Annotated in this window: 107 protein-coding genes and 2 pseudogenes (2 of these 109 running past the window's edge); 36 read left to right on the plus strand and 73 right to left on the minus strand. The window is 61.0% G+C overall.

Features of this window, described 5'->3' with window-relative positions:
* On the minus strand, nucleotides 1–184 hold the 5' portion of the coding sequence (locus ACSQ36_RS29770) for an ArsR family transcriptional regulator (RefSeq protein ID WP_436184726.1). The gene continues 77 nt to the left of window position 1, outside the view; the window shows 184 of its 261 coding nt (coding positions 1–184); it begins with the start codon at nucleotides 182–184; its stop codon lies beyond the left edge, outside the window.
* Between the two features lie 10 nt (nucleotides 185–194).
* On the opposite strand from ACSQ36_RS29770, the gene ACSQ36_RS29775 reads away from it, so the two are divergent.
* Entirely contained in the window at nucleotides 195–434 is a 240-nt protein-coding gene (locus ACSQ36_RS29775; protein WP_436184727.1) for a hypothetical protein, read from the plus strand.
* On the opposite strand, the gene ACSQ36_RS29780 is transcribed toward ACSQ36_RS29775, so the two are convergent.
* Nucleotides 431–640: a hypothetical protein gene (locus ACSQ36_RS29780; RefSeq protein ID WP_436184728.1), complete on the minus strand. Its 210-nt coding sequence runs from the start codon at nucleotides 638–640 to the stop codon at nucleotides 431–433. The two genes, ACSQ36_RS29775 and ACSQ36_RS29780, sit on opposite strands and share 4 nt — an antisense overlap.
* Here ACSQ36_RS29780 and ACSQ36_RS29785 point away from each other — a divergent pair.
* Nucleotides 639–1220: a DNA-3-methyladenine glycosylase gene (locus ACSQ36_RS29785; protein ID WP_436184729.1), complete on the plus strand. Its 582-nt coding sequence runs from the start codon at nucleotides 639–641 to the stop codon at nucleotides 1218–1220. The genes ACSQ36_RS29780 and ACSQ36_RS29785 overlap by 2 nt on opposite strands.
* Before the next feature lie 33 nt (nucleotides 1221–1253).
* On the opposite strand, the gene ACSQ36_RS29790 is transcribed toward ACSQ36_RS29785, so the two are convergent.
* Together ACSQ36_RS29790 and ACSQ36_RS29795 are read right to left on the minus strand one after the other, a co-directional pair.
* A complete protein-coding gene (locus ACSQ36_RS29790) occupies nucleotides 1254–2051 on the minus strand; it encodes an alpha/beta hydrolase (protein ID WP_436184730.1) in 798 nt (265 codons plus the stop codon).
* A gap of 119 nt (nucleotides 2052–2170) precedes the next feature.
* Nucleotides 2171–3013, minus strand: a complete 843-nt coding sequence (locus ACSQ36_RS29795; protein WP_436184731.1) for an EamA family transporter — start codon at nucleotides 3011–3013, stop codon at nucleotides 2171–2173.
* 379 nt (nucleotides 3014–3392) lie between these two features.
* On the opposite strand from ACSQ36_RS29795, the gene ACSQ36_RS29800 reads away from it, so the two are divergent.
* The 3 genes from ACSQ36_RS29800 (at nucleotide 3393) to folE (ending at nucleotide 5109) form a co-directional block, all read left to right on the plus strand.
* Entirely contained in the window at nucleotides 3393–3848 is a 456-nt protein-coding gene (locus ACSQ36_RS29800) for a lipoprotein (RefSeq protein WP_213766081.1), read from the plus strand.
* Between the two features lie 270 nt (nucleotides 3849–4118).
* The gene (locus tag ACSQ36_RS29805) at nucleotides 4119–4340 is read left to right on the plus strand and encodes a hypothetical protein (protein ID WP_213766079.1); all 222 of its coding nucleotides are present in this window, start codon (nucleotides 4119–4121) and stop codon (nucleotides 4338–4340) included.
* Between the two features lie 112 nt (nucleotides 4341–4452).
* Nucleotides 4453–5109, plus strand: coding sequence for a GTP cyclohydrolase I FolE (folE, locus tag ACSQ36_RS29810; RefSeq protein WP_213766078.1), 657 nt, complete (start codon nucleotides 4453–4455; stop codon nucleotides 5107–5109).
* 26 nt (nucleotides 5110–5135) lie between these two features.
* On the opposite strand, the gene epsC is transcribed toward folE, so the two are convergent.
* Both epsC and ACSQ36_RS29820 read right to left on the minus strand, forming a co-directional pair.
* The gene (gene epsC, locus ACSQ36_RS29815) at nucleotides 5136–6095 is read right to left on the minus strand and encodes a serine O-acetyltransferase EpsC (RefSeq protein WP_213766077.1); all 960 of its coding nucleotides are present in this window, start codon (nucleotides 6093–6095) and stop codon (nucleotides 5136–5138) included.
* Between the two features lie 116 nt (nucleotides 6096–6211).
* The gene (locus ACSQ36_RS29820; RefSeq protein WP_213766076.1) at nucleotides 6212–6457 is read right to left on the minus strand and encodes a hypothetical protein; all 246 of its coding nucleotides are present in this window, start codon (nucleotides 6455–6457) and stop codon (nucleotides 6212–6214) included.
* A gap of 296 nt (nucleotides 6458–6753) precedes the next feature.
* Between ACSQ36_RS29820 and ACSQ36_RS29825 the strand changes: the two genes are divergently transcribed.
* Complete coding sequence (locus tag ACSQ36_RS29825) at nucleotides 6754–7368, plus strand: DUF3005 domain-containing protein (protein ID WP_213766075.1); 615 nt, start codon at nucleotides 6754–6756, stop codon at nucleotides 7366–7368.
* An 84-nt stretch (nucleotides 7369–7452) separates the two neighbouring features.
* On the opposite strand, the gene ACSQ36_RS29830 is transcribed toward ACSQ36_RS29825, so the two are convergent.
* Entirely contained in the window at nucleotides 7453–7617 is a 165-nt protein-coding gene (locus ACSQ36_RS29830) for a hypothetical protein (RefSeq protein WP_213766074.1), read from the minus strand.
* 293 nt (nucleotides 7618–7910) lie between these two features.
* On the opposite strand from ACSQ36_RS29830, the gene ACSQ36_RS29835 reads away from it, so the two are divergent.
* From ACSQ36_RS29835 to ACSQ36_RS29845, 3 genes are all read left to right on the plus strand, one after another.
* A complete protein-coding gene (locus ACSQ36_RS29835; protein WP_436184732.1) occupies nucleotides 7911–8327 on the plus strand; it encodes a hypothetical protein in 417 nt (138 codons plus the stop codon).
* Between the two features lie 95 nt (nucleotides 8328–8422).
* On the plus strand, nucleotides 8423–9022 hold the full coding sequence (locus ACSQ36_RS29840) for a short chain dehydrogenase (protein WP_436184733.1): 600 nt from the start codon (nucleotides 8423–8425) through the stop codon (nucleotides 9020–9022).
* A complete protein-coding gene (locus ACSQ36_RS29845; RefSeq protein WP_436184734.1) occupies nucleotides 9023–9454 on the plus strand; it encodes a GNAT family N-acetyltransferase in 432 nt (143 codons plus the stop codon).
* Between the two features lie 15 nt (nucleotides 9455–9469).
* On the opposite strand, the gene ACSQ36_RS29850 is transcribed toward ACSQ36_RS29845, so the two are convergent.
* The 8 genes from ACSQ36_RS29850 to ACSQ36_RS29885 form a co-directional block, all read right to left on the minus strand.
* Nucleotides 9470–10399, minus strand: coding sequence for an SMP-30/gluconolactonase/LRE family protein (locus ACSQ36_RS29850; RefSeq protein WP_436184735.1), 930 nt, complete (start codon nucleotides 10397–10399; stop codon nucleotides 9470–9472).
* A 49-nt stretch (nucleotides 10400–10448) separates the two neighbouring features.
* On the minus strand, nucleotides 10449–12026 hold the full coding sequence (locus ACSQ36_RS29855; protein ID WP_436184736.1) for an aldehyde dehydrogenase (NADP(+)): 1578 nt from the start codon (nucleotides 12024–12026) through the stop codon (nucleotides 10449–10451).
* Between the two features lie 216 nt (nucleotides 12027–12242).
* Nucleotides 12243–13061, minus strand: coding sequence for a 2-oxo-tetronate isomerase (gene otnI, locus ACSQ36_RS29860; protein WP_436184737.1), 819 nt, complete (start codon nucleotides 13059–13061; stop codon nucleotides 12243–12245).
* Nucleotides 13062–13242: 181 nt separating this feature from the next.
* Nucleotides 13243–13581 (minus strand): thioredoxin family protein, encoded by a 339-nt coding sequence (locus tag ACSQ36_RS29865; protein WP_436184738.1) that lies wholly within the window; start codon nucleotides 13579–13581, stop codon nucleotides 13243–13245.
* Nucleotides 13582–13846: 265 nt separating this feature from the next.
* On the minus strand, nucleotides 13847–14377 hold the full coding sequence (locus ACSQ36_RS29870; RefSeq protein ID WP_213766066.1) for a chromate transporter: 531 nt from the start codon (nucleotides 14375–14377) through the stop codon (nucleotides 13847–13849).
* The gene (locus ACSQ36_RS29875) at nucleotides 14374–14982 is read right to left on the minus strand and encodes a chromate transporter (RefSeq protein ID WP_436184739.1); all 609 of its coding nucleotides are present in this window, start codon (nucleotides 14980–14982) and stop codon (nucleotides 14374–14376) included. The genes ACSQ36_RS29870 and ACSQ36_RS29875 overlap by 4 nt, the downstream gene beginning before the upstream one ends.
* Nucleotides 14983–15144: 162 nt before the next feature.
* Nucleotides 15145–16101: a 2-dehydropantoate 2-reductase gene (gene panE / locus ACSQ36_RS29880; RefSeq protein ID WP_436184740.1), complete on the minus strand. Its 957-nt coding sequence runs from the start codon at nucleotides 16099–16101 to the stop codon at nucleotides 15145–15147.
* A gap of 65 nt (nucleotides 16102–16166) precedes the next feature.
* Nucleotides 16167–16538, minus strand: coding sequence for a hypothetical protein (locus ACSQ36_RS29885; protein ID WP_436184741.1), 372 nt, complete (start codon nucleotides 16536–16538; stop codon nucleotides 16167–16169).
* A gap of 398 nt (nucleotides 16539–16936) precedes the next feature.
* Between ACSQ36_RS29885 and gndA the strand changes: the two genes are divergently transcribed.
* The 3 genes from gndA (at nucleotide 16937) to ACSQ36_RS29900 (ending at nucleotide 20229) form a co-directional block, all read left to right on the plus strand.
* Entirely contained in the window at nucleotides 16937–18343 is a 1407-nt protein-coding gene (gene gndA / locus ACSQ36_RS29890) for an NADP-dependent phosphogluconate dehydrogenase (RefSeq protein ID WP_213766062.1), read from the plus strand.
* A gap of 184 nt (nucleotides 18344–18527) precedes the next feature.
* The gene (locus ACSQ36_RS29895; protein ID WP_213766061.1) at nucleotides 18528–19097 is read left to right on the plus strand and encodes a DUF4365 domain-containing protein; all 570 of its coding nucleotides are present in this window, start codon (nucleotides 18528–18530) and stop codon (nucleotides 19095–19097) included.
* On the plus strand, nucleotides 19087–20229 hold the full coding sequence (locus ACSQ36_RS29900; RefSeq protein ID WP_436184742.1) for a hypothetical protein: 1143 nt from the start codon (nucleotides 19087–19089) through the stop codon (nucleotides 20227–20229). Before ACSQ36_RS29895 ends, ACSQ36_RS29900 begins: the two co-directional genes overlap by 11 nt.
* Before the next feature lie 93 nt (nucleotides 20230–20322).
* Here the strand turns inward: ACSQ36_RS29900 and ACSQ36_RS29905 are convergent, their stop codons facing one another.
* The 5 genes from ACSQ36_RS29905 to ACSQ36_RS29925 form a co-directional block, all read right to left on the minus strand.
* On the minus strand, nucleotides 20323–21378 hold the full coding sequence (locus tag ACSQ36_RS29905; RefSeq protein ID WP_436184743.1) for a sugar phosphate isomerase/epimerase family protein: 1056 nt from the start codon (nucleotides 21376–21378) through the stop codon (nucleotides 20323–20325).
* Between the two features lie 44 nt (nucleotides 21379–21422).
* Nucleotides 21423–22385 carry a substrate-binding domain-containing protein gene (locus ACSQ36_RS29910; RefSeq protein WP_436184744.1) on the minus strand — a complete coding sequence of 321 codons (963 nt, stop codon included), beginning with the start codon at nucleotides 22383–22385 and terminating at the stop codon, nucleotides 21423–21425.
* Nucleotides 22386–22447: 62 nt separating this feature from the next.
* Nucleotides 22448–23464: an ABC transporter permease gene (locus ACSQ36_RS29915; RefSeq protein WP_436184745.1), complete on the minus strand. Its 1017-nt coding sequence runs from the start codon at nucleotides 23462–23464 to the stop codon at nucleotides 22448–22450.
* Nucleotides 23445–24932, minus strand: a complete 1488-nt coding sequence (locus ACSQ36_RS29920) for a sugar ABC transporter ATP-binding protein (RefSeq protein ID WP_436184746.1) — start codon at nucleotides 24930–24932, stop codon at nucleotides 23445–23447. Before ACSQ36_RS29920 ends, ACSQ36_RS29915 begins: the two co-directional genes overlap by 20 nt.
* 2 nt (nucleotides 24933–24934) lie before the next feature.
* Nucleotides 24935–25954: a LacI family DNA-binding transcriptional regulator gene (locus tag ACSQ36_RS29925; RefSeq protein ID WP_436184747.1), complete on the minus strand. Its 1020-nt coding sequence runs from the start codon at nucleotides 25952–25954 to the stop codon at nucleotides 24935–24937.
* Between the two features lie 204 nt (nucleotides 25955–26158).
* Here ACSQ36_RS29925 and ACSQ36_RS29930 point away from each other — a divergent pair, with 204 nt between their 5' ends.
* A complete protein-coding gene (locus tag ACSQ36_RS29930; protein WP_213766054.1) occupies nucleotides 26159–26863 on the plus strand; it encodes a class I SAM-dependent methyltransferase in 705 nt (234 codons plus the stop codon).
* Between the two features lie 31 nt (nucleotides 26864–26894).
* Here ACSQ36_RS29930 and ACSQ36_RS29935 read toward each other — a convergent pair whose 3' ends face one another.
* The 4 genes from ACSQ36_RS29935 to ACSQ36_RS29950 form a co-directional block, all read right to left on the minus strand.
* Nucleotides 26895–28715: a cytochrome c biogenesis protein DipZ gene (locus ACSQ36_RS29935; RefSeq protein ID WP_436184748.1), complete on the minus strand. Its 1821-nt coding sequence runs from the start codon at nucleotides 28713–28715 to the stop codon at nucleotides 26895–26897.
* A gap of 141 nt (nucleotides 28716–28856) precedes the next feature.
* The gene (gene msrB, locus ACSQ36_RS29940) at nucleotides 28857–29372 is read right to left on the minus strand and encodes a peptide-methionine (R)-S-oxide reductase MsrB (RefSeq protein ID WP_436184749.1); all 516 of its coding nucleotides are present in this window, start codon (nucleotides 29370–29372) and stop codon (nucleotides 28857–28859) included.
* Between the two features lie 1421 nt (nucleotides 29373–30793).
* The gene (locus ACSQ36_RS29945; RefSeq protein ID WP_436184750.1) at nucleotides 30794–31273 is read right to left on the minus strand and encodes a hypothetical protein; all 480 of its coding nucleotides are present in this window, start codon (nucleotides 31271–31273) and stop codon (nucleotides 30794–30796) included.
* Nucleotides 31274–31759: 486 nt separating this feature from the next.
* Entirely contained in the window at nucleotides 31760–32707 is a 948-nt protein-coding gene (locus tag ACSQ36_RS29950; protein ID WP_436184751.1) for a GlxA family transcriptional regulator, read from the minus strand.
* A 345-nt stretch (nucleotides 32708–33052) separates the two neighbouring features.
* Here ACSQ36_RS29950 and ACSQ36_RS29955 point away from each other — a divergent pair, with 345 nt between their 5' ends.
* The 3 genes from ACSQ36_RS29955 to ACSQ36_RS29965 all read left to right on the plus strand — a co-directional run bounded on the left by ACSQ36_RS29955 (nucleotide 33053) and on the right by ACSQ36_RS29965 (nucleotide 36522).
* Nucleotides 33053–34141, plus strand: coding sequence for an alpha/beta fold hydrolase (locus tag ACSQ36_RS29955; RefSeq protein ID WP_436184752.1), 1089 nt, complete (start codon nucleotides 33053–33055; stop codon nucleotides 34139–34141).
* Between the two features lie 251 nt (nucleotides 34142–34392).
* Nucleotides 34393–35478, plus strand: coding sequence for an alpha/beta hydrolase (locus tag ACSQ36_RS29960; protein ID WP_436184753.1), 1086 nt, complete (start codon nucleotides 34393–34395; stop codon nucleotides 35476–35478).
* A gap of 162 nt (nucleotides 35479–35640) precedes the next feature.
* Complete coding sequence (locus ACSQ36_RS29965) at nucleotides 35641–36522, plus strand: NmrA family NAD(P)-binding protein (protein ID WP_436184754.1); 882 nt, start codon at nucleotides 35641–35643, stop codon at nucleotides 36520–36522.
* A 161-nt stretch (nucleotides 36523–36683) separates the two neighbouring features.
* Here the strand turns inward: ACSQ36_RS29965 and ACSQ36_RS29970 are convergent, their stop codons facing one another.
* From ACSQ36_RS29970 to ACSQ36_RS30010, 9 genes are all read right to left on the minus strand, one after another.
* Entirely contained in the window at nucleotides 36684–37871 is a 1188-nt protein-coding gene (locus tag ACSQ36_RS29970; RefSeq protein WP_436184755.1) for a thiolase family protein, read from the minus strand.
* 30 nt (nucleotides 37872–37901) lie between these two features.
* Entirely contained in the window at nucleotides 37902–38606 is a 705-nt protein-coding gene (locus ACSQ36_RS29975; RefSeq protein WP_213766046.1) for an SDR family oxidoreductase, read from the minus strand.
* A 69-nt stretch (nucleotides 38607–38675) separates the two neighbouring features.
* Entirely contained in the window at nucleotides 38676–39107 is a 432-nt protein-coding gene (locus ACSQ36_RS29980; protein ID WP_436184756.1) for a MarR family winged helix-turn-helix transcriptional regulator, read from the minus strand.
* Between the two features lie 73 nt (nucleotides 39108–39180).
* The gene (locus ACSQ36_RS29985; protein WP_213766044.1) at nucleotides 39181–40236 is read right to left on the minus strand and encodes an ABC transporter ATP-binding protein; all 1056 of its coding nucleotides are present in this window, start codon (nucleotides 40234–40236) and stop codon (nucleotides 39181–39183) included.
* Between the two features lie 6 nt (nucleotides 40237–40242).
* Nucleotides 40243–41886 carry an ABC transporter permease gene (locus ACSQ36_RS29990; RefSeq protein WP_436184757.1) on the minus strand — a complete coding sequence of 548 codons (1644 nt, stop codon included), beginning with the start codon at nucleotides 41884–41886 and terminating at the stop codon, nucleotides 40243–40245.
* A 12-nt stretch (nucleotides 41887–41898) separates the two neighbouring features.
* Nucleotides 41899–42924, minus strand: a complete 1026-nt coding sequence (locus tag ACSQ36_RS29995) for an iron ABC transporter substrate-binding protein (protein WP_436184758.1) — start codon at nucleotides 42922–42924, stop codon at nucleotides 41899–41901.
* Nucleotides 42925–42997: 73 nt separating this feature from the next.
* Entirely contained in the window at nucleotides 42998–44269 is a 1272-nt protein-coding gene (gene efeB, locus ACSQ36_RS30000; protein ID WP_213766041.1) for an iron uptake transporter deferrochelatase/peroxidase subunit, read from the minus strand.
* A 55-nt stretch (nucleotides 44270–44324) separates the two neighbouring features.
* Nucleotides 44325–45488 carry a hypothetical protein gene (locus tag ACSQ36_RS30005; protein ID WP_436184759.1) on the minus strand — a complete coding sequence of 388 codons (1164 nt, stop codon included), beginning with the start codon at nucleotides 45486–45488 and terminating at the stop codon, nucleotides 44325–44327.
* 38 nt (nucleotides 45489–45526) lie between these two features.
* A complete protein-coding gene (locus tag ACSQ36_RS30010; protein ID WP_436184760.1) occupies nucleotides 45527–47068 on the minus strand; it encodes a carbohydrate porin in 1542 nt (513 codons plus the stop codon).
* 757 nt (nucleotides 47069–47825) lie between these two features.
* On the opposite strand from ACSQ36_RS30010, the gene ACSQ36_RS30015 reads away from it, so the two are divergent.
* Nucleotides 47826–48986 (plus strand): branched-chain amino acid ABC transporter substrate-binding protein, encoded by a 1161-nt coding sequence (locus ACSQ36_RS30015; protein ID WP_213766039.1) that lies wholly within the window; start codon nucleotides 47826–47828, stop codon nucleotides 48984–48986.
* Between the two features lie 568 nt (nucleotides 48987–49554).
* On the opposite strand, the gene ACSQ36_RS30020 is transcribed toward ACSQ36_RS30015, so the two are convergent.
* Both ACSQ36_RS30020 and ACSQ36_RS30025 read right to left on the minus strand, forming a co-directional pair.
* Nucleotides 49555–50910: an IS110 family transposase gene (locus ACSQ36_RS30020; protein ID WP_436184761.1), complete on the minus strand. Its 1356-nt coding sequence runs from the start codon at nucleotides 50908–50910 to the stop codon at nucleotides 49555–49557.
* A gap of 760 nt (nucleotides 50911–51670) precedes the next feature.
* Nucleotides 51671–52585, minus strand: a complete 915-nt coding sequence (locus tag ACSQ36_RS30025; RefSeq protein ID WP_436184762.1) for a LysR substrate-binding domain-containing protein — start codon at nucleotides 52583–52585, stop codon at nucleotides 51671–51673.
* Nucleotides 52586–52710: 125 nt separating this feature from the next.
* On the opposite strand from ACSQ36_RS30025, the gene ACSQ36_RS30030 reads away from it, so the two are divergent.
* The 3 genes from ACSQ36_RS30030 (at nucleotide 52711) to ACSQ36_RS30040 (ending at nucleotide 56456) form a co-directional block, all read left to right on the plus strand.
* On the plus strand, nucleotides 52711–53865 hold the full coding sequence (locus ACSQ36_RS30030) for a methionine aminotransferase (protein WP_436184763.1): 1155 nt from the start codon (nucleotides 52711–52713) through the stop codon (nucleotides 53863–53865).
* A gap of 50 nt (nucleotides 53866–53915) precedes the next feature.
* On the plus strand, nucleotides 53916–54710 hold the full coding sequence (locus ACSQ36_RS30035; RefSeq protein ID WP_436184764.1) for an ABC transporter substrate-binding protein: 795 nt from the start codon (nucleotides 53916–53918) through the stop codon (nucleotides 54708–54710).
* 177 nt (nucleotides 54711–54887) lie between these two features.
* A complete protein-coding gene (locus ACSQ36_RS30040) occupies nucleotides 54888–56456 on the plus strand; it encodes a DHA2 family efflux MFS transporter permease subunit (protein WP_436184765.1) in 1569 nt (522 codons plus the stop codon).
* Nucleotides 56457–56598: 142 nt separating this feature from the next.
* Here the strand turns inward: ACSQ36_RS30040 and ACSQ36_RS30045 are convergent, their stop codons facing one another.
* The 3 genes from ACSQ36_RS30045 to ACSQ36_RS30055 form a co-directional block, all read right to left on the minus strand.
* Entirely contained in the window at nucleotides 56599–56961 is a 363-nt protein-coding gene (locus ACSQ36_RS30045; protein WP_213764156.1) for a type II toxin-antitoxin system PemK/MazF family toxin, read from the minus strand.
* Nucleotides 56961–57215: an AbrB/MazE/SpoVT family DNA-binding domain-containing protein gene (locus tag ACSQ36_RS30050; RefSeq protein ID WP_089165892.1), complete on the minus strand. Its 255-nt coding sequence runs from the start codon at nucleotides 57213–57215 to the stop codon at nucleotides 56961–56963. The genes ACSQ36_RS30045 and ACSQ36_RS30050 overlap by 1 nt, the downstream gene beginning before the upstream one ends.
* A gap of 187 nt (nucleotides 57216–57402) precedes the next feature.
* Complete coding sequence (locus ACSQ36_RS30055; RefSeq protein ID WP_436184766.1) at nucleotides 57403–58911, minus strand: MFS transporter; 1509 nt, start codon at nucleotides 58909–58911, stop codon at nucleotides 57403–57405.
* 324 nt (nucleotides 58912–59235) lie between these two features.
* Here ACSQ36_RS30055 and ACSQ36_RS30060 point away from each other — a divergent pair, with 324 nt between their 5' ends.
* The 3 genes from ACSQ36_RS30060 (at nucleotide 59236) to ACSQ36_RS30070 (ending at nucleotide 62034) form a co-directional block, all read left to right on the plus strand.
* Complete coding sequence (locus tag ACSQ36_RS30060) at nucleotides 59236–59709, plus strand: universal stress protein (protein ID WP_436184767.1); 474 nt, start codon at nucleotides 59236–59238, stop codon at nucleotides 59707–59709.
* Nucleotides 59710–59844: 135 nt separating this feature from the next.
* Nucleotides 59845–60585 (plus strand): helix-turn-helix domain-containing protein, encoded by a 741-nt coding sequence (locus ACSQ36_RS30065; RefSeq protein ID WP_436184768.1) that lies wholly within the window; start codon nucleotides 59845–59847, stop codon nucleotides 60583–60585.
* A gap of 105 nt (nucleotides 60586–60690) precedes the next feature.
* Entirely contained in the window at nucleotides 60691–62034 is a 1344-nt protein-coding gene (locus ACSQ36_RS30070) for an SUMF1/EgtB/PvdO family nonheme iron enzyme (protein WP_436184769.1), read from the plus strand.
* Between the two features lie 371 nt (nucleotides 62035–62405).
* Here ACSQ36_RS30070 and ACSQ36_RS30075 read toward each other — a convergent pair whose 3' ends face one another.
* The 7 genes from ACSQ36_RS30075 to ACSQ36_RS30105 all read right to left on the minus strand — a co-directional run bounded on the left by ACSQ36_RS30075 (nucleotide 62406) and on the right by ACSQ36_RS30105 (nucleotide 70076).
* On the minus strand, nucleotides 62406–62759 hold the full coding sequence (locus tag ACSQ36_RS30075; RefSeq protein WP_436184770.1) for a copper-binding protein: 354 nt from the start codon (nucleotides 62757–62759) through the stop codon (nucleotides 62406–62408).
* Complete coding sequence (locus tag ACSQ36_RS30080; RefSeq protein WP_436184771.1) at nucleotides 62756–65974, minus strand: efflux RND transporter permease subunit; 3219 nt, start codon at nucleotides 65972–65974, stop codon at nucleotides 62756–62758. Before ACSQ36_RS30080 ends, ACSQ36_RS30075 begins: the two co-directional genes overlap by 4 nt.
* Nucleotides 65971–67509, minus strand: coding sequence for an efflux RND transporter periplasmic adaptor subunit (locus ACSQ36_RS30085; protein ID WP_436184772.1), 1539 nt, complete (start codon nucleotides 67507–67509; stop codon nucleotides 65971–65973). The genes ACSQ36_RS30080 and ACSQ36_RS30085 overlap by 4 nt, the downstream gene beginning before the upstream one ends.
* Before the next feature lie 11 nt (nucleotides 67510–67520).
* A complete protein-coding gene (locus tag ACSQ36_RS30090) occupies nucleotides 67521–68822 on the minus strand; it encodes a TolC family protein (protein WP_436184773.1) in 1302 nt (433 codons plus the stop codon).
* Nucleotides 68823–68934: 112 nt separating this feature from the next.
* On the minus strand, nucleotides 68935–69300 hold the full coding sequence (locus tag ACSQ36_RS30095; RefSeq protein ID WP_436184774.1) for a hypothetical protein: 366 nt from the start codon (nucleotides 69298–69300) through the stop codon (nucleotides 68935–68937).
* Between the two features lie 145 nt (nucleotides 69301–69445).
* Nucleotides 69446–69700: a DUF2933 domain-containing protein gene (locus ACSQ36_RS30100; RefSeq protein WP_436184775.1), complete on the minus strand. Its 255-nt coding sequence runs from the start codon at nucleotides 69698–69700 to the stop codon at nucleotides 69446–69448.
* 130 nt (nucleotides 69701–69830) lie between these two features.
* The gene (locus tag ACSQ36_RS30105) at nucleotides 69831–70076 is read right to left on the minus strand and encodes a hypothetical protein (RefSeq protein WP_436184776.1); all 246 of its coding nucleotides are present in this window, start codon (nucleotides 70074–70076) and stop codon (nucleotides 69831–69833) included.
* Between the two features lie 699 nt (nucleotides 70077–70775).
* On the opposite strand from ACSQ36_RS30105, the pseudogene ACSQ36_RS30110 reads away from it, so the two are divergent.
* The 4 genes and pseudogenes from ACSQ36_RS30110 to ACSQ36_RS30125 form a co-directional block, all read left to right on the plus strand.
* A pseudogene (locus tag ACSQ36_RS30110) lies at nucleotides 70776–70934 on the plus strand (winged helix-turn-helix domain-containing protein); the annotation flags it as partial.
* 2 nt (nucleotides 70935–70936) lie between these two features.
* Nucleotides 70937–71923 (plus strand): annotated as a pseudogene (gene arsB / locus ACSQ36_RS30115) (ACR3 family arsenite efflux transporter); the annotation flags it as partial.
* Nucleotides 71920–72345, plus strand: a complete 426-nt coding sequence (gene arsC / locus ACSQ36_RS30120) for an arsenate reductase (glutaredoxin) (protein ID WP_213764170.1) — start codon at nucleotides 71920–71922, stop codon at nucleotides 72343–72345. The pseudogene arsB and the gene arsC, both read left to right, overlap by 4 nt.
* Nucleotides 72346–72947: 602 nt before the next feature.
* On the plus strand, nucleotides 72948–74261 hold the full coding sequence (locus tag ACSQ36_RS30125) for a diguanylate cyclase domain-containing protein (protein ID WP_213764171.1): 1314 nt from the start codon (nucleotides 72948–72950) through the stop codon (nucleotides 74259–74261).
* A gap of 112 nt (nucleotides 74262–74373) precedes the next feature.
* On the opposite strand, the gene ACSQ36_RS30130 is transcribed toward ACSQ36_RS30125, so the two are convergent.
* Complete coding sequence (locus ACSQ36_RS30130) at nucleotides 74374–74961, minus strand: TetR/AcrR family transcriptional regulator (protein WP_436184777.1); 588 nt, start codon at nucleotides 74959–74961, stop codon at nucleotides 74374–74376.
* 103 nt (nucleotides 74962–75064) lie between these two features.
* Between ACSQ36_RS30130 and ACSQ36_RS30135 the strand changes: the two genes are divergently transcribed.
* On the plus strand, nucleotides 75065–76435 hold the full coding sequence (locus tag ACSQ36_RS30135; protein WP_436184778.1) for a carotenoid oxygenase family protein: 1371 nt from the start codon (nucleotides 75065–75067) through the stop codon (nucleotides 76433–76435).
* A 217-nt stretch (nucleotides 76436–76652) separates the two neighbouring features.
* Here ACSQ36_RS30135 and ACSQ36_RS30140 read toward each other — a convergent pair whose 3' ends face one another.
* The 12 genes from ACSQ36_RS30140 to urtA form a co-directional block, all read right to left on the minus strand.
* A complete protein-coding gene (locus tag ACSQ36_RS30140) occupies nucleotides 76653–77594 on the minus strand; it encodes a phosphotransferase (RefSeq protein ID WP_436184779.1) in 942 nt (313 codons plus the stop codon).
* A 13-nt stretch (nucleotides 77595–77607) separates the two neighbouring features.
* Complete coding sequence (locus tag ACSQ36_RS30145; RefSeq protein ID WP_436184780.1) at nucleotides 77608–78534, minus strand: phosphotransferase; 927 nt, start codon at nucleotides 78532–78534, stop codon at nucleotides 77608–77610.
* A 4-nt stretch (nucleotides 78535–78538) separates the two neighbouring features.
* Entirely contained in the window at nucleotides 78539–79828 is a 1290-nt protein-coding gene (locus ACSQ36_RS30150) for a Zn-dependent hydrolase (RefSeq protein WP_436184781.1), read from the minus strand.
* Nucleotides 79803–80552, minus strand: a complete 750-nt coding sequence (locus ACSQ36_RS30155; protein WP_436184782.1) for a DeoR/GlpR family DNA-binding transcription regulator — start codon at nucleotides 80550–80552, stop codon at nucleotides 79803–79805. The genes ACSQ36_RS30150 and ACSQ36_RS30155 overlap by 26 nt, the downstream gene beginning before the upstream one ends.
* A 72-nt stretch (nucleotides 80553–80624) precedes the next feature.
* Nucleotides 80625–82163 (minus strand): amidase, encoded by a 1539-nt coding sequence (locus tag ACSQ36_RS30160; protein ID WP_436184783.1) that lies wholly within the window; start codon nucleotides 82161–82163, stop codon nucleotides 80625–80627.
* Nucleotides 82164–82207: 44 nt separating this feature from the next.
* The gene (locus tag ACSQ36_RS30165) at nucleotides 82208–82936 is read right to left on the minus strand and encodes an ABC transporter ATP-binding protein (protein WP_436184784.1); all 729 of its coding nucleotides are present in this window, start codon (nucleotides 82934–82936) and stop codon (nucleotides 82208–82210) included.
* Nucleotides 82933–83658 carry an ATP-binding cassette domain-containing protein gene (locus ACSQ36_RS30170; RefSeq protein ID WP_213764178.1) on the minus strand — a complete coding sequence of 242 codons (726 nt, stop codon included), beginning with the start codon at nucleotides 83656–83658 and terminating at the stop codon, nucleotides 82933–82935. The genes ACSQ36_RS30165 and ACSQ36_RS30170 overlap by 4 nt, the downstream gene beginning before the upstream one ends.
* Nucleotides 83658–84713: a branched-chain amino acid ABC transporter permease gene (locus ACSQ36_RS30175; RefSeq protein ID WP_436184785.1), complete on the minus strand. Its 1056-nt coding sequence runs from the start codon at nucleotides 84711–84713 to the stop codon at nucleotides 83658–83660. Before ACSQ36_RS30175 ends, ACSQ36_RS30170 begins: the two co-directional genes overlap by 1 nt.
* Nucleotides 84710–85576, minus strand: a complete 867-nt coding sequence (locus ACSQ36_RS30180; protein ID WP_213764180.1) for a branched-chain amino acid ABC transporter permease — start codon at nucleotides 85574–85576, stop codon at nucleotides 84710–84712. Before ACSQ36_RS30180 ends, ACSQ36_RS30175 begins: the two co-directional genes overlap by 4 nt.
* Nucleotides 85577–85589: 13 nt before the next feature.
* Complete coding sequence (locus tag ACSQ36_RS30185) at nucleotides 85590–86831, minus strand: urea ABC transporter substrate-binding protein (protein ID WP_255631331.1); 1242 nt, start codon at nucleotides 86829–86831, stop codon at nucleotides 85590–85592.
* A 225-nt stretch (nucleotides 86832–87056) separates the two neighbouring features.
* Nucleotides 87057–87959, minus strand: a complete 903-nt coding sequence (gene urtB, locus ACSQ36_RS30190) for an urea ABC transporter permease subunit UrtB (protein WP_213764181.1) — start codon at nucleotides 87957–87959, stop codon at nucleotides 87057–87059.
* 69 nt (nucleotides 87960–88028) lie between these two features.
* Nucleotides 88029–89222, minus strand: coding sequence for an urea ABC transporter substrate-binding protein (gene urtA, locus ACSQ36_RS30195; protein ID WP_213764182.1), 1194 nt, complete (start codon nucleotides 89220–89222; stop codon nucleotides 88029–88031).
* A gap of 419 nt (nucleotides 89223–89641) precedes the next feature.
* On the opposite strand from urtA, the gene ACSQ36_RS30200 reads away from it, so the two are divergent.
* The 7 genes from ACSQ36_RS30200 (at nucleotide 89642) to ACSQ36_RS30230 (ending at nucleotide 96722) form a co-directional block, all read left to right on the plus strand.
* Nucleotides 89642–90823 carry a transporter substrate-binding domain-containing protein gene (locus ACSQ36_RS30200; RefSeq protein WP_436184786.1) on the plus strand — a complete coding sequence of 394 codons (1182 nt, stop codon included), beginning with the start codon at nucleotides 89642–89644 and terminating at the stop codon, nucleotides 90821–90823.
* Nucleotides 90823–91422, plus strand: a complete 600-nt coding sequence (locus ACSQ36_RS30205; protein WP_213764183.1) for an ANTAR domain-containing response regulator — start codon at nucleotides 90823–90825, stop codon at nucleotides 91420–91422. The genes ACSQ36_RS30200 and ACSQ36_RS30205 overlap by 1 nt, the downstream gene beginning before the upstream one ends.
* 452 nt (nucleotides 91423–91874) lie before the next feature.
* The gene (locus ACSQ36_RS30210) at nucleotides 91875–92315 is read left to right on the plus strand and encodes a hypothetical protein (protein WP_436184787.1); all 441 of its coding nucleotides are present in this window, start codon (nucleotides 91875–91877) and stop codon (nucleotides 92313–92315) included.
* An 85-nt stretch (nucleotides 92316–92400) separates the two neighbouring features.
* Nucleotides 92401–94797 (plus strand): N,N-dimethylformamidase beta subunit family domain-containing protein, encoded by a 2397-nt coding sequence (locus ACSQ36_RS30215; protein ID WP_436184788.1) that lies wholly within the window; start codon nucleotides 92401–92403, stop codon nucleotides 94795–94797.
* 18 nt (nucleotides 94798–94815) lie between these two features.
* Nucleotides 94816–95724, plus strand: a complete 909-nt coding sequence (locus ACSQ36_RS30220; protein ID WP_436184789.1) for a hypothetical protein — start codon at nucleotides 94816–94818, stop codon at nucleotides 95722–95724.
* Complete coding sequence (locus ACSQ36_RS30225) at nucleotides 95721–96404, plus strand: tetratricopeptide repeat protein (protein ID WP_436184790.1); 684 nt, start codon at nucleotides 95721–95723, stop codon at nucleotides 96402–96404. Before ACSQ36_RS30220 ends, ACSQ36_RS30225 begins: the two co-directional genes overlap by 4 nt.
* Before the next feature lie 15 nt (nucleotides 96405–96419).
* Nucleotides 96420–96722, plus strand: a complete 303-nt coding sequence (locus ACSQ36_RS30230) for a hypothetical protein (RefSeq protein ID WP_436184791.1) — start codon at nucleotides 96420–96422, stop codon at nucleotides 96720–96722.
* Here the strand turns inward: ACSQ36_RS30230 and ACSQ36_RS30235 are convergent, their stop codons facing one another.
* From ACSQ36_RS30235 to ACSQ36_RS30305, 15 genes are all read right to left on the minus strand, one after another.
* Complete coding sequence (locus ACSQ36_RS30235; RefSeq protein ID WP_436184792.1) at nucleotides 96723–98450, minus strand: nitric oxide reductase activation protein NorD; 1728 nt, start codon at nucleotides 98448–98450, stop codon at nucleotides 96723–96725.
* 9 nt (nucleotides 98451–98459) lie between these two features.
* On the minus strand, nucleotides 98460–99290 hold the full coding sequence (locus tag ACSQ36_RS30240; RefSeq protein WP_436184793.1) for a CbbQ/NirQ/NorQ/GpvN family protein: 831 nt from the start codon (nucleotides 99288–99290) through the stop codon (nucleotides 98460–98462).
* Between the two features lie 36 nt (nucleotides 99291–99326).
* Nucleotides 99327–100145 (minus strand): urease accessory protein UreD, encoded by an 819-nt coding sequence (locus ACSQ36_RS30245; RefSeq protein ID WP_436184794.1) that lies wholly within the window; start codon nucleotides 100143–100145, stop codon nucleotides 99327–99329.
* On the minus strand, nucleotides 100135–100797 hold the full coding sequence (ureG, locus tag ACSQ36_RS30250) for an urease accessory protein UreG (RefSeq protein ID WP_436184795.1): 663 nt from the start codon (nucleotides 100795–100797) through the stop codon (nucleotides 100135–100137). The genes ACSQ36_RS30245 and ureG overlap by 11 nt, the downstream gene beginning before the upstream one ends.
* Nucleotides 100798–100816: 19 nt before the next feature.
* Nucleotides 100817–102520 (minus strand): urease subunit alpha, encoded by a 1704-nt coding sequence (ureC, locus tag ACSQ36_RS30255; RefSeq protein WP_436184979.1) that lies wholly within the window; start codon nucleotides 102518–102520, stop codon nucleotides 100817–100819.
* Between the two features lie 9 nt (nucleotides 102521–102529).
* Nucleotides 102530–103228 carry an urease subunit beta gene (gene ureB / locus ACSQ36_RS30260; protein ID WP_213764193.1) on the minus strand — a complete coding sequence of 233 codons (699 nt, stop codon included), beginning with the start codon at nucleotides 103226–103228 and terminating at the stop codon, nucleotides 102530–102532.
* 18 nt (nucleotides 103229–103246) lie between these two features.
* Nucleotides 103247–103966 (minus strand): urease accessory protein UreF, encoded by a 720-nt coding sequence (locus tag ACSQ36_RS30265; protein WP_436184796.1) that lies wholly within the window; start codon nucleotides 103964–103966, stop codon nucleotides 103247–103249.
* Nucleotides 103917–104414 (minus strand): urease accessory protein UreE, encoded by a 498-nt coding sequence (gene ureE / locus ACSQ36_RS30270; protein ID WP_436184797.1) that lies wholly within the window; start codon nucleotides 104412–104414, stop codon nucleotides 103917–103919. Before ureE ends, ACSQ36_RS30265 begins: the two co-directional genes overlap by 50 nt.
* 6 nt (nucleotides 104415–104420) lie before the next feature.
* Nucleotides 104421–105461: an aliphatic amidase gene (locus ACSQ36_RS30275; RefSeq protein ID WP_213764196.1), complete on the minus strand. Its 1041-nt coding sequence runs from the start codon at nucleotides 105459–105461 to the stop codon at nucleotides 104421–104423.
* 59 nt (nucleotides 105462–105520) lie between these two features.
* Nucleotides 105521–106210, minus strand: a complete 690-nt coding sequence (gene urtE, locus ACSQ36_RS30280) for an urea ABC transporter ATP-binding subunit UrtE (RefSeq protein WP_213764197.1) — start codon at nucleotides 106208–106210, stop codon at nucleotides 105521–105523.
* Between the two features lie 2 nt (nucleotides 106211–106212).
* The gene (gene urtD, locus ACSQ36_RS30285) at nucleotides 106213–106950 is read right to left on the minus strand and encodes an urea ABC transporter ATP-binding protein UrtD (RefSeq protein WP_436184798.1); all 738 of its coding nucleotides are present in this window, start codon (nucleotides 106948–106950) and stop codon (nucleotides 106213–106215) included.
* Nucleotides 106947–108110, minus strand: a complete 1164-nt coding sequence (gene urtC, locus ACSQ36_RS30290; protein WP_213764199.1) for an urea ABC transporter permease subunit UrtC — start codon at nucleotides 108108–108110, stop codon at nucleotides 106947–106949. Before urtC ends, urtD begins: the two co-directional genes overlap by 4 nt.
* Before the next feature lie 430 nt (nucleotides 108111–108540).
* Nucleotides 108541–109149 (minus strand): ANTAR domain-containing response regulator, encoded by a 609-nt coding sequence (locus ACSQ36_RS30295; RefSeq protein WP_213764200.1) that lies wholly within the window; start codon nucleotides 109147–109149, stop codon nucleotides 108541–108543.
* Nucleotides 109150–109870: 721 nt separating this feature from the next.
* Nucleotides 109871–110866, minus strand: coding sequence for a PDR/VanB family oxidoreductase (locus tag ACSQ36_RS30300; RefSeq protein ID WP_436184799.1), 996 nt, complete (start codon nucleotides 110864–110866; stop codon nucleotides 109871–109873).
* Nucleotides 110867–110945: 79 nt separating this feature from the next.
* Nucleotides 110946–112487, minus strand: coding sequence for a Rieske 2Fe-2S domain-containing protein (locus ACSQ36_RS30305; protein WP_213764202.1), 1542 nt, complete (start codon nucleotides 112485–112487; stop codon nucleotides 110946–110948).
* 253 nt (nucleotides 112488–112740) lie between these two features.
* Here ACSQ36_RS30305 and ACSQ36_RS30310 point away from each other — a divergent pair, with 253 nt between their 5' ends.
* Nucleotides 112741–113088, plus strand: partial view of a GntR family transcriptional regulator gene (locus ACSQ36_RS30310; RefSeq protein WP_436184800.1) — the 5' portion only. It continues 345 nt past the right edge of the window; only the first 348 of its 693 coding nucleotides appear in the window; the start codon lies at nucleotides 112741–112743; its stop codon lies beyond the right edge, outside the window.

Below are 113088 nucleotides of genomic sequence, written 5' to 3' on the forward strand. Positions count from 1 at the left end.
GCAAGGCCCGGGAATTTTTCAAGCGGCGTAGCCACCCCTTCGCGCAAAGCTGCGTCATGAACGCGCCGCCCAACGTCCCGGCCAAATGACGCCGCCGCTCGGTCCAGTCGAGGCATTGCCGCGCGAGCCCGCGCCGGGTGCCGGCAATCGGTTTTTTCGCCGGTCTCATTACGCCGATGGCCACGCGTTCGCTCATGGATACCGTCGATAAAAATCGCGCCGGGATTGCGGCCGGCGGGCTGAACTCGGCGCGGCAGACTGGCGCGGCGCTGGGTGTCGCGGTTTTCGGCTCGATGCTCACAACGCCGGATCAGTTTGAGCGGGGCATGCATGCGGCGATGGCGATGGCTGCGGCCGTGTCGCTGACAGCGGCGCTGGTCTGGTGGTTTGTATCGAAAGTGATGACGCGGGAGCGGTTTAGCCGGGCGGCTTAGAGCCTGGAATGAGTCCGGTTGTGTTGGCGCTTGAGAGATTCGGCCGCGCCGGTGCCCTTGCCGCGCGGATTCACGCGCGCTAGTGGACGGAGAATGATGCCCGCGGCAAAATCAAGGTGCCGGACCTCCGCTGCAAACGAGAAATCCTGGCCGCCATGGCGAAATCCGCACAGCACTCCGCCGGTGTGAACCCCTCCTTCAATCATGCCCAAATCATCCCGCACTGTGACACCCATCGACTTCAACGCGCCGTCCGAACAGGTCGCGCGCCGCCTGATCGGCGCGATCTTCACCGTCGATGGCGTCGGCGGCAGGATCGTCGAGACAGAAGCCTACGATCGCGAAGATCCGGCCTCGCATACCTTCTCCGGGCTCACCCCGCGCAACGCTGTCATGTTCGGCCCGGCTGCCCATGCATATGTGTATCGCTCGTACGGCATTCACTGGTGCCTGAACTTCGTTTGCCGCGAAGAAGGCCACGGTGCAGGGGTATTGATCCGCGCGATCGAACCACTCACCGGTCTCGATGCCATGCGTCAACGTCGCGGCCTCGAACCATCAAGGCTCTTGTGCTCGGGACCGGGACGCGTCGCGCAGGCATTGGGCATCACGCACGGCAACAACGGCATGTCGCTGCTCGAAGCGCCGTTTCATATCGAAGCGCCGGAGGAGGAATATCCGCTCGCGACCGGACCGCGCATCGGCATCACCAAGGCAATGGACGTGCCCTGGCGTTTCGGGCTCGCCGGATCGAAATTTCTCAGCAAGCCGTTCCCGAAGGTCTGATCAGAACAATTTGATCAGGGTTCCGAATTACTTTTAACTCTCCATCAATTGAGCCAGCGCTTTGAGTTGCACACCATCGGGGTCGGCGAGATCGTAGAGAATGGAAAAGTGGTCTGCTCCAGGCACCGGCACGTAAGTCACACGCTCGCCCGCCTCAGCGGATGCGTGGGCATAGTCATGCGAATGGCGAATGAGTTCGGGCAGTTCCGCGTCGCCGACGGAGACGACCATCGGTGCTCCGTGAGCGATGTGCCGCATCGGGCTGAAGCGCGTGATTTCCTCCGCCGATAACCCGAGCTTGTCGTTCAGCCGCCCCGCGCTGATGGGTTCGAGATCGAAGAGGCCGCTAACGGGCAGTGCGTATTTGACCGCCGGATGATGACGATGCATTGCCGTGAGATGACCGCCCGCGGAATGGCCGCCGAGTATGAGTGTCGTGTGGCCTTGCTCGACGAGGAAGTCGAGTAATCGTCCGATCTCGCCGGCAATTTGCGTCATCGACGCGGTGGGCGCCAGCGTGTATTCCGCTACGACCACGTTCATGCCACGGGCAAGCGGTCCCTGCGCGACGAAGGCGCAGAGCTCTTTATCGCAGCTTTGCCAGTAACCGCCGTGGACAAAAACGAAAGTCGGCGCGGAGGATTGATGGCCGTTCGACACCGGGAAGAAGTCGAAGCGCTCGCGAGGGGCGGGTCCGTACCTGACGTCGAGTTCCCCGGGATGCGATGCGTAGAAGGCTGCGCTGCGGGTCTCAAAGTCGGCGGGGGGATCGCCATTGCTGTAGGCAGCGTCGAGGGTCGCGCGGTCCATGGTGCGCCACGGGGATTGCATGTGGTTTATCTCCTGGAAAAGTGCTGGGCGTAAGGAGAGTTTACAGGTTGCGAGGGGTTCTCAGTTTCTATCGTTGCGCGCAAAGCAATGCGTCGGATGCAGCTTGAAATTTTGCCGGGTCACAGCCCCAGACAAACCGCCCCAGCCGCGACGATCACGCACGCGATCCACCGCTTTCCACTTACCGCTTCCCGCAGAAACACCCGCCCGATCAGCACCGCGAACACCACGCTGGTCTCGCGCAACGCCGATACCGCGCCCATCGCGCCCGACTGCAACGCCCAGATCACGATGCCATACGCCGCGATCGACACCAGGCCGCCGACAAGCGATGAGCCGATCGCCATTGGCGCCGCCCGTACCGGCGTCCACAGCGCCGCGAGCCCACGCTTCGCGACGAACAACACTGGCATCAGCCAATAGAACAGGAACATCCACGCGGTATAGGCGAGCGCCTGACCGCCGGATAACCGTACGCCGATGCCGTCGATCACGGTATAGAGCGCGATCGTCGCGCCGGTCGTCAGCGCGGCCACCACACCCGCGCGCGACACGTGACGTCCCTGCAGCGCGAGCGCGATGATGCCGCCCGATATCATCGCGATGCCGAGCGCGTGCAAGGGGCCGATCGCCTCATGTGCGAAGAGCGCCGCGCCGATCGTGACAAGCAGCGGCGACGAACCGCGCGCGATCGGGTACGCCTGCGCCAGATCGCCGCGTCGATACGACCGCACGAGGCTCACGTTGTAGACGATATGCACGAGCCCCGATGCGACGATATACGGCCAGGCTGCATCGGCCGGCCACGGCGTGAACAGGACCACAAGCGTTGCGACCGCCGCGATGGCGATGCTCATCCAAGTCATGGACAGGAACCGGTCGCGGTTGCCGTGCAGCATCGCGTTCCAGCTCGCGTGAAGCAGGGCGGCAAAGAGGACGAGACCGCCGGTAAAACTGAGCATGCGGTTCCGGGCCGGAAAGGGTAAGAGAGATTGGGCTTCGGGGGCACAAGCACCGTCAAGCACCGCGAAGTTTCAGCGGACTCGCAGATGCCTTTCCATGTCGGCTCGCCGGTTTATGCCTGCCAACGCCAGAATCGGCGCTGCTGTAAGCAGAATATCTATCTTATGACCGGCTAACAAACCAGATAAATTGGCTATTCGAGTTAGATAAACTATCTCTAATGAGACAGGGAGCGCCTTGGCTCATGCATTGCATGCCTTCGAGACGGCGGCCCAGCCCAGCCAGGAAATGCTTGGCGCAAGTCGTTCGAGCGCAACTGCGAACGCTTCGGGCGCGCAGCTATAATCGTGGTCGAACTTGGCTAGGGAAGTTTTATTCGTGAAAAAGATCGTTGTTTTTGCGCTCGTTGCGCTTGTGCTCACTGCTTGCTCGTCCCCCGAAAAACAGGCGGCGCAAGCCCAGCAATTCCTCCACAACGAAGCCGGCCTTACCGACGCTCAACGCAATGCGGCTGTCGATTGCGAACCGGCGAACTGCGACGCCGCTTGGGCGCTCACCAAACGCTACATCGAGCAGCATTCCGATACGCCTGTGACGCGCGCGGACGCGGTCGCAATCGACACCGATGTGCCTTCGGGTTCGGGCAAGGCCAGTTTTTCGGCAACTCGTGCTGCGAAAGGTGCGAGCACGACGCTAACCCTCTTTGCGCAGTGCCGCGGTATGTATGGCCCGGACAGCGCGAAAGGGTCGGACTATGACAAGTGCGCCGAAAAGATCCTCAAGACCCAGAATGGGTACGCGGCGTTTCTCAGGGCACACGCGTCGGGTCAGTAATTGCCTTAAGTACCTCGGGCCGCGACCACTTGGCCGAGACGCTGCGTGTAATTGGCAATCGATGTCTCGAGGCTGGCAACGGCAAGTGCAATGTGGAAACGTTTCATAACGTGAGCCAGTAGTCGAGCGCCGGGCCACTCTATATAAGCCCGCGCACGACAACCAGCCTGAGCGTTTATCCCGCTATCGCTGATACCGCGCATCGGGCAACCATCGCCGATGGAACGGCTCTTGCGCCGCTTTGCATGTCACTCACTCAAGGAGGACGACATGACGGACAAGCAGACAGACACCAACTACGCAGGCCGATCGCAAGAAGAACGCCGGGCGCAACGCAAGGGCGAAAAGCAGCGCGCGCAGGAACAACCCGGCGGTCATCTTGCGCAGGAAGGGACGGAACCGGATAAGCATCACAGTTCGGGCAAGCTGTCGGAGGAAGGGAAAAAGGTCTGGCAGACCGGCTCGGGAATCGATGGCGGCGGGAAAACTTGATTACCCGCCTGACTAACCCAGGCATACCCGACATCCCACCGGGGTCTTCCATGCGGTAAAACGTGGAACAATGAGGACTTCATGACTTTGCACCCTGCATCTGGAGCCCTCGATGAGCGCCACGCGAAACTCCCCTAACGCATCTTCGGACATCCACGATCAAACCGATCACGCCGATCGTCCGAGCCGCGAAGAAGCCGAAGCCGCCGTTCGCGTTCTGATCCGCTGGGCCGGGGACAACCCTGCCCGCGAAGGACTCGTCGATACCCCTTCGCGCGTCATCCGCTCTTACGAAGAGTTCTTCGCGGGTTATTCGCAGAATCCTCGCGAGATACTCGCCCGCACCTTTTCGGAGGTCCAGGGTTACGACGAGATGATCGTCCTCAAGGACATCCGCTTCGAAAGTTACTGCGAACATCACATGGTGCCGATCATTGGCCGGGCGCACGTGGCGTATTTGCCGCGTGAGCGAGTGGTCGGTATTTCGAAGCTGGCGCGTCTGGTCGATGCCTTCGCGAAGCGTCTGCAGATCCAGGAAAAGATGACGGCGCAGATTGCCGACACGCTCGAAGAAGTCCTGCAACCGCTAGGCGTTGGTGTAATCCTGGAAGCCACGCATCAATGCATGTCCACGCGCGGTGTGCATAAAGCGGGTGCGTCGATGGTGACATCGCGGATGCTGGGCACGTTCCGCGACGACCCTTCAACGCGCCGCGAATTCCTTTCTATCGTCGGACATCCGAGCGCGTTCAGCGTATCGAATAGCTAAAAAGCTCGCTGAGGCTCATGTAACGTTCACGCGCCGCGGCCATCGTCCGGCGCGTCGCCTGCACCGCCTTCGCGGACCTTGCCTTGCGAGACGTTACTGCCCGGCGGCACGCTATGCGTAAGCCACACGTTGCCGCCGATCACCGAACCGCGGCCAATGGTCACACGTCCGAGAATGGTCGCGCCGGCATAGATCACCACGTCATCTTCCACTACGGGATGACGCGCGTTGCCCTTCACCAGCACGCCGTCGTTGCCCGCCGGAAAACTCTTTGCGCCCAGCGTCACTGCCTGATACACCCGCACGTGCTGGCCGATCACCGCCGTCTCGCCGATCACCACGCCCGTCCCGTGATCGATGAAAAAACTTGGCCCGATCGTCGCGCCCGGATGGATGTCGATCCCCGTAGCTGAGTGCGCGATCTCGTTGATAAAGCGCGCGAGCAAGGGCACGCCGAGCTTATGCAAAGCATGCGCCAGACGATGATGCGTCATGGCCCAGATGCCGGGATAGCAGAGCAGTATCTCCGTGATGTGCTGCGCGGCGGGGTCGCCCGCGAACGCGGCCTGGATATCGCTTACCAGCAGCGCCCGGATGGCCGGCAACTGCGTGCCGAATTCACGCGCCAGTCCGAACGCGTGCGCGCCGAGTTCGGCATCGCTCAGGTCGTGGTTCTCCGGCAGGAAACGCAAGGCACGGCGGATCTGTTCGGAGAGCAGGCGCAAGGTGCTCTCGAGCGTGTGGCCGACGTAATAGTCCACGCTTTCGGCGGTCAGGTCGGCGGCGCCGTAATGGGTGGGAAACAGCGCCGAGCGCAGCCCGTTGACGATCTTCACGATCGCTTCACGCGACGGTAATTCGCGGATTCCAAGCGGATGGCGCGTGCGATGCAATTGCTCGCGCGATGCCCGCAAGTCGGCCACGATCTTGTCGAGGCCCCATTCGTGGGAGGGCAATTGATCTTCTACGGAAACAGTCTTGGGCATGTCGGGAGCTTGGGCGGATGACGCCGCGTTGAACGGCACGATCTGAACGATGCCCCGAGATTAACCGTTTTTCTGCAAGACTGCCGCCTGTTCGCGAAACCCGTTCGGGCGCGCGCTCAGGACTTGGGGTCGACCTTCACGTGGCTGGCATCGATCCATCGGACCGCCCAGTCGCGGGCATGTGCAATGGCTTCGTCGGCGTTGCCAAAGCGCAGGTCGGCGGGGAAAAAACGATTGGCCACGAGTTCACCGTCGCTCGATCGCGAGATGACCACGTAGGGTTGGAAACAACCGTCGCCCTGACGTGCCGGTGCACAATTGAGTAAGTAGCCGCGATGTGAAAATGCCGCGTCAAATTGCATGAGTCACCCTGATTTTAAGTGCCCCGCTGGATTCGCGATGGTCGTCTCCCGCTCGCTTGAAACGCGCGAATCCGGCAAGCGGCACGGGGCCGTCCGGTGGCGCACGCAGGCCTGGCGAACAACAAATCATACTCTTGAGAAAACTCTCGTTGGGTTGAAAAAAATCAATTTGGCTTAGAACATTTACTGCTGTTTTATCCCGTGGTTTATTCCAATGCGGGGTTGACCCGACTCCGTCATCCGGAATGCTTCTTGCGTGATGTCTCTTTGTTAACCTGAACCAGGTGGAGCGAACCATGAACAACGCACAGAACAACGAATCGCAGGACAAGCAAACGCAGCGCGCGGCGGACAGCCCGCTGAAGAAGCCTGAAACCGAAACCGCCAAGGCCAAACCCGGCGATGTGGCTGCAGCAGCGCAGGGACGCGAAGCCGGGCTCGGGCAAGCGGGTGGCGGCACATCTGATTTATCGCTGGAACATGCTGGGCCGGTCGGCAAGACCAACATCGAACATCAGGCAATGGATGTTCTCAACGACGGCACGCTGGACGATACCGTCGATGCCGACGGAAAAAATCGCGACGCCTCGCGCGACGAAGCCATGCTCGAGTACAACCCCAACGCATATGTCGGCGTGGATGCAACGCTAGTGAATTCGCGCTTTGAACAAGGTGACGGCCTGGGCGGTTTCGACAGCCGTCCGGCGCGCAACGGGCTGGCGCTCGCATTAGAGGAAGGCTTCAGTGTGGTGGATAAGGGCATGGTCGCGCCCGACGTGGAAGAGGTGGAGCGGCAGTATGAATTCGTCGAGCGCGATCCCCACGGTTACAACTTGCGAGGCCGCAAGCATTTCGCGATCAACCACGTCAGGCCATCGCGCCTGATCGAGATCCAGCGGCGCGAGGAATAACCTGGCGCTGGTTTGTAAAAGGGAAGGACCGGAAGCGGCTAGTCAATGCAGTTTCCGGTCCTTTCCTGTCTTGGAGATTTTCCCTTATTTCTTTTCGCGCTTGCCCTTCTCGTCGTCGGATTCAATCCGTGTCACGCCGCCCGTCGAGGGTGGATCGCTGGCGGGAAAGGTATCTTCCACGGCGCGGTCGACGTCCTCCTCCTCTCGATGCGAATGCGGGTGCTGTTCCTTCGGTTTCGTCGTGGTCATGCCGGACTCCTGGTCGGTGGACTGTGTAAAGCCTGCCATCGGATGCAGCATCGTTGCAATGTCGTGGCGTCGTGTCGCTGCTTTCCTGCGTTGTTTTGCCCTGTAGTCCCGATAAACCCGCGAAAAGAGCAGCGGCCTTTCGTCAGGCAAATCGCCGCCGCGCGGACTCCAGGTAATTGAAAGCAAGCGATGTTCCCAGCGTTCGTGCGATCTGGCACGACCCATGCATAAGACTTCCACAAATCAGACGAATGCAGCACGACGCATCGAAAAACCAGGCGGCGGGGATCGGCATGAACACAACCAATACGTATTCGAACGAAGCGTTACAGCAGACGCAAAGCGTGCGCGCACCGTGGCGTGAGCGTGCGCTTTCCACTGCACTGGTGTGCCTCGGGGTGGCGTACACCCTGTCATGGGCCGAGATGGGGCTGGCGCTGATGACCGGTCCGGGCGAGCCCGTTGCCGCGCTGATTGCATCGCGTGCGTTGATTGGCGGCTTATATATTTGCGTGGCGTTCCGCCTGCAATGGGCACGCTGGATTACCGTTGTGCTCGGCTTCGCATCGGTCGTACTGGTTGGCCCCATGCTTGGCGCTGAATGGCGCGCCTTCCCTGTTGCCGCGCTCGTGACCGGCGTCGTGCTGGTGTTCAAGCTGGCGGCATCGATCTTCCTGCTTTCGCCGGACGCGTCGCACGCGACCCGTTGACGTTGAAGTCCGCTTGAGAAAGACCGACGGGATGCTTGTTCAAGCCGCCCGTAAAACGCACAATGAGAGCCCGTTTCTTCTTCGATGAGCCTCTCATGAAAATTGCCGTCATCGGTGCAACCGGCACAGTCGGCCGCGCCGTCTTCTCCGAATTCCAGCCGCGTCACGAAGTCATCGAGATCGGCGCCACGCGAGGCGCGCACCGCGTCGACCTGACGAAGATCGACAGTATCCATGCGCTGTTCAAATCGATCGGTCAGGTCGATGCCATTGTTGCCACTGCCGGGCATGTTCACTTCGGCGAACTCTCGCAGATGACTCCCGAGCAATTCCGCATTGGTCTCGACGACAAACTCATGGGCCAGGTCAATCTCGTGCTGGTCGCGCAAAGTTATCTGAACGACGGCGGCTCGTTCACGCTGACCAGCGGAATCGTGGGCGATGAACCCATCAAATACGGCGCAAGCGCGGCGGCGGTCAATGGCGCCATTGAAGGTTTCGTGCGGGGAGCCGCGATCGAACTGCCGCGCGGCCTGCGCATCAATGTCGTGAATGCGACCATGCTCGAAGAAGCACGTGAAGCGTTCGGGCCGTATTTTCGCGGCTTCGAAGCGGCGTCCGGTGCGCGCGTTGCGCTGGCATACAGCCGCAGCGTGGAGGGTCTTGAAACCGGCCGTATCTACAAGGTGCGTTGAATGGCTGCCGAATGGTCGAGGGGCGATTATCGCGTCACTACGGACATCAGGACGTTCGATTTCGACGTTGTGCATCGCTACTTGAGCGAGGTCGCTTATTGGTCACCCGGCATCTCGCGCGAGCAGGTCGAGCGGGCTGCCGCGCATTCGCTGGCATTCGGCCTGTTCCATCGCGACACGCAGATTGGTTATGCGCGTGCTATCACGGACACCGTGAGCTTCGCGTATCTCGCCGATGTGTTTGTGCTTCCAGGCCGTCAACGCGACGGCCTGGGCACTTGGCTGGTGGAATGCCTGCTGGCGCATCCGGATTTGCAGGGCTTGCGCAAGATGATGCTGACCACTACGAGCGCTCACACGCTATACGCCCGCTTCGGTTTTGTCGTGCCTGCGCAGCCGGAAAAGCTGATGGAAAAACACGCGCCGGCGTGATGTCGGGGTGACGTTTCAACCGCCGATCACGCCCTGCGTGTTGACGTAAAGCGAGTACAGGCCGTGACTCGCCGCCATGAACAAGCGGTTGCGATAACGGCCTCCAAAACACACGTTGGCGCAGCGCTCGGGCAGCGCGATATGTCCAATCGCCTCACCTTGCGGCGTGAAGATCCTGACGCCGTCCAGCTCGTCGCTGCCCATGCCCCAGCCGCACCACAGGTTGCCGTGCACATCCGCGCGAAAACCATCGGGCGTGCCCTGCCCGGCATCGATCAACTCGCGCTCGTTTGTCAGCTTAAGGCCATCGTTAGAGACATCGAAGGCGAGGATCTTGCGCGGCGACGCACGCGAATCGACGATATAAACCACCGACTCGTCAGGCGAAAATGCGAGTCCGTTCGGGCCGATCAGCGTGTCGGTCATCAGGGTGATCTCGCCGCTCTTGCCATCGATGCGATACACCGCCGGTTTCAACTCAGCGTCCTTGCGCTCGCCTTCATAAAAGCCGTCGATACCGAAGGTCGGGTCGCTGAACCAGATCGAGCCATCGGATTTCACGATCACGTCGTTCGGTGAATTGAGCGGCTTGCCGTTGTATTGATCGGCAAGCACGGTGATCGAACCGTCGTACTCCGTGCGTGTTACGCGGCGCGTGAGATGTTCACACGTGACCAGCCGTCCTTCGCGGTCGCGAGTGTTGCCGTTGGCATTGTTCGAGGGCTTGCGGAACGGGCGGACCTCGCCCGTTTCCTCGTCCCAGCGCAGCATGCGGTTGTTGGGAATGTCGCTCCATACCAGCGTGCGGCTGTCGCCGAACCAGACCGGGCCCTCCGACCAGCGAGCCCCCTGATACAAACATTCGACCGACGCCATGCCGACACGCAGCGCGTTAAAGCGCGAGTCGAGTACTCGGACGGCGGGATCGGGATAACGGCGCTCCATCTGTATTCATCTCCTGGTTGTTTGAGTTTGATTCGTTTGATTCGCGTGTTCAGTTGGGTCCGAGTTCGCCATCGCGCAGGCGCCACAGGTTTAGCGGATTGTCATCCTGAAGTGCAAGCGGCAGCAAAGCCTGCGGCAAGTCCTGGTAACACACCGGCCGCAAGAAGCGTTCGATCGCCATCGCGCCAACCGAGGTCGCGCGGCTATCGGAAGTTGCGGGATACGGTCCGCCATGCACCATGGCATACGATACTTCAACGCCGGTCGGAAAACCGTTCGCCAGGATCCGCCCGGCCTTGCGTTCGAGGATGGGCAAAAGTCGGCGAGCGAGCGGCACGTCGTCGCTTTCCATTTGCAACGTCGCCGTCAACTGGCCTTCAATACGCCGTGCCAAGTCCAGTAGCTCGTCCTCGCTGCGGCAAATCACGATCAGCGACGTCGGTCCGAATATCTCATCCTCGAGTTGCGGTGTGGCGAGGAATTTCTCGGCGCTCACGGTATAAAGCGCGGGCAGCGCCGGACACGACGCGTCGGATTCGGCGCCGGTTGCAACGCGCTCCACGCCCGACTCATCGCGCCGCGCAATGCCTTCCTGATACGCGGCCGCAATGCCCGCCGTCAGCATCGTCTGAGCGCCCTTCTTTTCGAAAGCACTCACGGCACAATCGATAAACGCCTGCAAATGCGGTCCCTCCAGCGCCAGCACCAGACCCGGATTCGTGCAGAACTGACCGACCCCGAGCGTCACTGAATCAACGAAACCGTTCGCGAGCGATTCGGCCCGCGCCGCCAATGCACCCGGCAGCACGAAGAACGGGTTGATGCTGCTCATCTCGGCAAACACGGGAATCGGTTCGCGCCTCCTGGATGCGATCTCGATCAACGCCAGGCCACCCCGCCGCGAGCCTGTGAACCCGACCGACTTGATAGCCGGATGCGCCACCAGCGCTTCGCCTATCGCGTTGCCCGCGCCAACTACGAGCGAGAACACGCCGTCGGGCAACCCTGAATCCGCCACCGCTTTCTGGATCGCGCGCCCGACCAGCTCCGATGTTCCGAGATGCGCCGGATGTGACTTCACGATCACGGGGCATCCCGCGGCAAGCGCGGCGGCCGTGTCGCCGCCGGCTACCGAAAACGCCAACGGAAAATTGCTGGCGCCGAACACGGCAACCGGTCCAACGGGAATCTTCTGCAAACGCAAGTCGGGACGCGGCAACGGCTTGCGTTCGGGCTGCGGTGAATCAAGGGTGGCAGAAAGCCAGCGGCCTTCGCGCACGAGCGATGCGAACAGTTTCAATTGCCCGATCGTGCGGGCGCGCTCGCCTTCCAGGCGCGCTTTCGGCAACGCGGATTCGGCTTGGGCGCGTTCGATCAGCGTATCGCCGAGCCCAGCGATGTTGTCCGCAATCGCTTCCAGGAATTGCGCACGCGTTTCGAGCGGTGCGAGCCGGTAGGTATCGAATGCCTGCTCGGCAAGCTCTGCCGCGCGCGCGACTTCCAACGCTCCGCCGCCACCAAAAGCCGGCTTCAAGTCAACGCCGCGCGCCGGATCGAAGGCATGCAGCGTAGCGTCATTTCCGCGCACCGCCGTGGCACCGATCAGCATTTCTCCGGTGATCTGCATGTGAACTCTCCTGAAAGCAGCATCTATCGCGAATCGCGATGGGCGCCGCGGGTGAAAAAACAGGTGACGTGAAGCGTAAGCGAACTCGCTTTTTGCCGTGGACTATCACGCCGCACAAAAAGTTTCAGCGTCGTGCGGGTGGTTTCAACGCTTGATTCAGCGCTATCAAAGCGAACCACCGGCCCCGACATGGCGCATCGGATCTTATCGGCATGGTCATGATGCGCGGCCCGCATGACGATACGGCGTGAGCCAGCTCAGACCGTCGGACGTGCCTGCGCGCGGCCGATATTCGCAGCCGATCCACCCGCCATAGCCGAGTGAATCGATGAGATCAAATAGGTACGGATAGTTGACTTCGCCCGTATCCGGCTCGTTGCGGTAGGGCACGCCGGCAATCTGAATATGGCCGATACCCGCGTCACGCCGTTTCATGTCGCGGCGAAGCTTGACTGCCAGATCGCCTTCGACGATCTGGCAGTGATAGCAGTCGAACTGGACTTGCAGATTCGGCAGGCCAATCTCTTCGCAGATTGCTTGCGCGTCATCCTGCCGGTTCAGGAAATAGCCGGGCATGTCACGCGTATTGATCGGCTCGATCACGATGGTGACACGAGCCGTTTGCGCCATGCTGGCGGCCAGCGTGAGGTTCTTGATATAGACATCGCGATGCTGTTCGCGCGAATGCTGCATTGCGTGCGGCGTTTCCATCAGCCCCGCCATTACATGGAGCCGGTCGTTGCCGAGCGCCGCGGCATAGTCCAGCGCGATCTCCATGCTGCGGCTGAACTCCTCCTCGCGTCCCGGCAACGATGCAAGGCCGCGTTCACCGCCGGTCCAGTCGCCCGGTGGCGCGTTGAACAGCACCTGCTTCAGGCCATTGTCCACGAGCTGGGCCTTGATCTCCGCTGGCGGAAATTCATAGGGGAACAGGAATTCCACCGCCTTGAAACCATCACGCGCCGCCGCGCCAAAACGGTCGAGGAACGCGTGTTCGTTGTACATCATGGTGAGGTTGGCGGCGAAACGCGGCATGGTGAACCTCCTGCTGGTCAGGGTAACGCCGGAGCGGACGGCGTCGCGCGCACGCATTGCCGAAGCGGCGCGCAAGACAGCGTGCGCAACTCCCGCGCCCGGTTTGCCCGTGGTCCGTTTTACCCTTCGAAGCGATGATATTCCCGGACATCGCGCCCCGAACGATCGGTAAAAACCCTCGTCATGGCGAAACCGGATGGTCGATCAGCGCGAAAGCATCGCGGATTTCCGATGTACTTTTCGGCCGCACGACCCGCGCGACCTCCAGCCCGTTGTCGAGGAAGATCAGCGTTGGCCAGAGTTTGACCCGGAATGAGCGGCCGAGCGGGCGGCCGCTGCCATCCTCGATCTTCAAATGCCGGACACCGGCGTGGTCCTGGAAGGCCTCCGCAATCAGCGGCTGGGCCGCACGGCAATAGCCGCACCAGGCGGTGCCGAATTCGATCACCGTCGGCCCGGCGAGTGCGTCGATCTCATCGCGAGACGGCGCAGCAAGTGCGAATTCAGTGGTCATCGCCATCAGTTCTTTCTCCTCGAAACGAAACTCAGGCCATTCTATTCAGCAACGGCCTGACGCGCTCGATGCGGCTTTTCGCCCGATCACAGCGACGCGGCAAAGGCCCAGCTCCACTTCCCAATACCGCCGCTTGTGGGCGGCAAATTCACTTTCCGCGATGTTCATGCCATAGCTGAACTCATCGATGCCGCGTGGCCAACGCCTCCCTTGTTCCCAAGGCCCATGCCCGCAACAGGCTCGACCTTTCGCCTTTAAAGCCGACGCCGGTCTAGAACTGCCCGAAACCGGTCAGCCCGATCAGGCTGCCCAAGGCCAGCAACCACAGCGGATGCAGCTTGGTCTTGAACGACAGGAACGCGATGACCGCCGTGATGGCCGCGAGTATCCAGCGGGTGTCCGACGCTTCGGCAATCAACGACGCACTCGCCGCGACCAGGCCGGCTGTCATCGGTATGAGACCGAGTTGGACGTACCTACGCCATGGATGGTCCTTGAAGCGTTCCCAGGCGTGCATGGCCGCGACCGTCACGATTGACGACGGGCCGAACTTGGCAATCGATGTCACCAGCACGCCCGGCCAGCCGGCCACATGCCAGCCGATCAGCGTCACGATCATCATGTTCGGTCCGGGCGCCGCCTGCGCGAGCGCGAACAGTGCGGAAAAATCCGCCTTCGACATCCACTGATGTATGTCCACTACCTGCCGCTGCATCTCGGGCAGGATGGTATTGCCGCCGCCGAAAGCGAGCAGTGAAAGCTGGCTGAAAATGGCCGCAAGCGAAACGAGATCGTGATTCATTGGCCCTCCCCGCGCTTCGCTTCCCGATTCGCTTCGGGCTTCACTTCGCGATTCACCCTCGACGCGATGAAAATCGAAACCGGTGTGAGCACGAGCATGACCGGCAACAACGGCAAGCGCAGCAACGCGATCGCGATGAACGCTACGGCTGCGATCGCCGCCATGGAGAGTTTGTGCCGCAGCGGCCACGCTACCTTGATCGCCATCGACACCAGCAAGCCCGCGGCCGCCGCAGCGAGTCCCGCGAACAAATGGCGGATATGAGGGTCTTGATGCGTGCGTTGATACAGCACGCCGAGTCCGATCACGATCAGCGAAGGCCCCACGATCAACCCGAGCAGCCCGGCCAGCGCCCCCGCCACGCCGCGAAATTTCATGCCGACCGCAACCGAGAAGTTGATCACGTTGCCGCCCGGCAAAAACTGGCACAGGCCCAGCAGATCGACGAATTCGTCGGGGGTGAGCCACTTGCGCCGATCGACGATTTCGCGCCGTGCAAGCGGCAACGCGCCGCCGAACGCGATCAACCCGAGCGTGAGGAAGCCGATAAAAATTTCCGCAATGGTTGGCGGGGCGAGCGGCTCTTGCAAGGCATGATCGTGCATGTTCGGCGAGCGTTACTTTTGAGAAGCGCAAAGCGTATCGCGTTATGCCCGTTGCTTCAAAGTACGGAATGGCTGTTTAAAGCGCGATGCGGATTTTTTAAGGCAACGAGGCAATAAAGGCAACAGCACGGCATCCATTCCGTTCTCGTCACCGGATTCGGCTTACGAAGCCTTGACGTCGCCACGTTCGCGGCGGGATTCGTAAGCTTTCAAGTGCGTGTAGGCCGTTGAAAAAACCGGCGTGCTGTTCGGTCCCTGGACATCTTTAGCCCCTTTGGCACGCGCAATCAGATCGCCCACCACGTGGTCCGCTTCGATCCGCGCGCCGTTCTCCAGATCGCGCAGCATCGAGGCAGTGATCGTGGAACCGGCCTCCGTGAACATCCCCCGCGCACGCGCGACCACGGCTTCCCCGGGCGTAAAACCGTTCGCGGTTGCAATGGCGCGGGCTTCATCGAAGAGATCGAGCAGCAGTTTCTGGCCGCCCGGCGCCGCGATGATGTCGCCGACCGGTGCGCGCATCAGGCATGTGCCGGCCGCGAGCGTTGCGAGGAACACCCACTTTTCCCACATCGATTGAATGATCTCGGGGCTGGCTACCGCGTCGAATTGCGCATCTGACAATTGCGCCGAGATGGCTTCAATTCGCGGGGATAACCCCCCTGCGCGCTCGCCGAACGCCATGGAATGCAGCTTGTTCAAGTGAACGATGGTGCCGTCGGCGTCGAGCGTCACGGCCGCGATGCACTGACCGCCGAGCACGCGCTGCGCACCGAATTGCGCTTCGAGCACATCGAGGTGATGCATGCCGTTGAGCATCGGCAGGATGGCGGTGTTCGGGCCGACCGAGGTTTTTATCGACTCGATGGCGCCATCGAGATCGTAAGCCTTGCAGCTAAGCAGGATCAGGTCGAACGGCTCGCGTACGTCTTTCGCCAGCACGACGGGCGGATTGGGTATGGACAGATCGCCGTTCGGGCTGCGGACGTTGAGGCCTGTCTTCGCGAGTTGGGCGGCGCGCCGCTCGCGCACGAGGAACGTCACGTCACGGCCCGCGTCGAGCAGCCGTCCACCAAAATAGCCGCCAATCGCGCCCGCACCCACCACCAGAATCCGCATGTCCCGCTCCTTGCATTTAGTCTGATCAGAACGCCGGCCGCGGATGCGACGGCGCCGCCTGGTTTCTACGCCTGCCAGACGCCGTATCCGGCTTCCCGCAAGCCAATTGCCAATTCCACTTCCATCTCCCGCGCACCTTCGTAAGGCATCGGGTTATACAGTTCGTAGAGCCGCGGCAACAGTCGCAGCCCGAATTCCCGCGCATACCGGTTCGACTGGATGCCGGCCTTGTGTTTGTCGAAACGAACGTCAGGATCAATACCCGTCATGCCTACGTAAACGAAGGGCATGCCGAGCACGTAATCCGGATTCGCGCGCCGGAAACGCGCTTCGTTCCAGACGGTGTCGGCCAGTTCGATCACGTAGACGTGGTAATGGTGAGTCCTTGGGTGAGTCTTTTCCTGAGTCTTTTGCTGAGTCTTTTTCCGAAGCGCCATGCGGTTGCCCTGTTTCGCCTGGGTTCAAGCGAGTCGCGCCGCGCCTGGAACCGGTCGCGGATGCTCATTCTAGACCGGTGTCAGGCGTGTTGCCCGGTTGCGGCCAGCGTACTGCCGACGTGCTGTCCAACCGCTGTCCGGTCGTGCGGGCGCGTGCGATGTCTGCCAGCGCCGTGTCAAAGTGGTAATCTCGCTCCGTCTGCGCGTTCCGCGCGGCGTTCGCGCGAGAAAAGCCAGCCAGGCTGGCCGATCGCGTAGTGTCCGTGCCGCTTTCGCCACTGTTTCCCGGCGCGAGAGCCTGTCCGGAACGCCGTCGCGGGCACCGCCCCAATTGACAAATCGCATCCGTCGCGTGTGTAGCCACGAGCCGCCCGCGCTTCGGTCATTCGGAGAGAAACATGAGCAAGCAAGCAATCGGCGTTGTAGGCCTCGCCGTCATGGGACGCAATCTGGCGTTGAACATCGAGAGCCGCGGACATGCGGTATCCGTGTACAACCGCAGCCGCGAAAAAACCGACGAGCTGATAGCCGAGCATCCCGACAAGAAACTCGTGCCTTCGTACACGCTGGAAGAATTTGTCGAGTCGCTTGAAAAACCGCGCCGCATCCTGCTGATGGTCAAGGCCGGCCAGGGCACCGACGCCACCATCGACTCGCTGCGTCCTCTGCTCGACAAGGGCGACATCCTGATCGACGGCGGCAATACCCATTTCACCGATACCATCCGCCGCAACACCGACCTTGCCAAGTCGGGGCTGCACTTCATTGGCACCGGTGTGTCCGGCGGTGAGGAAGGCGCGTTGAAAGGTCCATCGATCATGCCGGGCGGCCAGAAGGAAGCGTATGACCTGGTGGCGCCGATCCTGACCGAGATCGCAGCCAAGGCGCCGGACGGCGAACCGTGCGTGGCGTACATGGGCCCGGACGGCGCGGGACATTACGTGAAGATGGTGCATAACGGGATCGAATACGGCGACATGCAGTTGATCGCCGAAAGCTACGACGTGCTCAAGCGCGTGGCAGGCTTGTCGAACGAAGAACTGGGCCGCGTGTATGTCGAGTGGAACAAGGGTGAACTGGATAGTTACCTGATCGAGATCACGTCGAAGATCTTCTCGAAGAAGGATGAAGAGACGGGCAAGGATCTGGTCGATGTCATTCTCGACCGCGCGGCGCAAAAGGGCACGGGCAAGTGGACCAGCCAGAATGCGCTTGACCTTGGCGCTCCGTTGCCGCTGATTACGGAAGCTGTGTTTGCGCGCGTGCTGTCTTCGCTGAAGGATCAGCGCGTTGAAGCAAGCAAGCAGTTGACGGGACCGTCGCCGAAGTTCGATGGCGATCGTGACGCGTTTGTGGAATCCGTGCGGCGCGCGTTGTTCCTGAGCAAGATTGTTTCGTATGCGCAGGGGTTTGCGCAGTTGCGCGCGGCGTCGGAAGAGTACAAGTGGGACCTGCAATATGGCCAGATCGCGAAGATCTTCCGGGCGGGTTGCATTATCCGTGCGGGCTTTTTGCAGAAGATCACGGACGCTTACAAGACCAACCCGGACTTGCACAACTTGCTGCTCGATCCGTATTTCACCGACATCGCGACGAAGTATCAGGGTGCGTTGCGCGACGTGGTCGTGGCCGCGGTGAAGGCAGGTGTGCCGGTGCCGGCGTTCTCGTCGGCGGTGGCTTATTACGATAGTTACCGGTCGGAAACGTTGCCGGCGAATCTGGTGCAGGCACAGCGCGATTTCTTCGGTGCGCACACGTTCGAACGCGTGGATAAGAAGGGTAGTTTCCACGCCGACTGGTCGTAAGAAGCTGAGGCCGCTGAAAAGCGGCTGGTCTTTCCGGTAGTTCTGCGCCGACGCATTCGCGTCGGCGTTTTCTTTTGCCCTGAGCAAAGCGTCAAATTTTGTCGCAGCGAATTTTTCCACAAGTCGAGAAATCGTGTTTCCCCTATGCTTTCCTGTCGATGGATAACAGAACTGCGGGAAGATCATGGCAACAGCGCTCACAGCAGTAAATCGGGAATCGGAGTTGAGTTACGCTTACCTCCACGCAATTGCATCCCACGCGGGCGTCAACTGCAAGACGAGCAACCGGCACGATGACAATGCCGGCATCGATGCCATGCTCACCGGTTGGGAGCCATTTCCGAATGGCGGAAGCCTGACCGAAGTCGACATCAAGGTCCAGCTGAAGGCAAGCATCAAGCCGCCATTCGACGACGGCGACTCGCTCTCCTATTTCCTGTCCGGCACGCAGCAATACGACGATCTGCGCCGCGAAACACACGCGTCGCCGCGGATACTTGCCGTGTTGTTCCTGCCGCCGAAAGCCGAAGACTGGCTGACACACTCCCACGAGCAACTCGTGCTGCGAAAATGCGCGTACTGGGTCAGTCTGCGCGGCGCGCCGCCCACAGACAACCACGCAGGCGTTACGGTAAAAATTCCGAAGAACCAGGTGTTCGACGGTACCGGCCTGATGAAACTCATGGCGAGCATCTCGCGCCGCGAAATTCCTGCTTATAAAGCGCCCGCTCATCGAGTTCCTCATGGCGATTAAAGATTTATCACCTTCTGGCCTGCGTGATTTCGTGAAATCGCTGGGATGGGAGTCGCTGCCCGACGGCATCGTGGACCGTCTTTACGTCATGCATCACGCCGCCGCGCCGCGTCGCCAGATCGTTATTCCGATGGATCAGGATGCGCCGGACTACGCCGAGGCATGCGAACTCGCATTGTCCAAGCTCGCAGACCTGCAGGGTATGAAGCTGGCGGATCTGGTTCAGCTCGCTGCCATCTCGCGTGACGACTCCATTTACTACCGCGTGACGAGCGGCGGCTCGATTGATGACGGCCTGCCCTTGTCGTTCGCCGCTTCGTTGCTGCTGGGCGCTGAGCAGATTTTGCTCGCGTCGGCCTGTACCGTATTGCGTCCCCAGACTCATCACCCGCGTCTGCACAGGGCGGAAGCTACACAGCTTGCCGGTCATGCACGGTTCGGACATACCGAGCGAGGCAGCTTCGTGGTCCGCGTGTCGTGTCCTGTCGACGCTATGGAAACGCCTTCCATGCCCGACCTCGCGCAGGCGAACGACTCGTTTGTGCGCATGACCATGCTTACCGCCAGAAATGGCGTGCGCCAACTCGTCAGGGCCATCGAAGAGGACGGGCTGAGCCGTTTTGTAGATTCGCAAAAGGCAGCGGCCTCGCCAGTCGTTTCGTCGAATCTTTGCGAAGCGCTGACTCGTCTTCACAATGACGACGTGCGCAACAACATCGATATGTCGTTTCGTTGGGCGACAACCGTTGCCTTACCGCAGGACGCCACGCCCGGTGAGAACATCAGGATTCGAAGCGATTACTTCGGGCGTATTGACGACGTGCGCCGGGAACTGCGTGCGGTCGAACGTGACCGCGACGACGTCTTCATCGGAACTGTCGAGCATCTGAATGGTGAATTTGATATTGAAGGAAATCGGGCCGGAGAGGTAGTCGTGGCGCTGCTCTTGCGTGAGGGCGAGATCATCAAGGCCCGCGTTGTACTCGATCAGGAACAGTATGCGAGAGCAGTCACTGCTCACCTTGATGATCGCACCCTGGTTCGAATCGCGGGACGCCTGCGTCCCGGTCGTCAACCGCGTACGATGACCGACGTGACGAGCTTTATCCTGATTGGGCCGGGTCTTGGCTAAGAAAATTCGGGGCCGGCCTGGAGACAGGGTGATGGACTGGCGTTCGGTGCTTCAAGACCCGGGTCTTGACGCCCGAGTCTTAAAGCCCGAGTTTTAAGGCCCGAACCCCAGCACCTCCCGTATTTGCTCACCGTTCGCGCCGCTTCCCGCGAAGTCATCGAACGCTCGATCCGCTACGCGAATAATACGCTTGCGGATATAGTCCGCCCCCTCCCGCGCGCCATCCTCCGGATGCTTCAACGCGCACTCCCATTCAAGCACGGCCCAGCCGGGAAAATCGTACTGCGCCATCTTCGAAAAGATCGCGCCAAAATCGATCTGCCCGTCGCCCAGCGACCGGAATCGCCCTGCCCGATCCACCCACCCCGAATAACCGCCGTACACGCCCTGCCGGCCGTTAGGGCGGAACTCGGCGTCCTTCACATGGAAAGCCTTGATGCGTTCGTGATAGATATCGATGAACTGAAGGTAGTCCAGTTGCTGCAGCAAGAAGTGACTCGGATCGAACAAAATGTTCGCGCGCGGATGATGGTCGACAGCAGCAAGAAAACGATCGAAGGTCACGCCGTCATGCAAATCCTCACCCGGATGCAACTCGTAGCAAACGTCCACGCCAGCCTGATCGAAGGCGTCGAGCAACGGCCGCCAGCGGCGCGCCAGTTCCTCGAACGCGGCTTCCACCAGACCCTGCGGACGCTGCGGCCACGGATACAAATAAGGCCATGCCAACGCCCCCGAAAACGTCACGTGCGCACTCAACCCTAGACGCTTCGATGCCGCCGCCGCGAACCCGACCTGTTCGATCGCCCAAGCCGTGCGAGCCTTGGGATCGCCGCGGACATGCGCGGCGGCAAAACCATCGAAGAGCGTGTCGTAGGCCGGGTGAACCGCGACGAGCTGCCCCTGCAAATGCGTCGATAACTCCGTGATGCTAACGCCCGCGTCGCCCACTACGCGAAGCAGATCGTCGCAATATGCATCGCTCTTTGCAGCCTGCTCAAGATCGATCAGCCGCGGATCGCACGGCACCTGGATACCTTCGTAACCCAGGCCCTTCGCCCAGCCCGCAAGATGCGCGAGGTTATCGAAGGGCAAGGTGTCGCCTAGAAACTGCGCCAGGAAAATGGCGGGGCCTTTGATGGTTTTCATGAGCATCGATCCGCTAACGTAGCTGTGTTCAAACCGCCCGGAATTCAGAACGGCGAATTCGGATAATAGAACTGTTTGGCGTTGTCTTTCGTGATCAGCACCGAAGGAATGATGGTCGTCGGCGGCAACTTTTCGCCCTTCAAACGGGCTTCAGCGGTGAGCTTGATCGCGTCATAGATGAACTTGGGCGAGTACGACACATCCGCCTGCACGAGCTTGTCGCCGTCCATGATCCGCTTGACCGCTTCCTTCGATCCCGCGCCGCCAAATACCTGCTTGATGTCCGTACGCTTCGCCTGATCGATGGCCTTCAGCACGCCGATCATCATGTCGTCATCGGCCGCCCAGACCGCGTCGATATGCTTGAAGCGCGTCAGGTAATCCTGCATGACCTTGAACGCGTCGTCGCGATTCCAGTTGGCGTATTTGGCATCGAGTATCTTCATGTCGGGATGCTGCTTGATCACCGATTCAAACGCAGCCCAGCGTTCGTTATCGAGCGTGGTCGGGATGCCGCGCAACGCCACGATATCGCCCTTGCCGTCCATCGTCTTCGCCAGATATTCAGCCGGCAGCTTGCCGAATGCGGTGTTGTCGCCGGCTACGTACGCGTCCTGCGCGCTGGTATCGGTCAGCCCGCGATCCACCACGGTGACGTACACGCCCTTCTTCTTGACCTGCGCCACCGGCTGCGTCAAGGAAGCCGATTCGAACGGGAAAATCACCAGCGCGTTGATCTTGTTCACCGTCACCAGGTCCTGCAACTGGTTCGCTTGTTCCGGCGCGCCGGCCGCGGTCTTGATGATGATCTTCAGGTCAGGATGCGCCTGTTCCAGTTCCTTTTTAGCCTCGTTGGCCCACCAGACAATACCGCCGGTGAAGCCGTGCGTCGCCGTCGGGATAGCAACGCCGAGCGTGACTTTATCGGCGGCGTTGGCCGAGACGGCGCCCGCCGCCAGCGCTAATGTAACGAGTGGGGCGCCGAGTGCGCGAAGAATGTTTTTCATGCTGTGTCTCCATTGTTTTGACAGGCGCCTGAGAGGATGTCAGGGCACGGTTCGAACACACTTCAACGACGTCCACGCTGTAAAAACGCTACGAAAATAATCACGGCGCCCTGCACTGCCGCGTTGAGATACACACTGATGATGCTGGTGAGATTCAGGATGTTCGCAATCACCGACAACAGGATCGCGCCGATCACCGTCCCGATCACGCGCCCTTCGCCCCCCCTTAACGCGGTTCCGCCAACGACCACCGCCGCAATCGCTTCAAGCTCCCAGAGCAGGCCGGTCGTAGGGGTTGCGGACCCGAGGCGCGGCACATACAGCGCGGTCGCCACGCCTACACACAGTCCAAGCAGCACATACGTGACGATCTTCACGGTATCGACGCGAATGGCCGCATAACGCGCGACCTGTTCGTTCGACCCGATAGCCTGCACATGCCGCCCGAACACGGTCCGGTTCAGCACGATCACGCCGCCCGCTGCGACGATCAGGAACACCCAGATCGGCACGGGAATGCCGAAGAGGCTGGCGTAATACACAGGGCCATAGAGATCGGACAAATTGTTGTCGAGCGTGAGCGCGCCTCCGTCCGCGAGCCACGTCAGTACCGCACGAAAAATGCCGAGCGTCCCCAGTGTCACGATGAACGGTTCTATCCGTCCCTTGGTCACGAGCAGGCCATGCGCCAAACCGAAAAGACCCCCTAAAACAAGGGCTAAAACGATCCCGACAGCGATAATGGCGAGTGGCGCAAGGGTGCGTCCGCCCACGCCGTGCGCGAGCGCGTTCATGATCCAGATCATGCTGCCCGCGATCAATGCGGCCATCGATCCGACCGACAAATCGATACCGCCCGAGATGATCACGAAGGTCATCCCCACGGCAATGATGCCGATGAACGAGGTTCGCGTGAGGACGTTCATCGCGTTGTCGAAGGTGGCGAAATCCGGGTTCAGCAGCGTGCCGCCTATGCAGAGCGCGACCAGCCCGAGCAGTGGCCCGACGCCGTGCAGCCGCCGCGCGAAGCTGCCCAGGCGGCTCGATCCTTCAACGTCTTCAGTGTGTGCCGGTCGCATGCGCGATCAACCTCTCTTCAGTCAGATGCCCGGACCCAAGCGTGGCGACAAGCTGGCCGCCGCGCATCACCGCCACGCGATGGCATAAACCAATCAGCTCGATCAGTTCGGATGAGATGACGATCACCGCACGGCCTTCAGCGGCGAGCGCGTGGATCAGGAAATAGATATCGCGTTTCGCGCCGACATCGACACCGCGAGTGGGCTCGTCGAGAACAACCACGCGTGGATCGGGATGCAGGAACTTCGCGAGCGCGAGCTTTTGCTGATTGCCGCCCGACAACATGCGTGCGCGGCTCGCCAGATTGCCCGTGCGGATACCGAAGTCGCCGACCGCCTTTTTAAGCGCATCGCGTTCCGCTTGCGCGTCGAGCAGCGGATGCGCGTAGCGCTCCAGCGTCATCATGGTGAGGTTGTCCTTCAACTCCATGTCGACGTGCAGGCCACGTCCCTTGCGGTCCTCGCTCAGATACGTGATGCCATGTTTCATCGCGGTGCGGGGATCGCGCGGATTGATGCTCTCGCCGTCGAGCATGATGCGTCCCGCTGTGCGCGCCCGCAGGCCGACCAGTCCTTCGAAGAGTTCCGTGCGTCCCGCGCCCACAAGTCCCGCGAAGCCGAACACTTCGCCTGCCCGCACCGAGAAGCTCACGTTCTCCGCCCATCCCGGCACATAGGCGTTATCGACCTTGAACACAACGCGGGCATCGGCGGCGAGGATGGGTTTATCGGGGAACATGTCGGACACTTCGCGCCCGACCATCAGGTTCGCCATCTGCTGGCGCGTGGTCTCGGCAGTCAGCCCGCGCGTGACGAAACGGCCATCGCGCATCACGATGACCTCGTCAGTGACAAGCTCCACTTCATCGAGCTTGTGCGAGATATAAACGATGGTCACGCCGTCGTCCTTCAGCCGCGCCATCAACGCGAACAGGCGTTGCGTTTCAGCGGGCGTGAGCGTGGCGGTGGGCTCATCCATGATCAAGAGGCGGGCATCGCGCAGCATGGCCTTGGCGATTTCCACGAGTTGCTTCTCCGCGACGATCAGGTCGCGCACGCGTGTATCCGGGTGCTTGTGCAGGCCGACATCGGCGAGACGCGCGCGTGCGTCTTCGCGCATGGCGGGTTCATCGAGGAAGAAGCCGCGCCGTTTCTCGTGACCGAGAAACATGTTCTGCACGATGCTCAAATGATCCGCGAGGTTCAGCTCCTGATGGATCAGCACGATGCCTGTGGCTTCGGCATCGCGCGAACTGTCGAAGGACTTGACGACGCCGTCGATGGAGAACGTGCCCGCGCTCGGACGTTCATAGCCGGCGAGTATCTTCATCAACGTCGACTTGCCCGCGCCGTTCTCACCAAGCAAGCCGTAGATGCGTCCAGGTGCGAGGTCGAAGCTCACGCCGTGCAGCACGCGAACCGGTCCGAACTGTTTTTCGATGTTGTCGAAGCTGACAGCCAGGCTCATGATCACGCGCTCCTTCGTATCATCAGCTTGTGCGGGAGCAGCACGCCGGGCACGTGTACGTTGGGTTCGCGCAGGCGTTTGAGCAGCAGGCGCGCGGCGGTTTCGCCGAGTTCGCGCATGGGTTGGGCGACCGTGGTAAGCGGCGGATCGATTTGCGCGGCGACGGCGATATCGTCGAAACCCATTACGGCCATGTCGTCCGGCACGCGCAAACCGACGCCCCGCAAGCCGTTGATCACGCCGATGGCGAGGGTATCGGAGACGGCGAACACAGCAGTCGGTCGGTTGCGCCGCAGGCGTGTCAGCGTGCGCGCGGCGCTTTCGCCGGCCGCGTAATCGAGGGTATCGAGGTCGATTTGCCAGGCGGCATCGGCGTCGATCCCCGCAGCGCTCAGCGCATCGCGGTACCCCTCTGCGCGCTGGCGGCTATATAAATAGCCTCGGCCCGAATTAATCAGCGCGATTTTCCGGTGGCCTTGGCTGAGCAAGTAGCGTACTGCATCGCCAGCGGCTTGATAGTTGTCGATGCCTACATACGGCACGCCTGCCGCGGGATCAAACTCGCAACACGCTACCCAGGGCAGCGTGGCAGTTTCCTCGACTAGCGCCTGCTGAATGGCGGCAGGATCGAGACAGATGGCGCCGTCGGCGCGGCGGCCTCGCAGCAGGTCGAAGTAACTGCGCTCGCGGCCAGGATCGGCGCCTGTATCGCAGAGCAGCATGAAATAGCCGTTTTGACGGGCGACGCTGTCGATACCGCGAACGATGGCGGCATAGAACGGGTTGCCGAAGTCGGGAACCATGGTGAGCAGCATGCGGCTTTCGGCCGTGCGCAAATTGCGGGCGAGTTCATTGATTCGATACCCGCTGGCCGCAACCGCTGCGAGCACTTTGTCGCGGGTGGGTTCACGTACGTTGGTGTGGCCGTTCAGGACGCGGGAAACAGTCGCGACCGATACGCCCGCCTTCTGGGCGACATCGGAGATCGAGATTTCATCGGCGGTGCGAAATGTTTCCGTCATTTGTTTCAACTCACAGCCCGCAGGATGTAATGGATTACATTATTGGAGTGGAGGCCGGCGGGCGCGATAGGGACAAACACGAAGGAAGGTCGTTCACACGAACACCCAAAACAGCAGGCACGCGGGACATCCCGGCCCCCGACGCCCAAACTGGCGCATACTACGTCCCCGTCTCCCCGCGCGGCTTCACTTTGCGCCTCCCTGATGCCCGGTTACCTGACCAAGCAACAAAACATCGCCGTTGCTGGCGTTGAAGACCTCATCATTCGCTCGCTGCTGGACCTTCAGCAATTCTCCGACCCCACCGGCGACGCCGAGCGAATCGGCATCTCCTCCGCCATGTGGCCGCTATTCGGCATGCTGTGGCCATCCGGCGCGCATCTCGCCGCACGCCTCGCCCTGCGGCCAGTATTGTTGGACGAACGAATTCTCGAAATCGGCTGCGGACTGGCGCTCGCCAGCCTCGTCGGACACCGTCGCGGCGCGGACGTGACCGCCAGCGATTGCCATCCACTGACCGCAGACTTCCTGGACAAAAACCTGCGCCTGAATCACCTGCCGCCCATGAAATACCGGCATGGCAACTGGTCCATCCCCGAGTTGGAAGACACGCTGGAAGATGAAGCAGGACGCCGTATTGTCGATGGCCGCTTCGACCTGATCATGGGCAGCGACCTGCTCTACGAACGCGATGCCAACGCAACGCTCGCCGCGTTCATCGGACTGCATGCGTCGGCGGCGGCGGAGGTCTGGATCGTGGACCCCGACCGGGGCAATCGAGCCGCGTTCAACCGGCAAATGGGCGACCGCGGCTTCCAGATGCGCGAGGAACGGCTGGATAAAATCGCCTTCGACGATACTGCCGCCTATAAAGGCCGCCTGCTGATTTATCGCTTCAACGACGCATAAGGCCGCGCCCTATGCGTTCGCTTCTCGCCACTCAACCGAACGTGAACGCATATGCCTCGACACCAGGATCCAGGAATTCAATGGTGAAGGTGCGATCTTTTACATCGCCCGGCTGGCGTACGAGTTGATATAAGCGCTGCTCCGTGACCGTGCCGGTGCCATCGGCCATGACATCCGACCCGTGTGCGTCGCCCGGCGCCGCGCCGTCGATGCTCACGCGAAACCTCACCGGCTTGTTGTCCTTTCCTGGTCCGAGCACGAGATGCAAGTCACGCGCGTGGAATCGATAAACGATAGTTCCCGTCGATGCCGCCAGCGTCGCTTGCTCGGCTTCTACCTTCCATGCACCCGCCAGACCCCAGTCGTTAAGCGCGAGTTGAGCAGGCGCCGCATACGTGTGAACGCGGTCATGCGACTCGCCGCCGTGGTCAGCAAAGTTCTCCGCACGCTCGTAGCCTACATAGGTTTCCGGCGACTGCATGTCGGCGTTATCGGCGGCCATTTGCACGCCCTTCGCTACGGTTTCGTCGCTGACCATCGCGCCCGCATTCGCGTGACCGGCTTCCGCCAGCAACTGCTGGATCACCTGTTCCGAATGCGCGTAGTCCCCTTCGCCAAAGTGATGAAAACGAATCTGCCCCTTGGCATCGATAAAATAATGCGCCGGCCAGTACTGGTTCCCAAATGCACGCCAGATTGCGTAGTTGTTATCGATGGCAACCGGATAGTCGACACCCAGATCGTGCGTCGCTCGCTTAACGTTGTCCACGTTGCGCTCGAATGCAAACTCGGGCGCATGCACGCCGATCACGACCAGCCCCTGATCACGATACTTCTGCGCCCACGCTTTCACGTAAGGCAACGAGCGCAAGCAGTTGATGCACGAGTAAGTCCAGAAGTCGACGAGCACAACCTTGCCGCGTAAATCCTGTGCCGTCAGCGGCGGCGAATTGAGCCATTGAACGGCGCCGGACAACGGCGGCAATTCGCCTTCCACCGGCAGCGACAGCGGCGCGTCGGCGGGAGCGGCTGCGCGCATCATCGCGGGTCCGGCGGCGGCATCGGTTGCCGCGGTAGTCTGGGCGGGTGTCGCCGTTTCGTTGTTGACAGCCTTGGCCTGCGCCGTACCGCCCGATAACAGGTCCACCAGTTTCTGTTCGATGCCACCCGTGGCAACAGTCGACACGCGCGCGAGCACGCCGGTATCGAGTCCTAACGAGATGGCGACAACACCGAGCAACATCGCAGCGCCTATACCGCGACGAATCCACTCGCCCGCCCCCAGCGAGCGTTTCATTGCAGCAAACACACGGCCGCCGATGAGCAACGCCACCGCCAGCGACGTCGCAGCCCCTGCCGCGTAAGCGACCAGCAGCAACGTCGTGCCGACACTTGCGCCGCGCAATGCCGCACCGGTCAGTACAAGGCCCAAAATCGGGCCGGCGCATGGCGCCCACAGCAAGCCGGTCGCAATGCCCAGCAGGAACGACGAACTCGCGCGCACTTGTTGTCCATCGGCCTGGGCAAATTCGGTCAGCCGGTTGCCCGCGCTGACAAACGGACGCATGAGGCGTTCGGCGAAGCTTGGCAACAGCAACGTCAAGCCGAAGATACCCAGCAATGCGACAGCAAGCCAGCGGCCGTACTGGTTCGCCTGCGTCACCCAGCCGCCGCCCACTGCCGCGAGCGTCGCGACCGCTGCAAAGGTGATGGCCATGCCGGCAAGCAAGGGCAGGCCGCTACGCACGAACGGTTGATCCGCCCGCGAGAACACGAAGGGCAACACGGGCAGGATGCAGGGGCTCAGGATAGTGAGCGCGCCGCCAAGATAAGCCAGGACAATGAGTAACATGAGCGTGAAGGTTCTTAGGTCTTTTGGTGGTCGGGATTCAGCGCAAAGCAGTTTCGATAGCTTGTGCAGCGGATCAGGCGGCGTACTCGGGTAACGCTTAGATAACGCTCAGGCAGCGCTCAGGTAACGCTTAGGTAACGCTTAGGCAGCGGCGGGTTTGAACGTCATTGCCAGGCCGTTCATGCAATAGCGCAAACCTGTGGGTTTTGGACCGTCATCGAAGACATGGCCCAGATGCCCACCGCAACGCCGGCAATGCACTTCGGTACGCGAGACGCCGAAAGACAAGTCCTCATGCGTTCCCACCGCGTGGTCGAGCGGAGCCCAAAAGCTCGGCCAGCCGGTGTGGCTGTCGAACTTCGTACGCGACGAAAAGACGTCGAGCTGGCATCCGGCGCACGCGAACGTGCCGCTGCGATGTTCGTCGTTCAAAGGGCTGCTGTAAGGACGTTCTGTGCCTTCGTGCCGAAGTACGTTGTATTGCGCAGGCGTCAGCAGGCGGCGCCATTGATCGTCAGGGTGAACGACTTCGAACGATTCATCGGTGGTGCTGGCGTCTTTTCCGGTCGCACCTAATACACGACGTTGATTGAACGCGGCAAACGCCGCTGCCGCAAAAACGCTGCCTGCGAAAATAAATCGACGCCGGGTCTGCATGATGTGCTCCTGAACAAAACCAACTTTTCAAGGAAGGCCGTTCTTGTATGAATCGGCTTTCCGGGTCGCGACAGGGAACTGCGGTTGTGGTTCTAACAGGCAAACACTTCAATCACGGCTTTAATCCCTCGGAACGGAAAAATCGTGATGAATTTTGAAGGCCTGTGGACTATTTCAACCGGTTTGTGGCGCGGTTTATCAACTCCGCTATTCTCTGCGCGTCTGTTTGTTAGTTCGTCCAGGGGTGATGGCCGGTTACACGTGACCCGTTAAATTCGTTTGACCGGTCTGTGGGTACCGCCGCGAGTATTTCGCGTTTTTTTGCTGCGCTATATTTTTGTAAATATAGCGTAATACGGGTGGTATTGAGTTGACATGACATGCTTAGGGGCTCAGGGTAGATGCTTTCAGGGGCTGTGGTCGGGGGTCAGTGCCGGGTTGGTCGGTTCCGGGGTTAGCGGTCGGGGTCAGTGCCGGGTTGCTGCTTTCAGTGTTAGCGGTCTGCCTGAATCGGATTTTCTCTTTATCACTATTAGCCACTGTGCGTGGCGGCACGTCATTTCTTTGTCCAAAGCGACAAAGAAACGAAGCAAAGAAAACGCTTTCAACCACGCTACCCTAAGTGTCCACAGCGTGCAGTTTTCATTCATAGGTGCCCCAAAAGCACGGTGCTCGCCAGAGCGGAGGATGTTTGAAACCCTCCTTCTCGCGAATCCTGACACGAACACGCTTCGCCCCGTACGCTCTCGGGCAAGCACAATTGCTAAGGAACCCGCACTGCCTTACGGGTATTTACGGCTGCGGTTTTTTGACAGCTTAGCTACGTGGTCTGTGCGACCGTATTTGTAGGCCACAGCTTGATGCGTGTTTGTGTTTACTGCTTCAGTTTTTTGTGAATTGGCTGCGCGTTCTGGACAGCTATTTTCGTCGGTTACGCCCGCCCGCATCTTTGCGGCTTCGTTTCTTGGCGGGTTGGCGACGAGGTTCGCGGCGCGTACTGATTCGGCGGGGGGTCGTCCGCGGATAGCGCGGGGTGCCCCTTGGGCAGGTTCAATCACTGGTGGCGAAGCGTGTGGGTATCGGTGTTCGGAGAAGGAGGGTTTCACACATCCGTGGCTCTGGCGAGCACCGTGCTTTTGGGGCACCCATGAATGAAAACTGCACGCTGTGGACACTTAGGGTAGAGCGGTTAAAGCGCTTTCTTTGCTTCGTTTCTTTGTCGCTTTGGACAAAGAAATGACGTGCCGCCACGCACAGTGGCTAACAGTGATAAAGAGAAAATCCGACTCTCGCAGACCACTAACACTGAAAGCACCAACCCGGCATTGACTCCGACCGCTAACCCCGGAACCGACCACCCCAGCATAAACCCCAACCACTAACCCCAAAACCCATCCCCGTCCACCGGCGCGAGCGAAAAATCACCGCACCATATACCCACGGTCAGTCATGCATTCGCCATATGATCGCCAGTACTGAACCATCGGCGGCTCGGGCGGTGGCAACGCGGGCATAGGTGCATCGGCGGAAGTCGAACTTGCGTGCGCGGCAGCGCGAGCATCCGCCGCCACGCCGGGCGTGGGCGTCGAGGATGCCTCCATCGCCGATGCAGCAACCGGCGCCGACCCAGGCGAAATCGCAATCGCCGACGATGGCAACGGCGCCGCCACCGCAACCGGATGCACCGCACCAGGCTTCACGGTCTTCGGCTTTTCAGGCGCCTGGGACACGCGCGCCATCACCACGCTGGTATGTTGATTGGCGTAGCTGTAGCACATGGCGGTATCGATACTGGTTTGCGCCGGACTCTGGCTGCGCATCGGAAAAGCGATCGGTTGTTGCGCAAGCGCGCTGGTGCTCAGGAACAGCACGGCAATGCCGGCGGACAGGGAGATTCTCATAGCTCGTGCACTCCGAAAAACAAGAATGACGACACCCGGCTCTAGCCGATTCCGAAGGGCCGCCAAACGAGCTTTCACCTTACTGTCCGCGTCCCGTCCCCATGCGAAAGACTATCGCTGTAATCCGCCAAGTTCTCGCGTTATTCGTCCGCTTAGCGCGCTGGACCGCGTTTCTCCGACAATCCTGAGCGATCCGGGAGCTGTCAGTTACCGTAAATGGTGAAAAAATACGCCTTGATTTAGTAGGATTTTTTAACGATCGCTATCACCGACCCGCGTGACGCGAAAGCGGCAAATGCCATTGCTTGTGCCGCAGAACATGAAAATCGCGGAGGCAGGATAGTGCCGCCGACGACAGATAGGCTGTGCGCGTTACGGTTAGACCGGCGTAGTTCCCCGCCCTGGATTCCGTGTACACCGAACGACAATTCGTGCTTAACCTGGCGCGACGGTACGTCGCCACCGGCGGGAAGAGGAACTTATATGTCAACCGTTCGCATGGCCACGCGCGTTGCGGCGGATAGCTTGGGGCGGTTGACCGAAGGCTCGCAAAAACGCGCGACGCATTCTGTCGGGATCAGCAAAACCGGTTTCTCGTGCAACGACGTCAATTGGCAACCTTCCCTGCTCAACCATGAGACGCGCAGCTTCTAGCCGCAAATTCTCGACAGCCTTCGCGGGTGACTGCCCCGTCTCCTCACGAAATGCGCGAGTGAACTGCCGCACACTCAAATTGGCAGCTTCAGCGAGTCTGTCGACCGTCAGTGGGGTGTGCAAATTGCTTTTCGCATAGACCAATGCGGTCTGGATTCTATCGGTCTTCGCATCGAGATCCAGCAACGTCGAGTGCTGTAACTGTCCGCCGGCACGTCGATGGAACATGACCATTCGCTTTGCAATAGTCCGCGCTATTTTTACACCAAGATCCCGTTCTACCATCGAAATCGCGAGATCAGTTCCCGCGGTCATGCCCGCAGATGTCCATACCGGACCATCCACGATAAATATACGATCTTCTTCGACGTTGATTCTCGGATACGTCGTTTGCAATTCGCGTGCATGCGCCCAGTGCGTCGTGGCGCGCCGATCGTCAAGAACGCCGGCCTGAGCCAAAAAGAAGGCTCCCGTGCACATTGAGGCAACGCGGCGAGTGTTTTTCACCGCTCCTCTTAAATAATCGACCAGTGCGGGGCTCGCCGTGTAAACGCCATCAATGATGCCGCCGATGATTACCGTGTCGAAACCGCCATCATCGAAACTGTCCGTCAAAACCGAATATCCAAGAGAACTTTGAACCGGTCCTCCACCTTCAGATATCAGACGTATGTCGTAGTGCGGTTCTTTAGTCATCCGGTTCGCCATTTCAAACACCGTCAGGCCGCCGAAGATCATGACCTGGAAGTTTGGAACGACGATGTAACCGATGCGCAACATGACAAATCCTGGAAGGTTGTACAGCCAACTTTAAGCCTTGCATGCCGGCGCAGTGCGCGAGCCGTGCCGGCTGTCGAATCATATTGATCAGCGATATCACTGATGCGAACGCGCCACACCTGCCAGCTTCCACAATAATTCCACCGGTGCGGCCGGCAACCGGCGCTCAGGCATTGCTTTCGCGACCACGCCTGACGCGCGGCGATTCTACTGTCGATACTGACGTGATGCGCACGACTGCGCAAGTATGGCCGGAATTGTCGGATATACGGCCTTCCGACTGTATTTCCAGGTTCTACCATGAGCGGGTTCCCGAGTTCACGCATCCCTATTCGAGGCAACCCTATGGTTGGCAATATCACAGCATCTGCTTCAGTTTCCAGGTCAATTATTTCTCGCCGCACGTTCCTCGCAAGTGGGACTGCCGTTGCTGCAAGCCTGCTGCTGGGTCAACAGGCTGAAGCAGAGAGCCCTGGCGGCGACGAGGGCCTCAAGGAGTACGACATTGCTACCAATGGCGTCACCTTGCACGTAACTGAACAAGGGGAAGGGCCCACCGTTCTCTTCTGCCACGGATTTCCAGATACCTCCTATACGTGGCGCCGACAGATGAAAGCGATCGCATCTGCCGGATATCGAGCAATTGCTCCTGATATGCGCGGCTACGGACGCAGCTCGGCTCCGGCGGACGCAGCCTTGTACACGCCACTGCAAACGGTCGGTGACCTGGTTGGTCTGCTCGATGCGCTGAAGATCCCGAGTGCCGTCCTCGTGGGTCACGACTGGGGTGCAACCCACGTATGGCAAGCGGCGCTGATGCGTCCCGATCGATTTAAGGCTGTGTTCTGCCTCAGCGTGCCTTTCGTTCCTCGTGGGGATGTCAGCGTCTTCGAGAAGATGCGGAAGTCCGGCCATCAAGACGATTTCTACATGTTCGAACAGATCCGACCGGACGCCGATCAGATCTGGGCCGACGCCACGGTGACCATTCCGGGAATTCTGTATTGGGCCTCGGGCTCCGCTCCGGCAGACACGCGGTGGAGTCCCATGGATTCCGCACGAAGCCTTCACCGTGCGGCCCCCGGACCGTCGCCGTCATGGGCGGAACCTGATTACGTCGCTCATAACGTCGCGGAATTCCAGCGCACCGGCTTTCACGGTGGTCTGAACTACTATCGAGCCGCCGAACCGTACTTCTATTTGTCCGCTCCGTGGAAGGGCGCCAGGATTACCCAACCTTCATTTTTCATTTGGGGGAAGGCGGATGGCTTGAAAGAGCTTTATCCGCTTACCGTGGACCAGATGCGCGCCGGCGTTCCCGGTCTCGTCGGGGGTCTCGAACTCGATGGTGTCGGCCACTGGGTACAGCACGAAGCCCCCGACGTGGTCAATGACCAACTCGTGAAGTTCCTGCGAACCGTCATCCCCACCTGACTCGCAACGGGATGGGTACCCGGAAGAGACATCTATCCGGTGTCATGGCATTAATCCCGAGTACCTTGTACCAGAGGAAGTTCAGGCAATCAGCGCGCGCGACGCCGGCGAACGCGGCGGACCAGACCCGGAGCAGGTGAGTCCGCAGGCCTTTCCTATAATCAATCGTGACTAAATGGGACCTCCCTATGTCAGCTATGTCGCGCCGCGCTCTCCTCGAAAGTGGAACCGCCTTTGGTGCAAGCCTGCTGATGAGTAAAGCAGCTTTTGCGGCTGGATCTGTCGCCGCCGGCGGCACGGTTAACCCCGCCGCTAATTCAAGTAACGTCTCCAACCTGACCGTACGTAGCTTCAGCACGCGCCGCCACACGACACGCTACCTGGAGGCCGGCCCGGCCGACGGGCCGTTGATAATCTTTCTCCACGGCTGGCCCGGGATCGGCCTCATGTGGCGCACGCAGATCGAGGCCTTCGCGTCCGAAGGCTGGCGCTGCGTTGCACCGGACATGCGTGGCTACGGCGGCTCATCGGCGCCGGCCGCCTCTGAGTCCTACGCCTTGAACGAGATCGTCGACGACATGGTCGAGCTTCACGATCATTTGGGCGCGCGCCCGGCAATCTGGGTTGGCCACGACTGGGGAAGCCCTGTGGCCGGAGCGCTAGCCGCGCACCACGGGAAGCGCAGTCGCGGCGTGGTGCTGATCTCAGTCCCTTACTTTCCGGAGGGCTTCGCGCTGCCTAATCTCGTGCCGCTGATCGACCGTCAGTTGTATCCCGCCGATCAATATCCGGACGGGCAGTGGGATTATTTCCGCTTTTACCTGACGCACTTCAGCCAGACGGTTAGCGATTTCGAGGCGGACATCCCGGCAACCCTCGCGTCGATCTATCGGCGCGGCAACCCCGCGTCCGTGGGCCAGGTCTCGCCATCCGCCTTGATCACAAAAAACGGAGGGCGTTATGGCTCGGCTCATCGCGCCCCGGCAACACCGCCTGACCCAGCGCTCTGGACGCCCGCTGACTTTAACGCCTTGGTCGCGGCGTTCCAGGCCAGTGGTTTCCGTTCGGTCAATGCCTGGTACCTGAACGACACCGCCAACATCGCCTATGCCCATGCTGCACCCGACGGCGGCCGCATCAGCCAGCCTGTGTTGTTCGTCAACAGCGATTGGGACGCCATCTCGGACATCAACCGCAGTCGCCTCGGGGAACCCATGCGCGGCGCCTGCCAGGACCTTTCCGTAACGAACCTGCCCGCCGGCCACTGGCTCCCGCTCGAGCGCAAGACCGAACTTGTCCAGGCGATCCGTTCGTGGCTTGAGGCAAAAGGGCTATAGAAGGCGATGCGGCCTGTTGTTTCCCTCGTCTTGTCGAGTCGCTCATCAAGAGGCTCAGGTAAGTTACACCGAAAGGCATAAGCTGCGACGTCACTTCTCGTTCCCTTCATTGAGGATCGACTGGATGTCGCGGACCAACTAGAATTTTTTTGGAGATGCTCCATGACTAACCGGACAATTTTTGTAGCGGGCGCGACAGGCGACACCGGCGGGGCCGCGGCGGATGCGCTTCTGCTTGCGGGTGAACTGGTTCGGACATTGGTCCGGAAGGAAGACAAACGGTCTGAACGGCTGAAGGCACGGGGCGTCGAGATCGTCGTTGGAGACCTCTCGGATATCGACGACGTCTGCGGCGCGCTCGACGGAATCTATTCTGCCTATTTTGTGTTCCCTATCGAATCAGGCGGCGTCTCGGCCAGCGCTTATTTTGCGCAGGCTGCGCGCGAGACGGGGATCAGCGCAATCGTGAACATGTCACAGATTTCCGCGCGCCGCGAGGCGAAGAGCCATGCCGCGCTCGATCACTGGATTTCCGAAAGGATCTTTGACTGGTCCGATACACCGGTTACGCACCTTCGCCCTACCTTTTTCGCGCAATGGCTGACCTATCCCGGGCAGGTGGCAAGCATCAAGAAGGATGGCGTGCTGCAGCTTCCTTTCGGCGACGGGCGACATGCGCCTATTGCAGCGGAAGACCAGGGCCGCGTCATTGCAGCCATCCTCCGGGATCCTGCGCCGCACGCAGGAAAGATATATCCATTGCATGGCCCCGTAGAGATGAACCACTACGAGATTGCAGCGGAGATGAGCAAAGCCTTGAAGCGCGAAGTGGCATATCGGCCAATAGACCTGGAACTCTTCAAGAAACGGCTAGATAACGATGACAAGTTCAGCGACACGTTTGCCCAGCATTTAATGTCAGTCGCCGTCGATTACCAGAACGGTGTATTCGCAGGCACGAATACGGTCGTCGAGGATCTTACCGGCACGCCACCAATGACCGTCGAGGCGTTTATTCGAAAGCACGCCGCTATGTTCGACTGACTGAGAGGGCTCGAACCGCCGAAATGCCCGGTACGATCGGCTGGAGTTCCGGCGTCGGCCGGTGATCGCCTTCCCGCAATCACCGGGTGGGGATCCAGGGTGCGCGCGCGGTCGAGCAAGTTGGAGCGACAGAGCGCTGAACTCGCCCTCACCCACGCGGATCAAACGCTTTCCAGCGCCAGCGCAATACCCTGGCCGCCGCCGATACACAACGTCACCATCGCTCGCTTGAGTCCCTCGCGTTTCATCGCGTGGACGAGACGCGTGACCAGCACCGCGCCGGTTGCGCCAATCGCGTGGCCGTGGGCAATCGCGCCGCCTTCGGGGTTCACGACGTCATCAGGCAAACCAAGCTTGCGCGCAACCGCGATCGGCACGGCGGCGAACGCTTCGTTAATTTCGATACGTTCAAGATCTCCCAGCTTCCAGCCTGCACGATCCAGCGCCTGCTGCACGGCAGGCACCGGTCCCAGGCCGAACATGCCCGGTTCGACCGCCGCAATGCCATACGCGACCAGCCGCACCGATGGCTCGATCCCCTTGCGCTCGGCAAACGCGCGATCCGCCACGAGCATCGCGGCTGCACCGCTGTTCAGGCCCGGCGCGTTGCCTGCGGTGATCGTTCCGTCGGGGCGAAATGCAGGCCGCAGTTTGCTCAACGTCGCGAACGTCGTGTCCGGGCGCGGCTGTTCGTCGATATTGAAGATAACGTTTTGCTTGCCCGCCTTCACCTCAACGCCGACAATCTCCGCCGCGAACCACCCCTTCGCCTGCGCTGCAGCGAAACGTTGCTGCGAGCGCTCGGCGAAGCGGTCCTGCGCTTCGCGCGTGATGTCCATCTGCAGGACGAGATCTTCCGTGTGCCAGCCGGAATGCTTGCCGGAGAACGCGTCGTCGAGACCATCGCGCAACATGCTGTCGTGGATTTCCGCGTTGCCCATCCGATACCCGAAGCGGCCGTTATCGAGCAGATACGGCGCGCGGTCCATGTTCTCCATGCCGCCCGCCACCGCGAGCTGCACGAAGCCGGCGGTGATCTCGTTAGCCGCCGATACAATCGCCTGAGCGCCCGAGCCGCACACGCGGTTCACGGTCAGCGCAGGAACTGCCACAGGCAAACCGCCGTTCACGGCCGCCTGACGCGCCGGATTCATGCGGTTGCCCGCCTGGATCACGTTGCCCAAGGTGACGGAGTCCACGTCCTGTCCCGCAACCCCGGCACGCCGCAGGGTTTCACGGACAACGGCCGCGCCAAGCTCCGTCGCGGGCGTGCCTTTCAGCGCGCCGTTGAATGCGCCGATCGCGGTCCTGACCGGCTCGCACAGCACGATTTCACGTTGTTGGCTCATGGTTCATCGCTCCTGGTTGATCTGCGTATCTCAATGCGCCGGCGTGAGATAAGCAGGTGTTGCCGACGACAACGACGCCTTCACGCTGCGGCCGACTTCATCGACGAGAATCTCTTCCTTGCCTTGCTCGATGCCTTCGAGCACCTGACGCACGACCTCTTCCGGCGATGTCTTCGGCGCGTCGATTCCCGCGGTCATATCGGTATCGATAAACGCCGGATGCACGCCGACCACCAGCGTGTTCTGCCCGCGCAGTTCGGTGCGCAAGCCGTTCGTGATCGCCCACGCGGCAGACTTCGACGCGCTGTACGAACCCGTGTTGTCGATGGTCAGCCAGCTCAGCACTGACAGAATGTTGACCACCGCGCCGCCGCCGTTGCGCTTCAGGATCGGTGCGAAGGCCTGGGTGATGGCAAGCGGACCGATCGCGTTGGTCTCGACCTGCGAGCGCACGGCGTCGATGGACGCGCTATCGAGCAACGAACCGCCAATGATTGCGCCGGCATTGTTGATGACGACCTGCACGTCGGTCAGACGATCGGCCGCAGCCGCAATGCTCTGCGCATTCGTGACGTCGAGCTGCACCGCTTCCGCGCCGGGCACTTTGACCTGGCTTTTATCGCGCGCCGATGCATATACCTTCGATGCCCCCGCCGCGAGCAACGCTTTCGCAAACTGCTCGCCAAGGCCACGATTCGCGCCTGTTACCAATACGACTTTTCCTTTGATTTCCATGCCAATCTCCGTAGTGCATATGCACTTAATGAGGTAAAAAAACGCCAGCCATCACGGCCGGCGACTGTTTCATTCCATCGATGTCAATTCAAGCAGCGACTTTCTCAGTTCCCCGGCGCGTTCCCGGCCGAACTTGTCCTCGAATTCCTGCTGTGCCTCGCGCCAGCGCAGCGATGCCTCGCCGAGCGTCTTTCTGCCGACGTCTGAGAGGGACAACGCGACGGCGCGCGTACTGGCGTCTTGCTGGGCGGCCGTGACCAGGCGGTCACGCTGCAACGGTTTCAACGCCCGGACCAGCGTGGTGCGCTCCATCACCATGGCATCCGCGAGTTCCGCCATGGTCACGCCCGGCCGCCGATGGATTGCCGCAAGCAGCGTAAACTGCGCCGCCGTCACGCCTGCCTGGCTGACGTGGCGCTCATAAAGCTGCGACACAAACCGCGCCGCCTGACGGATGGCGAAGCAGTTGCAGTCGAGGTAGGACAAATCGGGGGTAGTCATGCACGCAATAATAGTTGTGTATATGCACTTTGTCAAACCAGGAACATGGCCAGCCATTGGAACCGGCCCTCAATTACCCCTTGGGATACGCCACGACATCGCCTTCGACCGACAGCACGATGCGCTCGCCGACACGCGGATGCGAGTGCCCCGCCACGCGAATCTGCACACCGCGCTCGCCCGTGAGGGAACGCAGCATGACGCTGGCATCGTGGCCGTAGAACACGACTTTCTCGACCACTGCGTGAACACCATCGCCGTTCAAACGATGATCGGAAACAATCCGGATCTGCTCCGGCCGGATCATCACATCGACATCGCTTGCGGCCATCGCGCGTGCGATCGGCAAGGTGCCGAACTCGCATACCACCTGCTTCGAATTCGCATGATCGATCGATCCCGGCACGATCACCGCGTCGCCGACAAAACTCGCCAGCTCACGCGATACCGGCCGCCGATACACCGCCTCCGGCGAATCCGTCTGCACGAGACGGCCGCGCCACAACACCGCGACCTCGTGCCCGAGCGACAACGCCTCGGCCTGATCGTGCGTGACCAGCACCGCGGTTGCGCCCGTGGCCGCGAGCGCGTTCGTCACGGCCTCGCGCGTTTCGATCCGCAAGGCGGCATCGAGGGAAGAAAACGGTTCGTCCAGCATCACGAGCGAGGGCGACGGCGCAAGCGCGCGCGCCAGCGCAACGCGCTGCTGCTGTCCGCCGGACAATGCCTGCGGCGGCCGGTCGCCATACGCGGCGGGCAGGCCAACCAGCGCCAGCAATTCATCCACACGATACCGCGCCCGACGCTGCTGCCGCGGCAAGCCGAAGACGATGTTATCGGCCACAGAAAGATGGGGAAAAAGCGCGCCTTCCTGCGGCACATAGCCTATCCGCCGCGCTTCCGACGGTACATGAATGCCCGGCCCGGCCACCCGCACGCCATCGATTTCAACCGTGCCGGCGTCCGCCCGTTCGAAGCCGCAGAGCACCCGCAACAGCGTGGTCTTGCCGCTGCCGGACGGCCCGAGCAGGGCAAGCAAGGTGCCGCGTTCCACCGATAAATCGACGCCATGAAGCACGGGTTGACCATCGAAGGATTTGGTCAGGCTGGTAACGCGAAGTTCGCTCATATCGATTTACTTGTCAGGCGGCGAACCGGCCTGTAGACCTTCTTTTATAACAGCCGCACGCCCCGCTACCGCCGATCGCCCAAGCAACGTGAACAGCGCGATCGATGCCGCCAGCGAAATGCCCACGAGCAATGCGGCATACGGCGCGGCGGCAGCAAACGCGAGCGTGGACGTATCGATCCAGACTTGCGTGGCGAGCGTGCGTGTACCGCTGGGTGACAGCAATAACGTGGAATTGAGTTCGGTGACGACCGAGATGAAGACCATCGTCGCGCCCGCGCCCAGACCCGGACCTGCCAATGGCAAGAGCACGCGCCGCACGGTTTCGCGCCAGCTTAGCCCAAGCGACCGAGCGGTCTCTTCCAGACGCGGTTGCGCTTGCGTAAACGCCGCGCGCACGCTGACCAACGCGAGCGGCAAGAACAGAATGGCGTAGGCCACAACGAGCAGTTCAGCGCTTTGATACAGAGGCCTCAACGCGTGCACGGCCAGCGACACGATCGCCAGCGCGACCACGAGGCTTGGCAAACCCTGCGCGAGGAACACAATACGTTCGAATGTAGTCGCGATCCTGCTGGGAAAACGGACCAGGAGGAACGCCAGCGGTACGCACGCGAGCGTGGTAACGACCGCCGCGGCGCAACCATAACCAATCGATGACAACGTCGATTCGAGCAGCAGTTCCGGCGACACTTCCGCCGGCGTGATGGCCGCAGCGCCGCTTTGCGTCAGCCAGAAGCCGATCATGCCGATAGGCACGCCCAGCGTCACGATCGCCAGCGCGACAAACGCGGCGACCACCGCCCATCGCCATGCGCCGAGTTCGTAGCGCAATGCGGCACGCCTCACGCCCCGATCAACGCGTTCATAGCGCGCGCCGCCACGCACGCGCATTTCCAGCGCGAGGCAGAACAGGCACATTGCGATGAGAATGCACGCGAATACCGACGCGCCGCTGCTGTCGAAGCTCGTCCTGTATTCGGCGTAGATCTGGGTGGTGAAGGTCCGAAAGCGCAGCAGCGTGAACGCGCCGAATTCCGACAGCACGCCCAGCGCCACCAGCAGCATTCCGCCGAGCAGCGCGGGCCGCAATTGCGGCAACACCACACGCACGAACACGCCAACACGGCCGCAACCGAGCGAACGGGCGCTTTCTTCGAGCGCCGGGTCCATGCCCCGCAAGGCGGCGGCGACCGGCAGATAAACGAGGGGAAAATACGCGGTGGAAATCACAAGCAACGCGCCCGCGAAGTCCTGCAAATCGAGGCTCAGCGAGACCCACGCGTAACTCGTGATGAACGCAGGCATGGCGAGCGGCGCGACCGTGAGCGCAGCCCAAAGACGCCGCCCCGGCAAACGCGTTCGTTCGATAAACCATGCTGCCGCCGTCCCCACCACGCCCGCGACGAGCGTGGCGCTCACGGTAATGGACAGTGTGTTGATGAGCAACTCGCCGACCAACGGCCGGAAAATCAACTCGATGGCGTCATCCCAGCCGAACGTCACGGCGCGATACACCGTGAAGGCGAGCGGCATCAGCACGAGCAGCGCGCACAATCCAGCCGCCACGAGCAAACCCCGCGGCGCGCGTTTGCGGCTGCGGGGTTCAGGCAGCGCGGATACGCCAACCGCCTTCACGACATCGCTCATACTTGCATACGCTTACAGTAATCCGGCCTGGCGCATCAGCTTCGCGGCCTTGCTGTCATCGCCGAGTTGTTCAACCGTCAACGACGGCGGGCTCAACTGGTCGAAGGGCTTGAGCAGCGGATCGGGAGAAACGCCTGCATGCAGCGGATATTCGAACGCGATCTTGCCCTTGGCCATCAGGTCCTGCGCACGTTCGCTGACGAGATACGCCAGGAATTGCTGCGCCTCCTTCTGGTTCTGGCTCGACTTCAATACCGCCGCGCCCGATACGTTCACAAGCGCGCCCACGTCACCGTTGCCGAAGTGATAGATCGCGCTGCGAGTCGCGCTGTCGCCGAGTTGCACGTGCAGGCGCGCCCAGTAGTAGTTGTTCACTACGCCCGTTGCCACGCCGCCGCGATTCACTGCTGCCACCACGCCTTCGTCGTCATCGAAGATCTGCGAATTTTTCTTCAGGCCCTTGAGCCAGTCCAGCGCTTGCGCTTCGCCCTTCATCGCGATCACTGCGCTGACCACCGGCAGGAAATCGCCATCGCTCGGTGCAATGCCAACCTTGCCTTTCCATTCCGGCTTGGCCAGATCCATCAGCGATGCCGGCAGTTGCGCCGCATCGATCTTCTTCGTGTTGTAGACCAGCACGTTTTCACGCGCGAGCACGCCGACCCAGTCGCCCTGCGGCGAGTTGTAGCGCGACGGGATGGTCGAGAGCGTGGAGGCATCGGTCTTGGCGAGCAAGCCTTTCTCGTCGAGCAACATCAGTTCGGGCGAATTCTCGGTGAAGTAGACATCGGCGGGAGAAGCCGATCCTTCCGCGACCAGTTGCGCCGCCATGGCAGGGCCTTCGCCGTTACGGACCTTCACCGAAATGCCGCTTTGCTTCTCGAAGTCCTTCGCCAGCGCGGCCACGACCTGCTCGTGTTGCGCGTTGTACAGGGTCAGCGTCGCCGCTTCCGCGTTCAGCGGCAGTGCCGCTGCGGCAGCCAGCACCGCGATGCCACAAAGCGTGCGCAGCACGGGCAGGGAGCGTGTGGTGTTCATTAAAGTCATTCCTTTTGTTGTGGTGCGCCGGCTTGCCGCCGGCGTGTGCTTTATTACTTCAACTTGCCTCAATTCAGGCTTCAAACAGCCCCGCGCCGATAAACGAACCCGGCCGCACGCCCGGCGGGCACGCGAACACCGCGCTGCCCACGTGCGTGGTGAACTGATTCATCATGTCGAACTTCGCCAGCCGGTCATTGATAGGAATGAAACCGGTGCGCGGATCGGCTTGATGCGCGACGAAGATCAACCCCGCGTCGTACTCGGTTTCCTGGCGCCATGGCGGCCACCGCTCGATATAAAAATCGGTGCCGTCGTTGTAGGAATACGAACGGCGCAAGATCTGCGCACCGTTATTCGTCGCCTGGTTCGACAGACGCACGTGCGAGTTTTCCGGTATCACCTGGTTACCGTCTTTATCGGCGGCATCGAGGTCCAGCGCATCGAATTCATTCTTCTTGCCGATCGGCGCGCCGCTGTATTTCTCGCGACCCATCACCTGTTCCTGGAACCCGCGCTCCATTGTGTCCCAGTGTTCCAGCGTGATACGGATACGGCGCACGACGGTGTACGTGCCGCCGTTCATCCACGGCGCGTCGGGCGCGTTGGCCCACACGAACTGATTCATCAGCGCCGGTTGCGCGGTCGATGGATTGTTGGTGCCGTCCTTGAAGCCCATCAGGTTGCGCGGTGTCTGGCCACGCGGACCGGAGAGGAAACCCGCCTGACCCCAGCGCATGGCGACAATGCCGTAGCCCATGCGTGAGAGTTGGCGCACGGCATGGAATGCAACTTGAGCGTCGTTGGCGCAAGCCTGGATCAGGATGTCGCCACCGGTTTTCTGCGGTAGCAACTGGTCGCCGTTAAAGCGCGGCAAGTCGACCAGCGCGGCAGGCCGGCGCTTCGCCAGACCGTAGCGATCCTTGCCTTCGTGCGTGAAAAGTCCCGGGCCGAAACCGAACGTGATCGTGAGGCCCGCTGCACCGAGGCCGAGGATATCGCCGGAATCGGGTGCGGCTTTGTCATCGGTTGGCAAAGGCTTGGCCGTATCGCCGCGTGACATGCGCGCGGCCGCGTCCGTCCACGTTTTGAGAAGACCGATCACTTCCTCACGTTTGTCGGTCGTCAGATCGAGTGACGCCACATAGGTGTGGCTCTGCTGCGGCGTCACGATACCCGCCTGGTGCTCGCCGAAAAACGGCTCGACCACGAGCATCGGGTCGACGGGCTGCTTGAACTGTGCCTTGGTCGCGGCGTGCGCGACGGAACCTGCGCCTAACGCCGCGCCCGCAGCAACGCCGGCTTTCAGAAAGCGCCGGCGTGGTGAATCTTGATCGTTTGCCATGATGTCGCCCTGCTGTGCTAATTACTTCGCTTTGCTTGACTTTACTTGCTTTGCGTTACTTCGCCAGGACCAGCGTGTTTACATCGTCCTGTACGTAATAAAAACCATCGCCTTCAGGCGTCATCGCGATGCCGAACAGGTCACCATTGCCCGGCGGCGATTGCGCTTTGTCGGTATCGATCCAGCGTGCATACAGTTGCTTGCCCGTCGCCGGATCGATCTCCACCACCTGGCCGTTCAACGCATTCGTGACCAGCAAGTGACCGTTGGGCGCCGTCACCATCGCGAGCGGCCGATGCAGGAAACCGTCGGCGGTCAGTTCGCGGCCGACACCCGCGCTGGTATCGCGGGTCATGGGTTCATCGATTTCCGTCACGCGGTTGCCGATGGCGTCGGACGCATACAGCAGCTTCTGATCCTGCGATAACGCCAGGCCCGTCGGACCGACCAGGAACACGCCCTTGTCAGCCTGCGCGCCGAAACCGCTGGCGATCACTGTTTCCTGCTTGACCACCGGCGCCTTGCCTTGCGGGATATCGAGGTCAAGACGCAGGATGGTCGCCTGCTTGAACACCGGCGGGTTGCCGTCCGCTCCGCCCACGCCGAAGCCCGCATTGCTCACGAACAGCGTCGCGTGATCACCGTTATCGACGACCGCCATGTTGCCCCACGGGTCATTGATGTTCGCGCTCACAATAGTGGACGCCACCTTGCCCTGGTTGTCGAGCACGATCAGGCAGCCCGCGCCCTTGGTGCCGGTCGTTCCATCATTGCTTGGCGTACTGCCGATGATCACCCAGCCCGACTTCAGCATGGTCATCGCGGTGGACAGGCCGATACCGCCCGGACAATCCTTCAGGTCGCGCGGCACGGTGGCGAACACCGTCATCTGATTGGTGTCGGGATGATAGTTGATGATCGTGCTGCCGGTACCCTGCAGGTTCGCGGCGTTGTTGAAGTTGCCTACCAGCACGTCGCCCTGCTTGACCGTGCCCGACGATACCGGCGCGACCACGATTGCATACGGGTTCTGGTCGCCGTTGGACGGCACGGTGTTGATGAGCGTGGTGTGCTTGTGCAGCGTCTCGAGAAAGCCGATCGGCGCTGCGTGCGCCACGCTGCTGACAAGGCCGCCAGCCAAACCGCCCGCCAGCAACGCGGCTGACGTAATGGCCAAGCGCGTGGCCGAAAGCGCTCTGGATTTGATAAGTTGTTTCATACAAAAGCCTCGGGTGCGTGCGTTCAAGATCACGCCGATCAGAAAGTGATAGTGGTGCGCACGCCGACGACGAGCGTGTTGCGCAACGGCTGCGTGGGATCGTTCGGATTCTGGCCGGCGCCCGCGTTGAAGGTGTATTGCAGATCGCCCTGCATGACCCACCACGGATTGACCTGGTACTGATAGGTCGCCTCGACCGCGGTTTCCTGGGTGCGGATACCGTACGGGCCGCCGCTTGCGGCCGCAGCCGCGATATCGAGGTCATGCACGTGGTTGCCGACCTTGATGTACGCGAGGCCAAGGCCCACGCTGTCGTTGTCGCGGCCGGCGAACGGGGCTTTCATCACAATGCCCGCGTTGGCGCTGAAGCTCACCAGATTGCGGTCGCCCGGCGCGCCCATCACGCGCGCAAACACGCCGATGCTACGCGGTTCGTCGGGGTCCGGACGCCAGATCATCTGATCCGCGACGGCGTAAAAGCTGTAGTTGCCGTTATGGTTTTGCGGCGTACCCGTGCTCAGCGGATTCGCGAGCGACAGGCCGGTGTTGTCAGTGCTCTGGTCAGCGAAGCGTTCGTTGTTGTACCAGAAGCCGATCTTGTACGTCCCGGGCAAACCGTTTTGCGGCACGCCGACCATCTCGCCGTCGGACGGCTGATTGATCGAGTACTGCAATTCGCCGATATACATCGCGCCGTTATGCACGTTGAAGTTCGTGCCGCTGATATTGTTCGGGTTGTTGCCGAGCGGATCTGCGTCGAACACGCCTGCGAGCGCCGTCAACGAAGGCGAGATCTGGCCGCGTACGCGCACGCCAAGTCCGGACAGCGGATACGCCGGACCGCCCGAAGGCATGTCATACGACGGCAGGCCCGGCCAGCCGAACATGGTGTTCACGAACGTGGCGGCATAGCTGCTGACCATGAATTCCTGGTCAATACTTTGCTGGCCGACCTTCACGTCCACGCGTTTGTTCAGGAACGACTGCTGATACCAGAGCTCCCACAGCCGCGTGGTGTCCTGCGCTTCGATCCCGCTCGCGGTGTTCAGCGTACCGAGGTTGAACTCGCTCAGGTTACGGCCATGAATTTGCAGCGCGCTCGCATTGAACGTGCCGCCCGGCAGGCCGAAGGCCTTTTGCGTATCGAGACCGAGGGTAACGGTAGTCAGCCCGTCATACGTGCCGCCGGTTTTCAGGCCACCGCGCGTGTTGTCCAGATATTCCGATACTTCCGTCGCTTGCAGCGTCACGCCGTACTGGCCGAGGAATGAGCGGATGCCGCCCATGTCGCCGAGCAGGGTGGAGCGACCCCATGTGCCGGTCCACTGACCCGCCTGTTGCGCCTGGATGTTCAGGTCGGCTTCGGGGGCATCGGAAGGAGTTGCGTCCGGATTGGCCGGCGCGCCGGCGGCAAATGCCGCCGAGAATGTCGCCGATGAAGCCAGCGCGAACAACGCCAGGCTGGTACCGAGCACTGCCCGGCGAAAAGGCGCACCACGGCGCTGGTTGGCAGCGCGCAGGGTCGCGTCAGGGCGCGAATCGTGTCGCGATTCACGCGAAGCGAGCTGGACGGGTTGCATCGAAATCCTCTTCTTGTTGCGACGGCTGCTAACGCGTCGTGTTGATTGTTCTAAAGACGTTGCGACGACATGCGCGATAACCCCGCACATCAGCGCTGAAACGTCCTCCGGGCCACCATCCAGAAGGCACCGGCGAAGCGAATCGTACCCACGCAAAGTTTGAACGTCAATATAAATGAGAACGATTCTCATTATAATTACATAGAGGTGAAAAATCCCTTACAAAAGCAATTTATTACGGCTTATTAACATATTTATTTGAAATAATTTAGTAATGTATTCGATATATATGAATAACGAGGAGATCACACGTCTTTGTCGTTTAACCGCGTTCGGTTTGTGCCGCAATCTTCAGGGTCGAACCGGGTAGGTGATCGGGTGCATCAGGGTATTGCCGGAGCACGTCAACCACGGCGGCGGCAGTGCCAGCTCCGCGAGCCTCGGCAATCCGCTTAAACCCGCTATGCCGAAATCCGCATTGCCGATGCGATGAACTGCCAAGACGCCGCTAATTTGGCTTCCTAAATTGCATCTGCTGCTGGTCGTCCGCGAGTTCGTTCAACAAGCTCAACCGGTTTTTTCGTCCACACGATAATGATGGCGCACGGGCAAACCCCGTCTTGCTTGCGGGAAGCTCGCCGTGGTGCAGTCGTGTATCGGGAAATGGAGTTGAAAACGTGTAGATAAGACCAAAACGCGAAAGCGAAACTTAACCGCCCTGCTCGCCGGACCTGTTCAACCCCGAAGGAGAATAAAAATGCATCTTCGAACCAATCTCAAACCGCTTGCCTGGATTCTTGCGTGTGCCGCCGCCACCTTGGGCGGGTTGCCGCTGTCCGCCGCAGCCGACACGTTCGACGTCAAGGTCGGCTTTGCCGCCCCGCTGACGGGCGCGAACGCCGGTTACGGGAAGGACCTGCAAAACGGCGTGCAACTGGCGCTGGATGAAGCGAATGCAAAGAAGATCCAGATTGGCGGCAAGACGGCCAACTTTGTCATTCAGGCGGAAGATGACCAGGCCGACCCGCGGATCGGCGTGCAGGCAGCGCAAAAACTGGTAGATGGCGGTGTAGCCGTTGTCGTCGGCCACTTCAATTCGGGCACGACGATTCCGGCGTCGCAGGTCTATCAGACCGCCGGCATTCCTGTGATCGATCCTGCGGCAACCAATCCGACCATTACGCAGCGCGGGTTCGACAACGTCTTTACTGTCATTTCCAGCGATGCCCAGAACGCCGGTACTGCCGGGACGTACGCGGTAACGGTAACGAAGGCGAAGAAGATTTCGATCATCGACGACCGGACGGCCTTCGGCCAGGGTGAAGCCGATGAGTTCGAGAAAGCGGTGAAGGCGGCGGGCGGCACGATCGTCGCGCGTCAGTACAGTGATAACCAGACCGTCGATTTCAGCGCGCAACTGACGGCGCTGAAGGGTGTGGGCACCGACCTGATCTTTTTTGGCGGCCTCGACCGGCAAGCGGCGGCGGTGGCGAAGCGGATGAGACAGCTTGGTATTAATGCGCAGTTCGTGGGCGGCGGTGGCGTGATGGACGCGGATTTCCTGAAGCTTGCTGGCGAAGCCTCTGATGGTGCGATGGCATGGGAATACGGCAGTCCGCTTGAGAAGCTGCCGCAGGGCAAGGCGTTCGCCGAGAAATTCCAGAAGCATTTCGGTGTGGCGATTCTTTCGTATGCGCCGTTTGGTTATGACGCTGCGTGGGCCGCGATCAATGCCATGCAGAAGGCTAATTCCATCGATCCGAACGTGTATCGTCCGGTGCTGAAGGCTATTTCGTTCCCGGGCATTACGGGCACGATTGCCTTCGACAGTAATGGCGCGTTGAAGAATGCGTCGTCGACGATGTATCAGGTCAAGGGCGGCGCGTGGGTGCCGATCGTGACGAAGAGCGGGACGTAACTAGGGGGCGCGCGCAGCGCGAGGGGGGGGCGCTGCGCGAGGGGGTTTTCGTTCGCACTTTGGGTTTTGGGTGTTAGTGGTCGGGGGTCGATGCCGGGGTGGTCGGTTCTGGGCTAGTGGTCGGTTCTGGGCTAGTGGTCGTGGTCAATGCCGGGTTGCTGCTTTCAGCGTTAGTGGTCTGCCTGAGTCGGATTTTCTCTTTATCACTATTAGCCACTGTGCGTGGCGGCACGTCATTTCTTTGTCCAAAGCGACAAAGAAACGAAGCAAAGAAAACGCTTTCAACCACGCTACCCTAAGTGTCCACAGCGTGCAGTTTTCATTCATAGGTGCCCCAAAAGCACGGTGCTCGCCAGAACCACCGATGTGTGAACCCCTCCTTCTCGCGAATCCTGACACGAACACGCTTCGCCCCGTACGCTCTCGGGCAAGCACATTTGCCAAGGAACCTGCACGGCCTCACACGTCTTTATTTACTGTCATGTCTTGGTGGGTTGCCCGCGTGGTCAGCGCAGCTCGGTGGGCTATACGGCCGACCCATATTTAAAGCTTCCTAAGAAACTTACCTTCACGCTAGCGAGTCCTGAGGCTGCAGTGAATATCCAAATTGCGCCGCGCGGCGATGAAGCTGTTTGATGACACGGTCCCTGTACTGCTGTTCGTAATGATCCGCACCCGGGTCGCGGTAGTCCATGCCATAGCGCATCGCGTTATAAAACAGAACAGCGATCTTGCGCGCCGTCGCAGTCACGGCTTTGGCTTTACCAATTCGGCCGGCAAGGCGTCGGTAGAATGCGCCAAGCGCGGTATTGCTTCTTCCAACGGTCACCGCCGCAAGCCTGAGTGCGACTGTGATGCGGCTGCTGGTTTTGCGCGTGTGCGATGACAGTACCTTGCCACCGCTGATCTTGCAGCCGGGCGCAAGCGTGAGCCATGAAGTAAAGTGCTTGGCGGTTGGCCATCGGCTCAAGTCCGTTCCACATTCGCCAATCAGGCGCAGTGCGAGGAACGGGCCGATGCCGTGAATTTGCGTAAGGTCGGTCCCCGCCAACTGGTACATAGCCGCGCGTACATCGAAGTTGGGATCGCTGGGCATCTTGTTGCGATGTTTCGCCTTCGGCAGCGGTGCTTCCGGAAACGAGTGAGCGATATTGAGAATCGCGACGGCACGTTCGATCTCAACATCGCACTCGTCGATGCACTGCTGGTAAAAGTCGTAGAGCGCAAGCGCCTGTTTCAAGGCAAATACGTGCTCGGGCTGGTAGTTGCCCACTAGCGCATTCCGAATGGTTTCAAGGCTTTCCTTGCAGCGGACGTCGCGCATCGCCGCCAGCCTGTCTGGATCGCGCTCACCAGCGACGATCGCACGGATGATCCGCAGTCCCGTGACACCCGTGATAGTCGCGATCACGTGGTGCAGTTGGATATTCATGAAGGTCAGCGCCTTCTGCATGTGCTGGATATGCGCGGCGGCATAGTCGGTGTGCTTTTCGCGGCAACGCAAGTATGCCCGTAGTTCCGCGATGTCGCGCCCAGGCCGGAAACTTGCCCGTAGCAACCCGCACGCGTGCAGCCGCTGCAACCATTGCGCATCGTTGACGTCGCTCTTCCTTCCGGGGACTGCGCGCGCCTCGCGTGCGTTTGCAAGAATGACCTCAAGGCCCCGAGACTCCAGCACCTCGTAGGCGGCGACCCAGTACACGCCGGTCGATTCCATCACGACCGTCTTTGTACCGGTCGCGACGAGCCAGTCGGCCATGCGTTGCAAATCGCCAGTAAATGCCTGGAATGTCTGCACCGGCTCGTCGCACAGATCTGGACTCACGGCAACAACGTGGAACCGTGAGCCAATATCGATACCGGCTGCAAACGGATGAATGATCGGCAACCCTGAGGGCTTGGATCGTGTTCGGTCTTTTGACATCACCCACCTCCTGGATAATCAGGCGCAGGACGGGGACTCGGAATAAATCAATTTCCTAAACGGGGTCGTCCGAAGACGCCGCCACAGATGAGTCCGCAGCTTCCCCTGGGCCAGGTTTTTTGACGGGGTCGAGCCTCCAAGAAGCATACGGCCACTGTCTCTGCGCGCATCAAGTGTACGCCCCTGAAGTTTCTATTCATGAGGGCCGCGCCCAAGCGCGTGGGGCGGTTTTTTTACAGATCATTTGCGTGGCCCGCGCCTTATTTGCGCCGGTCATGGCCTCACGCACTTTGCGGCCTCGTTTCCAGGAGGGTTGGCTACGTGGTTCGAGACGCGCACAAATTCGGCGAGCGGTCGTCCGCGGATAACGCGGGGCGCCCCTTGGGCAGGTTCAATCACTGGTGGCGAAGCGTGTGGGTATCCGTGTTCGGAGAAGGAGGGTTTCACACATCCGTGGCTCTGGCGAGCACCGTGCTTTTGGGGCACCTATGAATGAAAACTGCACGCTGTGGACACTTAGGGTAGAGCGGTTAAAGCGCTTTCTTTGCTTCGTTTCTTTGTCGCTTTGGACAAAGAAATGACGTGCCGCCACGCACAGTGGCTAACAGTGATAAAGAGAAAATCCGACTCTCGCAGACCGCTAACGCTGAAAGCAGCAACCCGGCATTGACCCCGACCGCTAACCCAAAACCGACCACCCCGGCACTGACCCCGCCCACTACCCCCCAAAACCGCCCCCCACCCCAAGTGCGAACGAAAATCACCCGCTCATGTAAGCCAAAAGATTCGCCCGCGTCACCGCAGCCTCCTCCTCAAGCCATTCAGCAAACTCCCGCAATACCGGCGAAGGCGCCGGCCGCTCCGGATAGATCAGATAATACGAAGCCCCGCTAGGCACACAAAGCGAAAACGGCGTGATGATTCTCTGCGCCCGCAAGTCCTCCTCGATCAGCGATAAATCCCCAATCGTCACGCCCAAGCCCTGCATGGCAGACGAAATGGCAAGATCAAGCGTATCGAAATGCTGCGCTTTCGCCGACGGCAACCCCTGGTACCCATACGCTTGCAGCCACCTGAGCCAGTCCCGTCGATCACGCGTTGGATGCAACAAAGTCTGATTGGCAAGATCATCCGGCGTAGCTGCGCCGGCCCGCCCCGCTTTCCACAAGCCCGGCGCGCACACCGGCGTGAGCACTTCATCGAACAGATGATGCGAACTCACCCCCTTTAACGTCGGCCGCCCGAACACAATGGCGGCATCGAACTGCTCGGCATTGAACTCCACCCCATGCGACACGGCCGCCGTCACCTCGATCGCGAGCTCCGGACGCTCATTCTGCAACCGGATCACACGCGGCAAAATCCAGCGCATCGCGCACGTGGGACATTTCACCCGCAACGTGCCCGACTGCGCCCCGCTACGCTCCAGCGCCTCAGTAATCTGCGCCAGTGCCTGCTGCAACGGCGCGAGCAGCATCGCGCCATTCGGCGTCAGCGCAAGACCTCGCGGCTGGCGCACGAACAGCGCATAACCCAGATGCGCCTCCAGCCCGGAAATCTGCCGGCTGACAGCGCCTTGCGTGATGTTGAGAACATCGGCGGCACGGGTAAAGTTCAGTCGCTGTGCCACGACCGCGAAGGTTTTAAGCACATCCAAAGACGGCAGCGGTTTCATTGTCGGATCTCGTAAGCCATGAGCTGAATTCATGGCTAGTATGACAAACTTTCGATTGTCCGTACTTTATTGCTGCGGTCGAATGACAATCGATACTTGAATTCAGTCCTCCGGAGACAACCGCCGTGAAAAGTGCCTGGACCCCCGCGTCGAAGCTGCCGAATGTCGGCACGACCATTTTTACCGTGATCGGCCAGCTCGCCGAGGAACATCAAGCGCTGAATCTCTCGCAAGGCGCACCGAATTTCGCGTGCGATCCGAAACTGGTGGATGACGCCGCCCGAGCCATGCGCGCCGGGCATAACCAGTATGCGCCCATGGCCGGCGTGCTGGCGCTGCGCGAAGCCCTCGCGCTGAAAACGCAACAGCTCTACGGGGCCACCTACGACCCGGGCAGCGAAATCACCGTGGTGGCAAGCGCCAGCGAAGGGTTGTACGCCTCGATCAGCGCACTCGTCCATCCCGGCGACGAAGTGATCTACTTCGAACCGTCATTCGATAGCTACGGCCCCATCGTGCAATTGCAGGGCGCAACGCCCATCCCCATCAAGCTCTCGCCGGTGGATTTTCATATCGACTGGGATGAGGTGGCCGCGGCCATCACGCCGCGCACGCGCATGATCATCATCAACTTGCCGCACAATCCGTCCGGCAGCGCGTTCACCACGGAAGACATCAATCGCCTCACGGCACTGACGCGCGATTCGAAGATCATCGTGTTGTCGGATGAAGTGTATGAACACGTGGTGTTCGACGGCGCCCTGCATCACAGCATGGCGCGTTACCCGGCGCTGGCCGAGCGCAGCGTGATCGTGTCGTCGTTCGGCAAGTCGTATCACGTGACGGGGTGGCGCGTCGGTTTCACGCTCGCCCCGGCCGAGTTGACCAACGAAATTCGCAAGGTCCATCAGTTCATGACCTTCGCCGCCGATACCCCCATGCAGATCGCATTCGCGCAAGCACTCGGCGACGCATCGAGCTATCTCGGGCTCGCCGAGTTCTATCAGAAGAAACGCGATCTGCTCGCCGAAGCGCTGAGCGGTTCACGCTTCGAACTCTTGCCGAGCGCCGGCAGCTTCTTCATGCTGGCGCGCTTCGGCGCGTTCTCCGATGAATCGGACAGCGACTTCGTGCTGCGCCTGATTCGCGAAAACCGCGTCGCGACCATTCCCTTGTCGGCGTTCTACACCGACGGCACGGACAACCGCATCATCCGACTCAGCTTCGCCAAGGACGACGACACGCTGCGCGAAGGGGCGCGCCGCTTATGCGCGGTTTGACATTGCCCGCCTTATGCCAATTCAACTTCTACCAATAAAGAGACGCTCCAATGAAAAACACCGCTCGCGTTCTGTCGGCCGCCCTGTTGCTGGCCTCGTCGTTGTGTAGCGCCGCCGCGTACGCCGCCGAGTCCAACACCCTGCGCTACGGCGTGGAAGCGCAATATCCGCCGTTCGAATCGAAGGCGGCATCCGGTGAATTGCAGGGGCTGGATATCGATGTCGGCAACGCGGTGTGCGCCGCGGCGAAAATGAAATGCGTGTGGGTCGAAACCTCGTTCGACGGTTTGATTCCGGCCCTGCAAGGCCGTAAATTCGATGCAATCAATTCCGCGATGAACGCAACCGATCAACGCCGCCAGGCCATCGAGTTCACGACGGTTGTGTATCGCGTGCCCACGCAACTGATTGCGAAGACGGGTAGCGGGCTTGAGCCGACGCCGGCGTCGCTGAAGGGCAAGAACATCGGCGTGTTGCAGGGTTCGATCCAGGAAAATTTCGCCAAGGCGCATTGGGCGAACGCGGGCGTGAATGTCGTGCCGTACCAGGATCAGAACCAGGCTTATACGGATCTGAAGGCCGGCCGTCTCGACGGCACGCTCGTCCTCTCGGCTGCCGGACAAACCGGCTTCCTGTCGAAACCGGACGGCGCGGGATACGGCTTTGCCGGCGGCCCGGTCAGCGACGACAAGATCCTGGGCAGCGGCATTGCATTCGGCATTCGCAAGAGCGACGATGCGCTGAAACAGCGCTTGAACACGGCTATCGCGAAGCTCAAGGCGGACGGAACGATTGCGCAGTTCGCGAAGAAGTATCTCGGCGACATCGACGTGTCAGCTAAATAAAGCTCGTCTGAAACAGGGATATCCGAAGTTGATGGAAGGGCCGCTTAAAGCTTGATAGCTGGATGAAAGCCGCAGCGCGATCAGCGAGGTTTTTTGAACGCTGGCACACTGCGGCCTTCGTTGTTGGCACAATCGGCCGCTGTGTTGCATCGGGTGGCCGCTTTATCCGGATATCCCATGAGCACTGCGCCTGCCGCGCTGCCTGCGCCCTCCCCGCCGCCGTTGAAAGGCGGCCAACTGGTTCTCGCGACCATTGCCGTGGCGCTCGCCACGTTCATGAACGTGCTCGACTCATCGATCGCGAACGTCGCTATCCCGACTATTTCCGGCAATCTCGGCGTGTCCGTCGATGAAGGCACGTGGGTCGTGACGGTGTTCGCCGCGGCCAATGCCGTGTCGATTCCGTTGACCGGCTGGCTGACTCAGCGTATTGGCCAGATCAAGCTGTTTGTTGGCGCAATATTGTTGTTCGTGATTTCTTCGTGGCTTTGCGGGCTTGCACCCACACTGCCGATCCTGCTCGCCGCGCGGGTTTTGCAAGGCGCCGTTGCCGGGCCGCTGATTCCGCTGTCGCAGGCGATCTTGCTGGGTTCGTATCCTAAGGAGAAAGCGTCGATGGCGCTCTCCCTTTGGGCGATGACCGCCGTTGTCGGGCCGATTGCCGGGCCGGCTCTAGGTGGCTGGATTACCGACAGTTATAGCTGGTCGTGGATCTTCTATATCAACATTCCCGTCGGCTTGTTCGCCGCCAGCGTCACGTGGTTCATCTATCGAAAACGTGAATCGGCGACGCGTAAGGCGCCTATCGATACGATCGGGCTTATTTTGCTGATTGCCTGGGTTGCGTCGCTGCAGGTCATGCTCGACAAGGGACGGGACCTTGACTGGTTTTCGTCGCCGGTAATCGTATGGCTGGGCATCATTGCACTGATTGCCTTTGCGCTTTTTGTGGTGTGGGAATTGACCGATGCCAATCCCGTCGTCGATCTGCGGCTGTTCGCCGGGCGGAATTTTTTCGGTGGCACGGTGGCTATTTCCGTGGCTTACGGGGTCTTCTTCGGCAACCTTGTTTTGTTGCCGCAATGGCTGCAGGAATATCTGAATTACCGTTCCGTCGATGCCGGGCTGGTCACCGCGCCATTGGGGATCTTTGCGGTGATTCTCACGCCGGTCATGGGACGGTTTTTACCGCGGAGTGACGCGCGTGTTGTCGCGACCATGGCGTTTATCGGGTTCGCCATTGTGTTTTACATGCGCTCGAAGTATGTGATTGAGGTCGATACCTGGCACTTGGTGTTGCCAACGCTTTTGCAGGGCATTCCGATGGCGCTGTTTTTTGTGCCGTTGACGTCGATTATCTTGTCGGGGTTGCCGCCATCGAAGATCCCGGCTGCTGCGGGGTTATCGAATTTTGCGCGGGTGTTTTGCGGGGCGGTGGGGACGTCGCTTGCAGGCAATGAGTGGACGAACCGGATAGCCTTGCATCATGAGCGGCTGACCGAGCAAGCCAATGCAAATAATCCGATATTCTTGCAGTCAATACAGGCGTCGCAGGGGGTGCTGAATATTAACGAAGCTCAGGCGCGCGGGTTGTTCGATTTCACGGTGAATACGCAAGCCGCGATGATGGGGCTGAACGATATCTTTTTCGCTTCCTCCATTATTTTCATTCTGATTATTCCGCTTATCTGGATTACAAAGCGGGCGAAAGGCGGTGGAGGCGGAGCGGCGGCAGGCGCGCATTGAGTTTCGCTCGCGCGGGGGATTAAAGTGGTCGTTTGTCGGCCCCCGCGCGATCCGCGTTCGGAAAGCGAGTAACGATCAGTTTAATCACTCATTGCGACGTGTCAGCCGCAGCTTGGGCCACGTCGCTATGCTTTATCTTTTCCTAGTCGCCAATCGCGATAATCTGGTTCAACTGCTCGCACGCTGCGGCAAACACCTCATCGGATGCACGCTTCCACGGATGGGCCTTCGCTCCTCGCGCTCGCCAATCGAAAGACTTGGGCTGGTGTCCAAGCACGTAGCTCGTAACGTTTCTCGGCCCCTGGAATTTGATTGCAAACGGATTCGTGTCGTTGAATGCCGCTGTCGTCATTGGAAGCCCGATGACGATCCCGGTGCGCTCGTTGAATGGCTTCGGTGACAAAACCAGCATGGGGTGCATATCCTTCATCTCGCGACCGACCTGAGGGTTGCAATCAATCCAGATAATGTCGCGTCGATCCGGCGCCCACAAAGCGACTGCCATCAAAACTCCTCCACACCGATGCGGCCCGTGGCCATCGCTTCACCACCGTGCGTCGCAGGATCGAACTTCGCCAGTTTCTCCGCGAGCGTGAGCTTGCGAGGACCCACCGGCTTCACCGTCACGCCGATCTCGTCAGTCGTCACCTCAACCTCCTGACCGACCTCGAAATGCGCGGAGCGTGCAATAGCGGCGGGGATACGGACAGCCAGACTGTTTCCCCACTGCTGGATCGTGAGCGTTGCTGTTTTCGCCATGATGCCAACCTCCCATTAACGTCGATACAAGTATATACGTTGCATAGCGAGGTTTCAACATGTCTAAACGGCCAAAACGCGCTTGGGGTCAGTGATATGCCTGGGCAAAAGCCCGTGTGCTGTCCGTCGATTTTCAGGCTGGTTGCAAACGCCCTGTCAATGATGTTCGACAAGTAATACCCACCCCCTACCCCTTCCGAAAGGTAATGTGCGAAACCCTCCGCACCATCAGCACCGCCGATAACGCCGCCACCGCAGTCAGCGCCACGCCAATATGAATCGACTGCACAAGCACCTCACGGGCGCTCTCGATCAGCGCCGGCCCATCCAGCCCGGCCGGCGCCAGATCGGCCAGCAACTTCCCCCGCAACGCGGAATCAATCAGGATTCGCGGATCGTCAAATCTTGGCAGCCACGCGGTACTCGCCGGTTCGCCGAGCACTCGCAGCGTGCGCGTAATCACGTCCCGGTAATGATGCTGCACGATCACCGCGACCACGCTCGTTCCGAGCATCCCGCCGACCATTCGAGTGGACTGCAGCAACGCCGTGGTAATGCCAAAGCGCTCACGCCCGGCAATCTCCTGCCCGAATACGTTCAGGTTATTCAGCACGAAACCCAGGCCGATACCAATACCCGCCATCGGAATTTCGATCCAGATATGCTGCGTGGAAGCATCGGCGAACGCCAGCGCAATGCACGCAAATAGCAGCAACGTGAATCCAATCGACAAGATGAACGTAGGCTTGCGCAAATGAATCACAATGCGCGTGTTGATAAAACTGCCGATGGCAATAAACATCGCAATTGGCGTAGCCAGTAATCCAGCCTCCTGCGGCGATAAACCAAAACCACCCTGCAGCAAAAGCGGCGCAAAAAAGATCAGCGAAAACATCACGAAACCTGACAGCATCGACAACGTGAATAACGTAACAAGCTGCGGGTCTTTGAAGAGGTCGAGGGGAATGATCGGATGCGTCGCGCGACGCTCGCAGATCAGCAACGCCACGGCGGCGCCCGCCACGCACACAGCCAACACCACGTTCCCCGTGGTCAGGCCGCTCTTCGGCACGGCTTCAATGAATGCCTGCAAGCCGCCAAGCACGAGGGCAACCAGCACCGCGCCGAGCCAGTCGATCTTCACCGCACCCTCACGCGGCCGATGGAAATTCGGCAAATGCGCCCATATGAAATAAAACGCGGCAATCCCCACCGGCAGGTTGATCAGGAAAGTCGAGCGCCATCCCCAATGCTCACTCATCCAGCCGCCCAACGACGGCCCCGCCGCCGTCCCGATTCCATACGACGCCGCCATTACCACCTGCCAGCGCACCCGCAAACGCGGATCGGGGAAGAGATCGGGAATGGACGCGAACGCCGTGCCGACCATCATCCCGCCACCCACGCCCTGCAAACCGCGCGCGATGACCAGGAACAGCATGTCGTTGGCCACGCCGCACAGCACCGAGGCCGCCGTGAACGTGATCACCGCGGCAATCACGAACCACTTTCGCCCGAAATAATCGCCAAGCCTGCCGAATACCGGCACCGTCACCACCGACGCCAGCAAATACGCGCTCGCAATCCACGCGTAATACTCGAAACCATGCAATTCCGCGACAATCGACGGCAGCGCGGTACTGACCACGGTCTGGTCAAGCGCAACCAGCATGTTGACGAGACCGATGCCGAGCATGGCGAGAAGAGCGTTGCGGAAAGGCAGTGGAGCGGGGGATTCGGGATCGGACGGGGAAGCGGACTGAGGAGCAGATTGGGACACGGGCTGGGACACGGGCTGGGACTAGGAGAGTAAAAATAGAAGGAATCGATACAAAGACCACGTCCCGGATTGTATGACGACATTATTTCGTCCGGTTGGTCAGGATTGAAGGGTTGTCGACAAAGAAGAACATTAATCGGATTATTACTGTCGTACATTTGTAAGCCGAACAATCAGACGCGACCGTTTTCATCGATTAAAAAACCGTCGCTTGCATTTCAACCGCTGAAGGAGAACCGTATGTTCAAACGAATCGTCGTGGCTATTGACGGCAGCCATACCTCGCGCCGCGCATTCGAATCCGCGCTCGAACTCGCCGCCACGCACGGCGCGGTGCTGCAGCCCTATTACGTCGTCGCGAACGCATCGGTCTATTACGACGTGCCAGGCTACGACCCATCCAGCCTGCGCGACGAGCTCGTCGACGAGGGCGCCAAACTCGCCAGCGAAGCCAACGCCGAGATGAAACAGCGCGGCGTGCAAGGCGCAGTGGTCATTGCAGAAGGTTCGTCGGTGGATGATGTCGCGGAGATGGTGCTTGCCGCCGCAGTCGCGTTCAACGCGGAACTGCTCGTGATGGGCACACACGGCCGCAAGGGCTTCCAGCGGCTGCTACTCGGCAGTGTCGCGGAAAGGTGCCTGCGCCAGGCAACATTGCCGGTGCTGCTGATTCCAGCCGCCGCCGGGGCCGAAGCACCTGAGTCAAAGGAATAAACGCGGCGGGGAGAGCGAGCAAGCGCGCAAGCGAGCAACCGCGTTCTCACGCGACGTTTTGCCACCCGGGGGCGGATCGCATCGATGGGACAATTTCCTTGTTCCAGATCAAAACGAACCAAAAGCGAGCGAGCCATGCAAACCGTCCACGAGACCTCAGTTCCTCTGCCCAGCGCCTCCTCGCGGCACGCCGCGCATTGCTCGACCTGCGCCTTGAAGCACTACTGCCTGCCACAAGGCCTCTCTTCCGACGACGTCAACAGGCTCCAGACGGTCATCGTCAACGCTCGCACGATCAAGCGGGGCGAAACCCTGTTTCGCGTCGGAGACACCTTCGACACCCTCTACGCCATCCGCTCCGGCTCGATCAAAACGGTTGTATCAACACCGAACGGCAACGGCCGCGAACAGGTCATGGGTCTCCATCTCGGCGGCGATGCGCTCGGCCTCGAAGGATTCGATAATGGCCGGCACGCATGCCACGCCATCGCCCTCGAAGACAGTTCGGTCTGCCTGATCCCCTATGTGCACTTTGAGCGCGCCTGCCGCGAGACCAGTTCCCTCCAGCGCCGGCTGCTGCAGTTGCTGAGCCGCGAAGTTGTCCGGAAGGCGACGCAAACCCTGATCCTCGGCACATTGCGCGCCGACGAGCGGGTAGCCGCCCTGCTGCTTGATCTCTCCGCCCGGCTGGCCCGCCGCGGTTATGCGGGCAACGAGTTCAACCTGCGCCTCACGCGCGACGACATGGGCAGTTTTCTCGGCATCACGCTGGAAACGGTCAGCCGGACGTTGTCGCGTTTTCAGGCAAAGGGCCTGATCGATGCAAACGGCAAGCTCATCCAGATCCTCGACTTCGACGGCCTGCGCGCGATCTGATTTCCGGCCGCTTCTCCGGCCCGCCTGACGATCCAAGCAGGCTTGGCATGTCCTCTGCTACGATTTATCGTTCTGCATCGGCCCATGCCCGGAGACAAGAGCGAAATGAATCGCGAACCTACCCCGCTGCATCCGCTGCTCGCCCGCCTGCGCGAAGCGCGCCAGACCACTGACACGTTGTTCGGCATCGTCAAATCCGAATTCCTGTATGAACGCCCGATTTCCGAGCGCCATCGGATCGTGTTCTACATCGGGCATCTGGAGGCGTTCGACCGCAATCTGTTCGATCAGCGGCTCTTCGACCTGCCCAGCCGGAATCCCGAGTTCGACCAGTTGTTTGCATTCGGCATTGATCCCGTCGATGGGGGTCTGCCAAGCGACCAGCCTCAAGACTGGCCGACGCTCGACACGATTCGTGCCTATGTGCAGCGGATTCGCGATGACATCGATGCGCGTTTCGATTCCGTCGAAATTACAAACCGCGAAGATAACCGTGACAATTCCGGCGCTCCGGAAGCTGCGCCCGAAACGCTGCTGGAGGTCGCGATCGAGCACAGGCTGATGCACGCGGAAACGCTCGCGTACATGTTGCATCAGTTGCCGCTGCATCAGAAAACCGGACCCGCGGTCACCGAAGACACAGCGAAACACCCGCTCGACGAGACCCTGCCAAGGGAAATGGTCCATGTGCCTGCAGGCGTGGCTACGCTGGGGCTTAAGCGTGATAGCGGCACGTTCGGCTGGGACAACGAGTTCGGCGAACATAGCGTGGAGGTGCCGGCATTCGAGATGGACCGCTACATGGTGACGAATTCGGACTGGCTGGATTTTATCGATGCCGGCGGTTACGCGCATCGCGATTACTGGCGCGACAGCGACTGGGCATGGAAGGAACGTGAAGGCATCGAAAAGCCGGCGTTCTGGGTGCGTGATGAATCGTCGGCGGAATCGGAAAACTCCGCAAAGCGCTCACGCTGGAAGCTGCGGACCATGTTCGCCGAGATCCCGCTGCCGGCGGACTGGCCGGTGTATGTGAGCCACGCTGAAGCCAGCGCCTATGCGAAGTGGGCGGGCAAGTCGCTGCCGACTGAAGCGCAATGGCAACGCGCAGCCGAGGCGGCCCCGCATGCCCGGCAGGGCAATTTCGATTTCCGCCGATGGGAACCGTCACCGGTCCAGGCTCACCCGGAGAATCACAGCGCGGCGGGCGTGGTGGGACAGTTCGGCAACGGCTGGGAGTGGACGTCGACGACCTTCGGGCCGTTACCCGGGTTCGAGCCGTTTCCGTTCTACCTGGGTTACTCCGCGAACTTCTATGACGACCAGCATTTCGTGCTCAAAGGCGGCTCGCCACGCACCGCGGCTTGCATGCTGAGACCCAGTTTTCGTAACTGGTTTCAAGCGCATTATCAGTACGTGTATGCAGGGTTTCGCTGCGTGCGGGGGTGACTATTGCTTTAACGTGAGCCAACTATCGTTCGGCAGAGCCGGTCTTATCATGGTCCCAGTGACTTTGAACGCGTTGCATCGATTGAAAACACAGCAGGCAGCTTCTATATGCAGACGTGGCCTGAAACTGACGGCCGCAAGACGTGTCATTTGCCAATCGACTACGATCATTCGTGTATGAGCGCGACTTATTCTATTGGTGCGTCGAGCACGCTCTGCGGCGTCAATATCGAAACCATCCGTTATTACGAGCGCGTGCGGCTAATGCCCATGCGGCCGGGCACGTTTGAACGCGGTCCAGCGCCAGCAAGGCAATGAGGGGCGCCAAGGCAAGACGCCGCCACATTGCCGTGCAACCGGCGTAACGGGCGTTACTGTTTCATCAGCTTCACGATGGTCAGCGTCCCGTCGACATTCTCCACGCGAACTTTGACCTTCTCACCCTCCTTCGCCTGTTTGATCATTGACGCGTCCTTCGCCTTGTAAGCCATCGTCATTGCGGACATGTTGATGTTCTTCAAGGCTCCATGCTGAAGCGTCACCATGCCGGTGGATGGATCAACCTTCTTGATGACCGCATCGGTGAGCGCAGAGTTGTCCGGCGCCATGGCACTCATTGCGCCATTGTCCATCTTCATGCCCGCCATGTTGTCGGCCGCCAGCGCTGCGGTGGCCAGCGTGAAGGGGGCACAAAAGGCGGCGGTCAGGGTTATCAACTTCTTCATTGGCTTTCTCCAGAGTGAGTTTGCGGCACGAGCGTGCCAGTGGGTACTGCGTGAGGTTGAAGCGTTTCTTTGGTGTTTCGATTCGCGCGTGCGACGCGTCGGCGTTGCAGCAGGAGCCAGGCCGCCGGAATGATGAGCATGGACAAAAGCGGTGCGGTCACCATGCCGCCAACCATGGGCGCCGCGATGCGCTGCATGACTTCGGAGCCGGAACCATGGCCCAGCATGATGGGGATAAGGCCCGCCAGTACGACGGCGACCGTCATCGCCTTGGGTCTCACGCGCAGGACGGCGCCTTCACGGATGGCATCGATGAGCGTTGCTTCGGTAAAGGGCTCGCCTTCTTCTAGCCGACGGTTAAGCGCGCCCTTCAGATAGAGCAGCATCACGACACCGAATTCCGCCGCCACGCCCGACAACGCGATGAAACCTACCGCCGTGGCAACGGACACCGCATGTCCCAGTATCCAGATCAGCCAGAAGCCGCCGACCAGTGCAAAAGGCACCGTCGACATCAGCAACAACGCATCGGCCGCCGAGTTGAACGTCAGGAAGAGCAGCACGAAAATAACGACGAGCGTCACCGGAATTACCGTCCGCAACTTGGCCGCCGCTCGCTCCAGATACTCGAACTGCCCCGACCACGCGATCGAATAGCCGGGCGGCAGCACGACATTCTGCGCAACCGCGACCTGCATCGCCTTCACGGCCGATTGCAGGTCCGTGTCGCGAATGTCGACGTAGACGTAACCCGTCAACCGCGCATTTTCGCTCCGGATCATCGGCGGGCCATCGGAAATCTTGAGGGTGGACACGTCGCCCAATGTGATCTGCGCGCCCCGGTCCGTGACGATCGGTAACTGCCGCAGATTGTCAACGGAGTTCCGGATCTCCCGTGGATAGCGGATATTGATCGGAAAGCGCTCGCGCCCATCGATGACTTCACCGACGTTATCCCCGCCGACAGCGGACGACACGATGGATTGAACGTCAGTAATCGACATGCCATAACGGGCGGCCGCCAGCCGGTCGATATCGACGTCGATGTAATGCCCGCCGTTCAGGCGTTCCGCCAGTGCCGACGTCACGCCCGGGACATTCTTGACGGTGGACTCGACCTGCGTCGCGATCTTGTCGATCTGCCCGAGGTCGGGACCGGAGATCTTCACCCCCACTGGTGTCTTGATGCCAGTCGATAGCATGTCCAGGCGGTTGCGGATCGGCGGCACCCAGACGTTCGACAAACCGGGAATCTTGACGCGCGCGTCGAGTTCATCGATGAGCTTCTGGGGCGTCATGCCGGGGCGCCATTCGCTGCGCGGCTTGAACTGGATGGTGGTCTCGAACATCTCGAACGGCGCGGGGTCGGTCGCGGTGTCGGCGCGGCCCGATTTGCCGAACACGGTCTTCACTTCGGGCACCGTCTTGATGAGCCGATCCGTCTGCTGCAGCAACTCGGCCGCCTTGTCGGCCGAGATGCCGGGTAGCGCGGTCGGCATGTAGAGCAGGTCGCCTTCGTCGAGCGGCGGCATGAATTCGCCACCGAGCCGCGACACGGGAATCATCGTGACACCGAGCGCGACGACCGCCAGCGCAATCGCAACCCATGGCCGCCGTAGCGTCGCTTCGAGCAATGGGCGGTACAGCCGGATCAGCACGCGGTTGATCGGATTGGCGTTCTCATGCGGAATCCGGCCGCGGATCAGAAAGCCCATCAGCACCGGCACGAGCGTCACGGATAACCCGGCCGCTGCGGCGATCGTGTAGGTCTTGGTGAACGCCAGCGGCGCGAAAAGTTTCCCTTCCTGACCTTCCAGCGAGAACACCGGGATGAACGACAGCGTGATGATGAGCAGCGAGAAGAACAGGGCTGGCCCGACTTCGGCTGCGGACTCTGCAATCAATTCCCATCGCTGGGCGTTGGTGATCGGTACATCGGGGTGCTTATGATCGTACGCTTCCAGATGCTTGTGAGCGTTCTCGATCATCACGATAGCCGCATCGATCATCGCACCAATCGCAATCGCAATACCGCCCAACGACATCAGGTTCGCGTTGACACCCTGATAGCGCATCACGATGAATGCGGCCAGCACGCCCAGCGGCAACGACAGGATCGCGACGAACGCACTGCGCAGATGGAACAGGAACACCGCGCAGACCAACCCGACGATGATGAACTCCTCAAGAAGCTTGTCCTTGAGGTTGTCGACCGCACTGTTGATCAACTGCGAGCGGTCATACGTCGTCACGACCTCGACGCCCGGGGGCAGCGATTTCTTCAGGTCTGCGAACTTCGCCTTGACTGCGTCGATGGTCGTCAACGCGTTTTTGCCCGAACGCATCACGATCACGCCGCCCGCCACTTCGCCTTCGCCGTTCAACTCGGCAATACCGCGGCGCATTTCAGGCCCAATCTGGATGCGGGCGACGTCGCCAAGCAACACGGGCGTCCCTGCGTCATTCGTGCGCAGCACGATTTTGCGGAAATCGTCGAGCGAATGCAGATACCCGGATGTCCTGATCATGTACTCGGACTCGCCCAGTTCGACGACCGACCCGCCCGACTCCTGATTCGCCTTGCCAATCGCATCCCCAACGGTTGCCTGCGTGATGCCGTAGGCGCGCAGCTTGTCCGGGTCCAGGACGACCTGGTATTGCTGCACCATGCCGCCGATGCTGGCAACCTCCGAAACGTCCGGCACCGATTTCAACTCGAATTTGAGGAACCAGTCATTGAGCGCGCGAAGCTGCCCCAGGTCATGCTGGCCGGTTCGATCGACGAGCGCATATTCGTAGACCCAGCCGACACCAGTCGCATCCGGTCCGAGCGACACGGTCGCGCCCGGTGGCAAACGGCTCTGCACCTGATTCAGATATTCGAGCACGCGCGATCGTGCCCAATACTGGTCCGTCTTGTCATCAAAAAGCACATAGACGAACGCGTCCCCGAACGAGGAATACGCGCGAATGGTAGTAGCCCCCGGCACACCCAGCAGCGTCGTCGTAAGCGGATACGTCACCTGATCCTCGATCACTTGCGGCGCCTTGCCGGGATACGAGGCCTTGATGATGACCTGCGTGTCCGACAGATCCGGGAGGGCATCGAGTGGCGTCTGGGTCAGCGAATAAAAGCCCCATGCGGTGACGAGCACGGTTGCGAGCAACACGAGGAAACGGTTGTAAATCGACCAGCGAATGATGCGTGCAATCATTTCACCCCCCCGACCGGCTCGACCTTCGTCAATTGATATCCGTCATCAGACTGCTTGAAGACGAAATGCACGGCTTCGCCTACCGAGACGTCCGGGAAGGCCGTTGGAGATGGCTTGTCGAAGGTCATGGTCATCGCACCCCATCCCAACGCCGGCACGGGTTGATGCGAGAACGTAATGTCACTGGAAGTGACTTTCTCGACCTTCCCAGTCGTTTCGTAGGTTTGCGCGACAGCAGGCGTGGAAGCGGAGGCAGGAGCCACGGCCGACGCCGACGCACTGAGAGCCGCGCTTCCTTCGAGCTTCGGCAGCACGGAGGTCAGACTCGCTTCCGAGTCGATCAGGAACTGGCCGGAGGCGACAACCTGCTGACCTTCAGTGAGCCCGCTCGCGACTTCAGTGCTGTTGCCGCTGTCGTTGCCCACGGTGATCTCCACAGGCTGCAGCCGACCGTCGCCATTCCTGACGATAACAATCGACCGCTTGCCGGTCGTGATGACCGCTTCGGACGGCACGAGCAGGCGCGATACCGGTTTCGCTCCACTGACGCGCGCACGCATCAACATGCCCGGGGTCAGTTTCAACCCGGCGTTATCGATTTCGAGGCGCGCTTGCAACGTGCGGCTGTCGGCACTGATGCCCGGCAGGATTTCGCGGATGTGGCCGCTGAAATGCTGTGACGGGTCGCCGGCGAAAGTCGCGTCTACCGTCATGCCGGGCTGTACCTGCAACGCGAGCGACTCGGGTATTTCCACGATCAGCCATAGCTTCGACAGACCCGCGATCTTGGCGAGCGTTTGCCCCGGCGAGACCATCGCGCCGTCGCGGACATTGAGCTCGGTCAGCACACCCGCGTCCTGGGCGAACAGCGTCACGTGCGTCTGCGCTTTGCCGGTCCGGTCCAGGCTTGAGATGAGCCCTTCCGGAATCGATAGCGCCTGCATGCGTGCGCGTGCCGCGGCAAGCAGGCCGTCATCCATGCCACCGCGCTTGAGCGCCAGATATTCTTCCTGCGGCGCCAGCCAGTCCGGGACGAACAACGAAGCGATCGGCGCGCCCTTGGCCACCCGCTGCATCGGAGCGCTGGCATACAGGTGATCGATATAACCGGTCACGCGCGACTGGACGACGTCCGCCATCGACTCGTCGAACTGGGTGGTGCCGACCGCGTCGAAACCTTCGGCCGTGTCCTGCCGGCGCACCGTTGCGTATCGGATGCCGAGATTCTGTTGAAGCCCGGAGTCGACCTTGACGCCGCTTGAACCGCCTTCGTCCGCAAAGACGGGCTGAAGCTCCATGTTCATGAAGGGAGATTTTCCGGGCTTATCGAAGTGCTGGGCCGGTACCATCGGATCGTGCCAATACAGCACTTTGCGACCCGTCTTTGGATCGATGTCATTTCCTGGCGCCGGCGTGGCGGCGGCCATGGGGGCTTCTGTTCCGGGACGGTGGGTGCCGGCCACATAGCCGGCACCGAGCAGCGCGGCGGCAACGAACACCGCTGCAACGGCACGTACGAGTAGTTTCTGATTCATGTTTTTTCTCTTCATTGGCTGGCGGTCACGTCAGCCGGCAGAATCTGATATTCGAGCTGCGCCCAGATCAACGAAACGTCCCGTTCGACGTTCAACACCTGAAGGTCCGTTTCGAGCTGCATGTGCCTCGCGTCCAATGCATCGGAGAGCGTGCCGGAACCAGACCGATAGGCGGCATTGGCGAGTTCCACTTTCTGTCCAGCGGCGGGGAGAACGGTTTGCTTCAGATTGGCCAGGCGCTCCCGGCCGCTGGCGAGCTTCGCCGTCAAACTCTGGATATCGGCCAGGACCTGTCGCTCGGTATCTTCATAAGTGAGCCGCGCTTGCGTACCCATCTCGGACTTCTGCTGGACGTCGCGATCCTCGACATTCCTGCGGTTGATCGGCAAAGGGATAGAAACCCCTACCGACACGTAGTCCGGAAAATTCCCGCCGCTCTTGAAGTAGGTCAACCCCCAGGTCCAGTTCGGGCTTCTATTGCTTCGGGTCACGTCTGTGTCGGCATCGGCCAGCGAGATGGCCGAGCGGGCTGCGATCAATGCAGGCTGAACCTGATCGAGTTGCTCAGCGCTTAAACCGGACACTTGCGATTCAAGCTCGGGCGGATCTCCCGCGACCTCCAGCACGTTGCCTCTGGCGGTCCAGCGCGACAAGACGATCAACGCGATCTTCTCGTCTTGCTGCGCATTGATCAGTTCGTTACGCGCATTGCCGAGGGTCAGGTTCGCCTGGGCGACATCGACCGCACTCCCTTTTGCGCCACGATACGACGCTTTTTTTGCGGCAAGTTCCTGGCCCAGATGGTCCACCAGGGCCTGGTTCAAGGCGACAGCCTTTTTCGCATAGATGGCGTTGAGCCATGCCATCGCCGTTTGTTGACGGACATTGGCCACGGTCTCGAGGTAAGTCGATTTATCGCGGTCCACAGCCCGATTCGCCATCGCCGTTTGTAGCCGGCGCTTGTCCGCGGACACCCATTCCTGTTGAATGCCGACGCCACGCATCGTGAAATTATCTTGTCCGATGGTGAAGGCATTACGTCCATTGATCGGCAGGTCCTGAACACTCAGGTTCAAGGTCGGATTAGGCAGTTGTCCGGCTTTGACGACCACATCGGATGTGCCCCGAACCGAGGCTTGCGAAGCCTGGATCGACGAAGAGTTGCTGGTCGCTATTTGGAGCGCCTCGTTGAGCGTCATGCCCGCGTCCTGAGCGTGCGCGGCGCTGCCTGCAAAGATACTGAGCGTGAAGAAAACGGCACGCGAGTGTGCCGAGGCGCGCCAGGATCCCGGCGTGCCGATAATTGAAAGCATGGTCTAACCCCGAATGGTCGAGCCACGCATGACCGCACGAGCGGACATACGGACTCACGTCCTGAGAAAGGACGACATCACCGCGTCAAAGCGGCGAACCAGAATGATGGAGTTAGAGAGACCGCGGAGGACGCCAGGGGCCATCCGGCTCGCGGACGGAGAGCGACTCTGCGTAGTGGAAACTGACGGGGACAAACGACCCGACGGGCCGGACAACGGTGGGAGAAGAGACCGGGTGATAGAGGCTGCCCATCTGACACTGGGCAGTCACCTTGCATAAAGACGCTTTCGACTTATCGTGCTCGCTGGACGCTGGTGTCATCGAATCGCAATTCGGCATATCGGCCGACATGGCAGCGGTGTCGCCGGTCATGTCGGCTTGCATCGGGCACTGTCCGGTCGTGCCGCTCGCTGCCAGCCCGCTCAGGGGCAGCATTGCACACAGCAGCAAGACGAGAAGTGTCCGGAGAATTTTCATCGCAGCAAGTATAGCTCAGCAATTTCGATCTGATTGGCGGCCGTTTAACTCGACGAGTCAGTGTTCCGCGCAGGCGTTGCAATGACGACGCAGACGAAGATTCAGCGGACTCCGTTTTCGTCTGCGTCTCTACGTCGTTGGTTGCTTATAGCCGGCTCGACCTGCTTTCGCTTGAGGACAGCAACTTGCTCGCTTGTGGCGCGGCAGTGCTGTCCGACTCAACGGGGCGCTGCATGAACCACATCATCAGCAGCATCGACAACGGACACAGCATCACTGCGGCGAAAGGCGCCAAAGCCAGGATCCCGGCGCGATACTGAGGCAGTGCCCAGTATGCGATCGCGAGAACCGCTGCCAGCGCACCGGCGACTCTAAACAGGTATTTCATATTGCATTTCATGGAAGACTCCAGCCTCGGGGCCGATCGGCCCCGAGGCGTCAGCAAAGCTCAGTTAATAAAGTGATGAGTCGACCTCATCCAAAGCGAACCGCTGCGGATCGATACCGCCTCATTGGACGGGTCTCGCGGCTCAGTTTTTGCCGTTCGCGCGCTGCTTGCCCATCATCGGACAGTCACCGTTGCTCATCATTGGACAACCGTCCATGTTCATCCCGCCGCTGGCCCCGGATCGCATCATTGGGCCCGCGTTGTCGACGGCAAGAGAATCGGTCGGATACGCTCCACCACGAGGTCCGCCGCCGTTGGCCATGGCCAGACCGGCGAAACCAGTGATAAACATGAGCAGAAGGGACATTGTCAGTCGTTTGATATTCATTTTGAACTCCGGAAATGAGAGGTAATTCGGGGTGCGTGTTCGAGACAGGAGCGCGCGGGACCAGGCGGGGATCGCGACTATGCTGCACGCCCGGCGAGCGTTACACGCGCTCCGATCGACAGTCAGCCTGACGCACGACAGCGTCGTTACGGCTCTGTTTTACAGGGGGCGGGGTTAAGCGGTTTGTGGGGGGCGTTGGGGCGGTTCGGGGACGAACTGCGCATTGAGGACGCGGCTCATAGGCCGGTAGGAGGGCACCAAAGCCATCGCTGCAATGAATTGATAGGGTGGTGAGGCAAGCATGCCCAACGGGCCGCAGCAGGGACTATATGTGCCGGTTTGACACGCTGTCTGCATCTGGACACATGGTGCTTTGATGCCATCTGTGTGCCGGTCCGAATCGGCCGTTGCAGACAGGTGCTCGTGGCTGGAGGAAGCCGCTATCGAATTCCCGGAACAAACCGGTGCCTGCGCCGAGTAGCCGACGAGCGGCAACCAGGCAATCAGAAAGCAGGCCATCAGTTTGATCAGGAATTTCATGGTCTCAGTCAAGGCACCGCATCTTCGCCCACTGCGTCAGGTCTTTCTGGATACTCAACCTTCCCTCGGTGGGAAGGTCAACACTTTTTTCAAACTGCTTTTGTCACGTCATTTCGATGATACTTGAAATATCGAAACCAGTGCTTTAAGGTTCAACGCGTGGACTCCAATCTCGTTGTACGCGCCCTGAGCGCGCTCGCCCATGAATCGCGTCTCGCTATCTTCCGCATGCTGGTCGTAGCGGGGCCGGACGGCATGGCTGCCGGTGAAATCGCACAGCAGCTCGGGCTTTCCCCTTCAAGCCTGTCGTTCCACCTCGTATTCTTCTCGGGCAGGTGCTTCCCCAGTTCTTTCAGGCGATCGGCCGCATGGAAGTGGCACAGGTCAATCTTCCGGTCGGCGTGCTCATCTGGGTGATGATCATTCCGATGCTGGTCAAGATTGATTTTGCCGCGATGACTCAGGTCAAAAGTCAGTGGCGTGGCATTGGCGTCACGCTATTTGTGAACTGGTTCGTCAAACCGTTCTCGATGGCGTTGCTCGGCTGGATCTTCATCCGCCATGTGTTCGCGCCGTGGCTTCCCACTGATCAGCTCGACAGCTATATCGCCGGCTTGATCCTGCTGGCCGCGGCCCCTTGCACGGCAATGGTGTTCGTCTGGTCGCAGCTCTGCAAGGGCGATCCGTATTTCACGTTATCGCAAGTGGCGCTGAACGACTCCATCATGATCGTGGCCTTCGCGCCGCTCGTCGCGTTGTTGCTTGGTTTGTCGGCCATTACGGTGCCGTGGGATACGCTGATTATTTCGGTCGGCCTCTACATCATCATCCCGGTCATCCTCGCTCAACTGCTGCGCCGAATGCTGATGGCGAAGGGCGAGGCGCATTTTCGGAAGACCGTCGCACATCTCGGCCCTTATTCGATCTGCGCGCTGCTCGCGACATTGGTGCTGCTCTTCGCCTTCCAGGGGCAGGCGATCATCGAGGAACCGTTCGTGATTGCGATGCTCGCAGTGCCGATCCTCATTCAGGTGTTTTTCAACTCCGGCCTCGCCTACCTGTTGAATCGCCGGCTCGGTGTCGCACATTGCGTTGCGGGACCGTCCAGTCTGATCGGTGCGAGCAATTTCTTCGAGCTGGCCGTGGCGACGGCAATCAGCTTATTCGGCTTTCACTCCGGCGCGGCGCTGGCCACCGTGGTCGGCGTGCTGATCGAGGTCCCGGTGATGCTGCTCGTCGTCGGGGTCGTCAATCGATCGCAGCATTGGTATGAAGCAAAACACAGCATCAAAGGACAACGTGTATGAGCGTCACGATCTATCACAATCCGGATTGCGGCACGTCGCGCAACACGCTGGCGATGATCCGCAACGCGGGCATCGAACCGGAGATCATCGAGTACCTGAAAACCCCGCCGAACAAGAGCACGCTGAAGGATCTGATCTCCCGCGCCGGTCTCACGGTACGCGCTGCGCTGCGTGAAAAGGGCACGCCTTATGCCGATCTTGGCCTGGGCGATCCGTCAGTAGGCGATGAGCAATTACTCGACGCGATGCTGGAACACCCGATCCTCATCAATCGGCCGCTGGTCGTCACACTGCTTGGCGTACGCCTGTGCCGGCCCTCCGAAGTCGTTCTCGACATCCTGCCCGCAGCGCAAAAAGGTGCTTTCACCAAGGAGGACGGCGAAGCTGTCATCAATAGCGAAGGACGCAGGGTCCACGAATGACACAGGATCGTCCCAACGTCAGCACACCACACGTCGGCACGCGCAACTCGTGTCGTGGGGTTCGATCTATTACGCGTTCTCGCTGTTTGTCGTGCGGCCGGTATCAAACTGATTTGCGACGCTCGACGCCAGTTCGTCAGCGGCTCTTGTCGTGGCCTGTTGGCGCCTTTGCCAGCTATCGTCGAAATGGATCACGGAGGGATCGCGTTCGCCCCGAGGACGCTCATTAGAGTCTTCGCGTTACGCTGTCCTTGGTCCTCCTGATCATTGGCCTATATGCCGCGCGCCGCTACCGTTTAACAGTTGAAGGATGGGCCTCGACCGAGGTAGCGGCCCGTTTAAAATCTGTATTTCGCCGCGATCCGAAGGCGGTCCAATTGCAGAACCGGTATCGCCCCCGAGAGCGCGCGACATCCCGCAAAACTGCCTACCAGATCTTCCTGCCACCTGCAGGCGATTTACTTTCAAGACCAAGTCAATTCCAACATTTCATTTCATTTGTCGTATAAATTGGATTAACTGCTGGTGCCGCCATGCATTCGACGCGACCTTCGCACGGAGCATCAAGCCCGACGGAACGCCCTTGTCAGGAGACGGATCGCGTGAATTTCAATTTCTATGGGCTCCCGGAATTTGTCTCTTACAGCATCTTGCTGGGGATCTCTCTTGTCCTGATCAGGCAAAAGCGGGAGGTCCGGCTGCGATATTGGCTGGCCGGTTGGCTTCTCGTCCTTTTGCACGCCGGCATTTTCATGCTTTTGCCGCAAAGTTTTCCGTTCGACGTGCTTGCCCGAGGGACCCTCGCTTTAGCCGGGCAGGTATTCGTTCTCGCCGCCTATTATCAAGGGCCGACGATCGACTCCTCCCGGCTCATTCCGAGGGTGGGCCTTTCGGGAGCATTGAACCTGACCTTTGCGGTGGCGTGCGCGGCCTATGCCGAATTGCAGCCGGCTGGCCAACAAGTGGGGCCGTTCTATCTGCTGACGGCGCTGGGAGCAGCCAGCACCGTCTGGCTCGCCGCTGCCGACAACGCGGAAACCAGCTGGCATCCTCGCGTCTCGGTCGCGCTGGTACTACTGGCGTACGCGCTCCAAGCCTGGGCGCTGCATGCGTATGGTATCGCCATGGCCAGTCAGTGGTTGATGTGCTGGACCTATCTCGCGGTGGCGTATTTCTTCCTGCGCCAGACGCCAAAGCTGACCATGGGCGTCGTGTTCATCGCACTAAGCTTCGTCCTTTGGGGCCTGGTTTTCCCTGTCTACTCACTGCTCAACTTGCATGCCCCAACGATTTCGAGTCACATCGAAGCGGAAGTCTGGAACCTGCCGAAATTTCTCGCTGCCGCCAGCATGATTCTCGTGCTGCTGGAAGAGCGCGTGGACCTGGCTACCCATCTTGCCGCCCATGACGAGCTTACCGGTTTGCCGAACCGTCGCCTGTATGCTGACCGCTTCGACCAGGCCGTGGCACGAGCCGCCCGTGACGGTTCTGGATTCGGCTTTCTGGTCATCGATCTGAACCGCTTCAAGCTGGTGAACGACACGCTGGGCCATCAGGCCGGGGACGATGTGCTGAAAGGGGTCAGCGATCGGTTCCGTAAAGTCCTGCGCGGCGTTGACACGCTTGCACGAACCGGCGGGGACGAGTTCACCGTGATCCTGGACGGTATCAGCAACCTGCCTGATGCCGAGGCTGTCGGCGATGCGCTGCGGAAAGCGCTCGATGCTCCGATCCTTCTCGCGGAGGGACCGTACCATGCGAGCGCCAGCGTCGGCGCCGCCGTCTATCCCGGCGACGGATTGACCCAGATTCAGTTACATGCTGTCGCGGACGAACGCATGTATGCCGGCAAGGAGCAGTACCGCATCGAGTCGGCGCACTACGGAAAGGTAATCAACGATCCAGACCGCGCTTAGGATTGCGCCGGGCGCGGGATCGATTTCAAGTCGCCCGCCCCTTCTCAGCCGTTCACGTCCGCGCGACTTGAATGGCCGCTCGAAAACGAACTGTGGAATCTCCCTGGAAAGCTTAAAGAGCAAGCTCCGCCAGCAAAGTTTCAAGTGCTTGCGGCACGAAGCCGTCCGCCTTCAGCATTACCAGTCCATGCAACTGGGCCCACACCGCCGTGGCCGATCTCAATGGCCCGCTACGGCCACGGACCGAGACGCCCGCGAGCAGCAATTGGTAGCTTTCCTCTGCCGCCTGGCTCAGCGGGCTATCCGGCGCGGCATCGGGAACCAGGCGCGAGGCGAACATCAATCGATAAAGTTCCACATTTTGCTCGCCGAACCGCAGGTACGCCGCAGCCATAGGCCTGACGTAACCATCGTCTCCTCCAGATTCCGCCGCATGGCGCAGTGCCGCTGAAAACTCCTGGAATCCTTCCACCGCCACCGCAAACAGCAGGTCATCCCGGTCCACAAAGTGACGGTAGGGTGCCGACTGAGCGACGCCGGCACGCCGTGCAAGTGAAGCGAGGGTCAGACTCTGGGCGCCGTTCGCCGTGATCTCTTCGCGCGCGGCGTCGAGCAATGCCCGTCGCAGATCGCCATGGTGATAGGTCTTGCGGTCCCGGGATCGTTTCTCGGGCGTCTTTGTCGTCGTGTCTTTGCTCATAACCATGTTTTGAGGTCGATGTGATAGGTCATAACTTTTTCTTGACTCCCGACTGGGAAGGGCATCAAAATGATACCTCATCACATTACGAGTAGCGACCCAAATGACACCAATGACCCACGAACCCGTCCACCCCATCTCATCGGGAGAAACCTATCTGTCTGGCAATTTCGCGCCAGTCGAGGTCGAAACGACCGCTTTCAATTTGAAGGTAACGGGGAGCATCCCCGAGGAACTTAACGGCCGCTTCCTGCGAATCGGCCCCAATCCGGTGACGGTGCCAGATGTGGCTCGCTATCACTGGTTTGCTACATCGGGCATGGTGCATGGCTTGCGGCTTCGCGACGGCAAGGCTGAATGGTTCCGGAGCCGCTTCGTCAAGGACGCAGATGCGTCTGCGGCCTTGGGCCGTGAGCCAATACCAGGCCCCGCGCCGCAGCACCGTGACGGGCCGGTAAATACAAATTTCACGCGAGTCGGGGACAAGGTGTATGCGGTCGTCGAAGCTGGCAACTTACCGGTCGAGCTCGATTACGAACTGGAGAGCGTCGCGCGCTCTGACTTCGACGGGACGCTGGAGACCGGCTTCACAGGGCACCCCAAGTTCGACCCCATCACCGGCGAACAACACGCTTTGACGTACGAACCCGAACAGCCGATCCGGTACGTTTCAGTCGACCGAAACGGCCGCGCCACCACCAAGGCACGTATCGACTTACCCCACATCCCGCTCATTCACGACGTTGCGTTCACTGCATCATTTATCGTTGTGCCTGACCTGCCCGTGACCTTCCAGCCGCAGACCGCGCGAACGGCTTTCCCGTGGATATGGGATGAAAGTCGCGATTCCAGAATCGGTCTGCTGCCACGGGACGGCGACGTGTCGCGTCTTCAATGGTTTTCGGCTCCTCGCTGCTTCGTCTTCCACTTCGTCAATGCTTATGACGAGGGCGATCGCACGATCATCGACCTCATCCGCCATCCGCGCATGTTCGAGCGCGATCATCACGGTCCCAACGAGGGCGTGCCGGTTCTCGTCCGCTGGACGCTCGAGCGCAACAGCGGACGGTTGAGCGAAACCGTACTTGACGATCGCGGCAATGAATTTCCGCGCATCAATGGTCGCTTTGAAGGACAGGCCTATCGGTATGCCTATACGGCGCACTGGGGCGATCAAGTTTCGTTTGGTCCGGCCAGGAAGCACGACATGCTGCGCGGCACATCTGAAGTGCATGACTACGGCACTGGCCGAATGACGCTTGAGCCGGTGTTCGTGCGACGCCCCGGCGCCGTGCAGGAGGACGACGGCTGGATCATGTCCTACGTCTACGATGGCAACCGCAACCTCAGTGACGTGGTCATTCTCGACGCGCAGGACTTCGCAGGCGACCCAATCGCGACTATCCGCCTACCGGTCCGCGTGCCATTCGGTTTCCACGGCGGCTGGGCCGCGGATACGGGTCCGTCCTCGTGATGCATCTGACGCATCAGACGCATCGCCCTTGAGCGGACATTGCCTCGTGCGGGGCGAAAAGCGTCTGACCGACTGGCTGACTGGCTGACATTGCGCGAAGACTCATTCGAGTTCCTCGGAACACATGTTCATTGCGCAGAACGTCATGAGCCGGTTGAACAGGGGCTCAGGGCGAACTTATGAAAAAAGAAAGGTATCCTGATTACATCATGCTCACTCAACAACTGCGCAAGAGCTCGTTCCACGCAGGTTCATCGATCACGGAGCGCGCACGCATGAATTTCCACGCGCCGTATTTGAAGTAGTCGAAGTCGAGCGTCGATATTTCGTTCTGAAGCATCGACCAGGTTGCCCATTTCAGATCCGCAAGCGCCTTGTGCACGGTGACACGCGCCAGGTTCGCCGGGCTCACGCTGCCGAAGTAGGACTCGACCATTTCTTCTTCGACCTCACGCGTAAAAAACATCTCGCCGCTCAACGCGCCCAAGTCGTAGCATCGGTCGTTATTCGATGCGTATTCGTAGTCGATCAGAAGGATTGTCCCGGCTTCATCGCGGAGAAAATTGCCTGGCATGGGATCGTTGAAACACGGGACAATATCCAGTCCCGATGCTTCCAGCGCGGCACGTGCGCGGGTGTATTCCCTATAGAGCCGCGGGAAATCGGCGGGCAGCTTGCCACCCGCCTGGCGCACCTGCTCAACATGTTCATCGATCAGATCGAAAATGGTCTTGGTCAACGGCAACAATGGCGAGGCATGCAGCGCGCGGTATGCGTTCATGACCGAAGCGCGAACCGGCGCATCGAGAAAATCGCGGTTCGAGCACGTGGTGCGCCCCTCCACGAAGTCGTTGATCTCCACGCCTAGTTCCGCCGCATAATCATATAAGCGCGGCCCGATGCCAATGCTTTCAGCCTGCTTGCTCGCCGCGAACGCCGCCTTCCGGTCGATGAACTGCTCTGTTCCGCGCCCCGGCACCTTGACGAAATAACTGGACACTTCGCCGTCCAGCCAGACACGCCAGTTGCTATTGCTGATACCGCCCGCTACGGGCGCATATCGCAACGTGCGGCCGCTCCAGGGTTGGACGCCGCGCAACACGGCTTCAATTTCCCGTTCGGCGTCGCTTGAGCCAGTGCCCAGCATTTTTGTCTGCATCGTCATCGCCCTTTCAGATCAGCTTGAGCAAGCCGTCGGCATCGATACGCGACGACGCCATCGAGCAACGCAGCAGACGCCATTGCGCATACTTCAGGAACTCTATATGGCGCCGTGGCGACGTTGCGTTCATCTTCAATCCCCACAGTCCCCAGCGCAGGTCGTCGGCGAATGCGTAGCAACGGCTGCGCGCGAGCTCCGCGTCCGTGACGTGGCCGTTCGCCATTTCCAGCGCTGCCGGCCACGCAGAAAGCGCCGGCAGGATTTCGTTTAACGTCACGGCAAGATCGAATGCGGGATCGGTGTTGGCGGCTTCGTCGAAATCGACGAGTTGCAACGCGCCGTCCTCACGCAGCATCACGTTGGATGTCACGCCATCCGCGTGACAGGGACACGTGTCGATGCCAGAAGCGGCCATGGCGGCGCTCATGCGCGACGCGGTCGCTGTCAATGCTGCAAGGTCTGCCGTCAACGTCATGGAAGCGGCGAGACGGACGATGCGATCGAAGACGTTCGAATCGCGTTCGAATTGCGGGAGCGCATGGATCGCGCGCTTCGCCGCGAGCAGTTTTTCAAACGTGGCCGGCACGGCGAGGTCGTCGAGATGGGCGGTCTGCCAGGTTTCGTCGAGCAGATCGAACACGGTTATACCGAACGCTTCGTTTGAATGACGCGGGCCTGGCGTGAGACCGATTGCAGCCACGGCGGCAGCGGCGCGAAACGATGCCCCCGTGTCCACCGTTTCAGCCAGATCGGGGTGCGCTATCTTGACGAAGAATACCGCCGGCGCGTCGTCGACACCCACGCGCAAGCACTCGCTCGACACGCCGCGATGCATCGGCGACATGACCGGCGAAAGCGCGTGTTCATAGCTGATCCGGCGGTTCGCCCAGGCATCGATTGAATGGAGCGCGACGTCCACGCTTGGCGATATGGACATGGAATCAGCCTCTCGCCGCTGCGATCACGGGGTCGCCGCCCGACTGGCAGAGACGGGTGGCCACGTCCATGAGCACCGTCATGCCTGTATCGAGATCGTCCGTGTGCGTGTCCTCGTTTTCGTTGTGCGCAATGCCGCCGATGCTCGGCACGAATACGAGTCCGGTGGGACATGTGTCGAGCAGGCTAAGTGCGTCGTGACCGGACACGGTATCGATCTCCCGGCAGCGCACGCCCGCTGCCCGCGCGCAAACCTTCACGAGTTCGCCCACCGCCGAAGGCAACACGCGAATCGGCCGGCTCGTGCGATTGACGATCTCGAACGTGACGTTAGCGAGCCGCGCTGCCCGCTCGATTGCCTGGATCGCGATGGTTTCAGCTTCCTGGAGAATACTATCCTCGATAGCGCGCATTTCTATGGACAGTTCCGTTTGCGAGGGCACCACGTTGGGAGAGTTGGGCTGCACAACAAGCCTTCCCACCGAGGTATGAATGCGGTCATGCCACTTGTGGGCGATCGCGCGCACGTCGCAGATCACCTGCGCCGCTGCAAACAGCGCATCGCGGCGCGCGCCCATTTTTGCAGGACCCGTATGCGCCTGCTCGCCCTTGAACGACACATCCATCTTCGCCGCGCCCCAGTTGCGCGTGACGATTCCGATAGGAACGTTGTCCGCTTCCAGCAGCGCGCCCTGCTCCACATGCAGCTCCACGTAGCAGGAAGGCGCGGGAGGCGGCGCATCCTTGCCACGGTAGCCTATCGCAGCGAGAGCGTCGGCGAGCGTCACGCCGTCATCGTCGCGGCTCGCGAGTGCATCGGCCATGGTTATCTTGCCGACGAACGTCCCGCTGCCGAGCAAGCTCGGGCGGAAGCGCGCGCCTTCCTCGTTGGTCCAGTTGACCGCGCAAAAATCGCAGTCGAACGATGCGCCGGCGTGCTTCGCAAGCATCAGGCGGCGTCCCGCCTCGAATGCCGCCAGCACGCCGAGCACGCCGTCGAAGCGGCCGCCGCGGGGCTGGCTGTCGAGATGCGAGCCCATCATCACGAGCGGCGCGCCGGTGCGATGCGCCAGCCTGAAGATGCCAAACTGATTGCCAACGCCGTCGGTGAGAACCTCGGCGCCTGCGTCACGCAGCAGCGTCGCGAACGCATCGCGCGCTTCTCCGTCCGCCGCGCTTGCACACAGGCGGGTCACGCCGCCCGTGGTTAAACCGCCAAACTGGGCGAAATGGGCAAGCAGGCTGGTGAGCTTGCCCGTTTCAGATGTCTCAGGAATGGATGAGTTCGATGTCATGCTCTGCAAAAATTTCCTTGAATGGCGCAGATGGCGCGCGGTCACAGACCACCGTCACCTTTTCGGTAATGGGAAACGTATTCAGGTAAGCCTCGCGCCCGAACTTGTCGATATCGGCGAGGATCACCGACAAGCGTGCTTGTGACTTCAGCACGCCGCGCAGGTTCGATTCGTGTTCTTCGTAGTCCATCCAGCCGTGCTTCAGGTCGCATGCGGCGATCCCCATGAACGCGGCATCGTAGAAAAAGCGCCGCGCGTACGAGAGCGTCTCGTAACCCACAAGCGCGTTGTCCTTGCCGCGCAACATGCCCGGCGTCAGGTTCACGCGGCTCACGCTGGTGCCGAGCAGCAGCGCAATGTCGATGGAATTGGTCGTCACCGTCACGTTGCGCCCGATCAGCCGGCGCGCGAACGCAATGGTGGTCGTGCCCGAATCGATGAACACCGACATGCCGTCCTCGACCAGCGCCTGCGCCAGTTCCGCGACGCGCGCCTTGCCGCGCACATTGACCTTGCCGCGCTCGGTCACGGGGCGTTCCACGTCAAGCCGTGGCGGCACGGCGCCGCCATAGATGCGCCGCAGCATGCCGCTTTGCTCCAGTTCCTTCAGGTCGCGGCGGATGGTCTCCTCCGACACGCTCAGCAGCTTCGCAAGCGGCGTCACCGAGACGCGCCCGTTGTCCCGAAGCCGGGTCAGGATCTCCTGATATCGATGCTCGGACATAACTTGTTCTGTTCCTGCGTGTTCACGATTGCACCATGACGCGATTGCACCATGACACGATAGCGGCCGTCCTCACGGCTGCAGGACGGGCGTTCGCCGGTGCGCCCCGGCGGTTTCGTAATCGTAAGCCATCGCGAGCAGCGCCGGCTCGCTCCATCGGCGGCCGACGAAGATCAGGTTGAACGGCGAGCCCGATTCGTAGTATCCGGCCGGCAGCGTCACCCCCGGCAGCCCGGCAATATTGATCTCGCACACGGTCGTTTCGTGCAGCGTTTCCGTGCCTTCGCGTGGCGGCAATGCATCGCGCAGTTGCGGGAACACGAGGCCGTCGAGCGCGTGCTTCGTCATGACGTCTTCGAAGATCGAAAGATAGGTTTCGCGCAGTGCATAGAACGCATTGATCACCGGCGGCGCCGCGGCATTGCGCAAGTTCGCTTCCATGTCGGGCAGCGTCGACATGTAGGTCAGCACGCCCGACGGACCGAACGGATCTTCGGCGCGGGTGGCATTGACGAAATCCGTCCACGTCCTGATCGTGTTACCCGGGCCGAGGCGTTCAAGGTACTTCTGCATGTCGTATGGGAGGCTTTCCATGCCGCGTGCATCGAAGTGATCGGAGCCCGGCGCCGGCTTGCCGAGCGCCGCGAAACCGCTGCCGGCAAACGGGTCATCGACGAGAATCGCGCCGCGTGCTTCGAGCTCTTTCTGCGCGCGCTCATACAGCGCGATGGTTTCCTCCGATAACGCCCGCGCGCGCCATCCCGGTCCGTAAAGCCCGAGCCGCTTGCCCTTGAGCGCGTCGTCGCGCAAGTCCGCCGCGTAACCGCCACGCGGCTTCATTCCCACGCCTGCCACGGTCTTCAGGTCTTCCTCGCAGAAACCCGCGAGCGCGTCGAGTGTGAGCGCCGCGTCCCGCACGCAACGCGCGATAGGACCCACTACGTCGCGCGTGCTGCCGGCAAGCGGCATCACACCCGCATTAGGCACGAGCGCGAAGGTTGGCTTGATGCCGACCAGCGCCTGCGCCGATGCAGGATTCTGGATCGATCCCCCGGTTTCTTCGGCGAGGCCAAGAACGGCCATGCTCGTGCCGACCGCCGTCGCCGTGCCCGCGCTGCTGCCGCCCGGCATGAACGATGTGTCCACCGAGTTGAGCGTCGGGCCGGCCCAGCTATCGTTCGCGTGCGAACCCGTGGCGCTCAGTACCGGCACGTTCGTCTTGCCGAGAATCACGCAGCCGGCCGCGCGCATGCGAGCCACGACCGGCGAGTCCGTGGCCGGCATCAGGTCGACGCCGCCCGTCGGGCTGTAAAGAAGCGTCCAGCCGCCGGTCGTGGGGAAACCGGCCATGTCCATGGTGTCCTTCACCACGACCGGCACGCCCGCGAGCGGGCCGAGCGCTTCGCCGGCTGCGCGGCGTGCGTCGATGGCGCGTGCGTCGTCAAGTGCCTGGGGATTCAGGAAGATGATCGCGTTATAGCGCGGATTGATTTGCGCAATGCGTTCGAGGAACGCCGCGGTCAGCGACTCGGAGGTCAGTGCGCCGCTCGCAAAGCCGGACTGGATTTGCGCGACGGTGAGTTCGATGACATCGGGGGTCGTGTGGGTCATGGAAAAGTTCCGGTTTCAAACGAGCGATGAATGAGTGAAATGGATCAGGCAATGCCGGCAAACTCGTCGAGCATGGCCGGGTCGGTGACGATCTCGGGCGGAATCTCGCGCGTGACCGTGCCCTTCTGCAGAATCAGGATGCGCTGCGACAGCGACGCAATGAAGTTGAGGTTCTGCTCGACCAGCAAGATGGTCAGGCTGCGCTGCTCCGCGACGCTCTTCAGCGTGTCGATGATTTCATCGATGATCGAAGGTTGAATCCCTTCTGTCGGTTCATCGAGCAACACGATGCGCGGGCCGCCGCACAGGCATCGCGCGAGCGCCAGCAATTGCTGCTCGCCGCCCGAGAGCGCACCGCCCGCCCGGTCGAGATACGCCTTCAGCCGTGGAAACAGCTCAAGGATTTCCGCGATGGTCTCGCTCTCGCCGCGCTTTGACAGCAGGCAGCCTACGCGCAGGTTTTCCATCACGCTCAGGGTCGGGAAGATCTCACGCCCCTGCGGCACGTAGCCAATTCCCGCTTTGGCGCGCGCCGTTGCGCTGTCATGCGTGATGTCAACGCCGTTGAAACGCACCTGCCCGGACGTGGTCGGCAGGTGCCCGGTCAACGTGCGCAGCAGCGTGGTCTTGCCCATGCCGTTATGGCCGAGAATGCCCACGCGCTCGCCCTGCTTCACTGAAAAATTAACCTCGTTGAGAATCGGGATGCGCCCATAACCGGAACACAACCCGGTCGCCTCGAACAGCACTGCGCCTGCGTTTTCACCGTTCATGCCGCACGCCTCCCGAGATATACATCTTTCACGCGCTGGTCCGACAACACGGTATCCACCGACCCTTCCACCAGCACCGCGCCCTGCGAGAATACGGTAACGGTACGCGCGATCATGCGGATGAACTGCATGTCATGCTCTACGACCACCAGCGCCTGCGTCTTGTTGATTTCCTGGATCAGTTCCGCCGTGCGATGCACCTCTTCGTGGTTCATTCCGGCGGCGGGCTCGTCGAGCAAAATCAGTTCGGGTTCCTGAGCAAGCACCGTTGCAATCTCCACCCACTGGCGTTGCCCGTGCGCGAGTTGGCCGACGATCCGCTCGGCGATGCCGTCCAGCTTGAGCCGCGTCAGGGTTTCATCGACGATACGCCGGGCGTGAGCCAGCGACTTGCGCCGGCCCGCACCAATGAACACGTTCTCGCGCACGCTGAGTCCGTTGAATACATTAGGCACCTGCGTCTTGATGCCCACGCCCAGGCGAGCGATCTGATGCGGGTTGCTGCCGGTGATATCGTGGCTGCGAAAATGGATGCTGCCCTCGGTCGGCTTCAACTGCCCGGTCAGCATCTTGAAGAAGGTACTTTTGCCCGCGCCATTCGGGCCAATAAGGCAGCGCAGTTCGACTTCCCGCAAGGTGAAATCGACAGCACGAACGGCGGTCACACCGCCAAAGCGCATGGTGACGCCTTGTGCCTGGAGAAGCGGAGGAAGCGCATTCATCAGCGTGACTCCGGTTTGGCGGCGGACGATGAGGTAGACGACGAGGCGGTGTTTCCCCTCGACGGCGAAGCCACGCGCAACAACAACGCGCGTGCGACCGGCACGACGCCTTGCGGCACGAGCAGCACGAACGCCACCAGCACGATGCCCAGGCCCAGGCTTGGATCGATGACATGCTGCGTGCCCGCAATGTTGATCAGATACTGGATCGCGACCGCGCCGAGAATAGGCCCGATCAGTGTCCCCAGTCCGCCGATCAGCACCGAGATGATCACCTGCGCCGACATGGTGAGCGCGAACACGGTCGGGCTGATGAAGCCGCCCCAGTTCGCGAAGATGCAGCCCGCCGCTCCGGCAATGCCTGCGCCAACGACGAACGACAGCAGCTTGTACATGCGCGGGTCATAGCCGATCAGCATCGCACGCGTTTCGTTCTCGCGGATAGCCACCACAACGCGTCCGAAGCGTGACGCAAGGATCCATTTCAGCAGCGCGTACACCACGATCAGCGCGCCCATTGCGATATACCAGACGCCGATCTGGTCCAGCGGCTCGTCCGGTTTGCCGGGCGGCGCGAACACCGGAATGGCGGGGATGCCGTTGAAGCCGCCCAGCACCGCATCACCGATGTGATACTGGCTGCCCGAGGTCGAGTTCATCAACTCGAACAGGATCACCGACACAGTCAGCGTGATCACACCAATGTAGGCATCGGAGATACGGCCGTAGAACATGAAGTAGCCAAGCAACGCCGCGAACAACATGGGCGCGATGATCGACAACGCGGCGGCCAGCGTGGTGTCGCCGAGATTGATCGCCGCGATGGCGTACGTGTAGGCGCCAATGCCGAGAAACGCGGCCTGCCCGAACGACAGGATGCCCGCGTAACCCCACACGAAACCCTGGCTCAGGCCATAGATTGCCATGCCCGCGAACAGCGTCGCCTGCATCACGCCGAACGCGCTGATTGTGCGGGGCAGCGCGAACATGACCACGAGGCAAACGACGACCACCAGCGTGCCGCCTGAAAAGGTCCTTGAACGAAGCGATTTCATGAACTGCGCCTGAGGAAACGTCCCGTAATGCCCTGCGGCAAGATGCGGATCAGCAAGACCGCTGAAGCCAGCAGGGCGATATCGCCGATGACCGGCGTAGACAGGAACGAGACGATTTCATTGATGGCGCCGAACAGCCCGGCCGCGAGACCCGTCCCCGCGATGATCGCAGGGCCGCCGCCCAGCACGGTAATGAACGCCTTCGCAATGTACGCGCCGCCCATGCCCGGCGACACGCCCGAGATGGGCGACAGCACGCCGCCCGCAAGACCGGCAAGCGCCGCGCCAAGTGAGAACGTGGCCATGTAGACCGCCGACGGCCGCACGCCGAGCGACGCCGACATGGCCGGATTCTGCATCGTCGCGCGCAGGATCAGGCCGAAGCGCGTGCGGCGCAGCAGCACCAGCAGCGCCACCAGCACGACCACGCCAACGCCGATGATAACCAGGCTATACGCGCTCACGTGGTACTGCCCGATCGAAAAACTACCCACGGGCATCTGCACCGACTTCACCACGTTGCCGAAGATCGACGTGATGAGGCCGATGAGACCGAGACTGATGCCCCAGGTGGCGAGCATCGTGTCCATCATGCGGCCGTAGAGGAAACGGATGATGGTCCGTTCCAGGACCAGACCGACGAGGCCGACAACAATGGGCGGCAGGATCAGCATCGACACCCAGATGTTGATGCCCGCCGTGCTGGCGGTCACGGCCGTGTAAGCGCCGAGCATCATGAACTCGCCGTGCGCGAGATTGATGATGCGCATCATGCCGTAGATGACGCCGAGGCCGATCGTGATCAGCACAAGCGTGGCCACGCCGGTCAGCACATTGAAGGCGAGTAGCCCGGTCATATCCATGAGTCGCGCCTCCTCAGGCCGGCGTGAACTGCTTGTTCGTGCGCGGTGACTTGATGAGATCGCATGCGCCGCCCGTGTCGGAGGGAAACTGGTTCGGGAAGGTCTGCAGGATCTCCCATGCCTTGTCCTTCGGACGCGCAAGATAGGCGTTGCGAATGGTGTGATGCGTCGCCGGGTCCATCTTGACGGTGCCCGACGGCCCTTCAATCGTGATGCCGGTCTCAAGCGCCGTCACCACCTTCGCCTGTTCAACGGAACCCGCCTTCTTCACCGCCTCCGCCCATAGCATGATGCCTTCGTAGGTAGCGGTGTCGAGTTCGCCGAGGTCCGTGAGGCTCGGTCCGTACTTTGCCTGCATGCCCTTGATGAACGCATTCGCGTTGGGCGTGTTGAGGTTGTTGTAGAAGCCGAAGCAGGTGATGATGCCGTCGGTGGTCGCGGCGTCCATGGTCGTGAGTTCATCGCCGAGACCAAACACGGTCGCGCCCACCGGGATCTTCGACTTCATTCCCGCGGCCGCCCATTGCCGGTAAAACCCCACGTGGTTTGCACCGACCAGCGCCGAGAGCACCATGTCGGGCTTCGCTTCCTGGATGCGGCTGATGGTGGACGAAAAGTTGGTGACGTCCAGCGGGAAGAAATCGGTATTCACCACCGTGCCGCCCGCAGCCTTCACGAACTTGGTCATCCAGCTCGCGGTGATGTGACCATAGTTGTAGTCGGCCGCGACGATGTACACCTTCTTGCCCCAGTTCTTCATCGCATATTCGACAATGTGATCCACCGTCTGCGCGGGCGTCGTGCCGGTGCAGAACACGTTGCGGTCGCAGACGCCGCCTTCGTATTGCGTATTGTAGAAATAGAGCGTCTTGCTGCGGTCGAAGATCGGCCGGATGGCTTCACGCGACGCCGACGTGATGCCGCCCTGGATCACATCGACCTTATCCTGCAGCACCAGTTGCTGCGCGTATTGCGTGTAGAGCTGGATGCTGCTTTGCGTGTCGTACGCAATCAGCTTGACCGGCCGTCCGAGCAGGCCGCCTTTATCGTTGATCTGGCCGACCGCGAATTCGGTTGCCTGGATCATGCGCCGGCCTTCGAGGCCAAGCGCTCCGGTTCCGTCGAGCAGGCTGCCCAGCTTGATCGGCTCCGCCGCCGATGCGTTGCGCGTAACGTACGGTCCCACCAAGACGCCCGCTGCGGCCGCCGCTCCAAACTTCAACGCTTTACGACGAGATCCGGATTCCATAGTCATCGATTTGCTCCGCATGCGATTGTGTTTGATTTGCCCGGTTCCAGTGTAGGCAACCAAAAATAAGCAAGATATTTATCAAAATAACCAACACATCGGGCAAATCGGGCATGATCAGGCAAAATAAAAGGTGCTCGCGGCAGCACCTTGACGCTTGAGCGCTTCACGCGAAGCGCGTTGCGTTGTTTACCTCGAAGATAAATCTCGAAGGCAATCGAGGTGGCTCCGTCATCGCCGCAACTTCAGCGCGAACAGCCCTTGCGGCCTGAAATACAGCGCGACAATCACGAGGAGCAGGATGCTCGCCTTGGCCATCGAACCGCTCAGGAGGAGTTCGAACATCGACTGAAGCTGGCCGATCGCGAATGCTGAAAGGAAGGTTCCCAGCAAGCTTTCGATCCCGCCGAACACGACCACGATGAACGTGTCCACGATGTACTGCTGCCCTGTTGCGGGACCCGTCGACGCCAGCATGGTCAGCGCACTGCCCGCGATCCCGGCGAGCCCGCAGCCCACGGCGAACGTCACGGCGTCGACCCGTTCGGTATCGATGCCGGCCGCGCCCGCCATCGCGCGATTTTGCATCACCGAGCGAATCCGCAGCCCCCATCGGCTACGGAAAAGGAAGAGGTAAACCACGAGCGCCACCGCGAACGTCAGGAACAAAATGAAGATGCGGCTGAGCGGCAGCGCAATGTTGGGCGTCACGTTCCAGGCGCCCTGCAGCCAGCTCACCGTCGGGACGCTGACATCGATCGGCCCGAATATCTGGCGATACACCTGCTGGAGCACCAGCGAGAGCCCCCAGGTTGCCAGCATGGTGTCGAGGGGACGATGATAGAGACGGCGGATCATGACCCGTTCGAGCACGAAACCCACGGCCGCGGTCACGGTGAAGGCAATCACGATCCCCACCAGGAAATAGGCGCCCATCAGCGAGGGAAGCCAGCGCTCGAATATCACCGCGGTCAGATAGGTCATATACGCGCCCAGCGCCATGAGTTCGCCGTGCGCCATGTTGATCACGCCCATCAATCCGAAGACGATGGCAAGGCCGACCGCCATCAACGCAAGGACCGTGAATAGCGACAAGCCGTTAAATACCTGGACGAGAAAGGTGTCAAGAGACATGGGGCGACCCTGTAAGCGAACATCGGGAGCACAAGGAAACAAGGCTCCCGATGTTCTTCATCAAGCGACTTAACCGAGCTTCGGGAAAGGGTTCGGTTCGATCAGCGGCGATTCGTAAATGATGTCGACCTGGCCATCGGGTTTGAACATCCCGATGAGGGAATGCTTCCACAAGTGATGGTTGCTGACATGGAAATGCACGTCCCCTTCGGGCGCGCTCCAGCCCAGTCCGGATGACGCGGCCACCACCTTGGCGACGTCGGTGCTCTGCGCTTTCTCAACGCCCAGCTTCCACAAATAGACCGCCGTATAGGCCGCTTCCAGCGTGTCGCCCAGCACCCGGTCCTGTCCATATTTCGCCTTGAAGGCCTTCACGAATTTTTCGTTCTGGGGGTTCTTCTCGCTCTGGAAATAGCCCATGCACGAATAGACTCCCACCAGATTGTCCGTGCCGATACCGATCGCCTCTTCCTCGGTCACGGCGAGCGCCATGATTGCCTGGTTCTTGCCCGTGATGCCTACCGAGTTGAGCTGCTTGTAGAAAGCAACGTTCGAACCACCGACAATCGTCGAGAGAATCACGTCCGGCTTGGCCGCCTTGATCTTGCTGATGACCGACGAGAACTCGGTTGCGCCCAGCGGGAAATAGTCTTCTCCGACCACCGTGCCGCCGGCCTTGGCAATTGCCGACTTGGCAATGCGGTTGGTCGTACGCGGCCAGATGTAGTCCGAGCCGATCAGGTAAAACTTCTTGCCCTTGTTCTTCGCCAGCCAGTTGACCGCGGGAATGGTTTGCTGCGTGGCTTCCTGCCCGGTGTACATGATGTTCTTCGACATCTCCAGCCCTTCGTAATACGTCGGGTAATAGAGCAGGCCGTTATAGCGCTCGAACACCGGCAGCACCGCCTTGCGCGAGGCCGAGGTATAGCAGCCGAACACGGCCGCCACCTTGTCGCTCTCCACGAGCTTCTGCGCCTTTTCCGCGAAGGTCGGCCAGTCGCTGGCGCCGTCTTCGACAATCGCCGAAATCGGCCGGCCCATGACACCGCCGGCGGCGTTGATCTCGTCGATAGCGAGTTTTTCTGCATCCACCACATGGGCTTCAGCGATCGCGATCGTGCCGGTCAGCGAATGCAGGATGCCCACCTTGATCGGGTCCGCGGCATTTGCCGCGCGTGCGCCCAGCATGAGCGCTCCCGGGATCGCACTGGCGGCAGTCGCGGCGGCGGCGGTCTTCAAAAAGTCGCGGCGAGAATTCTTCATGGTGCCTTCATCGAGAAAAGGTAAACGAAAAAAAGCCCGCAACTAAGGATGACTTAGTTGTCGGGCTTTTTGGCCATTGCCGCAAATGACACCTTTGTCACATGCGGCGGAATTCACTATGATCGGACTGCAGGACTGGCGTGCTGCTCCAGATCACGAACGTTAGTCAGCAAGGTTCGTGCCAAAATGGCCGCATCCGGATTCGATCCGGCCAGCCGCTTGGCACCGCCTTATACATTGAATGAACGACGACGCGGCAAGCTCATGAAGTCTCCATTTTCGTCTGGCCGTGCCGGCATGCGGCACGCCAATTTGTGGCAGACGCGCACTTCAACTGTGCGCATCACGGTCCCTGCGCACAAGTTTGGGCGAATCGAGGCAATAACGAAAAGGCGCGTCGGCGCAACAGGAAGCTCACTATGTCTTCGCCCATGTATGAACCCGTGAAAATCGGTGTGGTGTATTCGACCACGGGGGTAACCGGTCTTATCGAATCCACGCAGCAGAGCGCCACCCTCTTCGCGGCCGACGAGATCAACCGGGCCGGCGGTATCAACGGGCGGCAGATCCAGCTATATCTGCGCGATCCGGGCTCCATTGCCGCGAACTATGCTTCCATGCTGGAACAACTGATCGTGGAGGACGGCGTGCGGCTCTTCATGGGCTGCTACATGTCCAGTGGCCGCAAGGCCGTGATTCCAGTGGTCGAGCGGCACAATGCGCTGCTCTTCTACCCCACGCTCTACGAAGGCTTCGAATACAGCCGCAATGTCTTTTGCACGGGCACGCTGCCCAACCAGACCTGCGTGCCGCTCGCGGACTACATGCTGGAGAACTTCGGTTCGCGCGTGTTCATGATCGGCTCGGATTACATTTACCCGTACGAGACGAATCGCATCATGAAAGACTTCGTGTTCGAGCGCGGCGGCGAAACAGTCGATGAAATCTACGTGCCGCTCGACGCGAGCGAAGACAGTTACCGGGCCATCACCGACCGCATTGCCGCACTTTCGCCGGACTTCGTTTTCTCGACGGTGGTCGGCGTGGGCGTCGAGCGCCTGTACCGCAGCTTCGCAAAAAGCGGCCTCGACCCGAACGCAATTCCCATTGCCAGCGTGACGACATCGGAAGCGGAAATCGCCGCCATGGGCGCGCATCTCGGCGAAGGCCATTTCACCTCGGCCTCCTACTTCCAGTCTGTCGATACCCCTACCAACCGCGCCTGCATTGACAATTACCGCCGCTTCATGGGCGGCGACGCCGTCACCAACATGTGCTGGGAGGCGGCTTACTTCCAGATGCACGTGCTCGCTAATGCCATGCGCAGCATGGGGTCATCCGGCAGCGACAACCCGGTGTCCCTGTTGCGCGTCTTACCGGGCATGGAATTCGATGCGCCGCAAGGACGCATCCGCATGGACGAGGAAAATCACCACGCCTATCTGCATACGCGTATTGGCCGATGCAACGCTTCAGGGCAATTCGACATCGTCGCCGCGATGCCCGCTCGCGTGCGCGCCGATCCCTTCGTGATCGCGCACAAGCCGGCTGAGGGCGGTCAATTCGAAAGCCTCGCCCCCACGGTCGCCGGGAGCCGCTGATGACGCGCAGCCAGCCCACGCTACAGTCCTTGCAGGACATACGTTCGCTGCGCATAGCGGTCGTGCACCCGCCCGACCAGGACCGGGATGAACTGCTCGGGCACCTGAAGCGGATCGGCTGCAAGGTCCAGGTGTGCTGGCCCAACCTGGACGCGGAGCTCCACGATGTCGACCTGGTGATCATGGCGGTGAATCCACAGACTGCGGCATGCCATTTCGAGTGGCTCGGCCAGGAAGGCGCGCCGCCCATCATTCCGGTGGTCACCTATGAGAACCCCGTGGTGATCCAGGCGGTCATGCAACTGAATGCGTTCAGCGTGATTCCGTCGCCGGTGCGTTCGTTTGGCATACTGACCGCGATTGCGGTGACGCTCGCGCAGCACAAGACGCAAAAAACACTTGAGAAAACCATCAGGCGGGTGGAAGAAAAATCCGCCAAGCAACGGACGATCGAACTCGCGAAGTCGATTCTCATGGAGACCCAACAGATCTCCGATAAAGACGCTTACCTTCTCCTTCAAACGCAGGCGCGCGTGAATCACTTGCACATAGAATCGGTAGCCGACGAAATCGTGAGAGCGGCCGCTGTCAGGACTTAAGACTTCACGCATGCAGTGCGATGCGCACCAAACCAATCCGAAGACGCACCTCGATTGCACATATGATCCAGGCGCGAATTTGATGCACAAGGGATCGCGCTACACGCAGCATCAGTCAGCACAAGCGCGGAAGTGAAATTGCCATGACCCGAAAATGTGGGCATGCTTGTTGCATTAAGATCGACGCACCACGTATTCGTTTCTGTTGATCGAAGCGGAACGGAAGCAACAAAGCACACCTTCTTGATACCGAACGAGACAAAGACGTCTCGGACGGTAACGGCCAAAAAGCCCGATTTGCCAGTGTTCCTGGCGATCGGGCTTTTTGCGTTTTGACGCGTGTCACATGTCGATTCGGTCTGGTAAAGCGGATGCCGGACCGATCGGCTTGCATTGGCGCTCCGACATCAATAATTCGTAATCCTTCCAAATTTCTTGAAGAGGATGAACCCATGATACCGATTCCGAAGAAAGGAACGCCGGAACGCGATCGGCTGATCGCGCTTCACAAGGAATGCACCGAGTCCATGCATGGCGTGGCGGGCTTTTCGGTCCTCAAGTGCGGCACGCCCGGCGACACCACCGTCGTCACCGGCGGCACGCACGAACACGCCGATCTCAGGCGCGTGCTGCTGCGCATGCGCGGGGCATCGCCGAAAAACAAACTGGTGATCATCTGCACGAAGGTCGATGCCGAATGGCGCATCGGCCGCCTGTCAGGCATTCGCGGCGTCCCGCCCGTGTTCGCCACAGAGGATGTATACGCGAGCGAACAGGACATCCAGCACGCGATCTTCCTGATGCGCCTGGACGAGATGCCCGAGACCGACGGCATGCCGGAACACTATACGCAGGGCTACAAGCGCCGCGACGACAACTGGCCGGTGACCTGATTCGCGCGCATAGCAACGTCCCTTTCAATGCTGTATCCCTACGACCACCGCTCGATGAGCGGCATGAAGGCAGGAGCCAATTACCATGTGTGCGATGCGACTCACCGGCTACGCGGACAAATTCAGCGTGCATCCGGGCGACACGATCAAGTTCTATGTCAACTGTGACGGCCCGGCGCAGTATCGCGCGTCGATCGTGCAAATGATCAACGGCGACACCAACCCGCGAGGCCCGGGCTTTGTTGAAAAAGCCGTCATGGCCGACTGCGAAGCCACCTACGATGGCCGTGCGCAAGCGGTCTACGGCGGCTCTTATGCCTATGTGGAAGACGCGCCGCAACTGCGGGTCGAGAGCTTTACGCTGCAATGCTGGATCTGGCCGACAACACCTTGCACCGACGCGCGCTACTGGAAGCATGGCGCGCAGGGGCTCATCACCAAATGGTCCGACGATGCGGGCTACGGCCTGTTCATCAACGAGCAAGGCTGCGCGGAGTTGCGCATCAACGGCAGGACCTTCACGACGGGTGCGCGCCTGCGCGATCACGCCTGGCACTTCCTCGCCGCCACATTCGACGCAAAGACCGGCGCGGTCATGCTGTATCACGAACCGCAGATCGTCTATGCGCTTGATCCGGTGATTGCGCCGGTCGAAGCACAATTCGCCGATGCCATTGCGCATGCCGACTACCCGCTCGTCATTGCGGGCTATGTCAAAGGCCTGGAAAGCGGCCCGATCGGCCGCTCGTCGCTACCGCAAGGCGTATTGATCGGCGGCCATTACAACGGCAAGATCGACAGCCCGCGCCTGTGCAATCGCGCGCTCACGCGTGCCGAGATCGAGACCATGAAGGCAGGCGTTCAGCCGGGTCTCACGGAGCGCCGCAATTCCGGTCCAACCGGACCGCTTTCGGAATGCATTGTCGCTGCGTGGGATTTCTCGGATGGCATCGACACAATCGTTTGCCGCGATCAGGGTCCCTACAAGTTCAATGCATCCCTCGTGAATTGTCCGACCCGCGCGCTCACCGGCTACAACTGGGCCGGTCGCAACTTCGACTGGAAGCATGCGCAAAAGGAGTATGGCGCGATCCACTTTCACGACGACGATCTCGACAACGCGCGCTGGGATGTCAGCTTCGAATGGACCGTGCCGGAGGACATCAAAAGCCGCTTCTACGCGGCGAAACTGACCACGTCCGAAGGCGACGAGGATTACATCCCCTTCTGGATCGTGCCGAAGCTCGGCGCGAAGAAGTCGAAGATCGCGGTGATGGTGCCGACCATCAGCTACATGGCGTACGCGAATGAACACGTGGCCTGCAACGCGGGCGGGGCGGAACTGTTCGTGTACCGCGTGCCGATCATGCAGCAGCAGAACATGTTCCTGTCCGAGCATCGCGAATATGGCGGATCGATCTACGATACCCACACCGACGGCAGCGGCATCTGCCTCTCCACGCGGTTGCGTCCGATCCTGAGCATCCGGCCCAAGTACGACCACTTCCTCGCCCAGGCGCCCTGGCAATATCCGGCCGACCTGCATCTGGTGTACTGGCTCGAGACGCTCGGCTACGAGTACGACGTCTTCACCGACGAAGACCTGACCTACGACGGACTCGCGCGGCTCGAGGACTACAACGTCATCATCACGGGTTCCCACCCCGAGCACAATTCCGGCGCGCAACTCGACGCGTTGCACGACTACACGCAGCGCGGCGGCCGGATCATGTACATGGGCGCGGACGGCTGGTACTGGGTCCATTCGTATCACCCCGCCTACGAGGACGTCGGTCGTGGCGTCGTCACGGAAATGCGCCGCTGCGAGTCGGGCATCCGCACATGGCGCGCGGATCCGGGCGAGTACTACCATCAGGGCACGGGCGAGCTCGGCGGGATGTGGCGCTATCGGGGACGCTATCTCCATTCGGTCGCGGGCACCGGCATGTCATCGGAAGGGTTCGATATCTCCAGCTATTTTTCGCGCACGCCCGAGAGTCTGGACGATCGCGTCGGCTGGGCGTTCGAAGGTATCGAGTATGACGAAAAGCTCGGCAACTTCGGTCTGGTCGGCGGCGGTGCGGCGGGACTGGAACTGGATATTGTCGATACCATGCTCGGCTCGCCGCCGCATATCCTGACGGTTGCGACTTCGGCCGGACGGCACACGGAAGCGTACCTGCTCGTCATGGAAGACTTCGGCTTCAACCAGCAAGGTCTCGACGGCACGGTGCATCCGCGTGTGCGCGCCGACATCACCTTCCATGAGACCCCGAACGGCGGCGGCTGCTTTGCGTTCAGCTCGATCGCGTATTGCGGGTCGCTGCCCTGGAACAACTGCGACAACAACATTTCGCGGCTCACCCAAAACGTACTCGACCGCTTCAGCGCCGATGGTCCGCTGCCCGCCGCACCGGACAGCGCGATCAAGCATCGGGGACGCGCGGATTATGAATCGCCGGCCGTCGTCACAACGAGCTGATCTTCCGGGAGACCCGCCATGAGTGCAATCGTTGCCCCACGAATGCACGCCGATGCCGACCATTCGCTGGCATTCGCCAGGATCGAGGATGAAACGATCTGGACCCGCGAATGGCTCTGCGTCGGTGTCGACGAGGATATTGCCGGCGTGGGCGACTTGTTGCCCTTCACCGCCGGCGATCACGCCGTGCATGTTCAGCGCCTCGCCAGCGGCCGCCTCGCGGGACGCTTTAATCTCGCGCAGCACGGCGGCTGCCGCGTCGTACCCTTGCAGTGCAGGCAGGGCGCGAAGACGTCATGTTCGTTCACATCATGCGGACACAGTCGCGATCGTCCGCCCTTGCTGGCGGACGCCGCCAGCCAGCCCAGTGCGCAGATGCACCAGTATCTCGGGCTGCGGCCCGAGCGTCTCCTCGGGGTACGGACCGCCGTGGCGGGGGCCTTGCTGTTCGTTCATCTGGACCCGGCCGGCAGCGCATTCCAGGCGACCTCCGTCCCGGCCTTTTCTCATCATGCGCCGTCCCGGCAGGGTCACGCGTGGCTGGAAATCGAGGGCAACTGGAAGCACGTCGGCCAACGTATCGCAGCAGGAAAGATCGCGCCGGACGACACGGATCGATGCGCGTCCTTTCATCGCGTCGACGGTACGGTCAACGCATCGTGGTTCTTCCCGAACCTGATCGTCCTCACACATGCGGGGAGTACGTGTGTTGTCGTGCTTCAACCCATCGCGTTGCAGCGTACGGTGTGCCGCCTCAGCGTATATGGCGCCGATTCGCTGCCTCTGTGGCGTGACCGGCTGCTGCAGGCTTGCATCCCGCCCTGTTCCCAAGCCGATGAATCCGATTCGCGCCGCTGGTTCGAGACCCTGCTGGACGCGCGCATCGCTCATCGCATGGACCTTACCTTTAATGGAGACGACGTATGAACCCTGTCAAGGAAGCCAGTCTGGCCGATGCCGTGACGCACTACACGAAGGGCCGCTTCAACGAAGCCTTCGTGTTATTCGAGGCCCTTGCTCACGACGGCGATCAACACGCGCAAGCGTGGCTCGCCGCGTTGTACGCGAACGGCGAAGGTGTCCCGGCCGACCTGCCGCGGGCAATCGAGTGGTACAAAAGGGCCGCGATCCAGGGCCATACGCAGGCGCAAACCAATCTCGGCGCGATGATGTTGTCGGCACACGAGGCCCTGCAGAACGAGGTCGAGGGCGTGCGCTGGATCACGATTGCGGCCGAGAACGGTGACCCCTTCGCGCAGGCGAATCTCGCGGGCCTCTACACAAAGGGGCGCGGCGTGGCCCAGGACGATGCCGCTGCGGCGAGTTGGTACCGGCGGGCGGCGGAGCAAGGGCATTACCCTTCGCAGGCGCGATTGGGTTTCAGTTACGCGACCGGACGCGGTGTGGAACGCGACCGGGTGCAGGCGTTCGCGTGGCTGTCTCTTGCCGCGCAGCACGGTGTCGGCACCGCACTCAATGCACTTGAAAATGTGCTGACCGATATGTCGGTCGAGGAGAAGCGCGCGGGCGCCACGCTTTTCGATCAATGGCGCTCGCGCACGGCAAGCGGCGCGTCGCCCGCACGCCTGATGCCGGTGCCAGGCTAGCCGCAGGAGACGACGATGAACTACAGCGTGCAGCAGATCAAGTTCGAGTGCTTCAGCTATATCAAGGAATTCGGCGCCCGCATGGAAGACTGGGTGATCGGCGCGGCCAGCGATCCGGACAGCGCGCTGTTCGGGGAACTCGCGCTCGATCGCACTGACGATATCTGGATGTGGAAGCCGGCGTTGTCGCCGGCAGCGGCCCGCGCGGTTATCGAATTCATGACGTCGCGGTACCGGCTGGAACGCGCGTGGACGACTATCGGCGATACCCCCGCGCGCTTCGTGTTCATGTACAGGAAGCGTACGGTCGACGCGTGATCACGTCACGCGTCTGAGTGCGTTTGCGAGTCCGGCGGGTTCGGTCAGCAACGCGAGGCGATTGCGGCCGAACATGGCGGCCGCCACATCGAGCGAGGCAACATCGGGCGACAGGCACGCGCATCGAATCCCCTGCTCTGCCAGTTCGCCGATCGCGCGGCGCATGTCATCGCGCAGATAGCGGGGGTCGAAGCTGTCGATGTCATAGGGCACGCCATCCGACACCACACATACCGAGGCCGGTAAGCCTGTCGTCATCTGCGGCCGGAGTTGCTCGCCCATATGCCGGAGCGCTGCGCCAAAACGCGTCGAGAGGCCGGGTGTCGCGCGCATCAATCGCTGTTCGATGGAGGGATTCCAGGCATCGTCGAAATCCTTGAAAAGATGAACCAGCACGCGCTCACGGCCATCGGAATGGAAGCCGTACAGCGCGAAGCGGCGCTCGCTTGCGGCGAGCGCACGTCCGAGCACGCAACTCGATGCCAGTGCGCCCTGCATGCACCCCGCCGTTCCCGACGATGCCGACAGGTCGAGCAGCACCGCCAGCGGCCCGCTCTCCGGGCGCATTCGCCGGGTGACAAACGCCTTGAAGTCGTCGGCTGCGCCGCGTCGCGCATCGACGCGGCCTGCAATGCAGGCATCGAGATCGAGCACGTCTCCTTCGTGCGCACGCGTCCTTCCCGCCACCACGCGATGCCGTGCCGCCCGCAATATCGCGCGCACGCGGCGCCCGGCGGCGTCATCCGGCTGTGGCGCTACGATCGTCGCATCGGGAGGCTCGGTGCGCCGCATCTCGACGCGGCACCAGTTCGCCCGATAGCGCCGGATCACGTAGTCCCATTCGCGATACCGCGCGACCGACACGACAGTGAACGGCGTCTCGTCGTCGCGCCCATCCGGCCCCGACGCGTGAACTTCACCGGGGCTATCGGCGACTTTTTGGGGCGGCGCGGCATCGTCGGCCTGCAGGTTGCGCAGGTCCCGCGATGCCTGCATCGACGCATTGCGCTCAGCCGGTGCATCGTCGGGGGCAGGCGCAATCGGCGTCGGCTCCGCGTGCCAGACGAGGCTGTTGTCGTCGCGATACGGCGCTTCCTGCGCATAGGTCTTCGCGTTGAACTGCACGCGCATCTGGCCCAGATCGTTGCCAAGCAGATTGCCGAGTTCGCGCGATATCAAGGGGTCCAAACCATTCGTGTCGCGAAATGCGCCGTCGAACAACATGCGGCCTTTGTTCACCCAGCCGTCATCGTCGGCATAGAGCGGATCGAGCAAGGCGCGCGACAGACGCGCCATGAGCGCCGTCGCCGTCTTCACGCTGCCCGGGCCGGTCTGGTGAAACGGCAGCCACCAGTTGCGCAGCCCGGGATAGCGCTGCATAGCCAGCCGCTCGACCCGCGCGTCCTCGATCGCACCGACCAGCGCCACCTGGAGCGGCCGGAGCTTGCCGCGCTCGTAACGCACGGTGGACCACGTCAGGTGAGCGGCCGCGTGGGCGGCACTGGCAAGATAGAAGCGCCGTTCGTCGACCCCGCCATCGCACGCAAGATGGGCGTCGGGCAGAAACAGCACCGCATCGGTCAGCACCGGGCGATCGGCGCGCAGCTCGCCATCTTCCCGCGCGGCCATCAATGGCTGAACCTGCGCCGCGACGTTCCAGGCCGCCTTGAGGTAGAAGCCCAGCACGCGCGTCGCGGCATCCACGGAACCTTGTTCGGCGAGTGCCATCGCCGTCACCTAGCCGACTATGCCGGCGGCCACCGCGATCAGCGCGGCGCTCAGGTCCGGGTCGTCGGTCAGCGGCTGGATCACGCCGATACGGCATGCCGACGCCGCGTCCATCCCGCCCGCGATCAGCGTCGCGGCGTAGATCAGCATGCGCGTGGAGGCGCCTTCGGGCAGCGAAGCGTCATCGAGCGCGCGCGTGCGGCTGGCGAGCGTCACGAGTTGCCGGGCGACGTCCACGCTCACGCCCGTTTCGTGCGCCACGATCCCGACCTCCACGTCCGCTTCCGGCCAGTGCATGTCGATAGCGACAAAGCGTTGCCGCGTGGAGGGCTTCAGGTCCTTCGATACATGCTGGTAGTGCGGATTAAACGAAATCACGAGGGCAAAGTCGGGATGCGCCGCGATCACTTCGCCGCATTTATCGATGGGCAGGATGCGACGCGAATCGGTCAGCGGATGGATGACCACGGTAGTATCCGTACGCGCTTCGACGACTTCATCCAGATAACAGATCGCACCGTGCCGCACGGCTTGCGTGAGCGGACCGTCCTGCCAGTAAGTCCCGTTGCCGTCGAGCAGATAGCGTCCTACCAGATCGCCCGCGGTCATGTCCTCGTGGCACGCGATCGTGACGAGCGGACGCCCGAGTTGCCACGCCATGTATTCCACCAGCCGCGTCTTGCCGCAGCCGGTCGGCCCTTTCAGCATGATCGGCAGCCGGGCATGATAAGCCGCCGTGAACCACTCGGTTTCCCGATGCACGGGGCAATACCACGGCTCCCGCGAAAGCCGCCATGCGTCGAGCGGTTCGGTAGCGGACGCCAGGTGAGGTCGGGTCATGGACGCTCCTTGAGTTGAATGCGGGCGGACATGCGGTCAGGACGGCAACACGTGGCGTGCCGCATCGATCGCGCGCGCCAGCGTTGCGCGCAACGACTGGCTGTCGGTCGCGAGGATGCGCGCGAACGCGCCGCAATGATTGGGCAGCAGGCCCGCGCCCGCGTAGAACGCATCTTGCGTGGCGCGTTCCAGCGCGTCGGCAACGGCGGCAGCCTCGGCTTTGTCGAAGGTCAGCACCATCAGGCCACCGTGCGCGGTAAAGACCTGACGCACGCCGCCAAGGGGCCGGTCGGACGCGCCATCGAGAAAAAAACGGTCGCGTGCCAGCAGGCGACCCGCGCCGTTGCGCACGGACACTGCGGCATCGAGCGAACCGAACGCCCGCGCGCTCCCGCCCGGATCGTGCGACGTGTAGCAGTCGGCTATCAGGATGCGCGCGCCCGGATGCAGGTTCACATCGATATGACTGACCAGTCTCGCCCCCGGAAAGAGGATCGACGGATGCGGCAACCAGTCGAGACGCGCGCCGTCGTGCACGTCGATACCGACACGCGAAATCGCCTGACCCCGCGTCATGCTATGAACGATGGTCGCCGCCGCCGTTTCCACCCGGGCATGTGCACCGGGGGCGGCCACGAGATGCTGGTGAACGTCGTCGTCCTCGAACAGGCCGCCTGAGGACGACTGCACGATCACGCGCGCGCCGCCCTCGTCCGTAAGCAGCCGTCCCACGTGAAAGGGGTACCCCGCGCGTTGCCGCGACAGATACGTCGTCCCTGACGGCGCCCGCGAAAAGCACAGGTCGAGTTGCGGGCGAGCGTGGCCGAGCGCGGCCGGTGGCGCTTCAAGTCGCATCGAAGAGCACGTTCGCCACGATCGCATCGACGACCGCATCCACGCCCACGCCGGTCGCGCAGTTCGTGAGCGATACCGCGCGCTGGCCCCGCACCTCGAGCGCCTCCTTCACCATGCGCTCGAGGTCGACGCCCACATACGGCGCGAGGTCGAACTTGTTGATCACGAGCAGGTCGCACGACACGACGCCGAGACCGCGCTTGCGGGGGATATCGTCGCCGGCGGCGACATCGATGACGAAGATCCAGTAGTCCACCAGGTCGAGCGAGAACGACGACGCGAGGTTGTCGCCGCCCGATTCGATCAGCACGAGTTGCAGGCCGGCAAACTGCGCGTCGAGTTCATCGGCGGCCTGCAGGTTGAGCGTCGGATCCTCACGGATCGCGGTATGCGGACACGCGCCGGTCTCGACCGCGAGCACGCGCGCCGGATCGATCAGGCCGCTGCGACGCACGCGCTCGGCGTCCTCGCGCGTCACGAGGTCGTTGGTGATCACGGCAAGGTCGATACCGCGCGCCGCGAAACGCGGGATCAATTGTTCGAGCAAGCGCGTCTTGCCGGAGCCCACCGGACCGCCGATACCCACCCTCGCCGCCCGTCCCGCAGGCAGCGTGGTTTGCTCAATCCCGAATGCTTCCATTTCACCTGGCATCGAATGTCTCCCTGGTTCTTCAGCGCAACATGTAGCGCCGTGACAGCGGCACTTCGTGCGCCGGGTCGCATCGAATGATCTGCCCGTCGATCATCACGTCGAACGTCTGCGGATTGACCGTGAGGTTCGGGCAGGCGTCGTTGTGCAGCATGTCGCGCTTCGTGAGCTTCCGCGTGCCATGGGCGCCGACCAGTCGGCGCGCAAGCCCGAGTTTGCCGGCCGCGCCCGCATCGAGCGCGAGCGGACTGACGAAATTGACCGCCAGCGAAGACGGCGCCCGGCCGAACGCACCCCATTGCGGACGCATGGCGAGCGGTTCGCAGGTCATCAGCGAGGCCGCCGAATCGCCCATCGCGCCCCACGCGATAAACCCGCCCTTGATCACGACCTCCGGCTTGATGCCGAAGAACGCCGGACGCCACAGCACGATGTCAGCGAGCTTGCCGTCTTCGAGCGAGCCGACCGTATCGGCGATGCCAAACGTGCGCGCCGCGTTGATCGTGTACTTCGCGATATACCGCTTGATGCGCTCGTTGTCGCCCCGCGCCGTGCGCTCGCTGGACAGACGCCCGCGCTGGTCCTTCATCTTCGATGCAAGCTGCCAGGTCCGGCAGATCACTTCATTGATGCGCCCCATGCCCTGGCTGTCCGAGCCGAGCATCGAGATCGCGCCCAGGTCGTGCAGCACGTCCTCGGCGGAGATGGTCTGCGCGCGCACCCGCGACTCGGCGAAGGCGACGTCCTCGGGCACCGCCGGGTTCAGGTGATGGCACACCATGATCATGTCGAGATGTTCATCGAATGTGTTGATGGTGTACGGGTTGGTCGGATTGGTGGATGACGGCAGGCAGTTCATGCGTCCCGCCACCGCGATGATGTCCGGCGCGTGACCGCCCCCCGCGCCTTCGGTGTGATACATGTGGATGGTGCGGTCCTTCATGGCCGCGATGGTATCTTCGAGAAAGCCCGATTCGTTGAGCGTGTCCGAGTGCAGCTGGACCTGGAAGTCGTATTCATCGGCCACGGTGAGACAAGTGTCGATGACAGCCGGCATCGCGCCCCAGTCCTCGTGAATCTTGAGCCCCAGGCAGCCGCCGCGCAGCTGGTCGACGAGCGAGCCCGGCTTGCTCGAATTGCCGCGTCCCAGGAAGCCGAAGTTGATCGGCCAGTGCTCGGAGGCCTGCATCATGCGCCCGACGTTCCACGCCCCGCCGCAGTCGATGCCCACGGTGATAGGCCCAAGCGATCCGCCGATCAGCGTGGTCAGTCCCGATGCCAGCGCGTGCTCGCATAGCTGGGCCGAATCGAAATGCACATGCACATCTATGCCGCCCGGCGTCGCGATCAATCCTTCGGCATCCTTGACAGTTGTCGCCACGCCGCACACGAGCTTCGGGTGCACGCCATCCATGACCTGCGGATTGCCGGCCTTGCCAATGGCGACAATGCGCCCTTCCTTGATGCCGATATCGCCCTTGATCACCCCGAGCACCGGATCGATGATCGTCGCGTTGCAGATCAGCATGTCGAGCGCGCCGTCGGCGCTGTCATGTCCCGCTTTCAGGCCCATGCCGTCGCGCAGGGTCTTGCCGCCGCCGTGCAGGCATTCATCGCCGGGCACAGCGAAGTCGTGCTCGATCTCGGCGAGGAGCGAGGTATCGCCGAGACGCACGGCGTCGCCCGTTGTCGGACCGAACATCTCGGCGTAGGCCTTGCGTGTCATCGTGACCATTCACGCTCCCTTGAAGCCGCGCGCAGCCGCGCGGCCGATCGCGGCTTCACGCAAGCCCGCTTCGCCCACGGCGCCGTCGGTCAGACCATTGAGGCCGAATATTTCGCGCGAGCCGCCGAAGGCAACCAGCGTGACTTCCTTGTTGTCGCCGGGTTCGAAGCGCACCGCGGTGCCCGCGGGAATGTCGAGCCGCATGCCGAACGCGGCCGCGCGATCGAAGCGCAGCGCGCGATTCACTTCGAAGAAATGGAAATGACTGCCGACCTGGATCGGCCGGTCGCCAGTGTTCATCGCGGTCAGCACGGCCTTCTCGCGGCCGGCATTCAGTTCGATGTCGCCATCGGCGGCCAGCAGTTCGCCCGGCACGAGGGTGTCGGCGGCCGGCGGCTGGGTGCCCGCACGGATGGGCTGGTGCACCGTGACGAGCTTCGTGCCGTCGGGGAACGATCCTTCGACCTGCAGCATCGGCAGCAGGTCGGCGACACCCGGCAGCACATCGTCTTCGTTCAGCAGCGTCGAGCCGTAGGCAATCAGGTCCGCCACGCTGCGGCCTTCGCGCGCGCCTTCCAGTATCTCGTCCGCGATGATCGCGACCGCTTCCGGATGATTGAGCTTGAGGCCCTTGTCACGATGACGGCGCGCCAGTTGCGCAGCGGTAAAAAGCGTGAGGCGTTCGTATTCGGTCGGTGTCAGCAACATCCGCGCATTCCTCTCGGTTCAGTTGGCAAAGAGCCGTGCTTCGTGGCGATGGCGCCGCATGACGGCAATATCGGCGGCGAAGGTGCTCGACCACAGGTCGTCCATGGCGGGCGCCGGCGCTTCCAGCACGCTCGCGAGCGGCTCGCGCAGGCGCGTCAGGATCCGCTGCGCATCGAGATGCCCGACGATACCCAGCCGCACCGCCGAGCTCACCGCGCTCGTGCACGCTGCGTGCGCCGACATGGCGCGCGCTTCGTCCCGGCCGATGCCGAAGCTGCGCCACAGTCGTCCCTGCACGGCGCAAAGATGCCCCGGCGTGTGCCCCGCGATGATCGCGGCGCGCAATTCGGCGGCAACGGGCGAGTCGAGCCGGACGTGGACATCGGCGAGCGTGCGTCCGAGGCGGTGCGCCCCTTTTCGCATCGGTTCGGGCAAGGTCACGGTCTCGGCAAGCGCATCGACGTCGAGCCAGGCATCGAAGGAATCGGCCTGCCACGCGGCGCAGACTATGCCCTGGTCGAGACTCGCCCAGCGCGCGAGCGCCTGTCCTTCGACAAACACCTGCAACGACGGTGCGTCTCTGACCAGTCCGTCCTGCAGCAGCGCTTCGAGACCCCATGAGAAGGCCATCGAACCGCTCGGAAAGAAGCTGTCCGAATGCTGGAAGCTCGCGAGCAGACTCGTGAACTCACTCATGGGCATGCGCGTGATCGTGATGATGATGAGGGTGCTGCTCATGCTCATGCATCAGCTCGACGATCCGTCCCGCGTCGAACAGCGGGGCCAGCCGCGAACGATAATCATCGACCGGTCCCTTGAGCGCGACCTCCAGCACGTTGCCGTCGAAACGCACCGCCCAGTGCATGTTGCCCGCGAAGTAACCGAGCTCGAGCGCAGCGGCGGCGTCCCGCGCGCGCAGGCGCAGCCATCGCGTGTTCTCAGTCCGCACGACAAGCGCCCGGTCGGTATCGAGATGCAGCACCGCGCCGTCGAAAAGATGCGTCTGACGATCGAGCGCGATGCCGCATTCGTCGCCGCCTTGCGTGCGCACTCGCAAACGGTGGCGGCGGATATCGTCGGCGGCGAGCGTGACCGTATCCACGCCGCCGCGATGCGCGAGCGTATGCAGCAGATCAGCCACGCGCGGGTCGGACGCACTGCCTACGATGGACGTATAAGTCCTCATGGCGCGTTACCGGTGCGTGAGGTCTGACGGGTTCGGAATACCCGGGATCGGGCACTCCTCGGTGCCGGGCGTGCTGCGCGTCAGGTCCTCGACCATCTTGCGGGTCGCCTCGGGGTCCGTGATCCACTTCGAATAGAAATCGAACGGACACTCGGCCACGCCATTGGCATCCTCGCGCGAATTGATCTTGCCCGTATAGCCGCGATGCAGGAGCTTGTACAGGTGGTTCTCCGACTGCATGTTCTTGCGCGCATCGCGGATCAGGCTCTTCGAGAGCGCCGCGTACTGGATGCCCATTTCCTCGGTGCCGCATTCGCCGAGCGTGCGCCCGTCGAAGCCGACAATCGATGAATGGCCAAAGTACGAATACACGCCGTCGAAACCGGCTGCATTCGCCACCGCCACATACACGTTGTTCGCCCACGCCATGGACTTCGCCATGATGATCTGCTGTTCCTTGGCCGGGTACATGTAGCCCTGGCAACGGATGATGAGTTCGGCGCCCTTCATTGCGCAGTCGCGCCAGATCTCCGGGTAGTTGCCGTCATCGCAGATGATGAGACTCATCTTCATGCCCTTCGGTCCTTCCGATACATACGTGCAATTGCCCGGATACCAGCCCTCGATCGGCACCCACGGCATGATCTTGCGATACTTCTGCACGATCTCGCCCTGGTCATTCATCAGGATCAAGGTGTTGTAGGGCGCCTTGTTCGGGTGTTCCTCATGACGCTCGCCGGTCAGCGAGAACACGCCCCACACCTTGGCGCTCCGGCACGCCTCCGCAAAGATCGCCGTCTCTTCGCCGGGCACGGCGGCGGCCGTGTCGTACATCTCCTGCTGGTCGTACATGATCCCGTGCGTGCTGTACTCCGGAAAGATCACGAGGTCCATGCCGGGGAGACCGGACTTCATGCCCTTGAGCATCTCCGCAATGTTCCGCGCGTTCGCGAGCACCTCCGCTTTCGTATGCAGGCGCGGCATCTTGTAGTTCACGACCGCAACGCCGACCGTATCGAGACTGCTTGAAATATCACCATGCATCATGGCCATCTCCTCGTGGATAGTGGGCGCCTGTCGGGGCGCCTGGGAAAGCAAAGGGTCAATCAGATAGTCAGGTAGCGCATGATGCGGTCCGCATCGACGTTCTCGCGCCGGTCGCTGTGCACGAAGCGTCCCTTCTCGATGATCAGGAAACGGTCCGCAATCTCAAGCGTGAAAGTCAGTACCTGCTCGGAGACGATCAACGCAAAGTCGCGCTCCTTTTTCAGGCGGTTCAGCGCCCGCGCGATGTCCTTGATGATCGACGGCTGGATGCCTTCGGTCGGTTCATCGAGGATCAGCACCTTCGGTTCCGAGACCAGCGCGCGCGCAATCGCCAGTTGCTGCTGTTGTCCGCCCGACAGGTTGCCGCCCCGGCGGTGACGCATCTCGTGCAAGACGGGAAACGATTCGAAGATGTACTCGGGAATCACGGGCCGCTTGAAGCGATCCATGCCCGAGAGGATGTTTTCTTCCACGCTCAGGTACGGAAAGATCATGCGGCCCTGCGGCACGTAGCCGAAGCCCGCGCCCACGCGGTCATAGCTCTTCGCCTTCACGAGGTCGCGCTCGTTGAGCGTGATATGGCCGCTGCGCGAAGGGATCATGCCGATCAGCGCCTTGAGCAGGGTCGTCTTGCCCATGCCGTTGCGTCCCATGACCGCGACGGTCTCGCCCGCCGCAAGGTCGAAGCTCAGGTCGTGCAGCACATGGCTCTCGCCATAAAAGACATTGAGGTTATCGACAGAAAGCATGGTCAGTGTCCCAAGTAAACTTCAATGACCCGCGGGTCGTTCTGAACCTCTTCCATCCTGCCCTCCGCGAGCTTCTTGCCCTGGTGCAGCACCGTGACCTTATGGGCGACCGATTTCACGAATTCCATGTCGTGTTCGATCACGACCACCGAGCGGCCCTCGGCAATCTTGCGCAGGAGCACGCCCGTGAGTTCGCGTTCCTTCGCGCTCATGCCCGCAACAGGTTCGTCCAGCAGCAATAGTTCGGGATCCTGCATTAGAAGCATGCCGATCTCCAGCCACTGCTTCTGCCCGTGCGACAGCAAGGCGGCCTTGCGATCGAGTTGATCGTCGAGAAAAATCATCGCCGCGATGCGATCGATTTCGTCACGGACCTCTTCGGTCCGGTTAAAGAAGAGACAGCCGATGACATCGCGTTTCTTCGGATAAGAGATCTCGAGATTCTCCGCGACGGTAAGGTCCTCATAGACCATCGGGTTCTGGAATTTCCGGCCCACCCCCGCGCGCGTGATCTGGTACTCCAGCATCTTTTCGAGGTACAGCCCTTTGAACTCGATTCTGCCGCTGGTTGGCTTCGTCTTGCCGCAGATCATGTCCAGCAACGTGGTCTTGCCAGCGCCGTTCGGTCCGATCACCACGTGCAGTTCGTTCTCTTCCACGTAGAAATTGAGGCCATCCACGGCCTTGAAGCCATCGAAGGAGACAGTAAGGTCTTCCACCGCCAGGATCATCGGCCTCATTGCGCGCCTCCATGATTTTTATCCTGACGGATCTGCTCGCGGTCGCGTAACCAGTCGATGATCCCGGCCAGTCCCTTCGGCAGGAACATCGGCACGAAGATAAACAGCGCGCCGATGAAATACACCCAGAACCCCACGAAATTTTCCGACAGGAAGCTTTTCGCCGCGCCCACGATGACGGTGCCGTACACCGCGCCGACGAGCGACAGCCGGCCGCCGACCGCCGCATAGATCACCATCTCGATGGACGGCACGATCCCGCAAACGGACGGCGAGGCAAAGCCGACCTGCAGCGTGAACATCGCGCCGCCGACCGCGGAGAACAGCGCGGCAACCGCAAAGATAAAGCCCTTGAAAAGCGCGGGATCGTAGCCCGAGAAGCGGATGCGGTCTTCCCTGTCGCGAATGGCGATCAACACCTTGCCCAGCCGGCTCCTGAGAATGAAGCGGCCCGCAAGCACCGCGCACAGCAGCAGCACACAGGTGACGTAGTACATGATCAGCGTCGCCGTGTTGCTCTGGACGCTGTACCCCATGAAGGTCGGCAGATTGGTGATGCCGTTGACCCCGCCCGTATACCCTTGCTGGCCGATGATCACGATCGACATGATCGACGCCAGCGCCAGCGTGACGATCGAGAAATACACGCCGCCCACGCGCTTCCTGAAATTGGCGTAGCCCAGCACGAATGCGATGACCGTCGGGATGATCAGGATCGCCGGGAGTGCGAACCATCCGTGCTCGAACGGGGCCCACCACCATGGCAGCTTGTCGATGCTGTTCCACGTCATGAAGTCGGGCACGGGTGGACCGCTGCCCCCGAACACGGCGGCCGCCGGATCGTTCGAACTCGCCTCGAGCTTCATGTACATCGCCATCATGTAGCTGCCGAGCCCGAAGAAGATGCCCTGGCCAAGACTGAGAATGCCGCCATAACCCCAGGTCAGCACGAGTCCGACGGCGCAGAATGCGAAGCTCAGATATTTCGCGAAGAGGCCCAGACGGAACGCGCCCGTCAGCGCCGGGATTGCAATCAGCAACAGCAGCGCCAGGATCAGGACCGAATACTTGTCGAGCAAGAGCGCGCCGCGCCAGCCGGCAGGCGTTGCCACTGCGTTCGTTGCGTCCCCGCGTGTCGAGGAGAGAGGAAGATCTTTCATGTTTCTGCGTTGCCTCGATTTCAGTGTGTCCGATGGACCGGAAGTCAAAGCGCCAAAGCTTGCGTACGCCTCTGTATTGCGCTTTGATCGCCTGCGGACGCGGAAAAAAAAGCCCGACAGCCAGGGCTAACCTGGCTGTCGGGCTTTTTGGCCGATGTCACCTGAGACGCCTTTGTCTCGGATGACGGAATGGATGTGAACGCACGGGTGAAACCGCGACCGGTGTGCTCGGCGCAAGGGGACTATCGGCGGACCGACCGTACACTCACGCGCTTTTTGTTTTGCAAGAGCCGTGCCATCGGCAATCGGCAGTGCTGGCCGGTGTCATTGCTGGAAACGGGTGAAGCGGGATCACCAAGCTGGGGTTTATGCGCACATTAGTCGTGCGCTTTACGCTTCATTCTGCACAAAGAAGGAAAGTCGATACACATCAGAAATGCAAACTCTCATGCGCCTTGATGATGATTTCCGCGGTCGCTTCGAGTGACTGCCGCTGCTCCATCGCGCGCGAACGCAACAGCTCGTAGGCGTCCGGTTCAGTCAGCTTGCGTGAGCTCATCAGGATCGATTTGGCGCGCTGGATTTGACGCTGGTCGGCGAATTTTTCCGCGACGCGTTGCGCATAGCGCTCGAGCGCGAGGCGGTTTTTATGCTGATGAAGGGAGACGGCGATCGCAGTCAGTACGCCAAACGAGCGCACCGGCGAAGGCACCGTGCAATAAGCATTCAATTGCATGACCACGTCGATGAAAATCGGATTCTCGTAGCTGACGACCGGGATCACGGGTGGCGCATCCGGGCCCTCGAGCCACGCCGGCTTGCACGCCAGCGCCTCTGGGCGCACCGCTATGAAGACAATATTGGTCTCCGCAGGAAGCACCGCCGGTGCGGGCCAGAAACGGCACACGCGGCAGCCGATACGGCGTAGCTGCGCCAGCAACTCCTCGCCGTCCTGGTCGAGCGGATGGATAGCCACGACCTTCAGCGAGCGAATATCGCGAAGGCCCTGAGGCGTGTTCGGCAAAGGATGGCGTTTCATCGCTACACCTCCTGACGGTTTTCGTCTCGCGCATTGAAGACGAACAACTGCGTCGACCAGTCTCTTGCGAGTGACAATGTTTTCATCTGCGTTCGGCCCGCAGGGAAGGTTCGGTATGAAGTGATCCGGCGATCAGCCGATGCACCTTGGTGAAGCGCGGCGGCGTTGCCGGAGCCCGGTCGCGCCAACGGGCGAAAGCTGTGCCACCGCCCTCGTCCGCTTTTCGCGGCGACTCATACGCGCCGCTAAATCGGGAGCGCCAGCGCTTGATGCTGGCCAAGATACTGGCGCCGTCCGCCTATATAAGCGGACTGTCAGGCACTGACAACCGGCGGACAGGCTTGCGCTCTTGCGTTCACCCTCCGGCTGTTGGCAACTCCCTGCTCGCCTGGATTCGCCGAACCTTCGCTGACGCGTAGTATGCACACGACGTTATTGTCATGCAATATTAATTCCTGCCGTGAAACCTCACAATCACGCCGCAGCGCTTGCCGGTCTTGCGATGTTGGTAATAATAAGGCCACTCCGGTCGGCGCCCGCGGAGAACACACCGGTCGCGATGGAAAGCCGGCAATAGGCGTTTCGGTTCTGTCGCCGTAAGGAAGGCGGGCGTGCATAAGCAATTTATAACGTTATTTTCGCCCGCACCGCGAGATGGAATTCGAGTTCCCGTGTTCTGGGGTTAGCGTTCGGGCTGGTGCCGCCGTGCTTGCATCCCGGCCTAAAGATCCAGCACAAGTTCGCGGCTTGACGCCCTCGATACGCATGTAGTCAGATATTCCTGCTTCTCGTCATCGCCGAGAATGCAGTCGTTGTGCTCGACCTCGCCCGATAAATATCGCACCTTGCATGTGCCGCACAATCCGGCCCGGCACGAAGTTTCAATCGCCACGCCCGCCTCTTCCAACGCATCGGCAATGCTCTGGTCGCCTGACACCGGTATCTGCTGGCCCGTGCTGGCAATCTTCACAATGAACTCGCCCACAGCCGCCGCCACGGTTTCGCTCACGGCTCGTTCGGGCGCCTTGAAATGTTCGAAGTGAACAGTTCCGGGCGTCCAGTGCCCGGTCGCCGCAGCGCACGCTTTCATAAAGCCACCGGGACCGCAGTAATACACGTGCACGCCGGGCGCGGTCTCGTTCAACAAGCGCTTTAAATCCAGTCCCTTCGAAGGATCGCCGTTATCGAAATGAAATTGCAGCTTGCCGCTTGCATGCATGGGTGCAAGTTCGGCCGCGAACGCCGTACAGCTTTCATCCTTCGCGCAGTAGTGCATTTCATAGTCGATGCCCACTTCTTCCAGCCGATGCGCCATCGATTTCAATGGCGTCACGCCAATACCGCCGGCCAGCAGAATGACCTTGCTGGCATCGGCGGCGAGTTCGAAGTTATTGCGCGGATAACTGATGCGCACCTTGTCTTGCACGCGCAATCTGTCGTGCAACGCTTTCGAGCCGCCCCGGCCCGCTTCGTCACGCAGTACCGCGATCACATAGCGATGACGCTCGTTGGGTGAATTGCTCAACGAGTATTGACGGACGAAGCCATCGTTCAAGTGGATATCGATGTGCGCGCCCGCAGTGAACGCGGGTAACGCTTCGCCTGATGGATCGACGAACTCATATGAGTTGATGCCCCTGCCTTCGAAGCGGATCTGGCGCACCATCAACTCAAGAATGCGAGCGTCCGCCGGTTTATCTGAACTTGCCATTACCATTTCCTTGCACGACCTGGCCCGCAGGTCTTTATAAGGGCCGGGCAACTCGCGTTGCCCGGCCCCTTCCTGGAAGATCCTTTCAACCCTTGACCGACGCCTCGAGCGCATCGAACTTTTCACGCACAAACGCGGCCCGCTCTTCGCCCTTCAGCGTCTCGCTATCCGTCAGGATCGCGACGATACGCTTCGTCACAGTGCGGCGATTGGCCACCTCCTGTTCGACGGTCTCGCCTTCGGGGATATCGAACACATTGCCCGAGCAATAACTATTCGGCGCGCCCGCGTTGGCACGGAACCATTCAGCAAAGTTATCCGCCGACGCGGCCGGGTTCGTACCCCGTACCGCATCACGCAGCATCTTGCGGAACAGGAACAAGCCGGCGTCGAACTTCGTCGGATTCTCCAGCGCATGCACGGCGATCGGCCGCTGGCTGATGATGGCTTCGTAATCGCCGGGCGCGTACTGAGCGTCCTTGTAGTTCTCGCGCTCGCGATGGTTCGGCGGAATGGGCGGCAAGTCCTCCAGCTTGTATTTGCCGAAGCGCTCAGGACGACGCATTGCAACTTGCCCTTCAAGGAAGTCGATCGACTCGTAGCCGACCAGCGATTTATCGCAGATGCCGCGCGTATCAATGCCCGGCCCCATCACGCGCCAGCCGATCATCTTGCTGTTTTCATCGTCGACAGGAACGGTCCAGCGAATGATGTGGAAGCGGCTGAACAGCTTCTTCTTCGAACCATCTTCCGACGTGTACGCGTGCAGGCTGAGATTAGGCAGGACCTGATGCTGGACGCGCACGAACAGCCTGTCTTTATCGACCCGGCGTGCCCCCGCGCAGGCAAGACTGCGGCCTTGCTGCACCGGCACGAAATGCATGTCGGGCGCGACTTCCATGGACTTCGCGCCGACTTCGTCGAACGTCGTGCCCTGGTACTTGCCGTTCACCACATTCTTGCCTGCGTGAAGCGCAGTCGGATGGTAGTTGTCCGCGGCATTGTCCTGGACCTGCAGCCAGTTGCAATGCTGGAAGTTGCTGTAGGCCACGAGTTCATCGCCGGGCGCGACGGTGAAGTCACCCTCCCATTCCGGGAACGGCGGCTCCTTGTCGGGCGGCCCCATGTACGCAAACACCAGGCCGTTGCGCTCGACAGCCTTGTACGCGCCCTGCTGGATCGAGCACGCATATTTCTCGGCTTCCTTTTCTTCACCATTCGGAAACGGTACGTGAAGACAGGTGCCGTCCACGTCGAAGACCATGCCGTGATAGCAGCACTTGATGCCGTGCTCCTGGATCGCACCATATTCCAGCGACGCCCCGCGATGCACACAATGCGCATGCAGCACGCCCACGCGACCGCTGCCATCGCGAAACGCGACCAGCTCTTCGCACAGGATCTTCAGGAAGCGCGGGGTATCGGTGAGTTCGATCGACATGCAGACGGGATGCCAGAACGCCCGCATATATTCACCCATCGGCGTGCCGGGGCCTGTCTCGGTCAACTCCGGATCGTGGCCCGGAACCTTGCTGGTGTAATAGCCGCCAAACGGCACCAGCTTCTTCTGTACCACGCCGCCACCTGCACTTTTCTGACCTTCTGCTTTGTCTGACTTGATGTTCATGGGGATCCTCTGCTGGGTTTATCCAATCGTGCCGAGGCGGGTTGTGGTCCGCCTCGCTTGTCTTCGTTCTCTTCATGCTTTAAATTCTGAACTCCGAACTCTGTATACAAAGATACAATTCGCAATGCCGCCCTGTCTCTACAGGTAAACGCTTGGTGCCCTTGGTTTCCGCTATCCAGTCAATCCGTTTGACGCTGTCCGGCACCAGCCTGTAACCTGTTGAACTCAGTATCCAAACTTATCGAGAGCCATCATGGTCGCCAAACTTCTGAAGCTTCAGGCACGTACCGACTATGTCGATGAAGTCTATAAAGTGCTGCTCGACGCCATCAGCGAAGGATCGCTCGCACCGGGAACCCGCATCACGCAGGAAGAAATTGCCGAGCAGCTTGCCGTGTCCCGGTCGCCCGTCTTGCAGGCGCTGCGCCTGCTCAAGAAAGACGGGCTCGTGCAGGACGCGCCGGGGCGCGGACTTCTTGTCACCCCGCTCGATCCCACCTGGATCGCCCATCTCTATGAAATCCGCGGCGCGCTCGATTCCCTCGCCGCGGGTCTTGCGGCGCAACGCGGCGCGAGACTCGATAAAGCGCTGATTACGCAA

Origin of the sequence: Caballeronia sp. LjRoot34, assembly GCF_964253815.1 — a bacterium.
Classification (GTDB): Bacteria; Pseudomonadota; Gammaproteobacteria; order Burkholderiales; family Burkholderiaceae; genus Caballeronia.

Excerpts from the sequence above, each read along its gene's own strand:
- ACSQ36_RS30155 (WP_436184782.1), bottom strand. The coding sequence starts at position 80,552 with ATGTCCGAGCATCGATATCAGGAGATCCTGACCCGGCTTCGGGACAAC.
- ACSQ36_RS29835 (WP_436184732.1), top strand. The coding sequence starts at position 7,911 with ATGAACACAACCAATACGTATTCGAACGAAGCGTTACAGCAGACGCAA.
- ACSQ36_RS30140 (WP_436184779.1), bottom strand. The coding sequence starts at position 77,594 with ATGCAGACAAAAATGCTGGGCACTGGCTCAAGCGACGCCGAACGGGAA.
- ACSQ36_RS30275 (WP_213764196.1), bottom strand. The coding sequence starts at position 105,461 with ATGATGCATGGTGATATTTCAAGCAGTCTCGATACGGTCGGCGTTGCG.
- ACSQ36_RS29960 (WP_436184753.1), top strand. The coding sequence starts at position 34,393 with ATGAGTAAAGCAGCTTTTGCGGCTGGATCTGTCGCCGCCGGCGGCACG.
- ACSQ36_RS30295 (WP_213764200.1), bottom strand. The coding sequence starts at position 109,149 with ATGAAACGCCATCCTTTGCCGAACACGCCTCAGGGCCTTCGCGATATT.
- ACSQ36_RS30015 (WP_213766039.1), top strand. The coding sequence starts at position 47,826 with ATGCATCTTCGAACCAATCTCAAACCGCTTGCCTGGATTCTTGCGTGT.
- ACSQ36_RS30225 (WP_436184790.1), top strand. The coding sequence starts at position 95,721 with ATGAACCCTGTCAAGGAAGCCAGTCTGGCCGATGCCGTGACGCACTAC.
- ACSQ36_RS30165 (WP_436184784.1), bottom strand. The coding sequence starts at position 82,936 with ATGAACGGTGAAAACGCAGGCGCAGTGCTGTTCGAGGCGACCGGGTTG.
- ACSQ36_RS30105 (WP_436184776.1), bottom strand. The coding sequence starts at position 70,076 with ATGAATATCAAACGACTGACAATGTCCCTTCTGCTCATGTTTATCACT.
- ACSQ36_RS29830 (WP_213766074.1), bottom strand. The coding sequence starts at position 7,617 with ATGACCACGACGAAACCGAAGGAACAGCACCCGCATTCGCATCGAGAG.
- ACSQ36_RS29870 (WP_213766066.1), bottom strand. The coding sequence starts at position 14,377 with ATGAATCACGATCTCGTTTCGCTTGCGGCCATTTTCAGCCAGCTTTCA.
- ACSQ36_RS30300 (WP_436184799.1), bottom strand. The coding sequence starts at position 110,866 with ATGGTAATGGCAAGTTCAGATAAACCGGCGGACGCTCGCATTCTTGAG.
- ACSQ36_RS30020 (WP_436184761.1), bottom strand. The coding sequence starts at position 50,910 with ATGTCAAAAGACCGAACACGATCCAAGCCCTCAGGGTTGCCGATCATT.
- ACSQ36_RS30005 (WP_436184759.1), bottom strand. The coding sequence starts at position 45,488 with ATGAAACAACTTATCAAATCCAGAGCGCTTTCGGCCACGCGCTTGGCC.
- ACSQ36_RS29950 (WP_436184751.1), bottom strand. The coding sequence starts at position 32,707 with ATGTTGCGCATCGGTTACATCGTCGTTCCAAACTTCCAGGTCATGATC.
- ACSQ36_RS29905 (WP_436184743.1), bottom strand. The coding sequence starts at position 21,378 with ATGAAAACCATCAAAGGCCCCGCCATTTTCCTGGCGCAGTTTCTAGGC.
- ACSQ36_RS30170 (WP_213764178.1), bottom strand. The coding sequence starts at position 83,658 with ATGAATGCGCTTCCTCCGCTTCTCCAGGCACAAGGCGTCACCATGCGC.
- ACSQ36_RS29930 (WP_213766054.1), top strand. The coding sequence starts at position 26,159 with ATGCCCGGTTACCTGACCAAGCAACAAAACATCGCCGTTGCTGGCGTT.
- ACSQ36_RS29805 (WP_213766079.1), top strand. The coding sequence starts at position 4,119 with ATGACGGACAAGCAGACAGACACCAACTACGCAGGCCGATCGCAAGAA.
- ACSQ36_RS29790 (WP_436184730.1), bottom strand. The coding sequence starts at position 2,051 with ATGCAATCCCCGTGGCGCACCATGGACCGCGCGACCCTCGACGCTGCC.
- ACSQ36_RS30090 (WP_436184773.1), bottom strand. The coding sequence starts at position 68,822 with ATGCTTTCAATTATCGGCACGCCGGGATCCTGGCGCGCCTCGGCACAC.
- ACSQ36_RS29970 (WP_436184755.1), bottom strand. The coding sequence starts at position 37,871 with ATGAGCCAACAACGTGAAATCGTGCTGTGCGAGCCGGTCAGGACCGCG.
- ACSQ36_RS30130 (WP_436184777.1), bottom strand. The coding sequence starts at position 74,961 with ATGAGCAAAGACACGACGACAAAGACGCCCGAGAAACGATCCCGGGAC.
- ureE (WP_436184797.1), bottom strand. The coding sequence starts at position 104,414 with ATGAGGACTTATACGTCCATCGTAGGCAGTGCGTCCGACCCGCGCGTG.
- ACSQ36_RS29900 (WP_436184742.1), top strand. The coding sequence starts at position 19,087 with ATGGCGATTAAAGATTTATCACCTTCTGGCCTGCGTGATTTCGTGAAA.
- urtC (WP_213764199.1), bottom strand. The coding sequence starts at position 108,110 with ATGAAAGATCTTCCTCTCTCCTCGACACGCGGGGACGCAACGAACGCA.
- ACSQ36_RS29895 (WP_213766061.1), top strand. The coding sequence starts at position 18,528 with ATGGCAACAGCGCTCACAGCAGTAAATCGGGAATCGGAGTTGAGTTAC.
- ACSQ36_RS30150 (WP_436184781.1), bottom strand. The coding sequence starts at position 79,828 with ATGACATCGAACTCATCCATTCCTGAGACATCTGAAACGGGCAAGCTC.
- folE (WP_213766078.1), top strand. The coding sequence starts at position 4,453 with ATGAGCGCCACGCGAAACTCCCCTAACGCATCTTCGGACATCCACGAT.
- ACSQ36_RS30080 (WP_436184771.1), bottom strand. The coding sequence starts at position 65,974 with ATGATTGCACGCATCATTCGCTGGTCGATTTACAACCGTTTCCTCGTG.
- ACSQ36_RS29980 (WP_436184756.1), bottom strand. The coding sequence starts at position 39,107 with ATGACTACCCCCGATTTGTCCTACCTCGACTGCAACTGCTTCGCCATC.
- ACSQ36_RS29865 (WP_436184738.1), bottom strand. The coding sequence starts at position 13,581 with ATGGCGATGACCACTGAATTCGCACTTGCTGCGCCGTCTCGCGATGAG.
- ACSQ36_RS30095 (WP_436184774.1), bottom strand. The coding sequence starts at position 69,300 with ATGAAAATTCTCCGGACACTTCTCGTCTTGCTGCTGTGTGCAATGCTG.
- ACSQ36_RS30305 (WP_213764202.1), bottom strand. The coding sequence starts at position 112,487 with ATGAACATCAAGTCAGACAAAGCAGAAGGTCAGAAAAGTGCAGGTGGC.
- ACSQ36_RS29780 (WP_436184728.1), bottom strand. The coding sequence starts at position 640 with ATGATTGAAGGAGGGGTTCACACCGGCGGAGTGCTGTGCGGATTTCGC.
- urtD (WP_436184798.1), bottom strand. The coding sequence starts at position 106,950 with ATGAGGCCGATGATCCTGGCGGTGGAAGACCTTACTGTCTCCTTCGAT.
- ACSQ36_RS29785 (WP_436184729.1), top strand. The coding sequence starts at position 639 with ATGCCCAAATCATCCCGCACTGTGACACCCATCGACTTCAACGCGCCG.
- ACSQ36_RS30210 (WP_436184787.1), top strand. The coding sequence starts at position 91,875 with ATGATACCGATTCCGAAGAAAGGAACGCCGGAACGCGATCGGCTGATC.
- ACSQ36_RS30220 (WP_436184789.1), top strand. The coding sequence starts at position 94,816 with ATGAGTGCAATCGTTGCCCCACGAATGCACGCCGATGCCGACCATTCG.
- msrB (WP_436184749.1), bottom strand. The coding sequence starts at position 29,372 with ATGCAGACCCGGCGTCGATTTATTTTCGCAGGCAGCGTTTTTGCGGCA.
- urtA (WP_213764182.1), bottom strand. The coding sequence starts at position 89,222 with ATGAAGAATTCTCGCCGCGACTTTTTGAAGACCGCCGCCGCCGCGACT.
- ACSQ36_RS29965 (WP_436184754.1), top strand. The coding sequence starts at position 35,641 with ATGACTAACCGGACAATTTTTGTAGCGGGCGCGACAGGCGACACCGGC.
- ACSQ36_RS30045 (WP_213764156.1), bottom strand. The coding sequence starts at position 56,961 with ATGGCAGTCGCTTTGTGGGCGCCGGATCGACGCGACATTATCTGGATT.
- ACSQ36_RS30245 (WP_436184794.1), bottom strand. The coding sequence starts at position 100,145 with ATGCGACTTGAAGCGCCACCGGCCGCGCTCGGCCACGCTCGCCCGCAA.
- ACSQ36_RS30160 (WP_436184783.1), bottom strand. The coding sequence starts at position 82,163 with ATGACCCACACGACCCCCGATGTCATCGAACTCACCGTCGCGCAAATC.
- ACSQ36_RS29850 (WP_436184735.1), bottom strand. The coding sequence starts at position 10,399 with ATGGAGCGCCGTTATCCCGATCCCGCCGTCCGAGTACTCGACTCGCGC.
- ACSQ36_RS30205 (WP_213764183.1), top strand. The coding sequence starts at position 90,823 with ATGACGCGCAGCCAGCCCACGCTACAGTCCTTGCAGGACATACGTTCG.
- ACSQ36_RS30200 (WP_436184786.1), top strand. The coding sequence starts at position 89,642 with ATGTCTTCGCCCATGTATGAACCCGTGAAAATCGGTGTGGTGTATTCG.
- ACSQ36_RS29820 (WP_213766076.1), bottom strand. The coding sequence starts at position 6,457 with ATGCAATTTGACGCGGCATTTTCACATCGCGGCTACTTACTCAATTGT.
- epsC (WP_213766077.1), bottom strand. The coding sequence starts at position 6,095 with ATGCCCAAGACTGTTTCCGTAGAAGATCAATTGCCCTCCCACGAATGG.
- ACSQ36_RS30235 (WP_436184792.1), bottom strand. The coding sequence starts at position 98,450 with ATGGCACTCGCCGAACAAGGTTCCGTGGATGCCGCGACGCGCGTGCTG.
- ACSQ36_RS30050 (WP_089165892.1), bottom strand. The coding sequence starts at position 57,215 with ATGGCGAAAACAGCAACGCTCACGATCCAGCAGTGGGGAAACAGTCTG.
- ACSQ36_RS30175 (WP_436184785.1), bottom strand. The coding sequence starts at position 84,713 with ATGAAATCGCTTCGTTCAAGGACCTTTTCAGGCGGCACGCTGGTGGTC.
- ACSQ36_RS30065 (WP_436184768.1), top strand. The coding sequence starts at position 59,845 with ATGCAAACCGTCCACGAGACCTCAGTTCCTCTGCCCAGCGCCTCCTCG.
- gndA (WP_213766062.1), top strand. The coding sequence starts at position 16,937 with ATGAGCAAGCAAGCAATCGGCGTTGTAGGCCTCGCCGTCATGGGACGC.
- ACSQ36_RS29990 (WP_436184757.1), bottom strand. The coding sequence starts at position 41,886 with ATGAGCGATGTCGTGAAGGCGGTTGGCGTATCCGCGCTGCCTGAACCC.
- ACSQ36_RS29935 (WP_436184748.1), bottom strand. The coding sequence starts at position 28,715 with ATGTTACTCATTGTCCTGGCTTATCTTGGCGGCGCGCTCACTATCCTG.
- urtB (WP_213764181.1), bottom strand. The coding sequence starts at position 87,959 with ATGTCTCTTGACACCTTTCTCGTCCAGGTATTTAACGGCTTGTCGCTA.
- ureC (WP_436184979.1), bottom strand. The coding sequence starts at position 102,520 with ATGACACGCAAGGCCTACGCCGAGATGTTCGGTCCGACAACGGGCGAC.
- ACSQ36_RS30185 (WP_255631331.1), bottom strand. The coding sequence starts at position 86,831 with ATGACTATGGAATCCGGATCTCGTCGTAAAGCGTTGAAGTTTGGAGCG.
- otnI (WP_436184737.1), bottom strand. The coding sequence starts at position 13,061 with ATGCCGCGTTTCGCCGCCAACCTCACCATGATGTACAACGAACACGCG.
- ACSQ36_RS29995 (WP_436184758.1), bottom strand. The coding sequence starts at position 42,924 with ATGAACACCACACGCTCCCTGCCCGTGCTGCGCACGCTTTGTGGCATC.
- ACSQ36_RS29840 (WP_436184733.1), top strand. The coding sequence starts at position 8,423 with ATGAAAATTGCCGTCATCGGTGCAACCGGCACAGTCGGCCGCGCCGTC.
- ACSQ36_RS30060 (WP_436184767.1), top strand. The coding sequence starts at position 59,236 with ATGTTCAAACGAATCGTCGTGGCTATTGACGGCAGCCATACCTCGCGC.
- ureB (WP_213764193.1), bottom strand. The coding sequence starts at position 103,228 with ATGTTGCTGACACCGACCGAATACGAACGCCTCACGCTTTTTACCGCT.
- panE (WP_436184740.1), bottom strand. The coding sequence starts at position 16,101 with ATGCGGATTCTGGTGGTGGGTGCGGGCGCGATTGGCGGCTATTTTGGT.
- ACSQ36_RS29925 (WP_436184747.1), bottom strand. The coding sequence starts at position 25,954 with ATGACGGAAACATTTCGCACCGCCGATGAAATCTCGATCTCCGATGTC.
- ACSQ36_RS29875 (WP_436184739.1), bottom strand. The coding sequence starts at position 14,982 with ATGCACGATCATGCCTTGCAAGAGCCGCTCGCCCCGCCAACCATTGCG.
- ACSQ36_RS29920 (WP_436184746.1), bottom strand. The coding sequence starts at position 24,932 with ATGAGCCTGGCTGTCAGCTTCGACAACATCGAAAAACAGTTCGGACCG.
- ACSQ36_RS29855 (WP_436184736.1), bottom strand. The coding sequence starts at position 12,026 with ATGCAGATCACCGGAGAAATGCTGATCGGTGCCACGGCGGTGCGCGGA.
- ACSQ36_RS29775 (WP_436184727.1), top strand. The coding sequence starts at position 195 with ATGGATACCGTCGATAAAAATCGCGCCGGGATTGCGGCCGGCGGGCTG.
- ACSQ36_RS29945 (WP_436184750.1), bottom strand. The coding sequence starts at position 31,273 with ATGAGAATCTCCCTGTCCGCCGGCATTGCCGTGCTGTTCCTGAGCACC.
- ACSQ36_RS29955 (WP_436184752.1), top strand. The coding sequence starts at position 33,053 with ATGGTTGGCAATATCACAGCATCTGCTTCAGTTTCCAGGTCAATTATT.
- ACSQ36_RS30100 (WP_436184775.1), bottom strand. The coding sequence starts at position 69,700 with ATGAAATGCAATATGAAATACCTGTTTAGAGTCGCCGGTGCGCTGGCA.
- ACSQ36_RS30085 (WP_436184772.1), bottom strand. The coding sequence starts at position 67,509 with ATGAATCAGAAACTACTCGTACGTGCCGTTGCAGCGGTGTTCGTTGCC.
- ACSQ36_RS29795 (WP_436184731.1), bottom strand. The coding sequence starts at position 3,013 with ATGCTCAGTTTTACCGGCGGTCTCGTCCTCTTTGCCGCCCTGCTTCAC.
- ACSQ36_RS30055 (WP_436184766.1), bottom strand. The coding sequence starts at position 58,911 with ATGCTCGGCATCGGTCTCGTCAACATGCTGGTTGCGCTTGACCAGACC.
- ACSQ36_RS29910 (WP_436184744.1), bottom strand. The coding sequence starts at position 22,385 with ATGAAAAACATTCTTCGCGCACTCGGCGCCCCACTCGTTACATTAGCG.
- ACSQ36_RS29885 (WP_436184741.1), bottom strand. The coding sequence starts at position 16,538 with ATGGCGCTTCGGAAAAAGACTCAGCAAAAGACTCAGGAAAAGACTCAC.
- ACSQ36_RS30035 (WP_436184764.1), top strand. The coding sequence starts at position 53,916 with ATGAAAAACACCGCTCGCGTTCTGTCGGCCGCCCTGTTGCTGGCCTCG.
- efeB (WP_213766041.1), bottom strand. The coding sequence starts at position 44,269 with ATGGCAAACGATCAAGATTCACCACGCCGGCGCTTTCTGAAAGCCGGC.
- ACSQ36_RS30040 (WP_436184765.1), top strand. The coding sequence starts at position 54,888 with ATGAGCACTGCGCCTGCCGCGCTGCCTGCGCCCTCCCCGCCGCCGTTG.
- ACSQ36_RS29845 (WP_436184734.1), top strand. The coding sequence starts at position 9,023 with ATGGCTGCCGAATGGTCGAGGGGCGATTATCGCGTCACTACGGACATC.
- ACSQ36_RS30215 (WP_436184788.1), top strand. The coding sequence starts at position 92,401 with ATGTGTGCGATGCGACTCACCGGCTACGCGGACAAATTCAGCGTGCAT.
- ACSQ36_RS29975 (WP_213766046.1), bottom strand. The coding sequence starts at position 38,606 with ATGGAAATCAAAGGAAAAGTCGTATTGGTAACAGGCGCGAATCGTGGC.
- ACSQ36_RS29915 (WP_436184745.1), bottom strand. The coding sequence starts at position 23,464 with ATGCGACCGGCACACACTGAAGACGTTGAAGGATCGAGCCGCCTGGGC.
- ureG (WP_436184795.1), bottom strand. The coding sequence starts at position 100,797 with ATGCCAGGTGAAATGGAAGCATTCGGGATTGAGCAAACCACGCTGCCT.
- ACSQ36_RS30075 (WP_436184770.1), bottom strand. The coding sequence starts at position 62,759 with ATGAAGAAGTTGATAACCCTGACCGCCGCCTTTTGTGCCCCCTTCACG.
- ACSQ36_RS30230 (WP_436184791.1), top strand. The coding sequence starts at position 96,420 with ATGAACTACAGCGTGCAGCAGATCAAGTTCGAGTGCTTCAGCTATATC.
- ACSQ36_RS30265 (WP_436184796.1), bottom strand. The coding sequence starts at position 103,966 with ATGAGCAGCACCCTCATCATCATCACGATCACGCGCATGCCCATGAGT.
- ACSQ36_RS30025 (WP_436184762.1), bottom strand. The coding sequence starts at position 52,585 with ATGAAACCGCTGCCGTCTTTGGATGTGCTTAAAACCTTCGCGGTCGTG.
- ACSQ36_RS30070 (WP_436184769.1), top strand. The coding sequence starts at position 60,691 with ATGAATCGCGAACCTACCCCGCTGCATCCGCTGCTCGCCCGCCTGCGC.
- ACSQ36_RS30145 (WP_436184780.1), bottom strand. The coding sequence starts at position 78,534 with ATGTCCATATCGCCAAGCGTGGACGTCGCGCTCCATTCAATCGATGCC.
- ACSQ36_RS29985 (WP_213766044.1), bottom strand. The coding sequence starts at position 40,236 with ATGAGCGAACTTCGCGTTACCAGCCTGACCAAATCCTTCGATGGTCAA.
- urtE (WP_213764197.1), bottom strand. The coding sequence starts at position 106,210 with ATGCTTTCTGTCGATAACCTCAATGTCTTTTATGGCGAGAGCCATGTG.
- ACSQ36_RS30240 (WP_436184793.1), bottom strand. The coding sequence starts at position 99,290 with ATGACCCGACCTCACCTGGCGTCCGCTACCGAACCGCTCGACGCATGG.
- ACSQ36_RS30180 (WP_213764180.1), bottom strand. The coding sequence starts at position 85,576 with ATGGATATGACCGGGCTACTCGCCTTCAATGTGCTGACCGGCGTGGCC.
- ACSQ36_RS29825 (WP_213766075.1), top strand. The coding sequence starts at position 6,754 with ATGAACAACGCACAGAACAACGAATCGCAGGACAAGCAAACGCAGCGC.
- arsC (WP_213764170.1), top strand. The coding sequence starts at position 71,920 with ATGAGCGTCACGATCTATCACAATCCGGATTGCGGCACGTCGCGCAAC.
- ACSQ36_RS30135 (WP_436184778.1), top strand. The coding sequence starts at position 75,065 with ATGACACCAATGACCCACGAACCCGTCCACCCCATCTCATCGGGAGAA.
- ACSQ36_RS30010 (WP_436184760.1), bottom strand. The coding sequence starts at position 47,068 with ATGCAACCCGTCCAGCTCGCTTCGCGTGAATCGCGACACGATTCGCGC.